Annotated in this window: 95 protein-coding genes and 1 tRNA gene (2 of these 96 cut by a window edge); 63 read left to right on the top strand and 33 right to left on the bottom strand. The window is 44.3% G+C overall.

Annotation, left to right across the window (positions count from 1 at the left end; translation table 11 throughout):
* The 4 genes from HNP76_RS08640 to HNP76_RS08625 form a co-directional block, all read left to right on the top strand.
* Positions 1–1,187 carry the 3' portion of an early set domain-containing protein gene (locus HNP76_RS08640; protein WP_184659527.1) on the top strand. Its footprint begins 190 nt before the window's first position, so 1,187 of the gene's 1,377 nt are visible here — the last part of the coding sequence; its start codon lies beyond the left edge, outside the window; its stop codon occupies positions 1,185–1,187.
* 82 nt (positions 1,188–1,269) lie between these two features.
* Positions 1,270–4,533, top strand: a complete 3,264-nt coding sequence (locus HNP76_RS08635) for an alpha-amylase family glycosyl hydrolase (RefSeq protein WP_184659525.1) — start codon at positions 1,270–1,272, stop codon at positions 4,531–4,533.
* 35 nt (positions 4,534–4,568) lie between these two features.
* Positions 4,569–7,205, top strand: a complete 2,637-nt coding sequence (locus HNP76_RS08630; protein WP_184659523.1) for a pullulanase-associated domain-containing protein — start codon at positions 4,569–4,571, stop codon at positions 7,203–7,205.
* A 251-nt stretch (positions 7,206–7,456) separates the two neighbouring features.
* Complete coding sequence (locus tag HNP76_RS08625) at positions 7,457–8,608, top strand: glycoside hydrolase family 88/105 protein (RefSeq protein ID WP_206173041.1); 1,152 nt, start codon at positions 7,457–7,459, stop codon at positions 8,606–8,608.
* 8 nt (positions 8,609–8,616) lie between these two features.
* On the opposite strand, the gene HNP76_RS08620 is transcribed toward HNP76_RS08625, so the two are convergent.
* From HNP76_RS08620 to leuB, 3 genes are all read right to left on the bottom strand, one after another.
* Positions 8,617–9,456 (bottom strand): purine nucleoside phosphorylase YfiH/LACC1 family protein, encoded by an 840-nt coding sequence (locus tag HNP76_RS08620; protein ID WP_184659519.1) that lies wholly within the window; start codon positions 9,454–9,456, stop codon positions 8,617–8,619.
* A gap of 30 nt (positions 9,457–9,486) precedes the next feature.
* A complete protein-coding gene (locus HNP76_RS08615; RefSeq protein ID WP_184659517.1) occupies positions 9,487–11,190 on the bottom strand; it encodes a DUF5312 family protein in 1,704 nt (567 codons plus the stop codon).
* Between the two features lie 129 nt (positions 11,191–11,319).
* Positions 11,320–12,414: a 3-isopropylmalate dehydrogenase gene (gene leuB / locus HNP76_RS08610; protein WP_184659515.1), complete on the bottom strand. Its 1,095-nt coding sequence runs from the start codon at positions 12,412–12,414 to the stop codon at positions 11,320–11,322.
* A gap of 193 nt (positions 12,415–12,607) precedes the next feature.
* On the opposite strand from leuB, the gene HNP76_RS08605 reads away from it, so the two are divergent.
* The 10 genes from HNP76_RS08605 (at position 12,608) to pyrE (ending at position 23,727) form a co-directional block, all read left to right on the top strand.
* A complete protein-coding gene (locus HNP76_RS08605; protein ID WP_184659513.1) occupies positions 12,608–13,162 on the top strand; it encodes a flavin reductase family protein in 555 nt (184 codons plus the stop codon).
* A gap of 169 nt (positions 13,163–13,331) precedes the next feature.
* Entirely contained in the window at positions 13,332–14,624 is a 1,293-nt protein-coding gene (locus tag HNP76_RS08600; RefSeq protein ID WP_184659511.1) for an ABC transporter substrate-binding protein, read from the top strand.
* Positions 14,625–14,741: 117 nt separating this feature from the next.
* Positions 14,742–15,674, top strand: coding sequence for a carbohydrate ABC transporter permease (locus HNP76_RS08595; RefSeq protein WP_184659509.1), 933 nt, complete (start codon positions 14,742–14,744; stop codon positions 15,672–15,674).
* Positions 15,671–16,513, top strand: a complete 843-nt coding sequence (locus HNP76_RS08590) for a carbohydrate ABC transporter permease (protein ID WP_184659507.1) — start codon at positions 15,671–15,673, stop codon at positions 16,511–16,513. Before HNP76_RS08595 ends, HNP76_RS08590 begins: the two co-directional genes overlap by 4 nt.
* Before the next feature lie 5 nt (positions 16,514–16,518).
* Positions 16,519–18,159, top strand: a complete 1,641-nt coding sequence (locus tag HNP76_RS08585) for a glycoside hydrolase family 43 protein (protein WP_184659505.1) — start codon at positions 16,519–16,521, stop codon at positions 18,157–18,159.
* Complete coding sequence (locus tag HNP76_RS08580) at positions 18,156–19,166, top strand: LacI family DNA-binding transcriptional regulator (RefSeq protein WP_184659503.1); 1,011 nt, start codon at positions 18,156–18,158, stop codon at positions 19,164–19,166. The genes HNP76_RS08585 and HNP76_RS08580 overlap by 4 nt, the downstream gene beginning before the upstream one ends.
* Before the next feature lie 26 nt (positions 19,167–19,192).
* The gene (gene xylB, locus HNP76_RS08575; RefSeq protein WP_184659501.1) at positions 19,193–20,716 is read left to right on the top strand and encodes a xylulokinase; all 1,524 of its coding nucleotides are present in this window, start codon (positions 19,193–19,195) and stop codon (positions 20,714–20,716) included.
* 27 nt (positions 20,717–20,743) lie between these two features.
* Positions 20,744–21,394 carry a DUF4867 family protein gene (locus HNP76_RS08570; RefSeq protein ID WP_184659499.1) on the top strand — a complete coding sequence of 217 codons (651 nt, stop codon included), beginning with the start codon at positions 20,744–20,746 and terminating at the stop codon, positions 21,392–21,394.
* A 21-nt stretch (positions 21,395–21,415) separates the two neighbouring features.
* On the top strand, positions 21,416–22,912 hold the full coding sequence (locus tag HNP76_RS08565; RefSeq protein WP_206173042.1) for an L-fucose/L-arabinose isomerase family protein: 1,497 nt from the start codon (positions 21,416–21,418) through the stop codon (positions 22,910–22,912).
* Positions 22,913–23,040: 128 nt separating this feature from the next.
* Complete coding sequence (pyrE, locus tag HNP76_RS08560; RefSeq protein WP_184659497.1) at positions 23,041–23,727, top strand: orotate phosphoribosyltransferase; 687 nt, start codon at positions 23,041–23,043, stop codon at positions 23,725–23,727.
* Between the two features lie 51 nt (positions 23,728–23,778).
* Here the strand turns inward: pyrE and HNP76_RS08555 are convergent, their stop codons facing one another.
* Together HNP76_RS08555 and HNP76_RS08550 are read right to left on the bottom strand one after the other, a co-directional pair.
* On the bottom strand, positions 23,779–25,500 hold the full coding sequence (locus tag HNP76_RS08555; protein ID WP_184659495.1) for a SulP family inorganic anion transporter: 1,722 nt from the start codon (positions 25,498–25,500) through the stop codon (positions 23,779–23,781).
* 61 nt (positions 25,501–25,561) lie between these two features.
* Positions 25,562–26,476, bottom strand: coding sequence for an MBL fold metallo-hydrolase (locus HNP76_RS08550; RefSeq protein ID WP_184659494.1), 915 nt, complete (start codon positions 26,474–26,476; stop codon positions 25,562–25,564).
* A gap of 167 nt (positions 26,477–26,643) precedes the next feature.
* Here HNP76_RS08550 and prs point away from each other — a divergent pair, with 167 nt between their 5' ends.
* The 4 genes from prs (at position 26,644) to HNP76_RS08530 (ending at position 30,058) form a co-directional block, all read left to right on the top strand.
* Entirely contained in the window at positions 26,644–27,909 is a 1,266-nt protein-coding gene (prs, locus tag HNP76_RS08545; RefSeq protein WP_184659492.1) for a ribose-phosphate diphosphokinase, read from the top strand.
* A gap of 111 nt (positions 27,910–28,020) precedes the next feature.
* A complete protein-coding gene (locus tag HNP76_RS08540) occupies positions 28,021–29,079 on the top strand; it encodes a hypothetical protein (RefSeq protein WP_184659490.1) in 1,059 nt (352 codons plus the stop codon).
* Positions 29,080–29,084: 5 nt separating this feature from the next.
* Entirely contained in the window at positions 29,085–29,744 is a 660-nt protein-coding gene (locus tag HNP76_RS08535) for an HAD family hydrolase (RefSeq protein WP_184659488.1), read from the top strand.
* A 240-nt stretch (positions 29,745–29,984) separates the two neighbouring features.
* Positions 29,985–30,058 (top strand) — tRNA-Arg (locus HNP76_RS08530).
* Here the strand turns inward: HNP76_RS08530 and HNP76_RS08525 are convergent.
* Positions 30,056–30,934 carry a DNA recombination protein RmuC gene (locus HNP76_RS08525; RefSeq protein WP_184659485.1) on the bottom strand — a complete coding sequence of 293 codons (879 nt, stop codon included), beginning with the start codon at positions 30,932–30,934 and terminating at the stop codon, positions 30,056–30,058. The genes HNP76_RS08530 and HNP76_RS08525 overlap by 3 nt on opposite strands.
* 71 nt (positions 30,935–31,005) lie before the next feature.
* Here HNP76_RS08525 and HNP76_RS08520 point away from each other — a divergent pair, with 71 nt between their 5' ends.
* From HNP76_RS08520 to HNP76_RS08505, 4 genes are all read left to right on the top strand, one after another.
* On the top strand, positions 31,006–33,171 hold the full coding sequence (locus tag HNP76_RS08520) for a DUF4954 family protein (protein ID WP_184659483.1): 2,166 nt from the start codon (positions 31,006–31,008) through the stop codon (positions 33,169–33,171).
* 170 nt (positions 33,172–33,341) lie between these two features.
* Positions 33,342–35,012 carry a 2-isopropylmalate synthase gene (gene leuA / locus HNP76_RS08515; protein ID WP_184659481.1) on the top strand — a complete coding sequence of 557 codons (1,671 nt, stop codon included), beginning with the start codon at positions 33,342–33,344 and terminating at the stop codon, positions 35,010–35,012.
* Between the two features lie 122 nt (positions 35,013–35,134).
* Positions 35,135–36,658: a M16 family metallopeptidase gene (locus tag HNP76_RS08510; protein ID WP_184659479.1), complete on the top strand. Its 1,524-nt coding sequence runs from the start codon at positions 35,135–35,137 to the stop codon at positions 36,656–36,658.
* A gap of 11 nt (positions 36,659–36,669) precedes the next feature.
* On the top strand, positions 36,670–38,067 hold the full coding sequence (locus HNP76_RS08505) for a M16 family metallopeptidase (RefSeq protein ID WP_184659477.1): 1,398 nt from the start codon (positions 36,670–36,672) through the stop codon (positions 38,065–38,067).
* An 88-nt stretch (positions 38,068–38,155) separates the two neighbouring features.
* Here the strand turns inward: HNP76_RS08505 and HNP76_RS08500 are convergent, their stop codons facing one another.
* The 4 genes from HNP76_RS08500 to asnS form a co-directional block, all read right to left on the bottom strand.
* Positions 38,156–38,974, bottom strand: coding sequence for a hypothetical protein (locus HNP76_RS08500; RefSeq protein ID WP_184659475.1), 819 nt, complete (start codon positions 38,972–38,974; stop codon positions 38,156–38,158).
* 175 nt (positions 38,975–39,149) lie between these two features.
* A complete protein-coding gene (guaA, locus tag HNP76_RS08495; RefSeq protein WP_184659473.1) occupies positions 39,150–41,042 on the bottom strand; it encodes a glutamine-hydrolyzing GMP synthase in 1,893 nt (630 codons plus the stop codon).
* 68 nt (positions 41,043–41,110) lie between these two features.
* On the bottom strand, positions 41,111–42,391 hold the full coding sequence (locus HNP76_RS08490; RefSeq protein WP_184659471.1) for a YhjD/YihY/BrkB family envelope integrity protein: 1,281 nt from the start codon (positions 42,389–42,391) through the stop codon (positions 41,111–41,113).
* Between the two features lie 6 nt (positions 42,392–42,397).
* The gene (asnS, locus tag HNP76_RS08485) at positions 42,398–43,846 is read right to left on the bottom strand and encodes an asparagine--tRNA ligase (protein WP_184659469.1); all 1,449 of its coding nucleotides are present in this window, start codon (positions 43,844–43,846) and stop codon (positions 42,398–42,400) included.
* A gap of 127 nt (positions 43,847–43,973) precedes the next feature.
* On the opposite strand from asnS, the gene HNP76_RS08480 reads away from it, so the two are divergent.
* From HNP76_RS08480 to HNP76_RS08455, 6 genes are all read left to right on the top strand, one after another.
* Complete coding sequence (locus tag HNP76_RS08480) at positions 43,974–44,921, top strand: TAXI family TRAP transporter solute-binding subunit (protein ID WP_184659467.1); 948 nt, start codon at positions 43,974–43,976, stop codon at positions 44,919–44,921.
* A 113-nt stretch (positions 44,922–45,034) separates the two neighbouring features.
* Positions 45,035–45,571 (top strand): DUF1850 domain-containing protein, encoded by a 537-nt coding sequence (locus HNP76_RS08475; protein WP_184659465.1) that lies wholly within the window; start codon positions 45,035–45,037, stop codon positions 45,569–45,571.
* A complete protein-coding gene (locus tag HNP76_RS08470) occupies positions 45,568–47,631 on the top strand; it encodes a TRAP transporter permease (protein ID WP_206173043.1) in 2,064 nt (687 codons plus the stop codon). Before HNP76_RS08475 ends, HNP76_RS08470 begins: the two co-directional genes overlap by 4 nt.
* A gap of 38 nt (positions 47,632–47,669) precedes the next feature.
* Complete coding sequence (locus HNP76_RS08465) at positions 47,670–48,746, top strand: polyprenyl synthetase family protein (RefSeq protein WP_184659463.1); 1,077 nt, start codon at positions 47,670–47,672, stop codon at positions 48,744–48,746.
* A 13-nt stretch (positions 48,747–48,759) separates the two neighbouring features.
* Complete coding sequence (locus tag HNP76_RS08460) at positions 48,760–49,314, top strand: tetratricopeptide repeat protein (RefSeq protein WP_184659460.1); 555 nt, start codon at positions 48,760–48,762, stop codon at positions 49,312–49,314.
* A complete protein-coding gene (locus tag HNP76_RS08455) occupies positions 49,307–49,720 on the top strand; it encodes a hypothetical protein (protein WP_184659458.1) in 414 nt (137 codons plus the stop codon). Before HNP76_RS08460 ends, HNP76_RS08455 begins: the two co-directional genes overlap by 8 nt.
* 57 nt (positions 49,721–49,777) lie before the next feature.
* Here HNP76_RS08455 and HNP76_RS08450 read toward each other — a convergent pair whose 3' ends face one another.
* Positions 49,778–50,185, bottom strand: coding sequence for a hypothetical protein (locus HNP76_RS08450; RefSeq protein ID WP_184659456.1), 408 nt, complete (start codon positions 50,183–50,185; stop codon positions 49,778–49,780).
* Positions 50,186–50,256: 71 nt separating this feature from the next.
* Between HNP76_RS08450 and HNP76_RS08445 the strand changes: the two genes are divergently transcribed.
* Positions 50,257–51,951: a hypothetical protein gene (locus tag HNP76_RS08445; protein ID WP_184659454.1), complete on the top strand. Its 1,695-nt coding sequence runs from the start codon at positions 50,257–50,259 to the stop codon at positions 51,949–51,951.
* An 8-nt stretch (positions 51,952–51,959) separates the two neighbouring features.
* Here HNP76_RS08445 and HNP76_RS08440 read toward each other — a convergent pair whose 3' ends face one another.
* Both HNP76_RS08440 and HNP76_RS08435 read right to left on the bottom strand, forming a co-directional pair.
* A complete protein-coding gene (locus tag HNP76_RS08440; protein ID WP_184659452.1) occupies positions 51,960–52,532 on the bottom strand; it encodes an MBL fold metallo-hydrolase in 573 nt (190 codons plus the stop codon).
* Positions 52,529–53,215: a pentapeptide repeat-containing protein gene (locus HNP76_RS08435; protein WP_184659450.1), complete on the bottom strand. Its 687-nt coding sequence runs from the start codon at positions 53,213–53,215 to the stop codon at positions 52,529–52,531. Before HNP76_RS08435 ends, HNP76_RS08440 begins: the two co-directional genes overlap by 4 nt.
* A 78-nt stretch (positions 53,216–53,293) precedes the next feature.
* Here HNP76_RS08435 and murI point away from each other — a divergent pair, with 78 nt between their 5' ends.
* The 6 genes from murI to deoD are packed head-to-tail and all read left to right on the top strand — an operon-like array spanning position 53,294 to position 58,772.
* Entirely contained in the window at positions 53,294–54,124 is an 831-nt protein-coding gene (murI, locus tag HNP76_RS08430; RefSeq protein ID WP_184659448.1) for a glutamate racemase, read from the top strand.
* Between the two features lie 8 nt (positions 54,125–54,132).
* Positions 54,133–55,197 (top strand): mannose-1-phosphate guanylyltransferase, encoded by a 1,065-nt coding sequence (locus tag HNP76_RS08425; RefSeq protein ID WP_184659446.1) that lies wholly within the window; start codon positions 54,133–54,135, stop codon positions 55,195–55,197.
* Between the two features lie 27 nt (positions 55,198–55,224).
* Positions 55,225–56,853, top strand: a complete 1,629-nt coding sequence (malQ, locus tag HNP76_RS08420; RefSeq protein WP_184659445.1) for a 4-alpha-glucanotransferase — start codon at positions 55,225–55,227, stop codon at positions 56,851–56,853.
* Complete coding sequence (locus HNP76_RS08415; RefSeq protein ID WP_184659443.1) at positions 56,843–57,403, top strand: chromate transporter; 561 nt, start codon at positions 56,843–56,845, stop codon at positions 57,401–57,403. Before malQ ends, HNP76_RS08415 begins: the two co-directional genes overlap by 11 nt.
* Entirely contained in the window at positions 57,400–58,020 is a 621-nt protein-coding gene (locus HNP76_RS08410; protein WP_184659441.1) for a chromate transporter, read from the top strand. Before HNP76_RS08415 ends, HNP76_RS08410 begins: the two co-directional genes overlap by 4 nt.
* 41 nt (positions 58,021–58,061) lie before the next feature.
* Positions 58,062–58,772 (top strand): purine-nucleoside phosphorylase, encoded by a 711-nt coding sequence (gene deoD / locus HNP76_RS08405; RefSeq protein ID WP_184659439.1) that lies wholly within the window; start codon positions 58,062–58,064, stop codon positions 58,770–58,772.
* Positions 58,773–58,804: 32 nt separating this feature from the next.
* Here the strand turns inward: deoD and asd are convergent, their stop codons facing one another.
* Entirely contained in the window at positions 58,805–59,902 is a 1,098-nt protein-coding gene (gene asd, locus HNP76_RS08400; protein ID WP_184659437.1) for an aspartate-semialdehyde dehydrogenase, read from the bottom strand.
* Positions 59,903–59,930: 28 nt separating this feature from the next.
* Positions 59,931–60,845 carry a 4-hydroxy-tetrahydrodipicolinate synthase gene (gene dapA, locus HNP76_RS08395; RefSeq protein ID WP_184659435.1) on the bottom strand — a complete coding sequence of 305 codons (915 nt, stop codon included), beginning with the start codon at positions 60,843–60,845 and terminating at the stop codon, positions 59,931–59,933.
* Between the two features lie 235 nt (positions 60,846–61,080).
* Here dapA and HNP76_RS08390 point away from each other — a divergent pair, with 235 nt between their 5' ends.
* Genes HNP76_RS08390 through bioA form a run of 4 tightly spaced genes read left to right on the top strand, consistent with a single transcriptional unit; the run spans position 61,081 to position 64,878 of the window.
* A complete protein-coding gene (locus HNP76_RS08390; RefSeq protein WP_246462616.1) occupies positions 61,081–61,830 on the top strand; it encodes a 6-carboxyhexanoate--CoA ligase in 750 nt (249 codons plus the stop codon).
* Positions 61,827–62,519, top strand: coding sequence for a dethiobiotin synthase (bioD, locus tag HNP76_RS08385; protein ID WP_184659433.1), 693 nt, complete (start codon positions 61,827–61,829; stop codon positions 62,517–62,519). The genes HNP76_RS08390 and bioD overlap by 4 nt, the downstream gene beginning before the upstream one ends.
* A complete protein-coding gene (locus tag HNP76_RS08380; RefSeq protein WP_184659431.1) occupies positions 62,516–63,697 on the top strand; it encodes an aminotransferase class I/II-fold pyridoxal phosphate-dependent enzyme in 1,182 nt (393 codons plus the stop codon). The genes bioD and HNP76_RS08380 overlap by 4 nt, the downstream gene beginning before the upstream one ends.
* Positions 63,694–64,878, top strand: coding sequence for an adenosylmethionine--8-amino-7-oxononanoate transaminase (gene bioA, locus HNP76_RS08375; RefSeq protein ID WP_184659430.1), 1,185 nt, complete (start codon positions 63,694–63,696; stop codon positions 64,876–64,878). Before HNP76_RS08380 ends, bioA begins: the two co-directional genes overlap by 4 nt.
* A 34-nt stretch (positions 64,879–64,912) precedes the next feature.
* Here bioA and HNP76_RS08370 read toward each other — a convergent pair whose 3' ends face one another.
* From HNP76_RS08370 to HNP76_RS08350, 5 genes are all read right to left on the bottom strand, one after another.
* Entirely contained in the window at positions 64,913–69,019 is a 4,107-nt protein-coding gene (locus tag HNP76_RS08370) for an InlB B-repeat-containing protein (protein WP_184659428.1), read from the bottom strand.
* 60 nt (positions 69,020–69,079) lie between these two features.
* A complete protein-coding gene (locus tag HNP76_RS08365; protein ID WP_184659426.1) occupies positions 69,080–70,960 on the bottom strand; it encodes a hypothetical protein in 1,881 nt (626 codons plus the stop codon).
* A 318-nt stretch (positions 70,961–71,278) separates the two neighbouring features.
* Positions 71,279–72,085, bottom strand: coding sequence for a type I phosphomannose isomerase catalytic subunit (locus HNP76_RS08360; protein ID WP_184659424.1), 807 nt, complete (start codon positions 72,083–72,085; stop codon positions 71,279–71,281).
* Positions 72,085–73,014 carry a nucleotidyltransferase family protein gene (locus HNP76_RS08355; RefSeq protein WP_184659422.1) on the bottom strand — a complete coding sequence of 310 codons (930 nt, stop codon included), beginning with the start codon at positions 73,012–73,014 and terminating at the stop codon, positions 72,085–72,087. The genes HNP76_RS08360 and HNP76_RS08355 overlap by 1 nt, the downstream gene beginning before the upstream one ends.
* 18 nt (positions 73,015–73,032) lie before the next feature.
* Positions 73,033–75,282 (bottom strand): GGDEF domain-containing protein, encoded by a 2,250-nt coding sequence (locus HNP76_RS08350; protein ID WP_184659420.1) that lies wholly within the window; start codon positions 75,280–75,282, stop codon positions 73,033–73,035.
* Between the two features lie 286 nt (positions 75,283–75,568).
* On the opposite strand from HNP76_RS08350, the gene lysA reads away from it, so the two are divergent.
* The gene (gene lysA, locus HNP76_RS08345; protein ID WP_184659417.1) at positions 75,569–76,837 is read left to right on the top strand and encodes a diaminopimelate decarboxylase; all 1,269 of its coding nucleotides are present in this window, start codon (positions 75,569–75,571) and stop codon (positions 76,835–76,837) included.
* Between the two features lie 98 nt (positions 76,838–76,935).
* On the opposite strand, the gene HNP76_RS08340 is transcribed toward lysA, so the two are convergent.
* Positions 76,936–78,048 carry a 30S ribosomal protein S1 gene (locus HNP76_RS08340; RefSeq protein ID WP_184659415.1) on the bottom strand — a complete coding sequence of 371 codons (1,113 nt, stop codon included), beginning with the start codon at positions 78,046–78,048 and terminating at the stop codon, positions 76,936–76,938.
* Between the two features lie 144 nt (positions 78,049–78,192).
* A complete protein-coding gene (locus HNP76_RS08335; RefSeq protein ID WP_184659413.1) occupies positions 78,193–78,759 on the bottom strand; it encodes a histidine phosphatase family protein in 567 nt (188 codons plus the stop codon).
* 140 nt (positions 78,760–78,899) lie between these two features.
* On the opposite strand from HNP76_RS08335, the gene HNP76_RS08330 reads away from it, so the two are divergent.
* The 3 genes from HNP76_RS08330 to HNP76_RS08320 all read left to right on the top strand — a co-directional run bounded on the left by HNP76_RS08330 (position 78,900) and on the right by HNP76_RS08320 (position 82,238).
* A complete protein-coding gene (locus HNP76_RS08330; protein WP_184659411.1) occupies positions 78,900–80,024 on the top strand; it encodes a hypothetical protein in 1,125 nt (374 codons plus the stop codon).
* A gap of 218 nt (positions 80,025–80,242) precedes the next feature.
* On the top strand, positions 80,243–81,355 hold the full coding sequence (locus HNP76_RS08325) for a hypothetical protein (RefSeq protein ID WP_184659409.1): 1,113 nt from the start codon (positions 80,243–80,245) through the stop codon (positions 81,353–81,355).
* Positions 81,356–81,440: 85 nt separating this feature from the next.
* Complete coding sequence (locus tag HNP76_RS08320) at positions 81,441–82,238, top strand: hypothetical protein (RefSeq protein ID WP_184659407.1); 798 nt, start codon at positions 81,441–81,443, stop codon at positions 82,236–82,238.
* A gap of 361 nt (positions 82,239–82,599) precedes the next feature.
* Here HNP76_RS08320 and HNP76_RS08315 read toward each other — a convergent pair whose 3' ends face one another.
* The 4 genes from HNP76_RS08315 to HNP76_RS08300 form a co-directional block, all read right to left on the bottom strand.
* A complete protein-coding gene (locus HNP76_RS08315) occupies positions 82,600–83,832 on the bottom strand; it encodes a porin family protein (protein WP_184659405.1) in 1,233 nt (410 codons plus the stop codon).
* 183 nt (positions 83,833–84,015) lie between these two features.
* On the bottom strand, positions 84,016–84,840 hold the full coding sequence (locus HNP76_RS08310; RefSeq protein WP_246462618.1) for a PD-(D/E)XK nuclease family transposase: 825 nt from the start codon (positions 84,838–84,840) through the stop codon (positions 84,016–84,018).
* 186 nt (positions 84,841–85,026) lie between these two features.
* Complete coding sequence (locus tag HNP76_RS08305; protein ID WP_184659403.1) at positions 85,027–85,248, bottom strand: hypothetical protein; 222 nt, start codon at positions 85,246–85,248, stop codon at positions 85,027–85,029.
* Between the two features lie 46 nt (positions 85,249–85,294).
* Entirely contained in the window at positions 85,295–85,603 is a 309-nt protein-coding gene (locus tag HNP76_RS08300) for a hypothetical protein (protein WP_184659401.1), read from the bottom strand.
* Positions 85,604–86,490: 887 nt separating this feature from the next.
* Between HNP76_RS08300 and HNP76_RS08295 the strand changes: the two genes are divergently transcribed.
* Positions 86,491–87,483: an outer membrane beta-barrel protein gene (locus HNP76_RS08295; protein WP_184659399.1), complete on the top strand. Its 993-nt coding sequence runs from the start codon at positions 86,491–86,493 to the stop codon at positions 87,481–87,483.
* Between the two features lie 530 nt (positions 87,484–88,013).
* On the opposite strand, the gene nudC is transcribed toward HNP76_RS08295, so the two are convergent.
* Both nudC and HNP76_RS08285 read right to left on the bottom strand, forming a co-directional pair.
* Complete coding sequence (gene nudC, locus HNP76_RS08290) at positions 88,014–88,367, bottom strand: NAD(+) diphosphatase (protein ID WP_184659397.1); 354 nt, start codon at positions 88,365–88,367, stop codon at positions 88,014–88,016.
* Positions 88,364–88,579 carry a hypothetical protein gene (locus HNP76_RS08285; RefSeq protein ID WP_184659395.1) on the bottom strand — a complete coding sequence of 72 codons (216 nt, stop codon included), beginning with the start codon at positions 88,577–88,579 and terminating at the stop codon, positions 88,364–88,366. The genes nudC and HNP76_RS08285 overlap by 4 nt, the downstream gene beginning before the upstream one ends.
* 349 nt (positions 88,580–88,928) lie before the next feature.
* Between HNP76_RS08285 and HNP76_RS08280 the strand changes: the two genes are divergently transcribed.
* Complete coding sequence (locus HNP76_RS08280; protein WP_184659394.1) at positions 88,929–89,939, top strand: RpnC/YadD family protein; 1,011 nt, start codon at positions 88,929–88,931, stop codon at positions 89,937–89,939.
* Positions 89,940–90,014: 75 nt separating this feature from the next.
* Positions 90,015–90,320, top strand: a complete 306-nt coding sequence (locus HNP76_RS08275; protein ID WP_206173045.1) for an RpnC/YadD family protein — start codon at positions 90,015–90,017, stop codon at positions 90,318–90,320.
* Positions 90,321–90,515: 195 nt separating this feature from the next.
* Here the strand turns inward: HNP76_RS08275 and HNP76_RS08270 are convergent, their stop codons facing one another.
* From HNP76_RS08270 to HNP76_RS14235, 4 genes are all read right to left on the bottom strand, one after another.
* Positions 90,516–91,730 (bottom strand): outer membrane beta-barrel protein, encoded by a 1,215-nt coding sequence (locus tag HNP76_RS08270; RefSeq protein ID WP_184659392.1) that lies wholly within the window; start codon positions 91,728–91,730, stop codon positions 90,516–90,518.
* Between the two features lie 143 nt (positions 91,731–91,873).
* On the bottom strand, positions 91,874–92,110 hold the full coding sequence (locus HNP76_RS14245) for a PD-(D/E)XK nuclease domain-containing protein (protein WP_206173046.1): 237 nt from the start codon (positions 92,108–92,110) through the stop codon (positions 91,874–91,876).
* Between the two features lie 28 nt (positions 92,111–92,138).
* A complete protein-coding gene (locus HNP76_RS14240; RefSeq protein ID WP_206173047.1) occupies positions 92,139–92,567 on the bottom strand; it encodes a P-loop NTPase family protein in 429 nt (142 codons plus the stop codon).
* On the bottom strand, positions 92,551–92,817 hold the full coding sequence (locus HNP76_RS14235; RefSeq protein ID WP_206173048.1) for an AAA family ATPase: 267 nt from the start codon (positions 92,815–92,817) through the stop codon (positions 92,551–92,553). Before HNP76_RS14235 ends, HNP76_RS14240 begins: the two co-directional genes overlap by 17 nt.
* Positions 92,818–92,982: 165 nt before the next feature.
* On the opposite strand from HNP76_RS14235, the gene HNP76_RS08260 reads away from it, so the two are divergent.
* From HNP76_RS08260 to HNP76_RS08240, 5 genes are all read left to right on the top strand, one after another.
* Positions 92,983–94,779, top strand: coding sequence for an ABC transporter substrate-binding protein (locus HNP76_RS08260; protein ID WP_246462621.1), 1,797 nt, complete (start codon positions 92,983–92,985; stop codon positions 94,777–94,779).
* 21 nt (positions 94,780–94,800) lie between these two features.
* On the top strand, positions 94,801–95,523 hold the full coding sequence (locus HNP76_RS08255) for a lysophospholipid acyltransferase family protein (protein WP_184659388.1): 723 nt from the start codon (positions 94,801–94,803) through the stop codon (positions 95,521–95,523).
* A gap of 9 nt (positions 95,524–95,532) precedes the next feature.
* Entirely contained in the window at positions 95,533–96,690 is a 1,158-nt protein-coding gene (locus tag HNP76_RS08250; protein ID WP_246462622.1) for an ABC transporter permease, read from the top strand.
* A gap of 1 nt (position 96,691) precedes the next feature.
* Positions 96,692–98,878, top strand: coding sequence for a dipeptide/oligopeptide/nickel ABC transporter permease/ATP-binding protein (locus HNP76_RS08245; RefSeq protein ID WP_184659386.1), 2,187 nt, complete (start codon positions 96,692–96,694; stop codon positions 98,876–98,878).
* 111 nt (positions 98,879–98,989) lie between these two features.
* Entirely contained in the window at positions 98,990–100,081 is a 1,092-nt protein-coding gene (locus HNP76_RS08240; RefSeq protein ID WP_184659384.1) for a ribose-phosphate pyrophosphokinase, read from the top strand.
* A 23-nt stretch (positions 100,082–100,104) separates the two neighbouring features.
* Here the strand turns inward: HNP76_RS08240 and HNP76_RS08235 are convergent, their stop codons facing one another.
* The gene (locus tag HNP76_RS08235; protein WP_184659382.1) at positions 100,105–101,244 is read right to left on the bottom strand and encodes an FIST signal transduction protein; all 1,140 of its coding nucleotides are present in this window, start codon (positions 101,242–101,244) and stop codon (positions 100,105–100,107) included.
* Between the two features lie 104 nt (positions 101,245–101,348).
* On the opposite strand from HNP76_RS08235, the gene HNP76_RS08230 reads away from it, so the two are divergent.
* The 12 genes from HNP76_RS08230 to HNP76_RS08175 all read left to right on the top strand — a co-directional run.
* Positions 101,349–102,872, top strand: a complete 1,524-nt coding sequence (locus HNP76_RS08230) for a methyl-accepting chemotaxis protein (protein ID WP_184659380.1) — start codon at positions 101,349–101,351, stop codon at positions 102,870–102,872.
* Positions 102,873–102,887: 15 nt separating this feature from the next.
* Positions 102,888–104,660 carry a methyl-accepting chemotaxis protein gene (locus HNP76_RS08225; protein ID WP_184659378.1) on the top strand — a complete coding sequence of 591 codons (1,773 nt, stop codon included), beginning with the start codon at positions 102,888–102,890 and terminating at the stop codon, positions 104,658–104,660.
* Between the two features lie 12 nt (positions 104,661–104,672).
* The gene (locus tag HNP76_RS08220; protein WP_184659376.1) at positions 104,673–106,493 is read left to right on the top strand and encodes a methyl-accepting chemotaxis protein; all 1,821 of its coding nucleotides are present in this window, start codon (positions 104,673–104,675) and stop codon (positions 106,491–106,493) included.
* Between the two features lie 2 nt (positions 106,494–106,495).
* Positions 106,496–106,999: a chemotaxis protein CheW gene (locus HNP76_RS08215; RefSeq protein ID WP_184659374.1), complete on the top strand. Its 504-nt coding sequence runs from the start codon at positions 106,496–106,498 to the stop codon at positions 106,997–106,999.
* Entirely contained in the window at positions 106,986–107,489 is a 504-nt protein-coding gene (locus tag HNP76_RS08210; protein ID WP_184659372.1) for a hypothetical protein, read from the top strand. The genes HNP76_RS08215 and HNP76_RS08210 overlap by 14 nt, the downstream gene beginning before the upstream one ends.
* A gap of 2 nt (positions 107,490–107,491) precedes the next feature.
* Entirely contained in the window at positions 107,492–108,493 is a 1,002-nt protein-coding gene (locus tag HNP76_RS08205; RefSeq protein ID WP_184659370.1) for a chemotaxis protein CheB, read from the top strand.
* The gene (locus HNP76_RS08200; RefSeq protein WP_184659368.1) at positions 108,490–109,362 is read left to right on the top strand and encodes a CheR family methyltransferase; all 873 of its coding nucleotides are present in this window, start codon (positions 108,490–108,492) and stop codon (positions 109,360–109,362) included. Before HNP76_RS08205 ends, HNP76_RS08200 begins: the two co-directional genes overlap by 4 nt.
* Complete coding sequence (locus HNP76_RS08195; protein ID WP_184659366.1) at positions 109,355–111,454, top strand: hybrid sensor histidine kinase/response regulator; 2,100 nt, start codon at positions 109,355–109,357, stop codon at positions 111,452–111,454. Before HNP76_RS08200 ends, HNP76_RS08195 begins: the two co-directional genes overlap by 8 nt.
* 15 nt (positions 111,455–111,469) lie before the next feature.
* Positions 111,470–113,317, top strand: coding sequence for an adenylate/guanylate cyclase domain-containing protein (locus HNP76_RS08190; protein ID WP_184659364.1), 1,848 nt, complete (start codon positions 111,470–111,472; stop codon positions 113,315–113,317).
* Positions 113,318–113,333: 16 nt separating this feature from the next.
* The gene (locus tag HNP76_RS08185) at positions 113,334–114,299 is read left to right on the top strand and encodes an oligopeptide/dipeptide ABC transporter ATP-binding protein (protein WP_184659362.1); all 966 of its coding nucleotides are present in this window, start codon (positions 113,334–113,336) and stop codon (positions 114,297–114,299) included.
* 64 nt (positions 114,300–114,363) lie between these two features.
* Positions 114,364–114,534: a hypothetical protein gene (locus HNP76_RS08180; protein ID WP_184659360.1), complete on the top strand. Its 171-nt coding sequence runs from the start codon at positions 114,364–114,366 to the stop codon at positions 114,532–114,534.
* Between the two features lie 3 nt (positions 114,535–114,537).
* Positions 114,538–115,343: the 5' portion of a Na+/H+ antiporter NhaC family protein gene (locus tag HNP76_RS08175; protein WP_184659358.1), read on the top strand. Its footprint extends 703 nt past the window's final position; only the first 806 of its 1,509 coding nucleotides appear in the window; the start codon lies at positions 114,538–114,540; its stop codon lies beyond the right edge, outside the window.

Below are 115,343 nucleotides of genomic sequence, written 5' to 3'. Positions count from 1 at the left end.
TCAGTGCTGCTGCTACTGAAACTCAGTTCGCTATTGCAACAAGCGATGGAAACTGGTCTACTGCTTATCGAATGACTGAAGCTGGTGGAAGTAACTGTGCGGCTTATACTTCTGCAGAACTTGATGGAAAAACTGCAAAAAAACTCTATCATGGTGGCGGAATGTCAAATGCTACAATTGAAACAGAAGTTGGTACAGATTATACAGTTATAGTTGCACCTGATTCAGGTTTCTTGAATGTTTCAATTCTAAAAGGTGAAGCTCCTAAAACAGCTTTTGTTTCTGTAAATGGCGAAATGGCACAGATGGATCTTCTTGAAAAAGGAAGCTACAAATATGTTATTAAAGCTGTATCAGGAACAAAACTTGATTTCCAGGTTTTGTATGACGGTGAAGTTTATGGTGCATCAACATCAAGTGTAAGTGTTGATACAGCTGTTACTTTGACAAAAGCTGCTCCAAAAGTAATTTCTGCTGCTGTTGAAGCCGGCGAACCATACAATCTTTTGCTTGATACTAAAGGAAGTGCTCCAAAACTTACTGTTGAATATGCTTCTTACAAGGCATTTGTTGCAGGTGGAATGAATGACTGGAGCTTTGCCCGAATGCCTGTTTACATCAAGGGAAAGAACATCGCTACTTATCAATTTACAGCTCCTGATGCTGAAGTCGAGTTCAAGATTAAGAAAGTAGATAACTGGACTTCTGATAATGACAATATTTATACAGGTACTGCACTTACAGTAAACGGTGGATTTGAATCTAATGAAGACAACAATAGCAATTGTAAGATTTCTGGTCTGGAAAAAGATTCAACATATACACTCATCTTGGATGCAAGCGATCCTGATGACATTCAGTGTGCAGTAGTTGGCGGAAGTTACGCTCTCTATATTGCAGGTGGAATGAACAGCTGGAATTTTGCAACTACAGGTCTTCTTCCTGGAGATGCCACAGGGGCTTACTATGAATTCAAAGAAGCTGCAACTGACTGTGAATTCAAAGTAAAAACTGCTCCAACATGGGATTATGGAACAGAAGTATTCTTTGGTGCAACTGTCACATCTTCAGAAACTGAATGTGGTTCTGATGGAAACGCAAAAGTTACAGCCGCAGCTGGAGATAAACTTTATATCTACAGAAATGCTGCTGGAAAATGGTGTGCTAAACTTGTTGCAAAACAATAAGTTTTGAAATTCTGATTAAAAAGCAGGGGCTAGGATTCATCAAGATTCTGCCCCTGTTTTTTTAGCATACATGAGAGAATATATGAAAAAGTTAATAAAAGGTATTTTATCGGTCTCGGCACTTGTTCTTTTCTTTGCTTCATGTGGCAATAGTGATGAGGATTCTCCTTCCGAAGCTCCTTCTGTAGCAAAAGTAATACCAAGTTTTAGTCCTATTGGAGGTTTTTATAAAGAAAAACAAAGTGTCAGTATTTCTTGTGATGATACGGAAAAAATTTATTATACAATCACAAAAAAGACTTACGATGACAATGGAAAATGGAATGAAAGGGCCTGGCAGACAGCCGTAAAAAATTCTAAGCCTACAGAAAATTCGATTTTATATGAAAAAAGTTTTGAAATAGAAGATGATTGTATTATCCGCGCAATGGCGGTAAAAAAAGACGGAACAAAGCGCTATGCAATGACATGCTTTGATTTTGATTTGGAATCTAACACGGATTTTTCCGGCACAAATCTTGAATCCCCGGATTGGCAGAATCAGGTTATTTACTTTCTTGTAACCGACAGATTTGCGAATGGAAACCGTGAAAACGATAAATTAACTGGTCTTACGGATCAAAATGGAAATGCCTATGATGAGTCTAAAGTCCTTCCCGGACAGCCTGTTTCTGGCTATAACGGTGGAGACCTTGCCGGCATCACTCAAAAACTTGATTATATTAAAGAACTTGGTTGCACCGCAATCTGGATTACACCACCTGTAAAAAATCAGGTCGCAGAGGGAAACTATCACGGTTATCATGGATATTGGGCAAGTGATTTTACAAAGGTAGACGAACATTTTGGAACACTCGAAGACTATCAGACATTGGTTGACGAGGCTCATAAGCGAGGAATCGCCGTTATCCAGGATATTGTAGTAAATCATACCGGTGACTATCAGAAAATCTCGGATAATGTTCAGTTTACAAAAGAAAAAATCGCTTCAGGCAATACAAGTGATTTTAAATTAAATGCAGATTCTGTTCCTTTAAATCATCCGGAGCAGCTTCCATGGGCTTTCAATGATATTGCAAATTTGACGGAAGATGAATTTGAGAACTGCTCATTCTATCATTTTAACTCTACGATTACAGATTTTACCAATCCAGCCCAGCGATATACATGGCAGTCAAGCAATCTTGATGATATTGCAACTGATAACCCTGTCGTGCGAAATCTTTTGCGTGGATCATTCCGTTATTGGATTGACAAAGCAGGAATCGATGGCTACCGAATTGATACAGTTATGTATGTTGAGGAAGATTTTTTTGAAGATTTCATAAATTCAACAGAAACAGGAAATCTTGGAATCCGCCCCTATGCTGCAACAAAAGGTAAAAAGGACTTTATTAATTTTGGCGAAGCCTGGTCAAGCGATGAAAAACTTGTAAGTGGATACACAAGAAGCGAAATAGGGCAAAAACGAATAGATGGCATGATTTACTTCCCGCTGAGGTTTGCTATTACTGACACAATCAGCGGTGGCAGTAGAACAGATGCAATTTCAAAAGTCCTCATGAATCGCTATAAAAAGGATTCAAATGTTTATTACCAGAATCCAGACCGTCTTGTAACCTGGATTGATAATCACGACACAGAGCGTTTTGGAAAAATTATGTATGGAACACCTGAGCTCGTAAAGGCTGCCTACGGAATTATATTCACTATTCCAGGAATTCCTCAGCTTTATTACGGAGTTGAACAGGGCTTTGACGGTGATGACAGGGCCGGAATGTTCGCTGGAAGTTATAAATCTGCCGGTCAGGTTCAGAGTCAGGATTATTTTGGTACAGATGGTGAATGGTTCAAATATTTCCAGAATCTCATTGCAATGCGCAAGGAAAATGCTGTATTCCGTTCAAATCGTCTTGAAATTCTGGCGGATACAAGTTCTGGCGCAGGTCTTTTTGCCTATGTTATTCAGCAGACTGATTCTGAAGGAAAAGCTGTCGATGGAAGTGCAAAAAACAAGGCAATCTATATAATGAACACATCTGGTGTAGCCCAGGTACTTTCAAATACATGCTCTCTGCTTGCTGCCGGCGAAGAATACAAAATTATTTCTGAAGTTTCTGCCTGTCCGTCTGCCTCAGAACTTGCTTCTGTTATCAATATTGGTAAAAACAAAGAGGCCGAGGCAATAATTCCTGGTCATAGCTGTGCGATTTATCTTTTGGAGAAAACTAATTCTTCTGTAGCTGATTCATCTGGAGTTGTAAAAATTACTTCTCTTCCTGAAAATACAGTCTCAGGAAATTCTCTTGAAATAAAAGGAAAAGCAACAAAGGCTGGTCTGGTAAAAGCTGTAATTGACGGAGATTATTCTGCTGCTGTAGAAACAAACGTTAACGCAAATGAGGAATTCTCAATAAATCTAAAAACAGATTCTTTTAACACTGGCAAAATTGAAGTTCAGCTTCTGCTTATTTCTGAAGGTGGATATTACTATTCAGAAAAGGAAAGTTTTGATTTCAGCAGGCCTTATGTTTTTGTAAAGAGAATAAAAGACGGTGTTTTGGATGACAATGGAGTTGGAATTGCACGCGGAAAGGTCGCTTTGCCAACAGATACATCATTTATTCATCAAATGGACATAATGGGAGTGGATGTATATCGTGCCGGAAATAATATCAGGCTCGGTGTAATGATGAATACGCTTTCAAATACCTGGAATCCTACGTCAAACTATTTTGATCATGTAATCTTCCATTTATTTATTTCTGATGGTGATGATAATACCGGTTGCGAATATCATCCAAATTATGATTATAAACTGCCTGAGAATTTTGGTAAGTGGGATTATATGTATCAGTGTAACGGATGGGGACAGGCATTCTATTCCTGTGATGGAGCTGGTAAAGATTCTCTGGGAAAAGCTGTTACTCCAACACCTTCAAATAATCCTGTTGTCGATTGGAAAAATATCACAAACACAGAAGGTCTTGCAAAACTAAAATCTACATGGAACAAGTATTTGAAAAACGAAATTGCTGCCGGAACTGAATGGCAGGATGTCCCTGGCATGATATGGTTTACGATTCCAGCAAATGCGATTGGAAATCCGGCAAATCTTTCAGGATATAAATTCTACATCAATACTTATGATTTCGATATGGGAAATCCAAGGGGAATGATTGTAGGAAAACCTGAACAGTACAAATACGCCACAAGCTTAAGTTTTGAAGAAACAGGAAGTTCATTGAATAAAGAATCTCTCTCAGAAGATGAGATTAACAAGATAATCTTAGATAAAACTCCTAAGGTTATTGATGAACTTGATGCTTCAATCATTTTGGAATAGCAGTTAATTAAAACTGAAAATAAATAGGAGGAAATATGAAAAAACTACTGAAAAATTGTGCCATGTTCCTGGCTCTTAGTGCCCTCATTTTCAATTTCGTTGCCTGTAAAAGCAATGATGACGACGATGATTCAGGCAGCTCTCCGTCATTGCCAAGTGCATCGGCTGAAATTCCTGCGGGCTATCTTCGGGTAAACATGGAAGGCTCTGGAAGCTATTATCTTTGGGCATGGAAGGACATTGATTCTTCTGAATCGGCAAAATGTACCAGCTGGAGTGATGGAGGAATTCCTTTCGACCACAGTAACGGCGGATTTTCTTGTGTTGACATAAAACTGGCAGATCCTGCATCTATAGTAGGATTGATTGTAAAGAGCAGGGATGGAAATACAAAATATTCTGGTGAGTCAGACGTATTTTTCTATTTCCCTAAGAAATACAATCAGATATACTTCAAAAAAGGAAGTGGAACCGTGTATTTGGATTCTTCATTTACAAAAGAACCTGTAGGAACAAGCAATGCGACTATTACAGGAAATAATGTAATTACCCTCTCTTGCAATGGCATAGTTTTGAGCGAAAAAACTGTAAAACTTACGGATAAAAATGGAAGCCCTGTTTCTGTTAAGTCGTATGATTCAGAAAACAAAACAATTACCCTTTCAGCCAGCTTAAAATCAAGCTATGCAACTTCTGCACCATATACAATTGAAGTTACTGATTCAGAAGGAAATACTGACAAGCTTTCAGTCGGTGTTTCAAGTTCTCTGGTAGAAAAGTGGTTTGGAAAAAATGCCGTTTCTTCATTGGCTGCTTCTGATCTTGCTCTCGGTCTTACTCTGACCGGAACAAGTGCTTCATTTAAAACATGGGCACCTATTGCTTCTAAAGTTGAACTTCTTTTGTTCGCAAACGCAAGCGAACTTTCAAAGCCTTCAACAGATCCTGTAAAAATGGATCTTGACGGAAACGGATTCTGGACCGTAAAAAATGTAAATGTTGCATCTTACAAATATTATAAATTCCGAATTACAAACAATGATGTTGAAAAAGATGTCGCTGATATCTGGAGTTATATTGCAAGCGGAGACAGCGTTGCAAGCCAGATTTGCAGCATTGATGATGCTTCTGCAAAACCTGCTGACTGGGAAGAGACTTATGTCAACCCGTTTGGAAAGTCCGGTACAGAAACAAAATCTTATACAGACGCTGTAATTTATGAGATGCATATCCGCGACTGGTCTAGGGCATTTGCAAAAAGCAGCCTTGGAAAATTTGACGACATTACAGAAGCCTTAAAAGATACTGGTGCATTCGCAAAGCATTTGAAAGATTTGGGCATTACTCACGTTCAGATTCTTCCAATGTTTGATTATGCAGAGACAAATGCTGACTCTAACTATAACTGGGGTTACAATCCTTACCATTATAATGTTCCTGAAGGACGCTACACAAACTACGGCACAGAAAAAGATGGAACTGATTCTGTAATCCAGATGCGAAAAATGATTAAGGCTTTCCATGATGCAGGTATCGCAGTAAATATGGATGTTGTCTACAATCACACAAGCGGAGTCGGTAACGGTTCTTTGTATGACATGACTGTTCCTGAGTATTTCTATCGCTTTGATTCTCAGGGAAATTATGCTAATGGTTCTGGCTGTGGAAATGAGATTGCAACAGATCACAAAATGGTAAACTATTACGTTGTTGAATCATTGAAGCACTGGATGAAAGATTACCACATCAACGGTTTCCGTTTTGACCTTATGGGCTGTCTCGAACAGTCAACTATGAAGGATATTTACAATGCCCTTTACTCAATTGATAAAAATGTAATGGTTTACGGTGAGCCTTGGACTGGTGGTTCTTCGGAAGTTGAAGATGGTGCTGTTGCTGCTGTTAATACAAGCAAAGATGGTTACGGCATAGCTGCATTTGATGATGATTTCCGTGATGCAATCAAGGGAAAGGAATTCGGCGGCTTCGGAACTGGTCAGGTTCAGGGTAAATATGCTGATTCTGGAATTATTGCAGGTCTTTGTGGTGAGCCAGGAACTAACAAGCGAAACGGAACAGGCAAGAAAGGACTTTCTTTGCATTATGTAGAATGTCACGATAATTATACTCTGTTTGATAAACTTGCTATTTCTTATCTTGGCAAAAGTTCATATTCCGGTGATTTGTTTGCTGCAATCGGTGGTGCAGGCCTTAATGCCGTAAAAGCACAGAATAAACTTGCTGCCGCTTACATCTTCCTTTCTCAGGGAACTCCGTTCATCAACGGCGGACAGGAATTCCTGCGTACAAAACAGGGAAATGAAAACAGCTATGCTTCAAGTGATAAAATCAATCAGATTGATTTGGGCATGGCAGAAACTTATTCTGATGTCTACAAGACTTACAAGGGATTGATTGCTCTCCGCAAGGCAAATCCACAGGCATTTGGTGCTAATGACAGTCCTGTTGCAGAAACATACAAGGGCACAAAAGGTGTAACAAAATACAATACCGGCGACTTCCTCGTCTACTTCAACGCAACAGACGCTGATGTTTCAATCGAGACAAACGGCTACAGCAAGGCAGTTGATGTCACAAGCGGTACCCCAACCGAAAGCACTACATTGCCAGGTTCTGTTCCTGCAAAATCATTCCTTATCTTGAAAAAATAGGGCTTTGCTCAGATTTTTCTTCCGGCTCACTGTGCTTCCGGCATGGTGGGCCGTTTTTTTTTCCGGAAAAATAAAAATTGATTCGTTAAATTCCTATGTTTGCTTGGAATTTTCCCTTAATTTCTCAAAGTCTTTTTGGTATCATTATAATCGAAATGATTAGACGCATTTTATCATTATTTTTGCTTTCTGGTTGCATTTTGGGATGCCACAGAATTGAGACCAGCAATAAAAGCAGCAGGAGCCATAAAGTGAATACAAAAGTTATTGACCAATATATCGAAGATTTGATGACTAAATCAACCGCCGAAATTCCTGTATGGAACATCGAAAAGGCCAGGGCTGGCAAAAAGTCCGGCTGGGATTACATCGACGGCTGCATGATTATGGCCCTGCTTGAACTTTACGACACCAGCAAAGATGAAAAATACCTCAAATTTGCTGATTATTACGAGGACTTCCGCATCAGCGACGACGGAAGCATCGACGGCTTTAAAAAAGAAGAATGGAATATCGACTCAATCAATGGCGGAAAAAATCTTTTCCCCCTTTATTCGCTCACTAAAAAAGAAAAATACAGGCTTGCCCTCGATAAACTTTTTGAGCAGGTAAAAGACCAGCCCCGCACAAAGGAAGGCAATTTCTGGCACAAGGCGATTTATCCAAATCAGGTCTGGCTCGACGGGCTTTACATGGGCCTGCCTTTTTACATGGAATACGATGCAAGCTTTAACGGCGGCAAAAACAAGGACGACATTTACAGTCAGTTCTTTAATGTTGAAAAGCTGATGAAAAATCCTGCCGACGGACTTTATTATCACTGTTTCGACAGCTCAAAGTCTGCTTTCTGGTGTGATAAAAATACCGGTCTCTGCCAGAACTACTGGCTTCGCGCTCTCGGATGGTTCAGCATGGCAATGCTCGACACTTTGAACCACGCCCCGGACAAGGGCAGCGACAACTGGAATCACTTGAAGGCAATGTTTATCGATTTGCAGGATGCAATGCTCCGGGTTCAGGATCAGAGCGGAATGTGGTATCAGCTGCCGGCCCTGCCAGATGCAGAAGGCAATTATCTTGAGACTTCGGGAACTTCAATCTTCGCTTACTCGCTTTTGAAAGGCCTGCGTACTGGAATCTTGTCGGACGCCCCGAATGCAGAAAAGTATAAAGAGGCTGGAATCAAAGCCTTTGAGGGAATCTGTCAGAAATACCTTAAAACAGAGGACGGCGTTTTGAGTCTGGACGGAATCTGTCTGGTTGCAGGACTTGGCCCTGAAAACAACAGGCGACGTGACGGAAGCGTTGCCTACTATTTGAGCGAGCCAGTCGTAAAAGATGACGCCAAAGGTGTCGGTCCCTTCATTCTGGCATACAACGAATATAAGTTAATTAAAAAATAGGTCAATGACTAATTGAGCGTTACAAAGGCTGCCTGTACCGTCATGCTTCTGCTTCTTGTGTCAGCGTCAACTTCTGGCGGGAGAAAGGCGGCCTGTCTTCGGAATGAGCCGAAGATGTTCTCTCCGTTTTCAAATTTCGTGCAGCAGGTGCAGTCCCGGGCAACCACGATATTTTCTTCCTTTATACCGGCATTTTTGAGGACGGAAAGATTTGCCTCAGTCAGCGAGAGCATGAATTTGTCTCCTGCCTTCGTCACGCATTTTTTGCCGAAATTCTTTACAAAATATTCCGCCCGCTCCTGATCAACAAAATAGCAGCAGTCTCCGATGTGGGGGCCTATTGCGGCGGAAATATTCTCCCTCTTTGAGCCGTACAATTCAATCATTTTTTCGACACCGGCTCCGACGATTCCTGTTCCCTTCCAGCCTGAGTGAAAGGCGCCGATTGCTTTTTTTTCGTGGTCGTATAAAAAAATCGGAAGGCAGTCAGCGACAGTGACTGTTGGAATTAAAAGGGGATTTTTTGTTACGATTCCATCTCCCTGCAGCTTCTCTGTGTCGCCTTCATCTTTTGCCTCGAAGACGGTCTTTGAGTGAATCAGTTCAAGCGGCGTGATTTTTTTATCCGGGAAAATTTTCTTGAGGCTTTCCGTCCTATTTTCATTTGTCTCATTCCAGCGAAACCTCATCGAACCTGCCTTTAAAAGAGTCATTCCCCAAAGGGCGTGACTTTCCTTTTCAGTAGATTCCAGAGGAATGCCATTATAATAGAAGAAAAATGAAAAATATTTGCTTTCCTGAGAATTTGAGCTTTCAAGTTCTTTTTTGATGGAGATGGTATTTATCATAAACTTAATTCCGGCCGGCTGCCACAGGATTTAATTTTTGGCCTTCTTTTTATCGAGGTTTTCCAGGTCAATAACGAAATTAAGGGCGCTTTCAATCATCTTCTGAGAAGCTTCGATTTTCTTTATGAAAGGTTCGTTGTTCTTGTCCTTCATCTTGTTCAGGTTTGAAACCGTATCAAAGCGGCTGTCTTTTGAAAGCCCGAGAATTCCTGAGAGAATCTGATTGATTGCCCTCGCGTTGTCACAGAAGCGATGGATAAGGCTTCGGACATCGCTCTCGATTTCACGCATCATCTGGTCGACTTTTGTCTGGGCCTGAAGGGTGCGAGATCCTTCCTCGTGAATTTTATTGAAAATCGCGCCGAGTTCTCCGTGGAAAGAAAGCTTTCGCTCAAGTTCCTGGAACGAAATCGAAAGCTGGATCATGGCACCGAAACTTTCCGAGAAGAGATTGTAGTTTTCTTTTTTGTTGAATGAGCCCTGGACGAGAAGGGTCTTTAAATCAAGCTCGCAGACAGAAAAACCCTCTCGCATGAACCAGTTGAGGAAGCCCAGGGTTGTTTCGTAAGTAAAATCTATGCCGCCCCAAAGACTGTCCCAAGGTCGCTGAGGGAAAAGGGGGAAGGTATCCAGTTCGAAATTGACTTTGAGGCTTGATAGAAGGGCTTCCTTTTTACAGTCGCTTTCCCATGCAGCCCACTTCTGGTCAAAAATTTTCTTCCATGTGTTTTTGTATTTGACGAACCAGTCTTCGCCGCCGGAAAATGTATTTATCCGCCACTGGGAATCAGCATGAATGAGGCGGGAGATTGAGCGGAGGGGAATGCTGGTTACGAACATCTGCAAAAGACCCAGACTCGAGTGTGCCTTGCTCAAAAAGTCTCCGGCGTCACGGCCAGTATTCTCGTCGTTCAGATGTTTGGAATTGCGGATTGCAAAAAGATAAAGTGCCTCAAGAAATTCATCGGGAATTACAATCGAACTGCACATGATTTGGGCAAAGGAATCGAGGTCCGCCTCAATCTGACCGAAAGGACAGATGAATTCTGTTGAGGAAATCTGCGAGAACTGCAAAAGAAGCCGGGCAAAAGGAATTTTAACAAACTGCCGCATCCATTCAGTGGCCTTGGCGGCGTCGTACATCTGTTTTTTTTCGTTTGCAGGAATATTCTCAAAAATGTCGTCGAGCCGGCGCAAAAGGTTGCTTCGTGTGTCCGGCCTGATTTCCGGCGTTACCGGGTTTGAGTAAGGGTCAACGTTTGTCGTGATTTCTGCCGTTACCGCGCTCATTACAAAGGAACTGAGGAAAACATAAAATGAGCCGTCGCTGTCTTCGAGGGAATTCAAATATGGCCGGAAAAAATCCGCGCAGGCCTTTAATTCGGTGAGCTGCTGGTAAAAATTTGTGAGCAGGAGGCTCTGCTTGTAATTTACGACTTCCGGGAAATTCCGCTGGATGTTGTGGGCGATTTCAGAAAGCTTATATTCGTTGTAGATTGTATTCTGGGTGGTGTTTGAAAGAATTGATTTGAGCCAGATGAAAAAACGGAGCAGGACAGATTCATTTTTGATTTTGATTTCCAGAGGTTCTGTATTGTCGTCAAATTTTTCATCAGCCGGCTGAATCGAAGCCGCTATGAAATTTGTGTCGGGTTTCATCTGATCAAGAATGCTCTGTCTTTCTTCGTCAGAAATTCCCGTGACCATGCGCTCAAAAGAATCTCGCTTTTCCATAAATTAATATTTTATAAGAAAATCTGAGATATAACAAGTAAAGTAATCTTAAAAAAATATAAAAAACGCCGGACTTTTGCATTCACTTGTACAAGAAAAGTCCGGCGTTTTTTAATATAAATAAGCGAATTATTTATTCAAATATTCTACAACGAGTTCGCCCATCTTCTTTGTGCCGACGAGCTTACCTGCTGCCTTTACCTCATCGAGGTGGCTTCCTGCGATGTCACCTGTGCGGTATCCGTCATCGAGAACTGCGTTGACTGCATTTTCGATTGCCTTAGCTTCTGTCTCAAGCTTGAAGCTGTAGCGGAGGAGCATTGCTGCAGAAAGGATTGTTGCCAGTGGGTTAGCAAGGTCTTTTCCTGCGATGTCCGGAGCTGAACCGTGGATTGGCTCGTAGAGGCCTGGGCCTGTTCCGTCACCCAAAGATGCAGAAGCCAGCATACCGATTGAACCTGTAATCTGGCTTGCTTCGTCAGAAAGGATGTCACCGAACATGTTGCTTGTTGCGATTACGTCGAACTGGCGTGGGTTTCGAACCATCTGCATTGAAGCGTTGTCGATGTAGAGGTAAGAAAGCTGAACTTCCGGATAATCTTTTTTAACGTCTTCTGCAACACGGCGCCAGAGCTGTGAAGAGTTGAGGATGTTTGCCTTGTCTACAACGCAGAGTCTTTTCTGGCGGTTCATTGCGTATTCAAAGCCCATGCGGACGATTCGCTCGATTTCTGGGCGTGTGTATTTTTCTGTGTCCCAGGCTGTGTTTCCGTCTGCGCTTGTTCCGCGTTCACCGAAGTAGATGCCTCCTGTAAGCTCGCGGACGATGAGGATATCAAGGCCTTCGCCGACGATTTCGTCTTTGAGAGGGCAGGCATCCTTAAGCTGCTTCCACATTACAGCCGGCCGGAGGTTTGCGAAAACCTTCATGCCGCCACGCATTCCGAGCAAGGCCTTTTCCGGGCGGATTTCAGAAGGAAGGTTGTCCCATTTTGGACCGCCGACTGCACCGAGCAGGGCTGCGTCTGATTTAAGACAGATATCGAGCTGATCCTGTGGGAGCGGATGACCGAATTTGTCGATTGCGGCTCCTCCTGCAAGAACGTTTGTATAATTCCACTTGTGACCATATTTTTTTGCTACTGCATCAAGAACTTTAACTGCCTCAGCAACAACATCAGGGCCGATTCCATCGCCAGGAATCAAAGCGATTGTCTTTTCCATATTTTACTCCATTAAAATGAATTAAATTACGGATTTATTATAGTGATACATCTATATTGCGTAAAGTGAAATAATATAAAGATAATAGTGTAAGAAATGCAACGTAACACACCCGAACCGCGTAAATGTCAAAGAAACTTTTCGTTTGAATTCCAGAAGAAACTGTGCTTTAATTAGCGCATGGAGGAAAATTATGGAATTTGATTCAGAAAAAGCAGTGATTGTGCCGGAAGGCGTTTTTATCATCGGAACTTATGATGAAAATGGAGTGCCCAACGCAATGAACGCAGCCTGGGGAATCCAGTCAGACTACGGTGAGATTACCCTCTATCTTGCAAAGCACAAAACGACAGAAAACCTCAAGAAGACCGGAGCTTTCACGGTTGCCTTTGCCACAAAAAATACAATGCAGATTTCTGATTATTTCGGAGTCGAGAGCGGCAATAATGTCAACAAAATCGAAAAGGCCGGAGTTCATGTCCACAAGAGTGCCCATGTCAATGCTCCTATTATAGAAGAATATCCTGTAACCCTTGAATGTGAGGTTACTGAGTGGAACGAGGAGAGGGAATACCTGCGCGGAAAGATTGTCGCCCAGCAGGCTGATGAATCTGTCCTCACCGACGGAAAAATCGATTTGGGCAAGCTGCAGCCGATTATGTATGACGCTTCCTTCCATGTTTACCGCGTGATCGGCGACATCGTTGGAAATGCATTTAAAGACGGCCTGGCAATCAAAAATTCGTAAAAAACTGTTCTACTTTTTAAACTAACAGATTTTTAAAATTTTTTCTTGACAAAAGAATTAAAGGGGAGTAATCTAAAAAACATAGGTAAGCGGTTGCCTATATTTCCTAAGATTCTGGCCGCCGTATACCATACACACACACTTTTTTTTCAAACATTTAGGAGGAAATATGAAAAAAAGTAATTTGATTTTGGGTGCAGTGCTCTGTGCTGCAGCATTGGTTTCTACAGGCTGCGAAAAGAAGGGCGGTGACACTTCTGCTGCAAAGAAAGACGCTAGCAAAAACCTGGTAGTCTGGTCTTTCACAGATGAGTTGGAAGGAATGATTAACAATTATTACAAACCTGCTCATCCAGATATGACAGTTGAGTATTCAATGACACCAACTGATCAGTTCCCTAACAAACTTGACCCTGTTCTTCAGAGTGGTTCTGGTACACCAGACGTATTCGCATTGGAGAACGCTTTCGTTCGCAAATATATCGAGTCTGACCTTCTTCTCCCACTTGATGATGTTTACGAAGAGGTTAAAGGCAAAATGGCTGACTATCCTATGAAAATAGGTACTTACAATGGTCACGTTTACGGTATGGCATGGCAGGTATGTCCTGGTGCATTGTTCTACCGCCGAAGCCTTGCAAAAGCTTACCTCGGAACAGACGATCCAGTAGAAGTTCAGAAATATGTTTCTGACCTCAAAAAATTCGTAGAGACAGCAAAACTCCTCAAAGAGAAATCAAACGGAAAATGTGACATCGTTTCTTCTTCAGGCGATATGTTCATGCCATACAAAGGCGCTCGCAAACAGCCATGGGTAGTAAACGACAAACTCGTTGTAGATCCAGCTATGGAGCAGTTCATGGATATGTGTAAGACACTCCATGACGAGAACCTCGACGGCCGCGTTGGTCAGTGGTCAGAAGGTTGGTTCGCTGGTATGAAGGGAACTCTCAAAGATGAAAAAGGAAATCCAGTAGAAGTATTCTGCTACCTCCTCCCAACATGGGGTCTCCACTACGTTCTCAAACAGAACTCACCAGATACAGCAGGCGACTGGGCTATGTGTGCTGGACCAGCTAACTACTACTGGGGCGGTACTTGGATCGCTGCTTACAAGAACACAAAGAATCCAAACGCTGCTAAAGAGATGATCAAATATCTCGCAACAGACGACACATTCCTTACAGCATATGCTAAATCTTCTGGCGATACAGTTGGTAACTTGAACGTTCAGAACGCCCTCAAAGACAGCTTCTCTGATCCATACCTTGCTGGACAGAACCACTACAAAGAGTTCTGTGAAATGGCTAAAGGTATCGATGGTAGCTTGATTCAGGGTACAGACCAGCAGATTGAGGCTTTGTTCAACGAAGCAACAGCTGCTTATGCAAACGGCGAAAAAACAAAGGAACAGGCTTTGAAAGACTTCAAAGACCAGGTTTCTTCAACAATGGGATATTAGTCTGACTGTACACTAATACCGTAAAAGGGGAGTGTATTTCTGTAATCGTGTGAATTCAGGGCGTTTTCAGAAACACTCCCCTTTTTATTGCCTATTTGCATGTACTTGGGGGAAAAAATGGTTAAATCTGATGTACAAAAAAGACTGAATAAATATGGATATATTTTCACGCTTCCTTTTGTCATTATTTTCTTGATTTTTAATTTATGGCCGACAATTTATACCTTCCTTTTGTCTTTTGGTGATCTTCGCGGTCTTAAGACGAGTTATAATATTATCGGTGTTGCAAACTTTGCAAAGTTGGTTTCGGATCCTTACTTTTGGGGTGCGGTTGTAAACACATTTATTATCTGGGGATTGAACTTCGCTCCTCAGCTTGGACTTGCCTTACTTTTTGCTGTTTGGCTTACAAATACGAAATTTAATCTACGCGGAAAGAATTTGTTCAGGGCTTTGTTCTATATGCCTAACCTTTTGACAGCTACTTCTGTCGCAATTTTGTTCCGCAGTTTGTTTGCATATCCAGTCGGCCCTGTTAATCAGTTGCTCTTGAATATTGGTATCGTTTCGGAGGCCTTCCAGTTCTTCCGAAGTGTTCCTTCGTCTCGAATCATTGTTGCTTTCATTCAGTGGTGGATGTGGTGTGGTCAGACCTTGATTTTGCTCATGGCTGCTATTACTGCAATTTCTCCTTCATTGTATGAATCTGCTGTTATCGACGGTGCTAATGAATGGCAGTGTACATGGAAAATCACTGTTCCTCTGCTCCGTCCGATGATGTTCTATCTGCTTATTACATCAATGGTTGGTGGTATGCAGATGTTCGATATTCCATTCCTTCTTACTGATATGCATGGTGGCCCGGACTACAAGATCAGAACCACGGCTATCTATATGTATAACATTGCTTTCCAGGGGCGTAACGATTATTCTTATGCGGCCGCAATTTCTATCGGCATGTTCGTTATTACGATTATTCTTGCGCTTGGAATTAATTACATGATTAAAGAGCGTGCTCCGAAAAGCTACAAAAAAGGAGTAGGAAAATGAAAAATTATCAGCAGGAAAAATTTACACAACAGCTTGTAATTTATGCTTTCATGATTGTTTTCGCACTTATTGCTGTAGTTCCTATTTGGCTCATGCTCATTAATGCTACACGTTCAACTGCGGAAATTAACGAAGGAATTTCTTTGTTCCCAAGCGTTTACGCTATGGCAAACTGGAAAGTCCTTACTGGCCGAGGTTTTAAACTTGCGGTCGGATTTAAGAACAGTCTTACAATTTCAATATTGGTAACAATGTTGAGCGTTTATTTTTCATCATTGGTTGCTTATGGTATCCATGTTTATCGTTTCAAGGCTCGAAAGATTCTCTGGAACCTTATCATGATGCTCATCATGCTTCCGGCTTCGCTTTCATTCATCGGTTTCGTACAGTTCATGTCAAAAGCACATCTCATGAACAGCTACATTCCTTTGATTATTCCTAGCATTGCTTCTGCAGGAACTGTATTGTTCATGAAGCAATACATGGATTCAGTTCTTTCATTCGAACTTATCGAGGCTGCCCGTATTGACGGTGCAAGTGAATTTGGTATCTTCAACGGTATCATTCTTCCGGTTCTTAAACCGGCTCTTGCTACTCAGGCAATCTTCGCTTTCGTTGGTTCATGGAACAACTTCATGACTCCGTTCGTATTGCTCTCTAGTACCGAAAAATATACACTCCCGATGCTCGTTCAGATGCTTCGTGGTGATATTTACCGAACAGAATACGGCGGAATTTACTTGGGTATCGCAGTTTCGTTGATCCCAATCATTATTTTCTATGCATTTATGTCACGCTATATCATCAGCGGTTTGACAATGGGTTCTGTTAAGGAATAAAAATTATGGAAAATCAGAAAACGGTTCGTGTTACAAATCCGATTCTTACAGGCTTTCATGCAGATCCTTCAATCTGCATGGCCAACGGAGAGTATTTCATCGCGAATTCAACTTTTGAATGGTATCCTGGAGTTGAGATCAGCCGCTCAAAAGATTTGGTTCACTGGACAAGTGTTCCTTCCCCGTTGAGCGAAAAACGCCTCCTTGATATGAACGGCGAAAAATTTTCTTGCGGAATTTGGGCACCATGCCTTTCTTATTCAGACGGTCTTTTCTGGCTGATTTACACAAATGTCCGTAACTGGAATGCCGGACCACACAAAGATTGTCCGAATTTCCTGACTACAGCTCCTTCAATCGAAGGTCCTTGGTCAGATCCTGTTTTCCTTAATGCAAGCGGATTTGACGCTTCCATGTTCCATGATGATGACGGAAAACACTGGTACATCAACATGGAATGGGATTTCCGCGAGACTGGTTACCGTCAGTTCTCTGGAATCGTAATGCGTGAATATGACCCGAAAACAAAAACTTTGGGCAAAGAGCGTTACAAGATTTTCAAGGGAACTGATATCGGTGGCGTTGAAGGTCCGCATTTGTACAAACGCAACGGATGGTATTACATTGCTGCTGCAGAAGGTGGCACTGATTACAAACATGCTCTTACTGTAGGCCGTTCTAAGTCTGTTACTGGCCCTTATGAAGTTCATCCTCAGAATCCTCTGATTTCAGGATGGGGACACGACGATGAGATTACGATTCATAAGGCAGGTCACGGAAGCTGGTGTTCTTCTATCGATGGAAAACGCACTTATCTTGTTTACCTTTGCGGTCGACCGCTTCCTGGCAAAGAAGATTGTGTCCTCGGCCGAGAGACTGCTTTGGCTGAAATCGAATGGAAAGATGACTGGCCATATGTAAAAGAGCCAGACGGCACTCTTGATAATGTTCCGCCGGACTATGTTGACGTTCCTGTTAGCGCAGACAACGATGGAATTCAGTCTGCACCTGGCTGGGGCAAAAATCATTATACCTTTGAAAAGGGTATTCCTGTTGATTTCAAAACCTTGCGCACTCCTGCAGATGGACGCTATTCTGTAACAGAGAGACCGGGCTGGCTTAGAATGTACGGCGGTCAGTCACCATGGTCATTCTATGAGCAGAGCATTTTCTGTCGCCGCCAGACTGACTTCAAATTTGTCGCAGAGACAAAAATCGACTTTGAGCCTGACTATTTCCAGCAGTATGCAGGTATGGTTTACCGCTATGACGAGGAAACGCAATATCTTTTGACTGTTGGTTATAGCGAAACAAGAGGAAAAATCCTTCAGGTCAATACAATCATGCCTCCTCAGCTTGGCTTTGAGTCATGGCAGCAGGGCATGGAAATTGAACTTGAGAAAGGTCCTGTTTGGATGCGTCTTGAAGTTGATCACAATAAAGGATGGTTCTCTTGGTCTCAGGATGGAAAGAATTTCCGAAAAATCCGGCCAATCTGTGAGCCTGCAAAACTTTCTGACGAATTCTGTGGAATGGGATTCACGGGAGCCTTTGTTGGAATGTTCTGTGTAGATACAGAATTCTATAAAAAGCCTGCTGATTTTGAGTATTTTGATTATACGGGATTCGACAGGGAATCAAAATGATAACGATTTATGATATCGCGAATGCAACTGGAGTCTCTGCACCAACAGTATCAAAAGCTTTGAATGGAACTGGGCATCTTTCTGAGAAGACCCGGGAATTCATTCTCAAAAAAGCTCATGAAATGGGGTATGAGCCTAACAGTGCCGCAAGAAGTCTTGCCACAAAACGAACATACCTCATTGGGGTTATCTATGATGATCCAGGTATGCAGAGAGGTTTCAGTCATCCGGTATTTTCCGTTGTATTGAATAAATTCAAGGAAAATGTTGAGGCTGCAGGTTACGATATCATATTCTTGTCATGTCACACAAAAATGTCCTACCGGGCGCACGCTGCGTTTCGCTCGGTAGAAGGCATTGCTATTATAAATGCTGAGTCCCGATTTAGCGAGGAACTTGAGGATTTAGGAAAGGTCGGCATTCCTTGTATTTCTACAAATGCGGTTATACCTGGAATCTGCACGATAATTTCAGACAATAAAAAGGCTGGTTACAAAGCCGCTGAATATCTTGTTTCCATGGGGCATAAAAAGATTGGTTTTTTGGGAGCACCAAATGACAGCTTTTTTTATGCTTCAAAGGAACGGCAGGAAGGGTTCTTCCAGTATTTGAGCGAGCACAATATTCCAATCGACAAGGATTTTTGCGAGGACTGCGAGGATTGGAATGTAAAAGCCGGTCAGAAAGGTTTTGAAAAACTTTACAATCGCCATCCTGACATGACGGCTGTTTTTGCGGTTTCAGATCTTCTTGCTTTGGGGATCTTAGACTATGTTCATGAGCATAAAATAAAAATCCCGGATGATTTATCTATCGTGGGGTTTGATGATGATTATATATCGGAATACACGAATCCAAGGCTGACTACTTTCCGTCAGGATTCAGAGTCTATTGCAAATCTTGCTGCGGATCTTTTGCTTCAGCATGTGGTTGGAGTGCCTGTTCCGAACAAAATGATTCACATACCATGTGAGTTTATGGAACGTGATTCAGTGCAACGTCGCTAACGCGGAGTTTTATAGGAGAATAAATAATGGAATACGTAATTGGCGTAGATTTGGGGACAAGCGGAACTAAGACCGTTTTGTTTTCGACTGATGGGCAACCGATTGCCTCAAAAACAATCGAATATCCTCTCTATCAGCCTCAGAACGGCTGGGCAGAGCAGGCTCCGGAAGACTGGTGGCATGCCGCTTGTGGCAGCATGAAGGAAGTGATTTCCAAAAGTGGAATCAATCCAAAGGACATCAAGGGTATTGGTATTTCAGGACAGATGCACGGTCTTGTAATGCTCGACAAAGCCGGCAATGTTCTTCGCCGCTCAATCATCTGGTGTGACCAGAGAACAGCCGCAGAATGTGATGAAATTACAAGCAAGGTCGGAGCAAGCCGCCTCATTGAATTGACTGCAAACCCGGCCCTCACAGGCTTTACTGCTAGTAAAATCCTCTGGGTTCGAAACAATGAGCCTGAAGTTTACGAAAAATGTGCTCATATTCTCTTGCCAAAAGACTATGTTAGATATATGCTCACGGGCGAATTTGCCACTGAGGTGAGCGATGCAAGCGGTATGCAGCTTTTGGATGTCCCTAACCGATGCTGGTCTGATGAAGTCCTTTCAAAACTCGGAATTGACAAATCTCTCCTTGCAAAAGTTTACGAGTCACCTGAAGTTACAGGAAAGGTTTCTGCTCAGGCTGCTGAGCTTTGTGGTGTTCCGGCTGGCACTCCGGTCGTTGGTGGAGCTGGCGATAATGCTGCGGCTGCTGTCGGTACAGGCACAGTTCAGGACGGAATCGCATTTACAACTTTGGGTACAAGCGGCGTAGTTTTTGCCCACACAGATAAGCTTTCAATCGACCCGAAAGGCCGAGTACATACATTCTGCTGTGCTGTTCCTGGCGCATGGCATGTAATGGGCGTAACTCAGGCCGCAGGTCTTTCACTCAAGTGGTTCCGCGACAATTTCTGCTCAGACGAAATTATTGTTGCAAAAGGACTGGATAAGGATCCTTACTATATTATGGACAAGCAGGCAGAACGAATCCCAATCGGAGCTGACCGCCTTCTTTATCTTCCATATTTGATGGGCGAGCGCACACCTCACCTGGACCCGAACTGCCGTGGCGCTTTCATCGGTCTTTCTGCAATGCACACTCGTCAGCACATGCTCCGTGCAGTAATGGAAGGTGTTGTTTACAGTCAGCGTGACTCAGTTGAAGTCTTGCGCGGAATGGGCGTAAAAATCAACGACATGCTTGCCTGCGGTGGCGGTGGAACAAGCCCTCTCTGGCGGCAGATGCTTGCTGATGTTTACGGATGTCCTGTAAAGACTGTAGTAAGCAAGGAAGGTCCTGCTCTCGGTGTTGCAATTCTTGCTTCTGTCGGTACCGGCGTTTACTCTTCTGTTCAGGAAGCATGCAAGCAGGTCATCAAGACAAATCCTGCTCAGAATCCGATTGCGGCTAATTCTGCAGAATACGAAAAGTTCTACAAGATGTACACAGAACTTTATCCTGCACTCAAAGAGAGTTACGCAAAACTGGCTAAAATCTAGTCAGGCTTAAAATTGGAGGTACAAAAAATGAAAATAAAAAGCGTTTTTTCAAAAGCGTTCGCCAAGTACGGAAAGGTTCTTACAGGTTATGATGTAAGTGACCTTCTCAAAAAACTTGACGACACTACAAAAAAGCCTGACAATGCTGTCATTTATGAGCCGGGCGATGCTGGATTGGAAAGCCTTCCAATTGCAAAAGAGCTGAGCGACAATGCTTACGGCGGAATGCCAATTCAGATTGGCTACTGCAACGGCTACAACACAAAGCTCAACTGTCTTGAATGGCACCGAGGTTCAGAACTTAACATTCCTTCAAACGACATGGTTCTTCTGCTTGCACCTCTTCAGTCTGTTAAAAAGGGAAAACTCGACACAAACCTCGTCGAAGCTTTCTATGTTCCGAAGGGAACAGTCGTACAGGTTTATGAAACAACTTTGCACTACGCACCATGTAATGCAGTTAAAAATGGCGAAGTTTCTAAGGAAGGTTTCCGTGTAATCATTGTTCTTCCAAAGGACACAAACACAGAAAAACCTGCCATTAAGGAAGTTGATTTCGAGGACAAGCTTTTGTGGGCACGCAACAAGTGGCTCATTGCTCACCCGGATTCAAACGAGGCAAAACAGGGCGCATTTGTCGGATTGTTCGGAAAGAACATCGACATTTATAAAAAATAAATTTTTTATAAGAGGTATAAAATGATTAACAACAAACCAAAAATCAAAATCGGTATCGTAGCTGTCAGCCGCGACTGTTTCCCAGAGTCTCTCGCTGTAAACCGCAGAAAGGCTCTTGTTGCTGCATATACAAAAAAGTATGGTGCAGATGAAATTTACGAATGCCCTGTATGTATCGTAGAAAGCGAAATCCACATGTGCCAGGCATTGGAAGACATCAAGAAAGCCGGCTGTAACGCACTTTGTGTTTACCTCGGAAACTTCGGCCCAGAGATTTCTGAGACTTTGCTTGCTAAGCACTTTGATGGCCCGAAGATGTTCTGTGCTGCTGCAGAAGAGACCTCTAAAGACGGTGGACTTATCCAGGGACGAGGCGACGCTTACTGTGGTATGCTCAACGCTTCTTACAACCTCAAGCTCCGCAACATCAAGGCTTATATCCCAGAGTATCCTGTTGGAACTGCTGAGCAGTGTGCAGACATGATTCATGAATTTGCACCAATCGCAAAGGCTGTTTATGCTTTGAATCACCTCAAGATTATTTCTTTCGGACCACGTCCTCTCAACTTCCTTGCTTGTAACGCACCAATCAAACAGCTTTACAACATCGGTGTTGAAATCGAAGAGAACTCTGAGCTTGACTTGTTCGAGTCATTCAACAAGCATGCTGGCGACGCTCGTATTAAAGACGTTGTTGCAGATATGGAAAAAGAGCTTGGCGCTGGAAACAAAAAGCCTGAGATTCTTGAAAAACTCGCTCAGTACGAACTTACTCTCCTTGACTGGGTTGAAGCTCACAAAGGATACCGCGAGTTCGTTGCAATTGCTGGCAAATGCTGGCCTGCATTCCAGACACAGTTCGGATTCGTTCCTTGCTATGTAAACAGCCGTCTCACAAAGATGGGTATTCCTGTATCTTGCGAAGTTGATATCTATGGATGTCTCTCTGAGTTCATCGGTACTGTTGTTTCTGACGACACAGTTACATTGCTCGACATCAACAACACTGTTCCACAGGACATCTATGATGAAGACATCAAGGGTAAGCACGGAACTTACACAATCAAAGATACATTCATGGGCTTCCACTGCGGAAACACAGCTTCTACAAAGCTTTCATTCTGCGAAATGAAGTATCAGCTGATTATGGCTCGTGCTCTTCCAGTTGAAGTTACAAACGGAACTTTGGAAGGAGACATCGCACCGGGACCAATCACTTTCTACCGCCTGCAGTCAACTTCTGACAACATCCTCCGCGCTTACATTGCACAGGGTGAAGTCCTCCCGGTTGCTACACGTTCATTCGGTGGCATTGGTATTTTCGCTATCCCGGAAATGGGCCGCTTCTATCGTCACGTACTCATCGAAAAGAACTTCCCTCACCATGGTGCAGTTGCATTCGGCCACTTTGGCAAGGCACTCTACGAGGTATTCAAGTACATCGGTGTTGAAGCAGATGAAATCGGATACAATCAGCCTAAAGGCGTTTTGTATAAAGGCGAGAATCCGTTCGCATAATCTTTTTGTGAATAGGATTTCATCCTGAACTTTTCCTCCTTGTTTGCAATCTGTGTGAGCACTTTCTTCTAATCTAAGCTCATGCAGGTTGCTTTTTTATTTTTAAATTTTTCGATATAATTTTTTTCATGGAACAGTACAAAAAAGAATTTATCGACTTTATGGTCGAATGCAATGTTTTGAAATTCGGAAGCTTTACGCTCAAAAGCGGCAGGCAGTCACCATTCTTTATGAATGCCGGAGCTTATGTTACAGGAAGCCAGCTCAAAAGGCTTGGTGAATATTACGCAAAGGCAATTCACGACAACTTTGGAGACGACATTGATGTTTTCTTCGGACCTGCCTACAAGGGAATCCCTCTCGCTGTCGTAACGGCTGTTGCTTACTCTGAGCTTTACGGCAAGGAAATCAAATACTGCTGTGACCGCAAGGAAGAAAAAGACCACGGTGCTGACAAGGGCGCTTTGCTGGGCTATAAAATCAAGGACGGGGACCGAGTTGTAATCATCGAAGACGTTACCACAAGCGGCAAATCAATCGAAGAAACTTACCCGAAAATCAAGGCTCAGGAAACAACTGAGGGCGGAATCAAAATCGTCGGTGAAATCGTAAGCCTCAACCGCATGGAAAAGGCTCCTGACTCTGACAAGGCTGCCCTCGACGTGATTTCAGAAAAATACGGCTTCCCGGCTCGTGCAATCGTAAGCATGAGCGAGGTCGTTGATGCGCTTTACACAAATGGTGACAAAAAATTGATTACCGATAAAATCAAGGCTGAAATCGACAAATATTACGAAATCTACGGAGTAAAATAAAAAATAAGGGGTGAGAAAATCTTTCTCACCCCCTTTTGCTTTTATATAATCTTACTTGAGAATCTCTCTTGCGCGCTCCAGAGCACCATTGATATGGTCGTGGATGTTTTCTTTTCCAAGTTTTTCTGCCATGCCGGTCTTTTCAAGAAGAACGTAAGGCTGTGTATGGATTCCTGAAATAACGATTGTAATTCCTTTTTTATCACAAAGGGCTTTTGCCTGCTCGAGGGCTTTGATTCCGCCTGCATCGAGGTAGATTGTGTTCCTCATGCGGAGGATAAGGACTTTGTAGCTTACGCCAGCCATTCCTGCACGCTCCATTGCGATTTCAAATTTTCGGACTGTACCGAAGAAGAGAGGTCCGTCGATTTCGTAGACCATTGCTCCTTCCGGCAGGTCGAGCTTTTCTTCCGGCATGTCTGCTGCGTGGATTCCTGAAATGAGGGCTTCGCGCTTGTTCTGAACTTCTGACAAATCAATCATCTTTTTAATGAAGAAGAATGCTGCAAGTCCGAGTCCGAATTCGATTGCGACCGTCAAATCTACGAAAACAGTAATAAGGAAAGTAACTGCGAAAACTGTGATGTCCGATTTCTGTCCGTGAAGAAGTGCGCGGATTGCAGGGAAGCCTGCCATGTTCCATGCTACGTTGATGAGGACTGCCGCAAGGGCTGCCATCGGAATGTATGAAGCGTATTTTCCGAAGAAAAGAAGAATCAAAAGAAGTGTGAGCGCGTGAATAATTCCTGCGACCGGAGTTTTTCCGCCGTTCTTGATGTTTGTTGCTGTGCGGGCGATGGCTCCTGTTGCCGGGATTCCACCGAATAATGGCGACGCGATGTTTGCGATTCCCTGACCGATAAGCTCTGTGTTCGAGTCGTGCTTACCGCCAGTCATACCGTCAGCGACTACTGCGCTCAAAAGTGACTCGATTGCGGCGAGGACTGCGATTGAAACTGCTGTCGGGAAGAGGGTTCTGATTGTCGTGATTGAGAAATCCGGCAGCTGTGGAGCCGGAAGTGTGTTCGGGATAACGAAATGCTCCCTTCCGTCTGCGAAGAAGCCGATTGTGTCTGTTTTGAGGCCGCAGAATTTGTCGAGAAGGATTGAAGCCACTGTAGCAAGAATCAAAACGATGAAGCTGCCAGGAATCTTTTTGACAAATTTAGACCAGATGAAAATGAAAGCCAGACAGATTGCCGCCATCACGAATGAATACACGTTGACTGTTGAAGCCGACTTGATGTAAACGATGATTTTTGGAAGGAAATCGCCCGGCATTTTTGAGTATTCTTCGCCGAGAATCAGCATTGGTTTTGAGAAATCCGGTACGAGACCGAAGAAGTCACCGATCTGACCTGTTGCGATTGTAACTGCGATTCCGGCCGTGAAGCCTGTGACGATTGTATATGGAATAAACTTGACCAGACCGCCCATTTTAAATGCGCCGAGCAGAATCAAGAGGATGCCGGCCATGACGGTTGCCGTTGCAAGACCGCTCAATCCGAACTGGGCGACGACTCCGTAAACGATGACTGCGAAAGCGCCTGTCGGTCCGCCGATCTGGACAGCCGAACCGCCGAAAGCAGAGATACAGAAGCCTGCGATGATAGCGGTGAATAAGCCTGCCGCCGGGTTTACGCCTGAAGCGATTGCGAATGCGATTGCCAGCGGAAGTGCGACAATGCCTACGATAAGACCTGCGATGAGGTCAGAAACAAAAGTTTTGCCGTTGTAGCCTTTGAGAGAGCTAATAAGCTGTGGTTTGAACATAATGTAAAATTATGCTGTTTTTAGCGGTTTTGTGCAAGAATAGGGGCAGGATGCTTTTTCTTTATGCCTGAAGAATTAGACCGTCGTATGAAGGAGAAACGCTGCCGCCATTTTTGACAATCTGCGAAAGATTTGGAAATTCCGCCAGGTGGTCATTTATGTAGCTTTGAATCTGCCCGTGCTTTTTGTCATGAGTGAGGTGGGTGAACCATGTGTGTCTTGCCCCGATCTGCTCTGCATAGCCCATTGCCTGCAAGAAATTACAGTGGCTTGAATGTTCCCGCTCGCGCAGTGCGTCAATCACAAGATGCTCAATCTGGCCTCCTGCCTTTTTGACTTCGGCAAGAGATTCCTCACTGATGAAGTTGCAGTCGGTGAGGTAGGCGATTGAATGAGGCGAGCCGTCTGATCCTGTGCTGGTGAAAACGAAGCCGATTGTGTGGTGGTTTCCGTGGAGCATGGGGATTGGAACTACTTTGAGTCCGCAGAGATTGAGGGGATTTTCAGAGCTGTTTGAGTCCATGCCGATTAAGTTGAGCTTGGGAATGCCGCCGCCCTTTTCATGGTCAACGAAAATATATGGAAAGCGCTCGTGGATGTAGCCCTTTGTGCGCTCGCTCGTATAGACCGGAAGGCCTTCGCCGGAAGTTTCCGGGTATTTGCTTTTGATTACGCTGTCCTTACACATTGCGGCGGAATTCTTGTGGCTGAAAATGCGCAGGTCGTCAATTCCGTGAAGGTGGTCAGCGTGTGAGTGAGTGATGAAAACGGCATCAAGACTGCATAAATTGAATTTGAGTGCCTGGGTGCGGAAATCCGGCCCGACATCAATGAGGAACTTTTTGCCTTCATGCTCGAGGAGGGCACAGCACCTTAGCCGCTTGTCGTGTTCGTCCGTAGATTTGCAGACTTCACAGGAGCAGGCGATTACAGGAACGCCGTGGCTTGTTCCCGTGCCCATCAAAGTCATTTTCATGGAAGAAATTGTAGCAGAAAGACGCTTTTAGATAAAGGTCACCCCATCAGGGGTGTGTCCGTAACATCTGCGAAATATGCTAATATTTTCATGTCTTTACACGCCTTTCTTGACCATGCTGGGCTAAAAGGCTAAAATAAAAGAATCCAATTTATAGGGAGCCTTAAATGCCATATTCAGAACCGACTAATCTTGGTGTTGTTGCTTGTCCGGGTGGTGCTGTATTTGCCGATGAAGTAATCGCTCATCTCCGCCACATGTATAAACATCGTTTCGCTTTGAAAAGCGATGTTATCTCAAAGAGATACAATCTCGAAAAGGACAAACTGGTTCAGGACATCAATTTCCGTAACGACCTTGCTACTTCCGATCTGGTTGTGCGTGGTTCAACGGATAAATATCGTCCGCCGGTATTCAAAATCAACACGCAGTTCACTTGGTTTGCGAACGGCGAAGTCAAAGCAGAGTTGCTTGAATGCGTTCGCGGTAAAGACATCTACATTTTTCAGGATGCCGAAAATCATTCGCCAATTCCAATGAATGGCGGAAAAAACATGGTTACTTTCTCAGTAAACGACCATGTAATGACTTTGCTTGTCACAATCGATGCCGTACAGCAGGCAGGTGCAAAGTCAATCACGCTTGTTTTACCTTCATTCCCGTACAGTCGTCAGCACAAAAAGAAGAGCCGCGAAGGTCTTACCGCAGCCCTCTTGTGCCACATCTACGAAATGAAGAATGTCACACGCGTCATCACACTCGACATCCATTCACGCGAAATCGTAAATGCATTTAATACAGCTTATCTCGACAACCTGCACGCTTCATATCAGATTATCCGTGAGCTTGCAAAAGTCGTTAACCTTACAGGTCCTAACAAAGAGGATTTGGTAGTCGTTTCCCCGGATACTGGTGCTATCGACCGAAACAAATTCTACGCCACAGGTCTCAAAGTGCCTCTTGCAATGATTTACAAGGAGCGCGATTATTCTGTGGTTACTCAGGACGCAAAAAATACAAATATCAAGAGCGTTAAGCTTCTTGGCGACGTTCAGGGCAAAGTTGCCTTCCTCGCAGACGATATGCTTGGTACAGGCGGTACATTGCTCAAGGCTATGGAATTCCTTCACAACAACGGAGCTACCAAAGTCATCGCCGCAATTTCCCTTCCATTCTTCACAGGCAATGCAGTTGAGCTTTTCGACCAGGCATATAAAGACGGCCTCTTCTACCGCGTAATCGGTACAAACGCAGTCTACCATCCTGATTTGAAGGACAAGGAATGGTTCATCAGCACAAACGTTACTGGCCTCTTCGCAAACGTAATCACACGCGTTCACCACGACCAGAGCCTCAGTGACCTTCTCGATAACCGCACGATTATCGACAAGCTGATTAAAAAAGACACTGACAAGGCCGAAAAGTCAGAATAATTCGAACCAAAAATCCTTCCATGGATTTTTGGATTCGTACGAGAATTTTCTTGTAGAAAATTCTCTCCTTGCTTTAACACCGCATCCGTGCGGTGCTTTTTTTGTATATAAATGACTGACACAATCCTTTGTATTGATATCGGAACTTCCTCGCTGAAGGCGGCTTTGCTGCCGGACAATCTCAGGTCAGCGGGGAAGTTTTTTGTTTCAAGGCAGGCTTTCCCGGAATCAGCCTTTGCCGGCTCAAATTCCGCAAGTTTTTATCTTCCTGCCTTAAAGAATGCCCTTTCAGAGCTGCGGGGAAAAAATCCTGACTGTGCAATCGAGGCAATCTGCGTGAGCGGTAACGGTCCCACGGTCATTTCTGACGATGGGAGGACTTTCCTTTACAGCGAGCCTTACGAATCTTCTCTTAATACAAAATCACTTTTCATTCCAAGATTTCAGGGCTTCCGCGAGCGTTTTCCCGAAAGCTGGCAGAAGACGGAGCATCTTTTTGGTTCTCCGGAATATCTTCTTTATAAGCTTACGGGGCAGGCTCTTTCAATCCTTCCTGAAGAGCGTTTTTTGACCGCCTACTGGACTGAGTCAGAACTTTTATCCTGCGGTTTTTCTCAGTCCGAAATCAAGAAAATCCCGCCTTTCGTAAATTCAGGTGCATTTGCGGGCAAGGTGAGCGGGGAAGCAGCCCTTGAGACTGGTCTTTTGGAGGGAACTTTTGTCTTTGCGGGTGCTCCTGATTTTGTGGTTGCCCTGATTGGAACAGGCACCGTCCTTCCAGGAAAACTCTGCGACCGAGCCGGAACAAGCGAAGGCCTGAACCTGTGTACGTCAAAGCCGGTTTCCGCCCCGGATTTAAGGACAATGCCCAGCGTAGTGAGCGGAATGTGGAATCTTTCTTACTTAGGTAATGACCTTGCCCGCGGAATTAATCTTCTTCGTGAGGCGGCCCTTTCTAACGGCGAGTATTTTCCTGACTTCATGACGATTACCGGCGGCCAGGCTTTGAATGATGAGCTTGTCAGACAGAAGGAAGAGGCGAGCGGGCTTAAAATCCTTAAAATGCCGATTGCCGACGCTGAGCTTATCGGTGACCTGATTCTTGCAAGAGTCGCCCTGGGTGATTATGATGATATCCTTGAGGCAGTTTTTGCCATTTTAGGAGCGTGAGTTTTATGCAAGTCTACAATCTTCCGTCAAATCCCAAAGTCCTGATTTTTGACATAGATGCAACTCTTTACACCTGCCCGGAATATGCTCATGAGCAGATTGACTGCCAGATCCGCCACTGGGCTAAGCTCAACGGCTATTCTGTTGAGGGCGCGCGGAACATGATTGCCGACTTCAGGCGGAAGTGGGCGGCTGACCATGACGGCAAGAAAATTTCCCTCGGAAATCTTTTTACAAGTTTCGGAGTTTCAATCGAGACAAGCATCGAGTGGCGCAAGACTCTTTTTAATCCGGCTGATTACCTCCACCGTGACGAAAATCTTATCGCGGCCCTTACTGAGCTTTCAAAAAAATTCTACATGATTTGCGTGACCAACAATCCTGTTGAGCCTGCGCGAAAAACCCTGGAAGTAATCGGAATCTCTGAATTCTTCCCGGAAATTGTCGGCCTCGACACCTGCATGGCAAGCAAGCCTTCAAAAAAGATTCTTGACAAGGCGGTTGAATATGCGGAAGCGGCCCTCGGTTCAAAAATCGAATACACGGACTGCATTTCAATCGGTGACCGTTATGACATCGACCTTTCCCTTGCGATAGAGCTTGGCATGGGCGGCATTCTTGTAAGCGGTGCCGAGGATGTGTGCGGACTGGTTGAGATTCTTTAAGTTTTTTGATAGAATAGATAATCTAAATCGATCCCGTAGCTCAGCTGGATAGAGCATCAAAAACGCTTTCGCGTTTTACCTAATTGAAAGGTCGTTCGTTCGAATCGCATTGGGGCTACGGTATCAGATAAATCGATCCCGTAGCTCAGCTGGATAGAGCATCAAAAACGCTTTCGCGTTTTACCTAATTGAAAGGTCGTTCGTTCGAATCGCATTTGTGGCTACGGTATCAAATAAATCGATCCCGTAGCTCAGCTGGATAGAGCATCCGCCTCCTAAGCGGAAGGTCGTGCGTTCGAATCGCATTGGGGTCAATCGTTTGTTAAGGAGCCTAGCTGATTTTCAATCTGCTGGGCTTTTTCATTTACTTCACTGAATTTGGCGCTGGCGTTGGAGAGGTGCTTTCCTAGGGTGGTCAGTTCTTCTGTAAAGCCTGTGAAATTCTTTTGAATCCCGCTGATTTTTTTGATTATTGACTCTGCCTGCTCTTCGATTTTCATTCCCTTTAAGCCGTAGACGATTGACATCAGGTAGGCGTAGAAGGTGTTCGGGGAGACTGGAATTACCCGGCTTTTCATGGCGTAGTCAAAAAGTTCGTAGCCTTTTTTGCTGTCGTTTGTGAGGATTTCGTAGTAGACGCTCTCGCTTGGAATGTACATGAGGGCAAAGTCGAAAGTGTTTTCCTGGGGGCGGATGTATTTTTTTGAAATCTCGTCAATCCTTGCCTTTACCGAGCGGGTGAACTCTGCCTTTGCCTTCTTTTTTGATTCTGAGTCTTGTGAGGAAATGTATCGCTCAAAACTTTCAAGCGGGAATTTTGAATCTACCGGAATTATGTTCTTTCCCAGCTTTATGACCGCATCAACTGCCGCTCCGTCCGAGAACTGGAACTGCTGTGCGTAGTTTTTTGGCGGAAGCGTGTCTTTGAGCAGATTATATAGAAGATATTCACCGAAGTTGCCCCGGAGTTTTGGCGCATGCAGAAGCGAATTAAGCGAAGTGACTTCCTGCGCGATTTTCTGCATCTGCAAAGCCGAATTTTCCAGCGCCCCCAGCTTCTGCTGAATCTCAGAAAGCCCCGAATTCGAGTGCGATGCTGCCAGGCGCACCAGCATCCCGATAAGGAAGAGAATTATAATAGAAAGAAAAACAATTAAAATCAAAGCCGGTGAAATATTTATAGAAGACATGAGAATATTATAACATCTTTTTTTGATTTATCCATCTATCCTCTTTTAAAGCAATTGTTTATAATATTATCATGGTACAAGTCAGCAATGTGCAGAATTCTTCACTTCTGCCTCAGTTTTATACGGAATATTTGACAGGAAAAAGACAGCTTACTCCGGAAGAAATCAAAATTTTGCGTTCTTGTAATAAAAATTCAGACTCTTCATGGAAAAACATCTGGGTTGATGAAAATGAATTTGATCCCAGCCTCATTTCATGCTGTGAGATTCAGGGATTTCTTGTAATTGGAAAGCTTTCTGACCGCACTCTAAAATACCACGACCTTGCCCTTAAAGAAGGTCTTTATGATTCTTATTTTGAAAATGTCGTAATTGGCGATGACTGTGTCGTCCGCAACGTTCATTATCTTTCAAACTACAAAATCGGTGACCGCAACATTCTCTTCAATATCGATGAGATGAGCTGCACCTGCCACTCAAAATTCGGAAACGGCATTCTAAAAGAGGGTGAAAAGGAATCAAACCGGGTATGGATTGGTGTCGGCAATGAAAATGACGGTCGTGCTGTCCTTGCTTTTGAGAATATGATTCCCGCCGACGCCTACATCTGGGCAAAATACCGTGATGACATTCGGCTTCAGAGGCGGCTTCTGGAAATTACGGACAATCAGTTTCCCCATGAGCTTAACACTTACGGTATTACAGGCAACGATGTAATCATTAAAAATACCACCCTGCTCAAGGATGCCAAAATCTGTGATGCCGCCTATATCAAGGGTGCCTTCAAACTCAAAAACATCACGATTCTTTCAACAGAGGAAGAACCAAGTCAGATTGGCGAGGGCGTAGAACTTGTAAACGGAATCATGAATCCGGGTTCAAAGGCTTTCTATCAGGCTGTAGCAGTCCGTTTCGTAATCGGCCGCAACTGCCAGCTTAAATACGGTGCCCGCCTGCTCAATTCAATTTTGGGTGACAATTCAACGGTTTCCTGCTGTGAAATCTTGAATAACCTGATTTTCCCATTCCATGAGCAGCACCATAATTCTTCATTCCTCATCGCATCGATTGTCGGCGGACAGAGCAACATCGCTTCCGGGGCAACAATCGGTTCCAACCACAATTCCCGTGCCGCAGACGGTGAGATGTATGCAGGCCGTGGATTCTGGCCGGGACTTTGTTCTGATTTTAAGCACAACTCCCGCTTTGCAAGCTTTACCCTCATTTCAAAGGGAAGCTATCAGAACGAGCTGAACATTATGTATCCCTTCTCTCTGGTTGCAAGTAACGGCCCCTGCCAGCCAATCACGATTATTCCGGCTTACTGGTTCATGTACAACATGTATGCCGTCGCCCGCAACAAGGCAAAATTTGAAAAGCGTGACAAGAGGCTTGTTAAAGTTCAGACCATCGAAACTGACCCTCTCGCTCCGGACACGATTCAGGAAGTTGAATACGGACTCAGACGGATCATTGAGCTTACGGCTGATTATCTTCTTGAGTTGAAAAACGAAGAGGCTCTGGCTGCAGAGAACAAGGAAGAACTTTATCAGGTTGCAAAGAATTACCTTCATCAAAATCCGGATGCAAGTTTTACCCTGCACGAAAAAAAGGCTCAGAAAAAATACGGTGCCATTATCATCAAGCCGGTCAAGGCTTACCGCTCTTATCGCCAGATAGTCAAATTTTTTGCCGTCCGCACTCTCTGTGAATACTGTCAGCGCAATGGCAAGGCTGGTCTTTCTCCAAGCGATATTAAAGAGATTTCTGAAATGCCTCTTTTCTCAGAGTGGGTTAATGTCGGCGGTCAGATTATTCCGCGAAAGCGTCTGGACCAGCTCTTTGACTATATAAAAGAAGAAAGCATCAATAGCTGGGAAGAAATTCATGCCTATTACAGGGAATGTCAGGAGCAGTATGATGACTACAAGGTCGCCTATGCCCTGAATTTGCTCGAAAAACTCTATACAAGGCCGATTTCTGAATTCAACAAGGAAATTTATGAGGATATCGCCGCAGATTCAAAAATCGCCAACGTAAAGACTTTTGATGAAACTTTGATTTCCAGAATGAAGGACTTTGACGATGAATTCCGAATGCAGACCTTCAATAACGCCCGCGAAATGAATGCAGTTCTTGGAAGCATTACGGACAATGAATTCATTATGGATATGCGCGAAAACATGCAGAATTTTGAGAAATGTGTCAGCACGATTTTTGACAATCTTAAGACTTGACTAAAATCGAGCAAATAAGCATACTAGAGTTATGAAAACACTATCACTACTACTTTTGTTTGATTTTCTCTCAAAATAGCTCAAAAGCGTGGTGGTATTGTTATAATTTCACAAATTACAGCCCTGTTGCTTTTGGCAATAGGGCTTTTTTTATTTAAGGAGTTTTAAAAATGAACGCAAAAAAGTACAAAGCATTTCCTGCGATTCCAATTGAGAACCGCACCTGGCCGTCAAAACGAATCACAAAGGCACCGATCTGGTGTTCTGTAGACCTTCGTGACGGAAATCAGGCCTTGATTGACCCAATGGGTATTGAAACCAAACTTGCTTTTTTTGAACTCCTTGTAAAACTTGGTTTTAAAGAGGTCGAGATCGGCTTCCCGTCAGCCAGCGACACAGAATACGACTTTATCCGCCGACTCATCGACGAAAACCGCATCCCAAGTGACGTTACGATTCAGGTTCTCTGTCAGGCCCGCGAAAAGCTCGTAAAGCGTACAATGGAATGCATCAAGGGCGCTCCGAGCGTTATCTTCCATATATATAACTCAACTTCTCCTGCCCAGCGAAAATACACTTTCAACAAGAGCAAGGAAGAAATTATCAAGATTGCCGTTGACGGCGTAAAGTGCATCAAGGAATGCATGAAGGATTTAAGCGAGGAAGACCGCAAAAAAATCCGTCTCGAATATTCTCCTGAAAGCTATTCAATGACTGAAATCGACTACGCAATCGAAATCTGTGAGGCTGTCGGAAACGAGTGGGGCTGGTCAAAAGAAAATAAAATCATCTTCAACCTGCCTACAACAGTTGAGTGCTACACTCCGAACGTCTATGCAGACTCAATCGAATATTTCGCATCAAAAATCTCTCACCGTGACTGCGTGATTATTTCAACCCACTGCCACAATGACCGCGGAACCGGCGTTGCTTCTTGTGAGCTCGGTCTTCTGGCCGGTGCTGACCGTGTCGAAGGCTGTCTCTTTGGAAACGGTGAGCGCACAGGAAACCTGGACATCGTTACTGTTGCCCTCAACATGTTCTCAGAGGGCGTAGACCCTGAGCTTGATTTCTCAAACCTGCCGGACATAGCCGATGCTTACCAGGAATACACCAAAATGGAAATCAATCCCCGTTCACCATACGCAGGCGGTCTTGCTTATACTGCTCTTTCTGGCGGTCACCAGGACGCAATCGCAAAGGGCTTTGCTGCCCGTGCAAAAATGCCTGAAGATGCAATCTGGGATGTTCCTTATCTTCTTATCGATCCGCATGACATCGGCCGAAAGTACGAGGGCATCATCCGAATCAACTCTCAGAGCGGAAAGGGCGGTGCAAGCTTTATCCTCGAGCACAACTACGGTTACGCAATTCCAAAGGCAATGCAGCCTGCAATCGGTGACCTCATCAAGGCAAAAAGCGATGCCGCCCAGCGTGAGCTTCAGCCGGAAGAAATCCTCAAATTCTTCGAGGAACAGTGGCTGGGCAAAAAAAGGCCTCTCGAAGTGCTTGACCTTGCCTCAACTCAGCTTGAGGGACACGATGAAAGCGAGCATGTTTCAACCCGCGGTGTCGTCAACTACAACGGCGTAAAATTCTCAATCGGCGGCAAGGGAAACGGTCCTCTCGACTCATTCGTTTCAGCCCTCGCCGGAACTCCGGTTCCTGCCTTCAACATCACGGCCTTCCATGAGCACTCTGTCGGTCAGGGAAGTGATACTTACGCAGTTGCTTACGTCCAGATTACAATGGAAGACGGCAAGTCAAAATGGGGTGTCGGTAAGTCATCAAACGTAGGAAAAGCCGGTGTTGCAGCCGTAATTTCCGCCCTCAACCAATAAAATTATCAGGCTAGCGTCTTGAGTAAAGTCCTTATCGGTTTTTCCGGTAAGGACTTTTTTTAATAATTCCTGTCATTCTAAATCTGTGGCTTTTTTTTGAATCTATGTTATAATGGCTTCATATGTTCACGAATTTAAAAAAAACAATTTCATTAATTTTTCTGACTTCTGTCTTAACATTTGTTTTTGCAGAATCAACGGATATTCCGGGGCTTTATCGATATAAACTTGATAACGGTCTGGAATTATTTGTCGCGGAGAATGATTCCGCACCACTGGCTTACATCGAAATTGCAGTCCGTGCGGGAGCCGTCACACAAACTCCCCAGAATGCAGGTCTTTTTCACCTTTATGAGCACATGATGTTCAAGGGAAACGAAAGATATGCAGACCAGGATGCCTTTACAGATGCTGCCAATGAAATGGGGCGGATTGACGAGAACGGCACGACTGGCGTTGACCGGGTAAATTACTATTTTACAATTCCTTCTTCTTTGGTCCGCCGCGGTCTGGAATTCTGGTCTTATGCTATCCGTACTCCCAAACTGGATGAATCTGAGCTTGAGAACGAAAAGGCTGTCGTACTTTCAGAAATCAATGCTGACTTTACTGACCCTGCTCATATCCGTTCCGCTGCCTTGTTCAAGACCATGTTTCCAAAAAGCCCGTGGAGGCTCAGTCCTTCAGGTGATCCTGCTGTAATAAAGAGCGCCACTCCGGAAACCCTCCGTGAGATTCAAAAGAACTATTACATTCCGTCAAATTCAGCAATTTTCGTCGGTGGCAATGTCGAGCATGACGAAGTCTTTCAGTATGTAAAGGAAATCTATTCTGACTGGAAGAATCCTGATGAACCTGTAGAATTTGAAGAGCCAGAGACAAAAACTCCGCTCCTGCGTGATAAAAAACTGGTTTTCGTAAATGCAGGGGCAGACGATGCCATGATTCAGGTCGGTTATTATCTTCGCGGTCCGGACGGTCAAATCGACGCGGCTGACACCTATGCCGCAGACGTATGGACTAAGCTTGCCGGAGACCCAAATGGAGTTTTCGCAGCTACTTTTGTTTCAGAAGAGGCCTTGTGTATTCCGGAAAGTAATTATATCGGTGCTTCTTATCCTACAAGGCGTGCCAGTGGATTAATCGGATTCTATGCCGCCATGCTCAATGTTTCAAATGAGCCTCCTGTCGAGGATTCAAATTTTGGCTTTGGAAGCATCGAGACCGTTCGAACCAGTAATCTGTCACCTGTCGAAAAGTCAGATTTATTCCTTTCAGTCCTCAAAAGAAAGGCAATTCCGGCCATGGCAAACAAGGACAAGTTTTTCAAGGATAAAAGCATTTCTTTCGTAATTCAGCAGCTTGAGGATTCAAGGATATACGAGCTTGAAAGCGCCAAGACAATACTTTCTTCCCTTTCATTTTTCTGGTCCAGCTGCGGTTCTGATTACTTCTTCTCTTATGACAAGAATATTGCCAAAGTCAGCGAAGATGACGTCGTCAATTTTATTCAAAAGTACATTCAAAACAAAAACGGAGCCCTTGTGGTCTCTGTAAGTCCTGGTGTCTGGAAGAATTATAAAAAAGCCTTCCTGAATCACGGATATGAAGAAATTACAGCAGAAAATGCATTCTGGCAGAAATAAGTGGGGAAAAAATGCGGTTGATTAATAAAAAAATGACTTTCAAAAAAAATATTTTTGTTTCAGTTTTATTTCTGATTTCACTTTTTGCTGCGGGGCTTTTTGTTTCCTGCGGTTCTACTAAAAACCTTGCTGATTCAAATCTCGGAAGTGTCGAAGATTTTACCCGAAAACAGCTTTCAAACGGCGTTCCTGTGATTTTCAAGCAGAATCGCGGCAGTAAAATCATTGTTTGCCGCGTGATTTTCGAGGGCGGCACAAGCACAATCGATAAAAGCCTGAGCGGCATCGAAGAGATTGCATTGGATCTGGCCCTGCGTGGTTCAGAAAAATATCCATATTCAGAGATTCAAAAGCTCGAATATGAAAAAAGTTTTTCCCTCACCTCATCATCGGGCAAGGATTTTTCAACAGCGGGCTTTATCTGCATTCAGCGTGACCTGGCTCAGGTTCTTTCGATTCTCCAGGACTGCATTACAAAGCCGGCTTTCCTTGAGTCTGATTTTGACCAGAAAATGAAGGAGATTTCTTCTGAAATTGCGGCCAAAAAAGCTGATCCGGCCGGAGCTCTGGGGCTTGCAATCACAAAGGCAGCCTTTGCTGACCATCCATACGGAACCGCAACTTCTGTAACTGAGGAATCTTATCCCAACATCAATCTTACAATGGTAAAGGGCATTCATCAGAGCCTTTTGAACGCTTTCCGCATTAAGATTGTAATCGTCGGAAATTTCAGCCAGGATTTAATCGAAAGCCTCACTTCAGAGCTTGATTCTGGAATCGGCCAGATTCCACGAAAGGCTTATTCAGCTCCAAAAATACCGAAAATTCCTGTAATGCTGAATACAGTCCGGGTCGGAAACGAGCAGGCTGGAAATACAGGATATATCGCAGGCTTGTTTGAGTGCCCGAACAGGGGGGCGGCTGACTACATTCCTTTTGCCCTTGCTTCAATGTATATTGATGACCTCTTTTTCTCTCAGGTTCGCGAAAAGGCTGGAGCCGTTTACTCGATTAATTCCGGCGTTATCGGCGGAAAGGAACTGCTCGGCGTGATTTCAATTTATAAGGCAAGCGAAAAGAAGAATCTGAAGAATCTTGTTTATGAGGCAATCAACTCATTCAATGAAAAAGACATGGCCAAAAAACTTGACCAGTACAAGAACAAATACATTACGACAATCTTCAGCTCAGCTCAGACTGCTTCCGGTCTTACTTCAAGCGTTGTTTCAAGCCTGGAGTATTACGACTCTGAAAGCGCATATCTTGGCCGGGCCGATCAGGTAAATGCCGTTGAGCTTAATCAGGTCATCGCAGCCTACAAAAAATACTTTGAGCCGATTTCAAGACAGGACGCGGCTCAGTGGATTATCGTAGACGGCGAAGAGAATCTTGAAGATTACGCTTTCTAAATAAAAAAGAGTGGCTGAAGGATTTGAAGTGAACCCCAAAAGTTGGAGACAATTTTTGGAGGTACTCTTTTTTTATGCCCGTCTAAAATTAAACATCTAATTTTTCGTAATCGGTTCTGTCCAGATCGCTGTTTCTGACTGATGCCCGCAGGGTTTCATTCAGATTTTCACCGATATAGCCGCGAATCTTGTTGATTGCTTCCGGCAGGGTGGTGGTGGTGAACATGATTACGACCAAAAGGAACTCTCCCGCGTCCTTGATTGCTGAGATTTTGATGTCAACTCCAACCTGAACGTTTTTGAGGTTGAGGGTGACACCTTCGATAACCTGATTGATAAAGACCGCATTTGCCTGACCCGGTGAAAGCTTGGCTGCAATACCAACAGCGCTTATATCGATAATCTTGAGCTTGAACATGCGGTTGTCTTTGAGCCAGAGCAAATCAGCCTGAGGCTCTGTAAGACAGTTTGCACGGATGTATTTTCGCATACCCTTGGCGTTTTTGGCATCCATTGCCTTTACAATTTCGTGGAAAAGCGTTTCCAAATCAGCAGTATGGGTAAAAACGCCTGCATCAAGCTGCAAGTCTGATATGAAATTTGTCTTTTTCTCGTCAGGGAGAGGCTGGAGAATGACGCCCATATCCAGGGGCTGGAAAACATTTTCATTTTCAAAAGATTTGATGAAATTGTGCCAGCCTTTGAGGGTAAGCTGTGCTTCGGCTATACAAAAACAGATTGAATCTGCATTTTTGCGGAGGTATGGTTTTGCCTTTCGATAGTCATTGATTGCGTAAACTTCATATTCCATGAGCCGGAGACGTTCAACAACCTGAGATTCGAAAGTTGCGTTTGCGCCAACAAAAAAAACTTTGCGGCCATAAATTGATTTATCTGCGTCTGCCATATGTGGACTCCCTTAAATCTATATTAAACATTTTACAATAGAACTGTAAAAAAATCCACAAAAAAAATAAACAAAAAAAATCCCCGCATGGATGCGGGGAATAGAGACAAGAGAGAATTTTCGTTAGAAAATTCTCGTACGAACAGAAATTACAGGGATGTAATTTCTGTTCGAATTATTCCCAGCCGAATGTTGCCGGCGGTTTGTTTGTTGCGTCGAAGTAGAGGGCGTCAACGAATGGAAGTTCTGCAATTTTTCTGACGATTTCCTTGAAAACATCCATCGGGAACCATGCAAAGCGGGCTGTCATTACGTCTTCCGAGCAGACAGGGCGCAGAACGAAGCTGGCGTTTTCCTTTGTTGATGCGTAAGGCAGGTCAATCGTGAGGTGCTGGAAGATTGAGTTGTAGAGATTCCTGCTGTGAAGCTCTGTCAGGACGATGTTGTCGACTTCGCGCAGCTGATCCAGACGACGGCGGTCACAATAACCTTCCTGAAGTTTTAAATCCTCGTCCTTGAGGCCCGGCTTTTGATACAATTTGATTACAGTGCGGTTAAGGTATGCTGCTCCGTTTGTGATTGATGAAGAAGCTCCCTCGACCTTTTCACGGATGTGAGGAATGTGATAGAAGCCCTCGCCCTCGCTTTTGAAAGTGAGGCAGGCCGGGAAGCGGTAAGTGCGGAAGTCACCCTGAACGCCGACTGAGCGTACTGGCAGGACTGAACGGCTCATTGAAGCAGTACAGTCAGCACAGAACTGGTCGATTTTGACTTTGTTGAGTTCTTCCTGGGCCTTTGCCAGCTCTTCCTTGTCCTTATCGGTGAAAGAGCCGTCCGAGCAGAGCACGTTGATTGAAAGTCCAGGACCTGGGAATGGATGTCGCATTACCAGCTGGTCGTCAAGACCGAGTTTTTTGCCCATGGCGCGAACTTCGTCCTTGTACAAGTCCTTGAGAGGCTCGATGATGAGACCCTTTGCGATGAGCTTTTGAATTCCGTCAACGCGGTTGTGATGTGTCTTGATTGTGTGGCTGTTTTTTGTTCCGCCCGACTCGATGATATCAGGATAAAGGGTTCCCTGAGCCAGCATCCAGTCATCCTCGTTGAGTTTCTGGGCTGCTACAACCCGGTCCCTTACGGTGATGAAGTTTTCGCCGACAGCCATGCGCTTTTTCTGCGGGTCAGTGAGGCCTGAAATTGCGCCGAGGAAGCTTTCGCTTGCATCCTCAACGATGAAGTTGTTGAAGCCGAATTTTTTGTAAGCCTCGGCAACGCTCTTTGATTCGTTCTTTCTCATGAAGCCGTTGTCGATATGAAGACCGAGAACGCGCTCCTGACCGAGTGCCTTGTTCAAAAGGGCAAAGGCTACTGTTGAGTCAACTCCGCCTGAAAGGAAGAGAAGAACGTTCTTGTCTCTTGCGTCTTTTTTGATTGTATCGAGGATGTGGGCGAGGACTGTATCTTCGTCCCAGTTTGTCGTCATGCCGCAATATTCTGCAAAGTTTTTGAAAATCTCATTGCCGCATGGAGTGTCTTTTACCTCACAGTGGAACTGGAGGCTGAATCGCTTTTTGGAAAGATTCTGAGTTGCTGCGAAAGGACAGTCTTTTGTGCTTCCAACGGCCTCAAATCCTTCTCCCATTTGTAAAACACCGTCCTGGTGGCTCATCCAAACCTGCTGGCTTCCTTCGATTCCCTTAAAAAGCGGACATTTTGCAGAAGAACCGTTCATTCCGCTGCTGAAATTGAGTTCTGCAAAGCCAAATTCGCCGACATCAGCCTTACCGACCTTTCCATTGTAGCCCAGCTGGACGATGTAGTGTCCGTAGCAAAGCCCCAAAATCGGAATGTCGAGGTTCAAAATCTCTGAATTGAAGTCAGGTGTCTTTTCATCATAAACTGAAGCAGGTCCTCCTGAAAAAACAACGCCCTTGGCACCTTCAAAAACGCTTAAATCAGCAGAAGGAAGGGCGATTTCAGAATAAAAACCTAAAGCACGGAAACGCTTCGCAATCAAGTGAGCATATTGCGAACCAAAGTCAAGAACGACAATTTTAGAACGATTCATATTTTCTCCAAATGATGCAGACAGTATAGCAAAAATTCCGCACAGAGTACACAGAGGGCAGTTAGATTTTAAAAGAAAGGACTGATCTGCTTTAAGAGTTTTTTGGCTGCTTCCGGATTCTGGTGGACTAAAAACCTGAACCTTTCGCTGTCAATTTTGATGATTTTAGTTGAAAGGACCGCCATGGCAGTGAAAGTCCGGCTCTGATCGAGAAGACATGAGGTTTCGCCGAAGAATTCTCCGCGGTGAATGAGCACGTTGACTTCTGGAACTTCGATTTCGGGAATGAGCTTTACGCTGCCGTTGATGATGTAGTAGGCAAAACTGTCGTTGTCGTCCTTGTTGAAGATAATTTCTCCCGGCTTGTATGAGAAGACGTTGGACTGGTTGGTCGCAATCAAAAAATCAGGCCGGATGAAAAAAGCCCTCTTGATTTCAGCTCCAAGACCTGTCTGCTCGATATCAGGAAGAAGATAAAGCTCGCCCAAGAGAAGCTCGTCGAAAAACTGAACGACGTAGATGAACTGGGCAAAGACAAGGAAGAAAACGAAGAAGAAGAAAATGTCCATGAAAAGAATGATTACGTTGCCCAAAACGCCGTAAATCAAATCATAACGGCTTACGTTGAGGAAAAAGTGCATTATGATTCGGAAAATCCAGAAGGAAGTGGTGCAGAGCAGACTGATTGACGTACATAGAATGAGGGAAGGCTTTGTGCCCGAAGCTGACCTGAAAAGGACTGTGACGACCAGAAAAATCAAAAAGTTTGGCAGGAATTTAATCAGTTTGCCGGAAAGAATGTCGTAATATAAAAAATCAAGCTGGGGAATTTCCCTGATAAATTCGAATGATGCGATTGTCTGAAGTGAAATATAGACGAAAAAAACTGCTGACGAAATGAGAACGATGATGATTTCAGTACCAAAAGTAAGAATTTGATTGAAAAGCGCCTTGCGTTTGACCTGAGTGTGGAAAATATTCTGCATGGAGTCAAAAATTGATGCAAAAAAACGCCTTGCCATCCAGATGATGAAGATGCCCGCGATGATTTCAAAAGAACTGACCGTTCTGATTGACTGCACTGACTGAATTACGAAGTCTGAATTTAAATAATTTTCGAGGGCCGGAATGGCGGAAATAATCGTTGAAATCGTTTTTGGTGAGGCGTGCAAAAACCTCACCAGAACCATAATCACCATGATAAAAAGGGGGATTACGGAAAAGAGGAAGCTGAAGGCGCAAGACCCCGCAAAGGACAAGAGGCGATTCTGCAAAAAGTATTTCGTCGTAAGAAAAATACTCTGTGAGAACGTAATGAATGTGACTTTGCGAGGATTCTGCCTGCTCATGCCATCCTAGAAATCTGCAAGTTTTGGTGCTCGTGGATATGGAATTACGTCGCGGATGTTCTGCATTCCTGTTACATAAAGAAGCAGGCGCTCGAATCCCAAACCGAATCCTGAGTGAGGAACTGTACCGAACTTGCGGAGGTCGAGATACCAGCTGTAGTCCTCAGGCTTGAGTCCCAGTTCATTGATGCGGGCGAGAAGCTTGTCGTAGCTTTCCTCACGCTCGCTTCCTCCGATGATTTCGCCAAGGCCTGGAACCAGAACGTCGACAGCCTTTACTGTTTTTCCGTCGTCGTTGAGCTTCATGTAGAAGGCTTTGATTTCTTTCGGGTAGTTGTAGACCATTACAGGGCATTTGTAGATTTTTTCTGTCAGATAGCGCTCGTGCTCTGTTGCAAGGTCACAGCCCCAGTATGGCTTGAATTCAAATTCGTCTGCGTGTTTTTCGAGCTCGGCAACTGCCTCTGTGTATGAAACGCGCTTGAAAGGTGTTTCTACAACGTGCTTGAGTGTGTCGATTACGCCCGGCTGGATTCGCTTGTTGAAGAATTCCATGTCCTCTGAGCATTTTGTGAGGGCCCAGTTGAGAAGGTATTTGATGAATTCTTCCTGAATGTCCATGTCGTCGTTGAGGTCGAAGAAGGCCATTTCAGGCTCACACATCCAGAACTCTGCGAGGTGGCGTGTTGTGTTTGAATTTTCTGCACGGAAAGTAGGTCCGAATGTGTAGACTCGTCCGAGTGAAGTTGCCAGGGTTTCTGCTTCAAGCTGACCTGAAACTGTGAGTGAAACAGGCTTTCCGAAGAAGTCCTTGCCGTAGTTTACGAGTTTTGCGGCATCTTCCTTTTTCATGCCGGCAGCGCCCTTTTCGATTGCAACTTCTGCGAGTTTTTCCAGGCTCAAGGTTGTTACCTGGAACATTTCGCCAGCACCCTCACAGTCGCTTCCTGTGATTTCCGGTGTATTAATATAGAAGAAACCGCGCTCCTGGAAGAAAGTGTGGACTGCATAAGCCATCTGGCTTCGCATTCGGAATACAGCGCCGAATGTGTTTGTGCGGCCGCGGAGATGTGCGTTTTCACGCAAAAATTCCATTGTTGCGGCTTTTTTCTGAATCGGGTAGTCAGAAGGACATTTTCCCAAAACTTCGAGAGTCTCAAGATTGACTTCGACTGCCTGACCTGCGCCCTGTGATTCAATCAGCTTTCCTGTTGCCTTGAGTGAAGCGCCAGTTGAGATATTTGAGAGAGCGTTTTCGATTTCGTTTGCATTATTTGGATTAGAAGGATTTGTGCGGTCAAAAGTGAGCTGAATGTTTGCGAAACAGCTTCCGTCGTTTACCTGAATGAAGACCAGGTTCTTAGAGTCGCGCATAGTGCGAACCCATCCACAGACGGTAACGATTCGTCCGTCCGGCTTAGAAGTAAGGATGTCTTTGATTAGTTCTGTTTTCATAATGAATTAGTTTACCACTTTGAGAAAAGAAAATCCACTAAATCTATAGAAGGTCTGGCCGCAATTTATTGAAAATAAGTCTGTTTTTTATTAGAATATAATATCTTATTAAAATAAGGGGAAAACTATGAAAAAAATCGTTATTCTTGCATCTGTGCTCGGAGCCCTGCTTGCTCTCACATCTTGTAATGACAAAAAAAATTACATCCTTGCTACCGGCGGTACATCTGGTACTTATTATCCATTTGGCGGTGCCATTGCCAACATCTGGAACACAAAAATCGCAAATATGAACGTTACAGCTCAGGCTACCGGTGCTTCTGCTGAAAACCTCCGCCTCATTTCAAAAGGTGACGCAGAGTTCGCAACAGTTCAGAACGACGTAATGGACTACGCTTACCGCGGATCAGACATGTTCCAGGGCCAGAAGCTTCCAAACCTTGCTTCAATCGGCACTTTGTATCCAGAAGTTGTTCAGATTGCAGCTTCAAAATCAAGCGGAATCAAATCAATCGGCGACTTGCACGGAAAACGCGTTTCTGTCGGTGATGCAGGTTCAGGCGTAGAATTCAACGCAAAACAGATTCTCGAAGGCTACGGAATCACATTCGACGACATCAAAAAGAACAACCTTTCTTTCAAAGAGTCTGCTGAAGGTCTTCAGAACGGCACTCTCGACGCATGTTTCATCACAGCTGGTGTTCCAAACGCAGCCTTGCAGGAGCTTGCTTTCACAGCCGGTCTCGTCCTCATTCCTGTAAACGGAGCAGAGGCTGATTCAATCTGCAACAAATATTCATTCTACACAAAGACTGTAATTCCAGCCGGCACATACAAAGGCACAGACGTTGACACAGAAGCCCTTGCAATCAAGGCAACTCTTGCAGTAAGCGCAACTTTGGACGAGAACACAGTTTACGAAATGACAAAAGCTTTGTTCGAAAACCTCGGCGAGCTTGGTGCTGCTCACGCAAAAGGAAAGGAAGTTTCTGCAAAAGCAGCCGTAACAGGTATTTCTGTTCCCTTCCATCCAGGTGCTGCAAAATACTTCAAGGAAATCGGTGTATTAGATTAATATTGCGCCGAATCAGCTGGCTGCCGCCCTTCCGCCCTTCGCTAGCGCTCATTGCATAGTTCGCTACGCTCACTAAGCAACTACGGGGCTACACGGCGGGGCGGCGTTAAATTATGAAAAAAATAATTTTTTTGGCTGTATTCGCACTTCTGGTTTTAAATCTTCCATTAGTGCGGGTACTGTCAATTTCAAATCGAAAGAACTTTTCAGAAAGAATTTTTTCGCGCAGCGGGGCCGATTCAGGCTTCGTAATCAGCTATACGCATTCTGTAAATAAAGGGCGTGTGCATGATTTTTATCTTCCGGCAAGTGACGGCGGTCTGGAACTTTTTATGACGGAATTCGTTTCTTACGGAGCCGGAATTCCTGAGCCTTACGATACTTGCGGAGCAGAATTCCACTGCACTGACAAAGGATATGTAATCAGCGGCTTAAACAGGCGCCTGCCCAATCTTGTAATGGCTGTTGGCGTAATTGCCGAACATTCCATTGCCTTTGGAAAAGATGCGATGGAAGGCATGTCTTTTAATGAGCAAAACGAATTTTTCCTGAAAGATTTTTTCAAAGCCCAGACGAGCCTTGTTTTTGAGATCAAAGGGGTTTCGATTTTAAATTATTTAATTACAAAAAAGATTGGAGGACAAAAATGAGTGACGAGATTGAAAATACCAAGGAAAGCCCTCTTGTAGAAAGTTTGCTTCCTACTACAAACGAAGACGAGATGAAGAATCTCATGCAGAATCTGGACAGGGAACAGGCTTACCGTGAGCATAAGTGCTGGCGCCAGTACATCACGGTTCTTGTTTCAATCGCTTTTTGTATTTTTCAGCTTTATGCCACATTGAGCGGCCGTATTCCAGCCCAGATTGTCAGGGCCAGCCACCTTGCTTTCGTGCAGTTCCTTGCATTCCTGCTTTTTCCTGCCGCAAAGTCCATGCCCAAAGATACCCTTCCTCTTTATGATGTAGTCCTTGCCTTTATCGGAGCGGGCTGCTGGTCTTATTACATCGTCAATTTTGAGCAGATTGTCCGCCGTGCCGGTGCCTACACACCTCTTGATATTGCAGTCGGTATCGTCGGAATCATCATTTTGTTTGAAAGTTGCCGCCGAATCGTCGGTCTGCCGATTATGATTATCGCCGGTTCCTTCATTCTTTATGCTTTTATCGGAAAATATCTTCCTGGCTTCCTCAATCACCGCGGTTACAAGCTTACCCGAGTCGTAAGCCACTTGTATTACACCACCGAGGGAATCATGGGCACTCCAATCGGAGCATGTTCAACCTTTATCTTCTTATTTATTCTTTTCGGTGCCTTTCTTGAAAAAACTGGAATCGGCCAGTTCTTCATTGACTCTTGTAATGCCATCGCTGGCGGTGCAAGCGGCGGTCCTGCAAAAGTAGCCGTCCTTTCTTCTGCACTTCTGGGTACAGTTTCCGGCTCTTCTGTTTCAAACACTGTCGGTTCAGGCTCATTCACAATCCCGATGATGAAGCGTCTGGGCTACCGGGGAGAATTTGCCGGTGCTGTTGAGGCTGCGGCTTCTACCGGCGGTCAGCTCATGCCTCCTATTATGGGTGCGGCTGCCTTTTTGATGGCAGAAAGCGTAGGTCTTCCTTACATCACTGTAGTTAAGGCTGCGATTATCCCAGCTTTGCTTTATTTTGCAGGAATCTTCATCACGGTTCACCTTGAGGCCCACAAACTCGGTCTCAAAGGTCTTCCAAAAGAAGATATCCCTCGCTTCCTTCCTCTTTTCCTTTCTCGCGGTTACATGATTCTTCCTCTGGCTGTAATCATTTTCTTCCTCTGCTCTGGAAAAACTGCGACATATTCAGCCCTCATGGGAATTATTTCAATTATCGTGATTGCAATCGCCGTTTCTTTTGTTGACGTTGCCAAGGGAAATAAACCCCGCTTTACGCTTCATGATTTGGTTCAGGTTCTTTGTGCGGCAGCCCGCGGAATTATCAGCGTTGCGATTGCCTGTGGAATGGCAGGAATCATCATTGGTGTAGTAACTTTGACTGGCCTGGGCTTAAAGCTCGGTGCAGGTCTTGTCGTTCTTGCCCACGGTAAGCTTTTCATCACCCTTCTTCTCACAATGATTTCTTCTATTATATTGGGAATGGGTGCGCCAACAACAGCAAACTATTTGATTACTTCGACAATCACTGCTGGTGCAATCGTAAACTGTGTTTATGGTCAGGTATCTCCTACTCCGGAGCAGCTTTTGCCAGCCCACATGTTCGCGTTCTATTTCGGAATCATCGCCGACGTTACGCCTCCTGTAGCTCTTGCCGCAATTGCCGGAGCCGCAATCGCAAAAGCCCGCCCTATGCGTACGGCTGTCAACGCGACCAAGCTGGCAATCGGAGCTTTTATCGTTCCATACATGTTCATTTACAATCCGGCAATGCTCATGATTGGTGCAAATGCCCTTTCAATCCTTGGAATCACGGTAACTGCCTTGCTCGGCATGTTCGGAATTTCAGTCGGTCTTGAAGGTTACGCTTTTGCCCGCACGGGATTCTTGAATAACTTCAATGTCTCTGAAAAAGTGAAAAAATCCATGTCTGCCCTTGAGCGACTCTGCTTCCTTGCAGCGGGCTTGTGTTGTATTGACCCTCATCCGGCAACAGACATTTTCGGCGTGATTCTGCTCGGCATTTTGATTGCAATGCAGATTTTCCGCCGCAGGAAAAACTAGCTTTTGCTTTTAGCACAATTTTGTGCTATACTTATAGTATGAACAAAGAATTTTCTGAACGCCTTCAAAAAATTGAGGGCGTTTTAAATACATATCTTCCCCACCAGGTTAATGATGACTGGCGCTCACTTTCTTTTGGAGCAATTGATTCCTGTGTCAGCCAGTCTCATCTTTCAAACCTGCTTGACCCCTGCAAAAGTCTCATTGACTTGGGCGGAAAAAGATGGCGGCCTTTACTCCTTGTCCTCTGTGCGGAACTTGCTTCTTCAAAAAAATCAGAGGCTGAGAAAAAAACTTCCCTTGAAAATGCCTACAATATCACGCCTCTCGTAGAATTTGCCCACACAGCAAGTTTGATTCACGACGATATCGAAGATTGTGCCGACACCCGCCGGGGAAAGCCAGCTGCCCACATCAGTTACGGCCTTGATGTCGCCCTGAATGCGGGTTCATGGCTTTATTTTGAGGCAAGCACCTGCATTAAAAATCTTAAAATTTCTGATTCAGAAAAGCTTCGTCTTTATGAGCTTTTCCTGCTGGAACTCCGCCGCCTGCATTTAGGTCAGGCCATGGACATCCTCTGGCACCGAAATCCTGATTTAATTCCTTCCGTCGCAGAGTACACGGCAATGGTCCGAAACAAAACCGGCACACTTTCCCGCCTTGCCGTCAAGCTTGGTGTTCTTGCCGGTGGAGCAGAGCCGGAGCTGATTGAAAAGGCCGGAAGCTATGCCCAGGACGTCGGCACCGGTTTTCAGATTATCGATGACGTAATCAATCTCACGACCGGAAATCCCGGCAAAAAGCGCGGTGATGACATCGTTGAGGGCAAAAAAAGTCTTCCTGTCCTCATTCATCTGGAAAAATCTCCTGACGATGCGGCTAAACTGGCTTCTCTCTTTTCACAGGCCAGGGCTGAGGGGATTGATTCACCTGCCGTTGAAGATGCAATTTCAATCCTCAGTCAGAGCGGGGCTGTCGAAGAAGCTAAAAATCAGGGCAAAAAAATCATCAGCGAGAATGCAAATGCACTTGCAGGACTTTTCGGCGATTCCCAGTCAAAGGCTGCTCTTCTCATAAAAGAGCTTTTCGATTTGCTTCAGAGCAAGGCCTGATCCGGGGGCTGTTATGGTAGAGAATGTAGCAACACTGAACACTCAGGCTATTGAGTTTGCAGAACACGGTCAGTATTTCGAGGCTATTGCCTGTCTCAAGCGTGCGATTTCGATTGAGCGCTTCAATCATCTTCTCTGGTACAATCTGGGAATCACTTACCGTGACGCCGGCAACTTGACTGATGCCAAGCAGGCTCTTTTGCGGGCCCACGAAATCGCTGACGATGACGATGAAATCCTTGAAACTCTGGCACTTGTTTGCTTCAATCAGGGCTGTAACGAGGAAGCAATGGCTTACTGCCTTGAAGGACTGGCAAAAAACAGTCAGAATGCCCATATCTGGAACACAGTCGGTGTAATTTACTTCAATCAGAATGATTTTCCCATGGCCTGCGAGGCTTTTGAAAACGCCGTTACAATCAATTCCTACTACTACGACGCGCTTTTCAATCTTCGCGACACTTACGATGAGCTGGGGAACAAAGCCGGCTATCAGATGTGCGTCGAGCAGATGAAGAACATTCAGCTGGGTGAGAACGATTTTAAGAACGAGGGAAGTGATGCGTGATTTTGCTATCGTCAAGGCAATTGACGGTCAAAAAATCGAAGTTGTCTCTCTGATTTCAGATGCCTGCCTGGCCTGCAATAACATTCACTGCGCAAAGGACGGCAAGAGCTTTCAGGTGCTCAACAAAAAAAATCTTCCCCTGCAGGAAAACAACATAATCCGTATTGGCTTTCCCCGCATTTTGACCGGAATTCTGGGTTTGATTTCCCTTTTCTTCCCGATTGCAAGCAGCGTGGCTGGTTTTTTACTGACTCCATATTTTTCAAGGCGCTTTGAATTTGACGTCACTCCTTCAAGCCAGGCCTGCATGGTGGGCATTTTCTTTGTGCTGGCAGCCTTTATCGTCTTTGCCATAAGCCGCACCGACATTCATGTCAAGCAGCCCGAAGTCCTTCAGGTGATGTAAATTTATTGATTCAAGTTTTTCAGAAAACTCTGACCGGAAGCTCAAACTTCTTCTTGTTTATAAAATCTTTACCCACTTTTCGCGGCTTACTTTCCATTCAAGCCCCTTTTCACTTTCCTGGCTTTTCATTTCAACAATCCTGAAGGGGCTGATTTTTGTGAATGGAATATCGAAGCGGATTTGATGCTTGTTTTCTTCGCTGCTTTCGCACAGTTCCAGGTAGCCTTTTGCTTCTTTTCCGTTGATTTCAAGAGCGACCGAAAGACAGATTTTCTTTTCTTCTATATAAAAGCCTTGAACATCACTTTTTGTGATTTTGTCGTTAAGGCCCTTTAATTCCTTGCATTTAAGGCAGATAGGGTAGAGGGGCAGAACCGAGTCACCTTCCTGGCAAAGTTCCTTTTGAATTTTTCTGAGTAAAATGAGCTGATTGGGATTAGGAAAAATTACGATTTGACTTTTCAATTTTAAATTTTCCACTTTCAATTGTCTTTAATATGATAGTTTAAATTTATTTTTTGTGATAGATTTAAGATATGATTTTTCGTGATTTTTCAAAAAAAGCGATTTCTCTTCTATGTGCCTGCATAATCCCCCTTCTTTTTTCATGCAGCCATAAATCTTCCTTTGTTCTCGATATTCCTGATTTTTATCCTTCTGAGGTCCTTGAATCTTCTTCCCGGGGTGTAAGATATTTTGCCTTCACTTCTGATCAGAGGGGAGCGATTGAGAATTTTTTTGATGCCAACGGCGACGCCTCTCTTTTGATTCAGCTCACCCCTTTAAAAGTCCGCACTTCAAGCCTTGATATTCAGGGTACCCTTTCTTTCGGATTTTTCTACGATTATCATGAGAAGAGCGAAGAAGTCAATTCTCTTCCGGTAGTTACGGATCATCTTCAAAAATACAACGGCTCTTCTTTTGCCCTCGCTTTCTGTTTTGAAAAGAACAAGCAGGTTCCCCAGGGATTTTTCATAAAGTCGGCTTCAAAGATTTCTGTTGATTCTGCCCAGATTACCCGGGCCTTTGTCGGCCATGATTTTTCCGGTGACCTTCCTCTCTTTGCTTTTGCACCAAACGGCGGAGTCAATAACGGAACTGACGATTTCCGGGGTGCTTCCCTTGCTTTCAATTCAATCAACACCCGCGAGGGCCTCATGCCAAAAATCACCGTAAAATTCCGGGACACAAGCGGCAGTCAGAAACTGGCTTTTGGCGGTGAAGTCCTTTACATCAGGCGTAACGAGGAGCCGGTGGAAATCCCAACCGCAGCCCTCAAAACTCCTTTCTCGGTTGTGACATATCCTGACGAGGAACAGTATCCCTGGTCAGTCCTGCTTACGGCTTCGGACAACAATCTGCTCACTTTTGCTCACGGCCGCAAGAACGTCCTGGTTCCGATTAAAGTTGATCCCGGCCTGATTATGAAATGGTCCCGCAACACCTGGCGGGGCAATGACTACGAGCTTTTTGAGTGGGACAGGTTTCCGGGAGTCCTCTTTTTTGACATTTCGACTTATGCAGTTCAGGATGATTTTTTCCGCCGCCTTGCTTTCTTTGTAGAAAAGGCAGGTTTCAGGGGTCGCCTTCTTTCTGATTCGGAACTGAACGGCAAGCACGGCTACAATGCACATGACTACAAGGCTGATGATCTGGCAAGATTTTTTGAAAAGGCCAGAATCGAGGACTTCCCCCTTAACGAAAAGGAACTTTTGCTCAAGGAAATCCTTGCTTACAACGGCGTGATTCAGATTGCTGAGTCTGGTCAGGTAATGGCAGGTAGCGGGGCTGTAATTTCGATTTCCCAGGAATCGCCTGATTATCTCCGCACCACTTTCATCGCCCACGAAGGCTGGCACGGCATCTTCTTCATTGACGAAGAATTCCGCAATACCGTGGCTTCGATTTACTACACGATTGACCCTCAGACTCTGGCTTACCTAAGGCGCTATTTCCAGGTCACTCCAAGCCTCAATTATGATGTCAATGACGATTATCTTATGAAAAACGAATTCATGGCCTACATGCTTCAAAGGCCTGTTACAGTCACGGCCTCATATTTCGTGGACATGGCAAAGAGGGAACATTCCCAGCAGCTTGCAAAACGCGAGGCTGATTATATAATCGAGACCGGAGCCAGCGGATTTGACGGAGCCGCCCGCCTGCTCGATGAATACGTTAGCGACCGCTGGAATTTAAATGCCGGCCGGGTCTGGCTTATTTCCCGCTAGAAGCAGCTTTACATTAAAGCCTGTGCGCTCAAATCGAGATTGAATTCTTTTTCGGCACCAACTGAAGTCATTGGGCCATGGCCCGGCATGATTACTGTGTCGTCATTCAGCGACAGGATTTTTGATGTTATTCCCTTGCACAGGTGTTTTTTGGTGTAAGAGCATGAGCTTGAGCCGATTGTGCCCGCAAAAATTACGTCGCCTGTAAAGAGAACGCTGCCGATTTTGTAGACCATTGAATCCGCACTGTGGCCAGGCAGCGAAAAATATTCTACATTGAGGCCTGCAATCTTTTTGACACCCTCGTCTTTTAAAATATTCATTCCGCTTGCAAGTTCGTTATCAGCCGCATAAACCGTAAAATCATAAATCTTACGCAGGGTTTTTAGTCCCCGGTAATGATTTGTGTGCTTGTGGGTGATTAAAACCGCAACGAGATTGTATTTATCCTGCTCGATCTGGGCAATTAAGGCATTTGAAATTTTGCAGGGGTCGATAATCAAAGCCTCTTTTGTGACTTCATTTACAACGAGATAGCAGTTTGTGAGCTTTGCAAAGTCGAGGTGATGATAGATTTTCATAAGCTAGGCCCCTTCTGAACGCCCTGAGGTACGTCGAGTTCCCGAAGACCTGTAAACAAGGCGCTTCCACGTTTGTCGAAAATTGCCGCATTGGTGTTTGACTGGCGGAAAGAAACGTTTTGCTGGGTGATTTCGTAAAAAACAGTTTCCTTGATGTTGCAGTTGCGGAAAGAAGTGTCAATCAGTTTGGCGTTGATGAAATATGAGCTGTATAAGTCTGAGTCGTCAAAGGAAGACTGGAAGGATGAGATGCCGCAGAAATTATTCTGAACCATGTCACTTCCCGTGAAAATTACATGACTGAATTTGGCGCCTGCGTATGAAGAAAAGAGGACGTTGCTTTTCAAAAAGTTGCAGTCTGCGAAAACGGAATATGAAAAATTGGTAAGCCTTATCCTCATGCCTGAAGTTTTAATTCCGGAAAAAAGGCAGTTTGAAAAATCACAGCCATAAAAACGCTTGTTTGTGAGGTCGATGTTGGCGAAAGTGAGGCCGCTGGCATTGAGTCCTACGATTTTGTCATGACTTTCTATGTATGAATAAATTTTTTTTTGCAGGGCATCTTTGTCAGCTGTGTGGGCATAACAAAAATCAGCACTTTCGATAAGATTGCCGTTATTGTCGATGTCAGAAACAGCAAAGTGAGCGCACCCGGGCTCCCTGCATCTTGAAAATGAATACATATAAATATTGTAGCGTAAAATCTGCTATAAAAAAAGGGTGTCATTGCAAGATTTAGCATAAAAGATTAAAATATATCTATGAATGATTCCGTGGACTTTGCCTTCCTTGACAGTGGAACAGGCGGAATTCCATATATGCTTTCTCTTCACGAAAAATTGCCGTCCGCAAGGTGCGTATATCTCGGCGACACGGAGCATTTTCCTTATGGCGAAAAGTCCGGCCAGCAAGTAACGGATTGTGCTTCAGAGGCAATCCAGAAGATAATTGATTTATGGAAGCCCCGGGCAATTGTTGTGGCATGCAATACGATTTCCGTCACGGCCCTGGATTCCCTGCGCCATCGCTTTACAAATCTTCCTATAATAGGCACTGTTCCTGCAATCAAAGTGGCAGCCTCTGTCACCAAAAATAAAAAAATCGGTCTTCTGGCAACTACGGCAACCGTGAATCATCCCTATTGCAAAAAGCTCGTCCAGGAATTTGCAGAAGACTGTCAGGTCTTTAACCGGGCCGATCCCAAACTGATTGATTTCATCGAAAAAAATTATTTCAAGGCGAGCGAAGAAGAAAGACTCGAAGCCGTAAAGGAAGCGGCTAATTTTTTCAAGAAAAACGGATGTGACGCGGTGATTTTGGGCTGCACCCATTTTACCCACATCGCCCAGGAAATGAGAAAGGCCTGCGGCAGTGGAATTACCGTGGTCGACAGTCGTGACGGAGTTGCAAATCAGGCAATCCGGAAAATTCACGAAGAAAAGGAAGCCTCTTGCCCATCAGACAGGGTCGGAGAGGGCAAATCTTCTATTAAAAATCTCACTTTCTTTGTCACAAAGGCTGATGAAAGGGAGATAGCTGAATACAAGACTCTCTGCGAGAATGTAAAAATTCCGTGGGGAGGCGTAATATAGGAGCAATTATGAAAACTTATGGCGTTATTATGGCAGGTGGCGGTGGAACAAGATTCTGGCCGCTTTCAAGACAGGCTAGGCCTAAGCAGCTTCTCAATTTGAGCGGCAAGGATTTAATGGTAAACGAAGCCATTGACCGCCTTTCAAAAACCGCTGACAAGGACGATATTTTCATCGTTACAAATAAAACTCAGGTTGCAAAAATGCTTGAGGCTACAAATGGCCGCATTCATAAAAATCATATCCTCTCGGAGCCAAGTGCCCGAAACACAGCCGCCTGTATCGGTTATGCCGCAATGGAAATCATCAAAAAGTACGGCGACGGAATCATGGTAATCACTCCGAGTGACGCTTACATCAAAAATGAGGCAGAATTCACCCGAATTTTGGGAATTGCAGTAAAGGCTGCCGAAGAAAAGGACGCCCTGGTCACTGTTGGAATCACGCCGACTTTTGCCGCAACCGGCTACGGCTACATCAAATTCCAGAAATCAGGCGAAAATGTCCTTAAAGTTCTCGAATTCAAGGAAAAGCCTGACCAGGCAACCGCCCAGAAATATGTAGACAGCGGTGAATACGCATGGAACAGCGGAATGTTCATCTGGAAGGCAAGTACAATCCTTAAAAATTTCGAGCGCTTCCTGCCTGACATCTATGCTGACCTTCAGAAAATCGGCAATGCCATGAATACGGCCGACGAACTCAAAGTGATTGAAGCGCTTTATCCTAAGATTACCAGCATTTCAATTGACTACGGTATCATGGAAAAGGCTGATGATGTCTATGTCGTTCCCGGAGAATTCGGCTGGAACGATGTCGGAAGTTTTGACATGATGGGAGTCCTGCACGAAGCTGATTCAAATGGCAACATCAGCATCGGAGATCAAATCAATGTTGACTCAAAAAACTGCATCACATATTCAAGTGGCCGCCTCGTAGCGACAATTGGTCTTGATAATGTGGTTGTAATTGAAACTCCTGACGCCATTCTTGTCTGTGACAAAAATAAAGTTCAGGATGTAAAGAAAGTGGTCGAGCAGCTCAAGGCAGCCGGCCGGACAGAGTTATTGTAAAATGTGTTATGGATTAAGGAGAGTTATATGAGAAAAGCTGGAATTTTAATGCATCCGACTAGTTTACCGGGAAGTGCCGGGATTGGCACCTTCGGAAAGTCGGCTTTTGCTTTTGTTGATTTTTTGGAAAAGGCCGGAATGAAAATCTGGCAGCTTTTACCGCTTGGCCCTACAGGCTACGGTGACAGCCCTTATCAGTCATTTTCTACTTTTGCCCTCAATCCTCTTCTTATTGATTTTGAAGATTTAGTCGCTCGTGGCTGGGCAAGTCCAAAACTGACAAAAAAGCCTTCCTATATAAAGACTAAGGGCGACGTTGATTTTGGCTCTGTCGTCTGGTGGAAAAGCCATGCCCTCAAAGAAATTGCAAAATATTTCCTTGAGCTGATTACAAATCCTGATGTCTCTGCTTCTGATAATTTTGATCCAAACACAAAGATGGAATTCTTCACCTTCTGCCGTGAAAATCAGTACTGGCTGCGCGATTATGCGGCTTTCATGAGCATCAAGTCTTTCTACGATGCAAAGGCTGCAAAACAGGCCGAAGAAGAAAAATGCGCCGTAAACGGAACCTGGAACGTCTACTGGGAGAAAAATCTTTCAAAGCACGATGAAAAGGCCGTCGAAAAATGGATTAACGAGCATACCGAGGACTTTTTACAGACCGAAGTAATTCAGTTCTTTGCGGCAAAACAGTGGGCTTGCGTTCACGAATATGCCCGCTCAAAGGGGATTGAGATTGTCGGCGATGTTCCGATTTTTGTTGCCGCAGATTCAAGCGACGTCTGGGCTAACCAAAAATTATTCCAGATTGGAAAAGACGGCAAATTTACCGGCGTGGCTGGTGTTCCGCCTGATTATTTCTCTGCCACAGGTCAGCTTTGGGGAAATCCTCTTTATGACTGGAAGGCCATGAAAAAAGACGGTTACGCATGGTGGATTGCCCGCGTTAAAAAAATGCTTTCTTTGGTCGACTATGTCAGAATCGATCATTTCCGTGGATTTGAGTCATACTGGTCTGTTCCGTTCGGAAGCCTTACAGCTGAGACAGGAAAATGGGAGAAGGGCCCTGGAATCGAGCTTTTCGATGCTATTAAAAAAGAGCTGGGCGAGCTTCCGCTGATTGCCGAGGATTTGGGAATCATCACTGAAGAAGTCCGTGCCCTTCGTGACGAGGCAAAACTTCCAGGCATGAAAGTTCTTCAGTTTGCCTTCGACAAGAATGAATGGAAGGCCGGCGGCCTCAAAAACGTCTTCCTGCCCCACAATTATGAGGCGACAAATTGCGTGGCTTATACAGGCACTCACGACAATGACACTTCACAGGGCCTCTTTGAGTCTCTTGATGACGAAAGCCTTGTTTTGATTGCAGATTATCTTACTGGCGAGAAAAATACTGTTGAAGGTGCAAAAAAACTAGTAAGGAGCAAAAAACTTACAAAAATGTTCGTAAAATCTGCTCTTTCAAGCATTGCTGACATAGCCGTAATTCCTCTTCAGGACGTCTACTGCATCGGAACAAATGCCAGAATGAATACTCCAAGCACAAGCGGCAAAAACTGGGCCTGGCGGGCAGACAAAAGTCTTATTGAGGGAGCTAAGGCTGAAAAAGCGGCCCAATGGCTTAAAAACTTGAGCGTACTCTATGCAAGATAAAAAACTGAAAATCTTATGGGAACTTTTTTCGGTCTTTTTTAAGGTCGGAATCTGTACTTTTGGCGGTGGAATTGCCATGCTTCCGATTCTAGAGCGGGAGCTTAGCGAAAAACGCGGCTGGGTGACTGGCGATGAACTTCTGGATTATTTTGCCATAGGGCAGAGCACTCCGGGAATCATCGCGGTCAATGTCGCCACTTTCGTCGGCTATAAAAAGGCCGGTCTTCTTGGCGGCTGCATCGCAACTTTCGGTATGGTCTTTCCTTCGATCATCATCATCACGCTGATTGCAAAATTCATTTCGAATTTCAGTGAAATTACCTGGGTAAAAAAGGCCCTCACTGGAATCAACGTCGCAGTTGCGGCAATCCTTACAAACGCCGTCTACACTTTCTCAAAAAAATCCGTTAAAAACCTCTTCGGATTTATTCTTCTCGTCCTTTCCTTCGTGCTGATTTTTATTTTCAAGGTCAGTACTGTTTATATAATTTTCGGAAGCGCAATCCTTGGCGTGATTATAGCTGCCTGCCGCGGGGAGTTTAGAAAATGATAGATTTTATGATTTCTCAGATTCAGGACCAGAGTGGAATCGGACTTTTCTGCCTCATTGCAGTTTTCTTTTACGTCGGCCTGATTACAATCGGCGGCGGTCAGGTTGCAATCACCGTCATGCAGCAGGTTCTTGTAGACCAGTTCCACCTGATTGACGACGCCTTTTTCTTCAACATGGTCGCGATTTCTGAAAGTACGCCGGGCCCGATTGGAATCAATATTGCCACTTACATCGGAACTGAGCTCTACGGTGTCTGGGGCGGATTTTTCTCAACTCTGGGCGAAGTCCTTCCTTCCCTGATTTGTATCGTTCTGATTGCAAAATTCTTCGGAAGCTTTGCAGAAAAGAAGGGCGTAAAGGCTGCCTTTTCAACCCTCCGTCCTGCCGTTTCCGGGGTAATCGCCGTTGCAGCCGCAAGAATCATTATAATTGCGCTTTTTGTCGTCCGCGAGGGATTTTTGCTTTCTTCTCCTTCGACCTGGAACGAAAACCTTCAGATTTACGGAGTCAGCGCGATTTTCTATTGCCTCTGTCTTTCGGTTTTATTCAGGACCAAGATTCATCCGGTCTTTCTGGTTGCGGCTGGGGCTCTTTTCGGCGCCATTTTCTGTTGATTTTTACTCGCTTTTTAAGGAAAGCATGCTATAATTAAAGCATGAGTACACATATCAACGCGCCAGAGGGCGCAATCGCTCCAAATGTCTTGCTTCCGGGCGACCCTTTGCGGGCAAAATTCATCGCAGAAAATTTTCTTGAGAATGCCAAGTGCTACAATGAAGTACGCGGCATGTTCGGCTTTACCGGCACTTACAAGGGTGTTCCTGTAAGCGTTCAGGGAACAGGCATGGGACAGCCTTCGCTTTCAATCTATGCAACCGAGCTTTTTAAGTTCTACAATGTACAGACTGCAATCCGCGTTGGCACTTGTGGCGCTGTCAGCGAAAAAACTCAGCTCCGCGACACAATCCTCGTCAATTCAGCATGTTCTGATTCCTGCCTGCTCAACCAGCGCTTTGGCAACATGCACTTTGCTCCAACGGCTTCATTCGAGCTTGTAAAGGCTGCTGACAAGGTTGCCGGAGAAATGGGAATCCGCTACTGCGTCGGTTCTGTGGCTTCAAGTGACTTTTTCTACGATAAAAATGAAAACTGGAAGAAGTGGGCTGAATACGGCGTTCTTGGAATCGAAATGGAAAGTGCAGAGCTTTTCACTCTCGCCGCTGAATACAAAAGGCGGGCCATGGCAATCATGACTGTAAGCGACCACATCCTGCTCGGAGGCGCCACAACAGCCGAAGAAAGACAAACGACCTTCACCAACATGATGAAAGTCGCTCTTGAAACGATTGTTGCTGTCAACAAGTAAAAAAATGTCGGGCTCTAGCCCGACATTTTTTTTTAGTCAAAGAAGCCCTTAGCTTTCAAGAGCTCTGCGTTCAAGATGCCGCCCAATGCTGCACCACGTTTTGTGTTGTGGCTCAGGGCTACGAACTTGATGTCGAATACGTTGCACTTGCGGAGTCGGCCGAGAACACATGCCATGCCTTTTTCTGTGTCACGGTCACGGTTTGGCTGCGGACGGTTCTCTTCTTCGCGGTAAACGATAGGATGCTCCGGTGCACTTGGCAATTTGAGCTCCTGTGGAAGAGACTTGAAGTTTTCCCATACTTTGAGGACTTCCTCAAGGCTTGGCTTTTTGTCTTCCGGCAAGTCGAACTCAAGGTTTACGCTTGCTGTGTGTCCGTCGATTACAGGAACGCGTGTACATGTTGAAGAAACAATCGGACCTGCCGCATTCTCAATCTTTCCGTCTTTAACGCTTCCCAAAATCTTGAGACATTCTTTTTCAGTCTTTTCTTCCTCACCGCCGATATATGGAACGATGTTGTCAATCATGTCGAATGATGGAACGCCCGGGTAACCAGCGCCAGAAACTGCCTGCAAAGTTGTAACGATCATGCGCTTAACAGGATAGCCTGCCTGCTGCAAAGCGTAGAGAGGCATCATGTATGTCTGCAAAGAGCAGTTTGGTTTTACTGCAACGAAGCCCTTGTCCCAGCCATGATGTTTTTTCTGCTCAGCGATTACATCGAGATGTGAGTAGTTGATTTCAGGGATGAGCATTGGAACGTCTTCTGTCCAGCGGTTTGCGCTTGCGTTAGAAACGACCGGGATTCCTTCTGCTGCATAAGCTGCTTCCAAAGCTTTGATTTCGTCCTTTCCCATTTCGAGAGCTGAGAAAACGAAACGGCACTTGCCGAGAGCGGCTTTCGGATCGTTTGCGTCCTGAACGATCAAATCTTTTACGTCGCAAGGAATGTTTGCGCCGATGAGCCAGCGGTTAGCGACAGCCTCTTTGTAAGCCTTTCCTGCTGAGCGAGGGCTAGCTGCAACATAAGTTACCTTGAACCACGGATGATCTTCCAAAAGCTTAATATAGCGCTGGCCAACCATACCAGTTGCGCCCAAAACACCAACATTAATCTTGTCTGCCATAATAATTTCTCCTGCTTTTTTACATGGATTACAAATCACACTCTTTGAGTGCTTTTTCGATTACTTTCTTTGCATCGTCTGTTACGTCAACCAAAGGCAGACGGCAAGGACCTGCTGCCATTCCCTTGACGTTCATTGCGTATTTGATTGAAGTCGGGTTACCGTCAACGAAAGCTGCCTTGAAGAACGGTGCCAGGCGGTAGTGAATCTTGCGAGCTGCCGCGATGTCTCCGTCCAAAGCTTTGTTTGCAAGCTCTGCCACAATTGCAGGAGCGAGATTTGAAACAACGGAAATGATTCCGTCTCCGCCCATTGCAATCAACGGCAAAGTGAGGCCGTCGTCACCGCTCAAAACGGCGAAATCAGGCTTCTTTGACTTAATCTGTGCGATAACGTCCATCATCTGATTGATGTTGCCGCTTGCTTCCTTGACACCAACGATGTTCGGCAATTCGGCAATTCGAGCCAAAGTGTCGGTCGTGATGTTAGTGCCTGTTCGGCCCTGAATATTATAAACAACGATAGGAATTCCTACCTTTGAAACTGCCTCAAAGTGGCGGAAAATGCCTTCTTTTGATGGTTTGTTGTAGTATGGAGTGACGACCAGTGCTGCGTCTGCCCCAGCTTTTTTTGCGCGCTCGCAGTATTTGACTGCATCTTTAGTGTTGTTGCTTCCCGCTCCGAGAACGACTGGAATTTTTTTGCCAGATTTTTTCTCGAATGATTTGACTTCTTCCATGACAATCTCAATGAGTTTGTCTTCTTCTGAGCCTGGAGTCTCGTCCAATGTGGGAGTTTCAGCTGTAGTTCCGAGCGGAACAAGACCGTCAATGCCCTGCTCAAGCTGGAAGATAACATTCTTTCTGAAACCTTCGTAATCCACCGAACCATCTTGGTTCATCGGTGTGATCATAGCTGTAAATGCACCGCGCAATTTAACCATTTTTGAACCTCGTTTTCTTAGGTAAAAGTGAGAATATTTTAATAAAAAACTGTGATTTAGACAATTGTTAATTCAAATATTGTTAGTTCAAATATGGAATATGAAAAATCGCATGAAGCATAGTTAGTCAACAAATTAGAATCGTATGAATTATAAATGTAAACCAAAAATATAGTTTATAAGTTGACAATTCCCTTTCATCTTCCTATAATTTAAAAAAATCTTAGGGGCAACTGTGTTCAGCATAAAAATGCGCTCAAGTCTGGGCGGAAAAAACGGTGTCGGCGGAAAGCATATTTCAGGAGCCGAGCGGATTGTAAAATCTTGTGATGTAGAAAAAACAGTTTCATCTCTTTTGGAGAGGGCAAGGAATCACGAGCGGGGAAAGGCAGATTTCATCAACATAAAAGTTCAGGAAGTAAACGAAAACGAGGCTGTCAGAGTTCCGCTTTTAAAAATCACTTCAAAAAAAACTTCATCAAAATCAGAAGGAAGGTCTTTTGCAAAGTCCGAGCTTTTAAGAATCGGTGTCTCAGAAACCGCCGTAAAAAATGCCTTTGAGGCCCTTGAAAGCCTTTCCGACTCCATGCGGGGAGCAATTGTCCTTGATGCAGATTCTGGCGAACGGCTCGACAGCTTTGGAATGAGGGGTGTGCGCTGCTCAAACATGGATGTTGCCGACAAAGACGAATACGAAAAAAAACTTTCCGAGCTGAATATGGCAGGCGAACATGCGCGTGAAGCTCTTGTTTTGGCTTCAAAAGTGGTGAACGCAAAAGGTGCTGTTGCAGAGCTTTGCTGGTCAGACGATCCGAATTATGTTACAGGCTATGTCGCTTCTCCAAAATTCGGCTACACAAGAATTTCTGTCATGAAGGATTTGGGAGATTATGTCGGCGGCCGTGTCTTTTTTGTGCGCCTTCCGATTGATTTGGATTCTTACATTGACTATTTACAAAATCAAGTTGTGCTGGTGGAAGTATGAGCAAGAATTTATTCATCACAGGAACAGGAACTGATATTGGAAAAACCTTTGTCTCAGCCCTGATTGTAAAAAAACTTTCCGAAAAAGCAAAATCCGGCTACTTCAAGGCAGCCATGAGCGGAAACGAACGTGAAAGCGACGGATCTTTGATTCCGGGCGACGCAAAATTCGTAAAAGAAAAGGCAAAAATCGGCCAGGGGCTTGAATCAATGTGCCCCTTTGTCTACGAAAATGCTTATTCTCCTCACCTGGCATCCAGAATCGAAGGAAATCCCGTGAATCTTGATGTCGTAAAAAAGAATTTTCTTTCTTTGCAGAATCAGTTTGATTTTCTTACGGTTGAAGGAAGCGGCGGAATCTTGTGCCCGATTGATTTTGATAAAAGTGGCAGCCGAAAAACAATTTTTCTTGAAGACATAATTTCTTCCCTCAATCTGAACTCCATAATCGTTGCGGATGCGGGGCTTGGAACGATAAATTCCCTTGTCCTCACAGTCCGCTACATGGAATCAAAAAATCTCGGAATCAAAGGAATGATTTTCAATCACTTCCATCCCGGAAACATAATGGAAGAAGACAACATCTTCATGTGCGAAAGGCTCACCGGGCTAAAAACTTTGGCTTGCGTGAAGGCTGGGGAGCAAAATCTCGACATCGACTTTGAAACTTTAAGTGGGCTTTACAAATGAAAATCTCTGAAATCAAAAATGCGCTCGATTTAATAGAAGAAAACAAAAATCTCCGCAAGGTGAAAGACTTTCGCATGCTTTCGGCGACAAAGGCTGTGGACGAAAACAATAAAGAATACACCGTTTTTTCTTCAAACAACTATCTTGGCCTTACCCACGAAAAAAGCGTGATTGAAGCGGGAAAGTCTGCCCTTGCCTTTGGAAGTAGCTCCACCGGCTCGCGTCTTACAAGCGGCTCTTCATTTGAGCTTTCACTTCTTGAGAAAAATCTTGCGGATTTTAAAGGATGCGAAGATGCCCTTGTTTTTAACACCGGTTACATGACAAATCTGGGCGTTTTATATGCCCTTGCCGACAAAAAAAGCGTGATTTTTTCTGACCAGCTGAACCATGCTTCGATTATCGACGGATGCAGAATCAGCGGGGCAAAAGTTCTGGTCTACAGGCACAACGACATGAATGACCTTGAAAGACTTCTGGCGGGGCTAGGAATCCCGGATAGCTTTCAGATTTTTGTCGTCTCTGACGGGGTTTTCAGCATGGACGGTGATATTGTGAACCTTCCGGCCCTTCTTGAATTAAAAGCAAAATACAATTTCTGCCTGATTATTGACGATGCCCATGCGCTTGGAGTAATCGGCGAAAAAGGTCACGGAACTGCCGAATATTACGGACTTGACGGAAAATCGTGCGGAATTGACATTCAGATTGGAACTTTGAGCAAGGCTCTGGCGGCAGAGGGAGGCTATGCGGCTTCTTCAAAACTAATCTGCGACTATCTTAGAAATAAATCCCGTCCCTTTATCTTTTCAACGGCACTTCCTCCATCGGTGGCAGCATCCGCAAACGAAGCCTTAAATCTTTTGAAAACGAACGGAAAATCTCTGGTCGAAAAACTGAACTTCAACACAAGGCTCATGCGAAATCTTCTTGAAGATGCGGGCCTTCCGCTTGTCAAAGGCACAACGCCGATAATTCCGATTGTTCTTGGAGAAACAGAAAAAGCCCTGCTTTTTTCCAGCGAGTGCCTCAAAAACGGAATCCTTCTTTCTGCAATCAGACCGCCTTCGGTGCCGGAGGGAACTTCAAGAATCCGCCTTACAGTCACGGCTGCACATTCAGAAAAAGAAATCAGAGACTGCGCAAAAATAATTTCAGAACTTTGGAGAAAACTATGATTTGGTATCCTTACGCCCAGATGAAAACCCTCAAAACGCCTTACAAAGTCATTGATGCCCAGGGCGTTTATTTACAGACTCAGGACAAAAAACTGATTGACTCGATTTCCTCATGGTGGTGCATGATTCACGGCTACAAAAATCCTGAGCTGAACGAGGCTATGAAAGAGCAGATTGACAGGTTTTCCCACTGTATGCTTGCCGGGCTCGCTCACGAAAGCGTGGAAAAACTCTCTGAAAAACTTGAATCTTATCTTCCCGGCGACCTTAACTACTACTTTTTTTCTGATTCAGGAAGCGTGGGCGTGGAAGTTGCCCTCAAAATGGCATTTCAGTTCAACAAAAACCGCGGCTCTAAGCGAAAGAAAATCTTCTCTCTCAAAAATGCCTATCACGGAGACACATTCATGACCATGGCCGTGGGCGATGACGAAGACTATCACGCGGCCTTTCCAAAAAATCCCGATGTGATTCACATTCCGACCAACATCGAAGACCTTGAAAAGACTTTTTTTGCTTTCGGCGAAGACGCAATCTGCTTTATCGTGGAGCCGCTTTTACAGGGAGCGGGCGGATTCCGCATGTACGACATTTCATTTTTGAAAAAAGCCCGCGAACTGTGCGACAAATACGATGTTGTGCTGATTTTTGACGAAGTTGCCACAGGTTTTGGACGCACAGGAAACCGCTTCGTCTCGGATTTGGTTTTGCCGGACATCCTTGTTCTTGGAAAAGCCCTCACAGGCGGCTACATCGGCCACGCCCTCACTGCGACAAACAAAAAGATTTTTGACGGATTTTACGGAGACGAGCAGAGTCTTGCTTTCATGCACGGCCCGACCTTCATGGGGAACCCGATAGCCTGTTCCCTTGCATTAAAATCAATCGAAATCTTTGAGCGGGAAAATTACATCCAGAAAATCAAAAAAATAGAAGAAATTGCAAAAAGGGAACTCCTGGGCTTTGAAGATGAGCGCATAAAAGAAATCCGCGTGATGGGTGGCTGTTTCTGCATTGAAGTAAAGGAAAGCCAGACAATCAAAGGCTTTACGGAATTCGCCTATGGGCGCGGAGTTTTTGCCCGGCCCTTCGTCCGCTACATTTACGGAATGGTTCCTTACATCATAACGGAAGAAGAGCTGGTCAAAATCACGGACACGATGAAAGCCTGGTTCAGGTGAGTTTCATGCCTAAAGCTTTAATTGTGCCTTAGATTTATTCATCCCACCAGCGGAGAGCGAAGTACATTCTTACATGACCGTCATCCGTATCATTTCTCTCAATGGTAGATTCAAAAGGCGTTTCATTCCATGAAATATAATGGTCGTGATTTCCAACATTGTGATTTGCCCAATATACTCTCCATTTGTCGGAGTTCTTGTCGTACTCATATGATACAGTAACAGTACCAAGGTCATCATCTGACGAAGAGTGGTCGTACTCGTAGAAATGAAAATTCATTTTGAAGCTATAATTTTTGGTGCGGTCGTAAGTTCCTGTAAATTTCTTCATGCAAGCTCCGTATAATTCTGGCCGTGTGTCTCGGTGCATTTCAGTTTTGCCGAAACAATAAAAGTCATCCTTTCCAATTCTGAATGTAGGTGTGTCAGAATTTCCAGACATAGAAATATCACCGACTTTTAGCTGGTCATCTCCAGAATCGGCTTTCACATAATACTGAGGACTATAACCACCGTCACGGCTCTTAACATTTTCCATATATTGCGCGTAGAAAGTGAGAGTACCTGTTTTTGATTTTGCCGTCGTCAACTCTTTTGTGGCAAGAACGGTGGACGTGAATGATTCAGATTTGCCACTGTGTGCATATGCGAACAAGAAGAATGTGTATTTTGTGCTTTGTTTTAAGCCTGAAAGTTTATAACGTCCGCTCGAAAGAGTGTCAGCATCAAGAGCCAGGAAAAATTCTTCCTTATCTTTTATGTCTTTTATGGATTTTTCTGACTGCGCTATGTTTGCCAGCGTGAGATTTTTCGATTTGACAGAGTCTTTTATGCCACACAGAATGTAACCACCGTCCGCTGACTTCGCTCGTTCATCTGCGTAGGAATTCCATGTGAATGTCAGGTCGTCCTCTGCAAACTGAGGAATTGTTACGGCAAAATTTTTCATCGTACGGAAAACTGATTTTAACGTAATCGTGTATTCTTTTGTCGTAACTTCATCAGGGGCTGTGCAAAGTATATAGATACGGTTCGTTCCCACATCCAGTGGAACTGACTTCTCTTCTGTCTTCATGGGAATTGTGGTCGTTTTGTCGAAATCCTGGTAAGGACCGCCAGAATTAAGGCTGTATTTGATTGTGGAGAATGCGAGTTTTGGCTGAATGTCGAGCCAGACATATTCATTGCAACCTTCGATAGTATAATTCCCGTTTGAATCGAATGAGAAAGTTGTGAAGCCTTCGTTCGCATTGATTTTTGAGAACTTGCATGTTCCCAGACTTGTGTCGTTTTTTTGTTTTGGAACGAGCGGGTCTTCATCGCGTTCGCCGGTGGTCGTTGAGAAGTCCAAAAGTCCATCGCCGTCCGTGTCGGGCAAAATAGGGCTCGTGTGCACTTTGAAGTTCTCAGAATACTTAGAATTAAGCCCGATTCCGCTCTTGTACCAGCCGTAGATTTCCTCATAGTCGCTCAGTCCGTCACCGTCATCGTCAGTTTTGTCGTCGCTGGTTCCGTAGATTTGTTCTTCGCGCAAAGGAACCCCGTCGCCGTCTTTGTCCACGCTGTAGAAGATAGAAATTTCATCCCCGGCGCTCACTTTTATGTCTTCGAAAGACCAGCCTTCATCAATGCTTTGCGTGTACGGGGCGTACATAGCTTGATATCGCTGACCGTTCTCCGTGTATTTGTGCAGAATAAACCATGAGCCGTCTGTGTAAGAGCCGTTTGCTATTTGGTTCTGTATGCCAAAGAATTTGTCAAGACAACCGTTTTCGTTCAGAGTGTAGTCCTTTCCTTTTTCATAGTGAAGTATGGTATGGAAAATGTAATCCAGGCTCGGCTTTGTGTAGAGTTCGTCTATGCTCATCGCCCCGGTGTTGTACTGATTTTTTACTGATGCGTTGAAAGTTCTTGCCGCTCGTCCGCTTGTGGCACCCCAGTCAATGTAAATGGCAGCCGTTTTCGCTTTGACTTCGGTAAGCGCCTCCGTGAAATCATTTGCATTCTTGCCATCTTTCTGCAAGGTGATTTTGTAGCCTGAAACTTCAATTTCAAATCCTGTTGACCATTTTAAAAGTTCCTCTGTCTGTGCAATCCCCAAATCGGCAATAAGCTCAAATTCTCCGCTTTCACTTCGAGGCTCAATTGTAAACGCTTTTTCGCTCGAAAGGGTGAGGTTCTTTACGAAAATGCGTGAAGCGGCATTGTTGTTCGGTATGCGGTACAATGCTACGATGACATTGTTCACCGTGTATGCAATATTGCTTGGGTTCTTGAATTTTACGGGAATGGTGACTACTCCGCCGCTTACGCTCTTGTTTTTGGAACTTGATGTAGATTTTCCGTTGCTCCAGCTTTTTGACCAGCCCTCGCTTGCTGATTTTGAATAGGTGTAGCTGTCACCGTTTGCGACATTTCCGCTGTATGCTGTCTTAAAGCTTCCGGTTGTCACATTTTTGTAGTGTATGCCTGCGCCCCCTTTTCCCCATTCGTGTGAGATGCTGATGCCGAGTTCCGTGCTCCACGCGTGCGTTTCATTGTGAGTCTTTGTATTTGAGTTTGTTGATGATTCGCTTCCGGTTACTCCGTCGTTTATGGTCTGGCTTTCGGTTACGCTGTCAGTGTTCGAAATCGTATATTTGTAGGCGATGCCAGGCTTTCTGGTCATCTTGATTTCCAGCTGTGGAGTGTCTGCTATGAGCGGATTGAATGAATTGTAGTCAGCGTTGTAAAGGCCGTTCACTTCAAGACTGTCACTCCAACCGTCGCCGTCTGTGTCTGAATTTGCAGGGTCTGTGAAGTATTTGTTAATTTCATCCCAGTCGCTGAGTCCGTCGCCATCAGTATCGGTGGTATCTGATTCGCTATGTGGATTGATTTTTGCGACGCTCCAGATGGCATAGAGAGTGATGTTGTTTTCTGTTACGCAGATTGCTCCGCCATCAGAATATTCGGCTTTGGTTGCTTTTGAGTCTCTTGCCCAGCCCAAAAATCGCCCTTTGTTGTTGCTTAGTCCAAGTGAAGATGCCGAAAGAAGATTGGTTTCCACTCCTTTCATAACGGATTGTTCTGTTTTACTGATTTTTGCATCCGTTGCGTTTGTGTCAAAAATAATTTTTGTGTTTTCGAACCAGCGGGCATAGAATATTTTGTTTCCTGTGCTTCCGTCTGGAAGTTCTGTCACAGCATTTCCACTAAATTCGGCGTTGTCATACCAGCCTCCGAATGTACAGTTTGCCTTTGAGATGATTGTCGCCGTCTCGCTGTTTTGCGGAAGAATGATTGTTGCAGATTGCCGCGTGTAGTTGCCAGCTGTCGTAAGACCGTTTGCAAATGCACCTCCGTTCAAGTTGTAATGAATCGTGAAAAGACTACCCATCGTATCAACGACACATTCGCTTGTGCTCGTCTTTCTGTTTACGATTGAGCAGTATTCGCGGTAAGTGCCACGGAGCAGTTTTTTTTCGGTGTCCGCATAAAATTTGAAGATTAAGAGATAGTTCCCGCTGGACACGTTATTTTTAGTGTAGACGGATTTTCCTCCTTCTTCTATAGTAAGTTTTTGATCTGCATAGCCAGGAATTGAGACTCCTTCAAGAGAATACAAGCCGCCTGTAACGAGACCAATTCCTTCGTCATTAAAGAGAACTGATACGCTTAAATTTCCCCTTCCGTAAGGTTCTGAGTTGTCAAAAACTTCGAGCTTCGGTGTAAATTTCAGATTATTTGGCCCGACTTTGATAGTGTATGTTTTTTCTTCCCTGAAAATCATGTTGTCGCTTACAGCAACAAGGGTAAAAGTGTATTTCCCTGCCATAAATGGAAGCTCTGCCTTTTCCATTTCAGAGACACTTTCCCAGGAGCCGACAAGCGTGACTTCACTAGAATCTTTGCCCGTGCTTCCAGCTGCATTATAAGAAAGATTGATATATGAGATTTCTTCAAGCTCTACTTGTGGTAGGGCAGTGCGAACAGCTTCCTTGTCAATGCCAACTTTGAGCGTAACACGTTCTCCCGTTTGGTTTGAAGCTGGTTTTTCGGGAACGTTTTCTTCTTCTCGCTCAATTATGTTTGAACATCCGGCAAAAACTGAAAGTGCCACAAAAAATGTTGTTATTTCAAAAAATCGTTTAATTTTCATGTTGTCCTCCTTAAAAACTCCGCGTTAGCGGCGTTGTCGCTCACGCGTATGTGCAGTTCCTTATTGCACCACAAGACTTGTCTGGGCAGAAGCGCTTATAATATCGATGTGGTCCTGGGTTCCTTGAATATAGATCCGAACTTTGCAGAAAATCTGGTATGCATCTTTTCCGAACTTTGAAGTGTCGATTATGAGCTCATTATTATCGTTCGTTGTGACTCCGTTCCAAGAAAGGGCTGCGTTGTTATCGATGAGCCATGTGTATTCATATTCATAAATATCTTCCGTAAAGCTAAGAACCGGTGTGATAGTTGTAATTCCGTCTTTGTTAGTTTTTTTGAGTGTGAGACCGATCGCTTCAAGTTCCTGGATTACGCTGTTTCCTTTTGCTTTCTTGCCGATGTTTTCTTCTGCAACGGTAATTACAAGCGGCTTGCTTTCCCTCACGTAGCCCGCACATCCTGGTGTTCCGTTTGCTCTTTTTCTTATGTAAAGTTTTTCGCCTGTTTTTGCAGCAAACTCATTTTCTGGGAAATCTCTGTAAGTAGCCCCTCCGTTGAATGAGATTTCAAGATTTTTGTTGATTGTCGTGAATTCAACTTTTCCGATTTCGATTGAGCTTGTCTCTGTCGAAAGTTGTGGGAGCTCTGCTTCTGTGAGTGTGAATTGTACATTTGCAAAAACTGACTGCACTGAATCATAAAAATTATTTTTAGAGGAGGTTAACAGAAAATCTTTTGCTTCCCCGGCCGTGTACTCATTTTTTTCGCTCAATTCAGAGATTTCTGCCCAGTCAAAATCGCTTGCGCTGTATGTGTTCCCAAGCTCATCGGTCAGAGTTCCTTTGATTTTGGTCGTGTCGAATTTTTGACCTTTGGAAAGGATGTCGTCATAGTAAAGTTCTGCTGTTTTTACGCAGTGAAAAACAGGGTATGTCTCAGAAATGATTTCATGCGTATTTCCTTCAAAAGTCTGGCTTATTTTTACGCGCAATGTTTTTCCGAGAACTGTAGCCTCATTTTCTTTTGTGAGCGAGAATGATTTTCCGTATGCTCCAGGAATATCAGTGAAATTAGGTTCATCAGTATACTCAGTGTTGTCAGAAATTTGCCACTGGTAGTCGACAATTCCGCCCGCAGTTTCAATATCAGTTGTCAGGGTACTTGGCTCTTCTGCGAAAAGTCTCACCTCAAATTTTCCATAATTGTTTACGATGTTTGCGCAGTTTGCAAGTACATCTTTTTTGCAGTTTAGTACCACATATCCAGAACTTGCCAGATTTTCCGCGTCCTTTGGAGCGTTCGGTGTTATCTGAAAATGAACTTCGATTGTTTTTCCGATGTTATTGCTGTCAGAAAGAAAGTCCATCATGTCAGAGAAATTCCATGTTGAGGTGTCTGTACTTGTTATTTCTGTTCTTGTCTCTTTTGTTTCATATCCTTTGGTCAGTAAGATTTTGAACCATATTTTTGTCGTGACCTTGCTTTCATCGTAATTTTTGAGCATAAATTCCGGCTGTATAAAATTTTTTGCTCCGCCAATAAAAACGTTCTGTTCGTCTGTGCAAGAAAGTCTAAGCTCTTCTTTGGGCCAATATGCAATTTCAGTTTGCGTTCCATTGTAGCCTTCCGAAGAAATGTTCACGTCATATGTGGAACCGCCCTTTATTCCGTCGTGAAAAGGCTCAACAAGCACGACTTCAATTTTTTTATCTGCCACTATAGCTTTTTCTGTTTTTCCGTTGCATTCCAGAGTGACTTCTGCTCCATCTTCTGCCGTGATGTCCGCCGTGAGCGAGCGTGAAACAGAATTGAACAGGACATTCGACACGGAAAGTTCTTTTTCATCCCCTTTTGAATCGGAAATCTGGCTGCTGCAAGAAATAGTCGCAATCGCAATGAAAATAAGCGTTGCAACTGCGGTAATTGCCTGTTTTTTCATGGAAAATACCTCCTGAATGTGATGTACGACATAAAACTGCTGTTTAGTATAAAAAATCCCATGCTGTCTTCGGTGAGAATAAAGACCACTGAAGCCAACATGGGCAATTTTTGCGAGATATTGTGATATAGAACTTTTTATTAAATTTTTCGGGGCAAACTTCATCCATATAGCCCGAAGAATTGTATGGGCGAACAAGAGTTTGCTAAATGATTCTGTGAAAAAAAAGTGTTTTTCAAAATTTTTCCAATACATGAAACTATTATAAAACAGTTTTTTGATTATTTAAAGAAAAATTTAAGAAAAACACCTTAGCTATTATTTTGACTGTATTCGAATTACTTCGCCTTTTCCTTCAAGCGTGATTTTTTCGCCCGGAAGCACGGCAAAGATTTCTTCGGCTTTGAAAGAATGTTCTGTTTTTGAGCCGTCTTTTGCTGTTGCACGTATTGTGCCTTCTCCGCCAGAGATAAACACAAGTTCCACCAGTTTTGAAGAAGGGGAGACCAAAAACGAATATCCACCTTTTAACGGCTCTTTTTTGAGCGCAAAATACTTGCATTCAAATTCTTCGCCGAGCGGGGAAATTTTTTGCTTTTTTTCATTTTTGATGACTTCAACGCCTTTTTCGATGTGGACTTCGCGCGGCCTGCCCCAGTCATAAAGCCTGTAAGTGATATTGCAGCTCTGCTGGACTTCGAGCAATCTCAATCCACCGCCGATTGCGTGCACCGTTCCCGACGGAATGAAAATAAAGTCGCCTTTTTTGACTTCAACACGGTCAAGATGGCTTTCAAGAGAATTTGCCTTGATTGATTCGCGAAGTTCTTCCTTGCCGGGATTTCCTTTGAGCCCGTAGACTAAGCTTGCTCCAGGCTCTGCGCTGAGCACGTACCAGCATTCGGTTTTGCCCCGCTCATTCTCGCCTTCAAGCCGCTTGGCATCTTCATCATCAGGATGTACCTGCACCGAAAGCGTGTCATTTGCTTGTATAACTTTGACGAGAAGAGGATAGTCTCCTGCAAGTTGTTTGAATTCGCTCTGGCATCCGTCTGCATGAGTAGAAGCAATCCAGTCCTCATAGCCCCATACTTTATCCGAACGGATAGGATTTAATTTAATCATTATTTATCCCACAATTTTTCCGGGTAGTAGCCGCTTGCGATTTTCTTTGCGATTTCGTCTTTTACTACCTGTTTGTCCTCTGGATAGGTCATGCCAAACCAGCTTTCATCGCTTGTGAAGACTTTGATTCTTCCTTCGCCGTTTTTGATGATGTCGCTTGCCGCAACAGGGAGAAGGGCTTCTGCCTTTGGATCAGACAGCTTTGTTGCCTTAAAGTTGTCCCAGTATTTTTCAAAACGCTCGAATGCCTTTGGCGAGAATCCGAAGAGGTTCATGCTTACTGTTTCTTTGCCAGTCATTGAGATGTTTTTGCCGTCAAGCTCGGAAATGATTTCGTTACCTTCGAAGTGCTCGCCGGTGTAATAGATTTTTGTGTTCTCAACGATTGACTTGAGGTAGCCGCCCTCTGTAGAAGCGACACCGCGGCTTACAGAACCGTTTCGGCTCATTGTGTTGCCCAGGATGTAGCCTACCATGGCATGCTCAGTGCAGTCATTGTCGATTGAAGAAAGGTAATTTCCAAGAGTCTCAAAGGCAGCGCGACCGTAATAGTCATCTGCGTTGATTACGGCAAAAGGCTCGTGAATTGCTTCTTTTGCACAGAGGACTGCATGGATTGTACCCCAAGGCTTTTTGCGCTCAGCCTTAGCTGCTGTCTGCTGCTCTTCTTCGTTGAGAAGTGCTGTCGGAGTCTGGAAAACATATTCTGCGTTAAAGTTGCGTGCAACGCGGTCAAAAAGCCGCTCGCGGAAGTCCTTTTCGATGTCCTTTCGGATGATGTAAACGATTTTACCGAATCCGCATTTTTTTGCATCATAAGCGGCGAAGTCCAAAAGACACTCACCGTTCTTTCCTACGGAGTCAATCTGTTTAACTCCGCCATAGCGGCTACCCATTCCAGCCGCAAGTACAAGTAATGTTGGTTTCATAGCATTAATTTTAGTCTTTTAACGATGCTTTTTCAAGAACTCCATGAAGTCATCTTCTCTGAGTGGCTTTGAGTAGAAATAGCCCTGAACCTGATCGCACTTGATTTTCTTAAGGAAGTCACGCTGTTCCTCTGTTTCGACGCCTTCGAAAATCGTCTCTTTTTTGAGGTTTTTGCCCAGACCGACCAGAGTTTCGATAAAACTCTCTGATGTCGCGTCCAGACGGCCGTTTTCTGAGTCGTTTGCAAAGAGGAAGGAACGGTCGAATTTGAGGATGTTGACCGGAATTGTCGAGAGCATGTTGAGCGAAGATTCTCCGGAACCAAAATCGTCCATGGCGACCCTAAGTCCTTCTTTTTGAAGCATAATCGTGATGTCGCGGAGAAGGTTTTTGTCCAGTGTGGCCCGCTCCAAAAGCTCGACTTCGATGAGGGTAGGAGAAATGTCGTATTTTTTGAGCAGGGCGATAAATGAATGTACGAATTTATCCGGCTTGTCGTGGTTGCGGCTGACATTTACTGAAATTGGGACAGTCGGTTCCTTGTTATCCATGCACTTGCGGATGAATTTGAAAACCTGCTCATAAACATAAAAGTCAAGCTTTACGATGAAGTTGTTGCGCTCAAACAGCGGCACGAAGGAATTCGGCGGCATGTAACCCAAAACAGGACTCTGCCAGCGGACAAGGGCTTCTGCTCCGACGACTTTTTCGCTCTGAAGGTCAACCTTTGGCTGGTACATGACGAAAAATTCGTTGTTCGCGAGGGCCGCTTCCATGTGGGTTTCGATGAAATTTTCATTCTTTGACTTTTGTAGCAGCCTGTCATCGTAAATTGCAAATTGCTGGAGGGCGTTTTCCTTGATTGTGCTTTTTGCAAAGCTTGCCCGTGTAATCAAAAGCTGAATGCCCTGAATTTCATCTTTTATGTTTGGAAGATAGAACGAAAGACCGAATTTTGGAATGAAAGGAATGCTGGCCTGTTTAGACTTTTCTGTAATTATCTTCAAATCCTTTTTGAAATAATGCATGGCTTTGTGCACGGAAGTAATCTTGATGAGGATGAAAAAATGATCCGCGTAGCCACGGCATAAAATTCCGTCATAGTGATTTGTATTTTCGTAAAGCAATTTTGAGAACTGAAGAAGCATCTTGTTTGCCTGGTTCTCGCCGTAGTTCTGATTTATGAATTTAAAACCGCGGATGTCGCTTTCTATAAGAAGAAATTTTGCGTTTGAGTAGCGTTTTAAGAGTTTGTTTGCTTCTTTTTCGAAATAGCTTCGTACCCAAAGGTGCGTGATTGCATCAATGTGTGTCGAAATAATCTGGTGCCGTTCTAAAATTCTGTGGATCCAGATTTCTAGCATGAGAATAAGTGAAAGCGTGACGACGATGATTTCGATGATAAAATTGTGATAAGCTTTCTGCCGCTTTATGACATTTGTGAATTCAGTTTTGGGAACAGTGTAGCCGATTGTCCATGGTGCGCTGTCGATTTCTTTGTAAAAGATATAAGCCGGCTCACCATCTGTTGTGATTGAGTCTTTTACATGAAATTCCCCGTTTGAGGTGCGCAGAACTGTATCGGAGTATTTATAAGGAGAATAAACCCAGCCTATCCATTTTTTATTGTAGTGAGAAATAATCCGCTTGTTTTCATCCCTGATTATGAATCTCGTGCTTTCGCTTCGCTTGATTTCATCAAAATAACTTGACAGTTCGTTTAATGGACATGTCGCAAAAAGGACTCCGACAATCTCGGTTTTATTGTTGTAAACTGACCTTGCGAATATTGTGCATGATTTGCCGTTGCTTCTTGATTCAAGGATATTGCTTACATAAAACTTTGTTTCACCTGAAATTATCTTTTGATAATATTTGCGGTCAGAAACGTCGTATTCTTCGTCGAAGACGTTCCAGCTGTTGCCATTTTTGTCTGCATAGGCGATATTGTCAAACGGCGGATTGATTTTATCGCGTTCATTCTGAAGAAATTTGCGGATTTCATTTGTGGAATAATCCCTGTAAGCGATTTTGGCATAAAAAATATCAAGTCGGGATTCGAGCTGCTTTAATTTTGAATTGACGGCCAGAGCATAATCTTCGATTTGATCATCGCAATTGTCAATAATCGTAGCCCGTACATTTTCCTGAATTTTTTTGAGAAGCGTGTTTGCAAGGATTATGTTAAGGACAAGAATGATAAGCAGCGATATTGCAAAAGAGAAAATTCGCTCGATGTTAGTGTTTATATAAAATTTCTTTGTCATGACGAAAAGATTGTTAAAACAATCTAAATATAATTATAATCCTATATTTAAAAAAAACAAGAAGAATTAAAATAAATTGAAGTGCAAAGAGGTTTTTGACTCGTCATTATCCGGTATATTTCCAAAAACTCAAGAAAAATGTATAATAGCCCAGCGTTAGGGGGTGGAGCACCAGAGTTGCGTAACGAAGTGAAGCAATGAAGCGAAAGCGGAAGTGCGGAACACCCGACCCTAGCCTCGAGCACTTGTGCTGCGAAGGCTAGGGGAACGCCCAAGAGGATTTTTTATGAAGACTTTTCCATTAAACCACGATGATTTGGTAAAACTGACGGAACAATTTCCGACTCCGTTCTATTTGTACGACGAAAAGGCAATCCGCGAGAACATGCGCCGCTTCACCAAGGCTTTTTCTATTTTCCCGGTATTCCGCGAGTATTATGCCGTAAAAGCCTGCCCAAACCCATATATATTGAAGGTTTTGGCAAGTGAGGGCTGTGGTGCGGACTGTTCAAGCCTGCCGGAGCTCATGCTTTCTTCAATGAGCGGAATCAAAGGCAAGCACGTCATGTTCACATCGAACGAAACTCCTGCCAACGAATACAAATACGCTTTCGCAAACGGAAACATCATCAACCTCGACGACATCACTCATATTTCTTTCTTAAAAAACGCATTGGGCGGAAAGCTTCCTGACACAATCTGCTTCCGATACAATCCGGGCCCGGCCAAACACGGCTGCAACTCAATCATCGGAAAGCCGGAAGAAGCAAAATACGGTCTCACACGCGATCAGATGTTCGAAGCATACAAAATCTGCAAGGAAGAGGGTGTTCAGCACTTCGGTCTTCACACAATGGTTGCTTCAAACGAACTGAACCCGAATTTCTTCGTTGACACAGCAAAGCTCGTGTTTGAGCTTGCGGCAGAGGTCAAAGAAAAGCTCGGTGTCCGGATTGAATTCGTTGACTTGGGCGGTGGTTTGGGAATCCCGTACAAGCCGGAGCAGAAGGCCGTTGATTATGATGAGGTTGCCAAAGGAATCCGCGCGGAATACGACCGCGTTATAGTTCCAGCAGGTCTCGACCCGCTCGAAATTTACTGGGAATGTGGTCGCCCGATTACAGGCCCATACGGCTGGCTTGTAGCCAAAGCAATCCACGAAAAGCACATTTACCGCGAGTATATCGGTCTTGACAGCTGCATGGCAGACTTGATGCGACCTGGAATGTACGGCTCATATCACGAGGTCACGGTCTCAGGCAAAGAAAACGCTCCGCGCGACCACGTTTACGATGTAGTCGGCTCTCTCTGCGAAAACTGCGATAAATTCGCCGTTCAGCGCGAACTTCCAAAAATCGACATGGGAGATTTAGTGATTATCCACGACGCGGGCGCACACGGCCGGGCAATGGGCTTCAACTACAACGGAAAATTGCGTTGTGGCGAGCTTCTTTTGCGCGAAGACGGCTCTGTAAAAGAAATCCGCCGCCGTGAGACGATTGATGACTTGTTCAGCACATTGGACTTGGCCGGAGTGGATGATTTCAAGGCGTAAGAGTTTTATATTGCCACACAGATTCGAAATTGCTACGCAATTTCAGTAATGTTTTTTGACTTTCCGTAGGAAAGTTGAATCCGTGTGGCAATCTAAATTTATTTTTTTAGCAAAGCTGCGAATGGATTGTATGTATCTCCATCGTCATCGTTTGCGTGGGCGCTCATGTATGCGCTTGCGTCGTCTTCTTCCTCGTCGCTTTCACCAGCCGGGGCAAGGCTGATTCTCTTTTCGCCTGCATCGATTTTCTGTACGACGACTTCCATTGTGTCACCGACCTTGAACTTCTTTGCGAGGTTTGTTTTGTCGTTTACGTCGCGCAAAAGGCTTACGTGAACGAGGCCGTCAATTCCTGGCTTGAGGTTTACGAACAAGCCGAATGCCGCGATTCTTGCGATTTTGCCTGTGAATTTGTCGCCAATATTAATAGAAGAAACTTCATCCCACGGATCTTTTTCAAGTTCTTTCATGCTCAAGGAAACTTTTGAACGCTCAGGTTTAGATGTATTCCATTCAGCCTTGATGATTTTTGCTTCGATTTTCTGGCCAACGCTCAGAACTTCTGAAACATCGTTTACGCGTGCGTGAGAAATCTCTGAGATTGGAAGAAGTGCCTGGAATCCGTTCAAGTCGATGAATGCGCCGTAGCTCTGCAAAGACTTTACTTCGCCTGTTACGACTGAGCCTACAGTCAGTTTTTCTGCAAGAGAATTGACTTTGTTGACTTCTGCCTCTTCCTCGACCTTGCGGTTAGAGACGATTATGTTCTTGCCTTCGTTCTTGAACTCAGTGATGATGAATGTGAGGTTGCGGCCAACGTATTCAGCTGGCTCCAGGCGATTTTTGTAGCCCATCTGAGAGTATGGACAGAATGCGCGGCTTGTTCCGATTTTTACTTCGAATCCGCCTTTGATTTCGGCTGTGACATTGCCCTCAACCGGCAGTCCTGAATTGAAAGCCGATTCAAGCACGTTTGTGTCAGCATTTTCGCCCTTCAAGCGGGTAGTGAAGTGAAGCTCGTCCCGGTTTGATGAAACAAAATAGACTTTGATTTTATCGCCTTCGTTTACTGTGCATTTTCCGTCTGAATCGATAAATTCTGCTTTGTCAACAAATCCTTCGCTCTTAAGCCCCAAATCAATAAAAACCGTGTCATTAGAAATTTGAACGACCGTAGTCTCAACTTCCTGCCCGATTTCAAATCCTTTCATATTTTTAACTCCTTTTATAGTTATCCACAGATGAACACAGATTACCACAGATTTTTTGTTTTGTTAATCATGAATTTTTCGTGTTTATACGAATGTTTTTCTTATGCCTTATACATAATCTGTGACATCTGTGTAATCTGTGGTTTAAAATTCATACTCCAGCAACTGACAGTTCGTGATTCCGAAAGCCCCGAATTCTTCGTTCGTCATGTCGTAGAAATATGAATTTACCACGCGGGCAAGACCGTTATGGGCTACCAGCAGATAAGTTTCGCCTGTCTTCTTTGATTTTTCCGTGAGCTTATCCAGAAGATTGTAGATTCTCTGGGCGCACCTCATGTTTGACTCGCCGCCGGATTCCCTTCCGTAAGACATGGCAAAAGTTTTGAGGGCGGCGCGGAATTCCGGGGCTTCCCTGCTTTTATCTTCAAATGAACCGAAATTTCTTTCTATTAATAGGGCTTCTTCCTCTGCCGGGATTCCCGTGATTTCAGAAATGTGAAGGGCTGTAAGTTTTGCCCGGGAAAGGGGAGAGTAAAAAATCCTGTCGATTTTAATTTCTCCGCTTTCGATTTTTGATTTTAGTTCCTTTCCAAGTGCGACGGCCTGCTCGTGGCCATTTTCAGTAAGTTCGACTTCCCTTGCGCCGCATACAAGTTTTTTGGTGTTTGTAAAAGTCTCTCCGTGACGCGTGAAATAAATTGTAGCCATGCGGGAAAGTATAGCAAAAAAACGCATAAAATGCAAAAAATGCCTGTGAAAGCGGTTGACAAAATAGATAAAACTAACTAAAGTTGCTCGCATATAATAAGTTAGCAAAAGCTAATGAAAATACAAAAAAGGTGGTTTATATGAAAAAAACTATTGTAACTTTAGCCGCAATTGCCATGGCTTCAAGTCTTGCCTTTGCAGATGACCTCAAACTTTCTTTCTACAACAAATTGTACGAAGAGGATGCAATCCTTCAGCACGACGGTGAGGCAGATGAGACTAAAAAAGATTTCCCTGGCATCAAGGAAAGAATGCAGGCAGAAGTCACTTCTGAAAAAGTTGATGCAATGGTAAAGGCAACTGTCACCCTCGATGATTATGATGACAAGCATTTCGGTCTCCAGGGTAAAGTTAATGACTGGTATGTAGAATTCCGCCCTGTCGATAAGCTTGCCCTCGGCTTGCACACAGGTATTTATGCTGACGGTTCAGCACTTCCTATTTATGATGACAATGTAAACGCAGCAAACATCGGTTCTGACGGTTTTACAGTATCTGTCTTCCCGATTGAAAATCTCCGCCTTGCTCTTACAGCTCCTTTCACATTTGACGGCAGCGAGGATAAAGGTGACATCAACTGGCTCAACGGCAAGAAAGAAGACGACGAGCAGGAAAATTTCAACATCGGTTTCGGTGCAATCTATGATCACGAGCTTTTCCAGCTTGGTGCTTCTGTTCAGGACGCAGCAGACAGCGATGAGCGACAGATTGGCGCTTATGTAAACCTTCCAAAACTCTTCGGCAAAGTTGAGCCGCTCACAATCGGTGCCGGTTTTGCTCACTCAGAGGCAGTATTGCCTGTTATCGGCGACGAAGATCTTATTTCCGTTGGCGGACTTGAATCTTGTGTTTACTACAAGGATCTTTTGAGCGCTTATGCTTCATTTGAGATGGAGAAATTCTCAGTCACAGCAGAAATGGCTTACAATCTTGGCTACAAAAAAGACGGATATCACGCTTATGACTTCTACTCAGCAGCCGCAATCTCATTCGGAATCGTAGAGAATCTCAGCGCAACTGCAACAGGAAAAATCCTCGTTGACCTTGCTGACGAAAATGAAACAGAAAAAAGCCTTACAATGGGCGCATTCGCACTTGATTACGATGTAAATGAACACAACACAGTCGGTGCAGAATTCGATGTCGCAATGCATGACAAGGACTGGGCAATTGCTGTGCCTCTTTATTGGAAATATCACTTCTAATGAATGTTGACTAAGTCCATCGGAGCCCCTTTTACTGCACTAAGTGAGCAAAAGGGGCTTTGTTTGCGTTAATGTATTGAAAACCGAAAGAAAGTGCAAATAATTACATAAAACGTGAAAAAAGACCAAAAGTTGATTGACACCATTCTGGCTATACACTAAATTTAAATGAGTAAATGCTTAGCGTTTGCTAATTAACTTTAAAAAAGGTGGTCTTTATGAAAAAGATTATTGCAAGCTTGGTTGCTGCTGCATTGCTTTCATTTGCAGCTTTTGCAGAAGGCTCAGAAGGTTTGTCAGTAACGGGATATCTTCGTGCTGGCATGACAGACACATTTGACAGTTCTGTATATTCAACAAACAAATGGATGCAGGGCGGCTATTTTGGCGGCGGTACTCGTCTTCGTGTAAACATTGATTATACAAAGGCATTCGGTGGACTTACATTCCGCTATCAGGTTGATCCTACATATGAAACTGCTGAAGAAGCAGTCCCTCCGCGAAAAACTAAAACTGTTCGCAAAAGCAGCTTGGATTTCTTCGCTGAGAAGAACGTAAAATGGGCTATGGCTTACGCAAACCTTCTTGACGGACAGGTTATCGCAGAAGCTGGTGTTATTTCTGACCGATTCACAAAAACTGGCGGTTGGGAAGATACAGGTATTGACGGTGGAAAAGGTTTCCGCGTTGTAGTTGTTCCAAAAGTTCTTGCAGGTCTTACTCTTGCAGCTCAGGCTACAGACAAGTTCGCAGACAAATATTCAGATAACGACAGCAAAGTAAAAGACGGAAAGGCTCTTGAAGGCGACATTAAATTTGACGAAAAAGTTCTTGGATTCAGCGCAAAATATGATCATGCTTTGGGCTTTGTAACTGGTGGTGCAGCCCTCGCAGGTTACTACTACGGATCTGTTGGTTTGAAAGCAATTGAGAATCTTACTCTGGTCGGTGAGCTTTTCTATGACTCTACAGACGCTACTAAAAAAGCAAACGGTGACAATGCTACAACAATGATCGTTGCATGGGCTGAATACACAGGAATCGAAAAGGTTCTCCTTGGTGCATATTCATACATCAATCTTTGTGACGGCGAGCATGAAATCGAAATCACACCAGCTGCTTCTTATGACGTAAACTCTTTGCTCAAAGTTTCTGCTGAGGCTTCTCTCTATCTCAGCTCAAACGACAAAAAAGACACTTACGTAACAATTTCTCCAGCTGTTACATTCAAGGCTAGTGACAAGGCAACTGCAACTGCTTCAGCTTTGATCAGCACAGATACTGACCAGGCTAAACACTCAGCTTCAGCAGGTGTCCGCTACAACTTCTAGTCAGACTTTTTCTGATTAGCCGTAACCACTGTGCTTTTTCTTTATTTTACTATAATATAGAACATATCTAAATTAGGAGTTAAAAATGAAAAAGACAGTGGTTTCTATTGCAGGCACAATGATGCTTGCACTTCTTTTATCTTGCGGAAGCACAAAGGTTGACTCAGACGACATAGATTCTTATGGCGACGAAACCGAAGCTACCGCAATTCCCCTTACAGCCAAAAAATCATCATCACAAAAAATTGACTCTGATCCGTACAGCAAGTCAAAAATCAAAGGAAGTGGCGACAGGTCCTTCATGGAGAAGCTTTTTGAATTCAAAAAATTCGAAAAGTATGATTCTACAAATGTTTATTTGAAGAAGGGCAAAAAACGCCTCTGTACATTCATTCATAAACCGCAGACTGATTTGGCAGGTTTTTTGGTTCGCTACGACACATCAAGCTATGCATGTTTCCTTGCAACAAACGAACGAAACGCGCTTATCAAAGCCGCTAATCAGTATTTTGAAGACTTCGATAACAAAAAGCTCGACAAAAAAATGAAAAAATCCGAGCGCGCATACGGACAGGTCGGTGCTTATGAGGAATTTGGAATTGCCGAGTCAATGATGACAAGTTATTCCAAGCCAAAGGCCTATTTCGGCTACAAATTCCTTGGCAAATCTCCATATTTCTGCATTTACGTGGTGCGCTCGCCAAACCTCAACGAAGACCTTGGCTCAAATCGTCCGCCACAGTCTGTTGACCAGAAATACTACTTCACAAGGGCGCAGATTGAAAAATTAACAGACTTCCTTTCCGACGAGAGCATAGACGCCCTCAACGCTCCAATCCCCACAGAATCTGCCGAACCTGATTCTTACGAAGAAGCTGAGTAATAAACAACAAGATAAAAGTAAAAGCGAAAGGTCTGTGTTATTGAAGGGCACAGACCTTTTTTGTTTTGGTTGCATCGTTAGTTCTTGATATCATCAAGGCTCTCGCAAAAAAAAGAGATAAAAGCAAGTAGATAAAAAAGAAAGACTACGTATCTGAGCCATTATTACGTAGGCTTTTCAAAATTTAGCTTACGGAGGTTCAGCCACATTGCCGTGCTGCACTTCCTTTTAAATACTATACTTCACTTAACTGTCAGAGCCAAGAAAAATAAACTCTAGTTTAAAATAAAAATCCCCCACTCTTTAGGAGCAGGGGAAGTTAGTTAGCAACTTCTTATGTTATGCACAAGAAGCAGGTTGCTTAGAACCAGTACTCGAAGCGAACTGGGATTTCCCACATGAATGCTGGGTCTTTTGTTGGGTTGCAGAGGTAGCGGCCACGGCCGTTTGTTGAACCTTCGAATGCTACACCAACGAGACCGTTAGAGAAGCCCTTTGTTACACCAGCGCCGAGAACGAGGTTGTCGCTCTTGTCAGCAGATGTGCCAGAAGCGAAGATGTTGTTTGCATAGCGAACATCAGCGAAGAGTGCGAGACCACCTTCGAGGTTGTAGTCAATACCTACACCAGCGAGGAATCCAAGACCTGTTTTGAATTCGCCTTCTTCAGCAGATTTTTTAGCATCCTTCTGACCAATTTTTGTACCAACGATCAAATGAGCTGTGAGTGCTTCGTTTACACCATAGCGAGCATAAGCGTTAACACCAGTAGCCTGTGAGTTAAGAGTTGGGATTGTAGCACCGACAGAAACAAAGAGATTCTCAACAGAAGTCAAGTCGAATGCAGCAGCGATTGTCTGCCATTTTTCTTTAGCTTTTCCGTCTTTGTCTGTTCCGTCAGCTTGCATTTTCAAAGCAGCTTTGATTGTACCTACACCTTCGATTTTGTAAGCACCAACGTAAGCTGCTTTTTTTCCTAAAACTTCTTCGAGTGGGCGTCCAGAACCTTTTCCGTATTCTGTACCAGCACCATTGTCCCATTTTCCGTCAGAGTTGTTGAGTTTTGTTGGGAGACCAGCACCAAGTGTGAGGCCTTCAACTGGGTAAACAGAAATGCTTACACCTGCACCGTCTGCATCAAGGTAGTCAGCGAATGTCCAACCTTCGCTGTCATTGCCTCTTGCATTGCCCATACCAGCTGCACCGATTCGGTCCCAGTTCCACAAACCGAAGCAAGCGTCACCACGGAGCTCGTTCTGGTCGATTTTACCAACAGTCAATTTAACCTGCTCGATTGGTTTAACCCAGATGAGACAGTTGTCGCCAGGGAAGTTTCCACCAGCACCATTTGCATGGTAGTCAACGCTAAAGCCAACGTTGTCGCTATTGCCAGAAGCATTAACACCTACACGTGGAGCATCCTCACCCCATGACTGGTGAACGTCTGTTACAACAACATCTTTGTCCTCTGCTGTTGAGTAAGCGTTTGCAGCTGTAACCCAAAGGGCACGTCCCCAAGCGCCAAATGTAACTTCTGCCGAGAGGGCAGTTGCTGCCAATGCTGCTACCGCTGATACAGCGATTAACTTTTTCATAAAAATATACCTCCTTTTTTTATGAACAAATTTAGTGATAGGTTCACTATAATATCCATATCGGGATTTGTCAAATAAAATCTTAGAAATTTTGTAAAAATCCGTAACTCTTAATGGAGTTTTCTGTTTTCCAAAATATAAAAGATGCGGCTTCTACAACGATTTCTTTTAGACCATTTTTTACTAAAAGGCTGTTTCTTCCTGCTGTTCAAGTTCTTTTTTAAGAGCCAGCACCTGCTCAAGTGGGAGTGAAGTCCATTTTGCTATGTGTTCTACAGGGACAGCATCGTTTAACATATTCTTCGCATTGGCGATGGCTGTCTTTTGCCTGCCCTCAGCCTCCCGTTCGTCTCCGTATTCTTCGATAATTCTACACATATTTTTCTTTCCTCCATCCTGTTGTTTGTGATAGCGAACTCTTTCTGCAATCTCACTATAATTCATCTCATCCGCATCCGGCGTGCAAAAATCGTGCATAAGTTTTCCGAGCGGGTCATCACCACGATAGCTGCCGTTAACATAAATTATATTACAGCCGTCATCAAAAGGCAAATCGGCTTTTTTTATCCTTTTTTCGACTGCGTAATATGGAAATCCTAAACCGTAATAATCATTCTCCGTGATGAAAATGATGTATAATTCCGGTAAATCCGTGAATTTCTGCATCTTTTTAAGTGTGTGACTGTCGAGCATCGCCTGATTATAGCGTACACGTCTTGGCGAAGCACCTTCATCAGCCCTCTGAACTTCAACGTCGTAATTTTTGCCGTTGGAATCAACAGCAAGTATGTCCAGCTTTACCGAACGTCCATAAAGGTTACGTTTTTCCTTCTGTGTCATCACGCTTTTTACAAAAAGATCGTCTCGCTCGAGCAGGATTCTGAGCAGAAATTGGGTGAGTTTCTTGTCTCCGTCAAACACTACGGTCATGAAATCATCATCAATTAGACGCAGTGCCTGAATCCGTTCAAGCATCTTGGGGTCAATAGTTTTCAAAGAAGTTCCCACTTTTTTCCTCCTGCATATTAATTGCAAAAAAAATTCGATTTTCGGCAATGCAGAATGGAAAAACGTGAATTTATAAGAATTTTATTATTTTATTTTGAGCCAGACACTCGGTCTCTTTCTGTTTTTCTGCCCGATATGACTGAAAAAAACAGCGTGCAGAGAAATCTGCACGCCGGGCGTAATATTTTATTTTCTTCTTGGAAAAATCAAAGGTTTTGAAATCCTTTGGCACGAGTACTTTTTTACTTCTTCCTTTAGTTCAATCACCTGGTCGAGTGGAAGAGAACAGTATTTTGCAATAATCTCTACAGGTAAATTAGTTTCTAAGAGATAGTTCCTCGCATTCTCGATGGCATTAAATTCTTTGACTGTGTTAAAATCATAAGGTCTTTGTGGTTCCATTGTCATATATTGAATCCTCCATAAAAGTATAATGTGTTAAATTCAAATTATTTTACTGAACAGCCGTTTCTTTCTGCTTTTCAAGTTCTTCTTTTAGAGTAAGAACTTGCTCCAGTGGCAGGGAAGTGATCTGTGCAGTCTGCTCCGGGGAAAGCCCCATGGAAAGGGCATTCTTCGCGTTTTTAATTGCGTTTCGTCGTTCACCGGCTGCCATGCCCGCACTTACACCTTTATTGTATCCGCGCCTTTCTGCATTGTGCATGCCGGTATTGTAGTCGCGCTGGGCCTTGAAGATTGAATTCTGCCTTGCCCAGTTGATTTCGTCCTCGCTGATTGTGCATAGAGATGATTTTGCGTTCATAAGCCCTTCCTCGCATATTGTACCACGAAAGCGGCGAACTGTCATCTTTGTCAAACTCGAAATTTAGGACTGAAATCTGGTAGGCTGGCGGAGTTGTCCACTCATCGCCCTTCATATTGGATGTGCTGAGAAGCCTTGCAATCTGAACGAGCGGTTCATTCGGCATAAGCTGGACTTCCTGCACTTCGCGGTTAAGAATGGTTGAGATAAAATCCTTCAGAGCCGCGTTTGATTCCTTCGTGTCAGCCGTGAACATAGCCTTGAAGGAAAAGTCACAAAGGGGGCTCAAAAGCGCCGTTGGTGAAGGTCGTAATGTAGTTTTTGCCATAAAAACTCCTTTTGATTAATATGTGTAAGCTCTTTTTTCTTACACATATTAATTGTCTTTAAAAGTGCGTTTTCGGCAGTCCAGAACGAAAAAAGTCAGAAAAATCCAAAAAAAAGATATATTTGATGTTAATTATTAAACTTTAGTACACCAAATTTCTTCGGATTCTCTTTTTCTCAATTTGGATTTTTCTGATTTTAGAGGGTGTTTTTTGGTTAAAACTGTCAAAAATTGAGCAACTGCCCTCTCGGCAGAAATCACTTTCGGTTCTTGGGGACGCGCTCTCTGGGTAACAGCAGCAAACGCAGCATATGAGAATGGCAAAGATGACAAAGGTAACACCAAGTACTATGAAACAATCGTAACTGATGTTCATCAGTCATGGGGTGGAGCAGCTCCACGAACAGGACTTGCTGTTGCTGGCAATTCCGACAACGTTGGATTCAAACTTGACATTCATGGAAATGCTGAAGGTATTAATCAGGGTGATAACGCTTACATTTGGGTAAAACCAATTGAATCACTCCGCCTTTCTGTTGGTAAGCATGATGACAACTTCTTGAGAAGTGATGCGGCTTACGGTTTGTGGAACTGGGACCGATTCGCTTGTGTTGACGGTGTTGGTGAAGGATTCATCTTTGATGACTATCTTGACAAAACAACAGGTGTTAACGCTTACTTCACACCAAACGAGGCTCTTTCTGTAGGTTTCCACCTTCCACTTGATCTTACTGGAGCTCATTCTGCAGATGTTGTAACAAAAGATGACGGAACGGCAGAATCTGATCCATATGTATCAGGTTCTTTGACTGATGCATGGCTCAGCTCTGCTGTCGTATTTGCTTACAAAATCGACAGTGTTGGTACTGCTAAAGCTGGTTTGAAACTCAACAATGGAACTACTACAGAAAAAGCTATTATGGAAGACCTTTTGGGAAAAGATCGCGTTGCCGCTCTTGAAAAGGCTGGTACTTCATTCAGTGAATCAAAAATCTATAACCGCGATAAGGACGGTAAAGACGTTAAGACTTGGGTTGAAATCGCAGCAGCATTCGAGCTCACATCAGTTGAAAATCTTTATGCCGCTTTGGGTGTCGTAATTCCAACACTCAACACTAAACCAATCAAAGCTAATGCTTATGGTAAATACAGCGTAAATGAGCAGCTTGCTGTTCATGCAGTCGTTGGAACAAAAATCAATGAATTTGATGCAAAAGACTTTGGAAAGAAAGCTACAAAAGACCTCTTCAACGGTTTCGGTTTCCTCGCTGGTGTAGGTGTTGATTATGCTCTCGATGGTGGAATTGCCCTCTTTGCAGATGCACGCTATGCAAACGGTGTTTACTGTGGAAAGAATTCTGATGCAGATGCAAAAGCTGATCATTTCACACTCGGTCTTGGTGCAACAAAAGGATTCTCTAACGGCCTCATCGGTGTAGCATTCGAAGGATCTACAAACAAAGGCGGACGTTACGCTCTCAAGCCAAACGACAAAGGTGCTCAGGACAAATTCTCTTGGGAAATCCCAGTTAAATTCGAGTACTGGTTCTAATCTAGGCTGACAACTAGCTAAATGAACTGCCCCTGCTCAAAATCTGAGCGGGGGTTTTGTTTTTATTACATAATATGAATCTATTATTTGTTTAGAGAAAAAAATTCGTAAGAAAAGCATCCTGAATAAGCTAAAATAGAATCCAAAAATAAGTAAAAAACTTGACTGAAATTAAAAAATAAAGGAGCACCCGCGACAAGCGTCTTGCCCCACAAGATTTTATGCTTTAAGTCCTTATGGACTTCGCTTCACTCTGTGTGCGAGACAGGGTGGAGCTATTTTTTTTACTCTTTATCCTTTTTCCGTCTGTGGAGAAGGTGCAGAATAATGTCGACGATAAGTTGAAAAGCACGAAGCAATATAATATGTACCGCAAAGCGTTTAATAAAAATGGGGCTCTCTCCTCAGCAGGTATCAACAGGCACGAGCCTATCAATGGAAGAAGTTCTGCGGCTTTTTAATGAAAAATAAATAGACAAGACTGCTTTCAAACAGGCTCTGAATCTTCTCGTTCCGTCCGAAAAACAGACCTACTCAAACATCCCGTGAATCAAATTGTATGCCACGCTACCAGGCCCCGGGACTTTTGGTAGTTTTTTCCAATTAAACCATTGTACATCCGTGAGTTCGTCCTCTTGGATTTTGATTTCGCCGCTATCATATTCGGCACGGAATGCTAGCATTAGCTGATCAGGAAATGGCCATGACTGACTGCCTACATATCGGATGTTCTTGATTTTTATGCCAGTTTCTTCAAGAACTTCCCGATGAACAGCGTTTTCGATTGTCTCTCCCATCTCGACGAAACCTGCAATACAAGAATAAACTCCGTCATTCCGTTTTTTGTGCCGCGCAAGAAGAATTTCATCGTCTTTATTTATCAAAGTGATGATTGCTGGTTCCAGTTGCGGAAAATATTGTTTGTTTCATCAGTTATGCTTATGAAATCATTGATTCTCTCAATTCCCTTCATTTTATGGAAGAAATCACGCAAAGGCATATCAATACAGCCCGCCGGATTGGGCGTGTCCTTTTCGAGAAGAAGCGCAGAAGATCCATATTCAAGTTCAGCGAACCAGTCTTCGGCAACGTTCATTTCAAAACACTTGCGAACGACTGCATCATCCGGCAGAGACTCTCCCTATTTTCTAATTCATCGCGCATCGTTCAGATTGAGCAGATTTTTTTTACGCAAACTTTACCTGCTTGCGCCCTTCCACCCTTCGCTAACGCTCATTCTTCCGCTCACATTCGTTCGCTCCAGAACTACGGGGTTACACGGCTGGGCGGAGATTTTTTTTGGATTTTTCTGACAAATTTGAATTTGCATTGCCGAAAACGCACTTTTAAAGGAAATAAATAGGTATGGGAACTTGAAGAAGACTTTGTGACGGCCGCGCTAAGTTTTCTGATTCTTCTCAAATCTTATTTGTCTGGAGGAATTCATGAAAAAGCGAATTCGAAACAAAAAGAAAAATCACTTTAGGTCGGTGCGGAAGCGAGAGCCTAAACGTACTTACCGAGACACCTTGTTCCGCACGATTTTCGGAGGCAAGGATGACCGAAGCAAAAGATGGCTTTTGTCCTTGTATAACGCGCTCAGCGGGAAGAATCACACTAACATTGAAGACTTGGAAATCACCACTCTCGATGATGTTATTTACGTCTCGATGAAAAATGATTTGTCCTTCCTGATTCATTCACAGATGTGCTTGTACGAGCATCAGAGCACGGTAAATCCAAATATGCCGCTCAGAGGACTGTTGTATTTCTCTCAGCTGTATCAGCAGTACATCGACAAGCACAAGAAAAATCTCTACGGCAGCGTGCTCGTTAAAATTCCGGCTCCGCAGTTCATAGTGTTCTACAACGGCGATAAAGAACAATCGGATATTGTGGAATATAAACTTTCTGATGCGTTTATTGAATCTGGCAAATTTGCAAATATAACAGAAAGCCCACAAGAAAATTCTTGTCGCGACAAGGATATCGCAAAATTTGAATGGACGGCGACAGTGATAAATATAAACAAAAATCACAACGAAAGTCTTTCAAAAAACTGTGAGCCGTTGTATTATTATTGTGAGTTTGTAAATCAAGTGAAGGAAAACCTTTCACAAGGGATGACATTTGACAGCGCGGTTAACGAAGCAGTTGACTTCGCAATCAAAAGCGACTTCCTGGAAGGATTTTTCCGGGAGAAGCGCATGAAGATTTTGGATGACATTTATACAGAGTTCGATCAAGAATCTTATGACGAGACACTCCGAAACGATGGCCGCATAGAGGGAATCAAAATCGGTGCACGAGAAACTGCCATCGCAAATGCGAAGAATTTACTTCGGATGAATCTTGGTTCACTAGACCAAATTTCTCAAGCTGTCTCTCTCCCGCTGGAGCAAGTAATTGCACTCAAAGAGGAACTTTCGCACGAGACGGTTGTTGTCACAAATTAACACAAAATCTATCCGTCAATTTGAAAGGAAATTGGCGGATAGATAAATCAAGTGAAGGAAAACCTTTCACAAGGGATGACATTTGACAGCACGGTTAACGAAGCAGTTGACTTCGCAATCAAAAGCGACTTCCTGGAAGGATTTTTCCGGGAGAAGCGCATGAAGATTTTGGATGACATTTATACAGAGTTCGATCAGGAATCTTATGACGAAACACTCCGAAACGATGGCCGCATAGAAAATGCCATCGCAAATGCGAAAAACTTTCTCAAAGAAGGTGATTCACCTGAAAAAATCGCTCGATGTTGCAATCTCCCGCTGGAACAAGTAATTGCTCTTAAAGAAGAACTTGCGAGCGAACAGATTGGAGTTAGCAGGTAGTATTTTTTTTAAATATATTGTATCTATATAAATATAAGCAGCCCGCAAACATGGAAGTTTTCTGTTTGCGGGCTGTTTATTTGCGATTATGGCTTTTGATTTGTTTTTCAAGGTTCCCGGGGTGCAAAAAAATCCCCGCCTTGTGAGCGGGGAAACTGCCGTGATTTACACGGCGTTCAGCTGAATCAGCTTAGATTAGAACCAAACTGAGAGAGCAATTGGGATAGCCCATACGAAGTTCTTGTATTTGCCGTCATCGTTTGTTGCTCCAGTGATAACGTTGTTAGCGAATGTACCGCTGTTTGTCTGTCCCTGGAAAGCAACTCCGATGTAGCCGTTAGAGAAGCCCTTCTGGATACCAGCAGAGAAAGCGATGCTGTCTGTGTTGTCAGCTTTTTCTCCATCGATACCAAATTTTGAGAGGTAGCGGAAGTCAGCGTTTGCTGAGAGACCATCACCAAGGTTGTAGTCTACGCCTGCACCAGCCTGGAAGCGAGAATCTGTCTTAACATCCTTAGTTTTGTAATATGTAAAGAATGCACCGCTTGCAGAAAGTTTGAGGTCATCATTAACCTGGTATGTAGCACCGAGAGCAATTTTCATCTGGTTGTCGATTTTGGCGGATTTGTCTGCATCTTTGATGTTGTTGTACTGGATGCCAAGGCCGAGGAAGAGGTTCTCTACAGCGAGAACGTCAACTTCTGCTTCAAAAGTGCAATCGCTGTTTCCGTCAGCCTTTTTAACGGCATCTTTCGCTGCATGATAGGTCCAACCCTCATATTCTCCGTCTGCTTTTGTTTTGTTTTTAGCAGTATCAGCATCGTCTGTTGTCACAATACGCTGTCTCATAAACTCATAGTACGCAGAAGTTGCATCTTCAGCATCTACAGAACCTTTGCCCTTACCAATGTACTGAGCCTTGATTTTAGCTGTACCTGGAATTGTGTAAGCAAAACCACCACGGAGATTCTTGTATGTTTCATCAGCTTTTGTCTGAGTTGTTGTGATTGGGACCAAAGCCTGGATGTAGAGGTTCTCCATAGGAGTAATTTCTGCCATGAGACCTGTAGCACCGTTACCGCTCATCAAGAGGCCTTCGTCTTCTGCAATCCATGATGATGTTGGACGGAGCCAGTTCCATGAACCATAGCAAAGGTCGCCACGAAGTGTGTTGTTGTCATATTTACCGTATGAAACTTTTACGATGTCGAGTGGCTTAATCCAGAGATTTGCCTCGTCACCTGCTGAAAGGCTCATAGATACATCGTTGTAGATACCCATGCTGAAACCTGCAGTACCGTCCTCAGATTTTCCATTAACGTTAAGACGAGCTGTACGAGCACCATAACCCCAAGAGTTACCTGCTGCTGTAACTGTGTCTTTTCCGTCGCTAGCTACTGGTGCTGCCAAAGCGCGCAACCATGCTCCGAAAGTGATTTCTGCCGAGAGGGCAGTTGCTCGGAATTTTTTACAAAAAGTTCCGTTTTGACTCATGTGTAAAGCAAATGAGAGTGTTTAATAAGAAAGAAAAATCAATTAGTGGGACAAATCTTTTATTTTACAAACTGTTCAATTCTGCATTCGTGTGTTTTTGTATATTCGTCATAATTGATTCCGACAAAAAGCAAATCACCGGTATATGCAGAAAGACTGTCAAAATATTTTTTTTCTTTGATTTGATTTAAGGCGCTTTCTGCGGTACCATTGCGTTTCAGTTCTATTATCATCGCAGGTAAATTGGGTACAAAGGGAATAAATACTACGTCCGCGAAACCTTTTCCTGTCGTCATTCCTTTGATGCCTGTACGATTTTGTTGGTCACTGCATAGCACTTTCGCCAGAAAGCATTCGGACAACATAATCCTTTGTCCCTTCAAAATTTGCACTAATTCTGTCAGTAATAACTTCGTAACTTGAAGTTTTGCTCCAATAACTTGCAAAATCATTTCTCATTATGGATTTAACGACTGATTCAGGATTATAGATTTCAAAATTACGCTGGCTGTAGCCGTCGTACCATCTCTGGCATTCTTCAAAATTATTCAGCTTTGACTGAATTTTATCGCGTATCACCGGCAAAATTCCTGTCAGATAGGCAAGAGCAATGGCCGGGCGAACTGTATCGCTTTTAAATAGACCGTTAAGTAAATCTAAATACTGATTAAAAAGCTTTTTATCGACATTTTCGCGAACAAGAACGTCGTACTCATCCATGATAATTACGAATTTTTCACCAGTTGCTTTCAAAACTCTGATCTTTGGCGATTTTGTAGGGTGCAAATAATTCCCGGAAATCGCAGCCTTTTGAAAAATAAGCAGATATCATGTTTGCTGCAATAGTTTTTCCAAATCTGCGTGGGCGCGAAATACAAAGATACTTGTTGTCGGTCTTCATGAATTCGTTTAGAACGGAAATCATCATTGTTTTATCTACATAGATTTTTCGTGAAAGAGTTTCCTTGAAATTTGCATTATCAGGATTCAGATAGATTCCCATTTTATACCGCCTAAAAATTATACATCATTAAGTGAAAAAAATCGACTGATATGCTATACTGAATTCATGAAAAATCCGTCGTTATCCGCTTTCATCCGAATCTTAAAAATCTTTGCCTGTCTGGGCAGTCTTTGCTTATTTTTTTCCTGTACGCGATATCCTGAAATGTCACTTTCTGAAATCGAGGCTGCCCGTGCTTCTGTTTCAAATGATTTGATTGAAAAAACCGTGCACAGACCGAACCTTACAAATCACTTTGAGGCTGGAAAAAAAGGCGGAACTTACAACACCATGATTACTGGCGACCCAAAAAGCTTCAATATGCTTGTTGCCGAAAAAGACGGCGAGACGAGCGGTGTTCTTTCGCCCATGGTGCAGTATCTTGTGGACTATGATTTGGTCGAGCGCAAGTGGAAGGGGCTTATTGCGGATTTTGAGGTTAAGATTTACGAAGAAGAAAATAAACTTGATTTGATTTATACGATTAAAGATGATGTTTACTGGTCTTTTTACGGCAATTCAAAGCCTCGGGTAAAAGTCACTAGCGATGACATTGTCTTCTGGTACGATGAAATTCAGGGCGACGAGGAATGCGGTTCTTCTGCCTACAATTCTCAGTTCATGCCAATGGAAGACGGAAAAAGCGAGCGCATCACAATCGAAAAAATCGACGAAAAGAGCTTTGTCTTCCATTTTCCTCAGATTGTAGCAGAGCCTGTCCTTCATACGAACATGGATTTCGGCCCGATGTTCCTTTACAAGGCGGCAAAGGACTCTGGCGGAGCCGACGCCGTCAAAAAACTTTTTACCGTGGCGACAGATCCTAAGGAAATTCCAAGCTGCGGCCCTTACTTCCTTGTTGAATATGTTCCGGGGCAGAGGCTTTTGTACAAGCGGAATCCTGATTTCTGGGATAAAGACGCAAATGGAGAAAGCCATTACTATCCTGAAGAGCGGGTAGTGCAGATTGTTGGAGATCATAACACCGGTTATCTTCTATTTAAACAGGGGAAACTTGAGGATTATTCCTTTACGCCTGAGCAGGTCGAGGAAGCAGTCTCTGCCGCAAAAAACGCACTTTCTTCCGACGGCACTCTTAATGAAAATCAGGAAAAAGCGGGCTACACGGTTTTCAATGCGGACGGCTCAATGAACGCTTCCTTCTGGTCTTTCAATCAGAATCCAAAAAACAAGGACGAGCCTTATTACGACTGGTTCTGCAAAAAGGAATTCCGCCAGGCGATGAGCTGTCTTTTGAACCGTGAGAGAATCATTTCTCAGACTTACCGTGGGCTTGGCGAGCCCAAATATTCTTTTTTCCCGGAAGCAAACAAATATTACGACGAGAACATAATCCTTCAGTACAGATATTCCCACGCACATGCAAAAAAACTGCTTGAAGAGGCGGGCTTTTCAAAGCATGAGGACGGATTTTTATACGACGAAAAGGGGCGTAAGGTTGAATTTGACCTTACAATCAACGGCGGATCCCCGATTTTCTCGGACATAGCCCAGATTATCACCGACGAATGTAAAAAGGAAGGAATTATCGTCACTACTCGCCCGACGGACTTCCAGAAACTGGTCGAGCAGCTCATGTCAAGCTACGACTGGCAGACAATCCTGATTGGCTTTGGCGGCGGCTCTCTCTTCCCGACCCAGGGAAGCAATGTCTGGGTGAGTGACGGAAACCTGCATCTTTGGAATCCCCTTCAAAAATCTCCTGCTACAGAATGGGAAGCCAGGGTGGACGAGCTTTACCACAGTGCAAAGTGCATAGTCGACTACGAAAAGGCAAAGCCCTACTGGGACGAATACCAGCAGATTTTCCTTGAGCAGTGCCCGGTCATCTATCTGATTCGCTCGCGCTCTTTCTTCGGTCTTCAGAACCGCTGGGACATGACCAACGTTTATTACGACAACATGAACGGTGCCGAAACAGGATATCTTTATTTAAAATAAATTTGGGAGTAAAATAGAAGAATGTTTACAACAATTATTTCATTTATCAGAATCGCATTTTACATGCTGTCAAAAAATAAACTCCGCCGCCTCGCACTCAAATATGACAAGGCCGGCGACATCGAAAACCGCGACAAAGTTGTTTTTGGCGTTGTTCCTCAGTGGGCTCAATATGTTTTTACGACTGTTACCCGCTCAAAAGTCGAAGTTACGGGTTCCGAAAAAATTCCTCAGGACCGGGCTGTCGTTTTCATCGGCAATCATCAGGGAAACATGGACATTCCGCTCCTTTTTGGCTTCATCAACAAGCCGATGACCTTCGTCGCAAAGGCTGAGCTGGGTAAAATCCCCCTCCTTGCCGACTGGATGAAGCTTCTTCAGTGTACCTTTATCGAGCGCAAAAGTCCCCGCAAGTCAATTCAGGCAATTCACGATGCGGCAGAAGGAGTCAAAAAGGGCTACTCTCAGGTAATTTTCCCGGAAGGCACCCGCAGCAAGGGCGGACCTCACCACGAATTCAAGGCAGGAAGCTTCAAGCTCGCATTCATGTCGGGGGCACCAATTGTTCCTGTTACGATTGACGGCACCTGGCGCATTTACGAAGGTCAGAAAAAGGTCAAAAAAGGCCAGCAGGTCAAACTCATAATCCACGATCCGATTGAAACGGCAGGACTTTCCAAGGAAGAACTGTCAAAAATCCCTGCAATGGTCGAAAAAATCGTCTGCGCACCGCTGGAAAGTTAGGAGTTAGGAATGAGGAGTGAGGAGTTGGGAGTTACAGAAGATGCCCACATGGAGGTGGGCAAAAGCAAGTTGACCGCAAGAATTTTTAGACCGTTTTACGGACTAAAAATTCTTGTCAGGACATGGAGGTCCAAGTTCCCTCTGCTTTCCTTTATCACTTCCAGAATCATAACGATGCTTGTGATTCTCTTTATTTTGGGCTGGGCTTTGTTCGCACTCATGGCACTTGCTCCGGGCGACATCGTTGACCAGATGATGCAGCAGCAGCTTATGAGCCAGACCGAAAGCCGTGGAGCCGGTGGCGCCAATAAGGACAATGTCTTTTCTGAAGAGCAGGTCGCCAAAATGCGCGCTGAAATGGGCCTTGATAAGCCCTTTACCGTTCAGTATTTCATGTGGCTTGAGCGGGTTATCGTTCACCACGATTTGGGCGTTTCCTTGATTTCAAAAGCACCTGTTTCCTTCCTTATAAAAAGCCGGATTGTCAATTCCCTTGTCCTTAATCTGATTTCACTTGTTTTCATAACGATATTTTCTTTTCTGCTCGGAGTTTATTTTTCGAGCAAGGCAGGAACCCGCATAGACCTCGCGGCAACTTTCTTTGCCCTCTTTTTCCACGCTTTTCCGGGAATTCTTCTTCTGATTCTCCTTCAGCTTTTCGCTTCGGTTTCGGGCCTTTTCCCTGTCACCGCTTATCCTGATTTTCCGATTGGCGAAGCTCCCGCAAAATTCGTCTTCAGTTATACATATCATATTTTTCTTCCATTGTTCGCCTCTTTCCTCGGCGGAATCGGAGGCACAATGCGCATGATCCGAAGCACCATGCTTGACCAGATGGGAATGCCTTACATCATGGCACTGCGTGCCCGCGGAATCTCAGAAAGGCGGGTCTACCTCAATCACGCTTTCCGCAACACTCTTAATCCATACATCACAGGAAGCGCAAACCTGCTTGCAGGCCTTTTTTCAGGCTCCCTCGTCCTTGAAATCATCTTCTCATATCCGGGAATCGGCCGCCTCATGTACGACGCCGTAATGCAGCAGGACGTTAATCTCGTTCTTGCTAACAACATGTTCATCAGCGCGCTAGTCCTAGCCGGCATGACAATCAGCGACATTCTGCTTGCCGTCGTTGACCCGAGAATCCGATACGGAAAGGAAGGATAAAATGAACCGTCTCTTCCAATATCTAAAAACCCGACCTCTCGCAATAATCTCTGTCGCTGTTCTTGTGCTTCTTTATCTTTTCATGATTTTTGCACCCTTCATTTCTCCATACACGCCGACGCGCACTTTTGAGGAAGACACTTTCCATCCTTCAAACATTGAAATCACCCGGCAGGGAATCGTTGCCCGCGAATACCGCGTCCTAAACCCGATTACCTGGCGCTACGCAAAGGTCAAGGGAAAGGAATTTCACCACAAAATCTCTTTCTTTGTGAAAGGCGAGCCATATAAGCTCTTCGGGCTGATTCCATCCGAGAGGCATCTTTTCGGCACCAAGCCGGACCCGCGCACAGGCGAACTTTATCCGGTCTTCCTCTTTGGAGCCGACAACCTGGGACGAGACCTTTTTTCCCGCATGGTTTACGGAAGCCGGATTTCCCTGACAATCGGTTTTGTGGCCAGCGCAATTTCGCTGGTGCTGGCAATCCTTCTCGGCGGACTTGCAGGCTATTACGGCGGCAAAACTGACTGGGCGGTCATGCGCTTTTCCGAGTTTTTCATGCTGATTCCGGGGCTTTACCTGATTCTCTTTTTGCGTTCCCTGCTCAACAGCAAGATGGACTCCGGCACGAGCTACATGATAATCACGGTGATTCTCTCACTCGTCGGCTGGCCGGGCACCGCGCGCACTTTACGAGGCATGGTCCACGCAATCAAGAGGGAAGAATTCGTCCTCGACGCAGGCCTTGAGGGCATTCCTTCAACGGTCATCATCTTCGCGCACATAATTCCGCAAATCACAAGCCTTCTGATAGTCTCGACCACGCTCGCAATTCCGCTCTTCATCATGAGCGAGACCACGCTTTCATATTTGGGCCTTGGAATCGCCGACCCTGCCGTAAGCTGGGGAAGCCTCATCAACCGCGACATTTCAACCCTGTCTAACCTCAAGAATTTCCCCTGGCTCCTTACGCCGGTCTATCTTCTCCTTGCCGTCACGCTGGCATTCAATTTCCTGGGCGACGCACTCCGCGACTACTTCGACCCATACCACGTCGTATTTAAGACATGGAAGAAAAAGGGGGCGCTCCCTGCTTTCAGCAGGTCGGGTCTTTCGCACTTCCGCTCCCGCTCCATTCCTGCGCAGCAAGCTGCTCCGGAACGCACTTCGTGCGGTGCTACAGCCCCTAGCGCATCGAAACACAAATCCATGCGGTGCTCTACCGTCAGTGCCGGAACACCGTTCCTTTCTGTTGAAAATCTCCGCGTGTCATTCACCGTTCTCCGTGGTGCAAGTCAGACCGTGATAAAATCCGTGCGCGGCGTTTCATTCAGCATGAACCGCGGTGAAATTTTGGGAATCGTCGGCGAATCAGGCTCAGGAAAATCCGTCACTACAACTGCAATTCCGGCTCTTCATCCGTCAAACGCCACTGTCGAAGGAAAAATCTTCTTTGACGGTGTGGAGCTTACTTCGCTCAGTCAAAAAGAAATGCGGACTTACCGCGGAAAGAAAATCGGGCTTATCTTTCAGGAGCCTGGCCGCTCATTTGACCCGCTTCAGAACATCGGCTCAGTTTTCCTTGAAACTTTCCGTAACTCTGACCCGAAAATCACCAAAGAAGAGGCTTACAAAAAGGCCATTGAGCTTCTTGATGAAGTGGGGCTTCCTGATCCTGCAAGCCGCCTCAAGAATTTTCCCCACCAGTTTTCAGGCGGACAGCTTCAGCGAATCGGAATCGCGCTTTCCCTTGCACAGGGCTGCGAGCTTTTGATTGCGGACGAACCGACCACCGCCCTTGACGTTACGATTCAGGCTCAGATTGTAGGCCTGCTCGCAAACTTGCGAAAAACGCGAAATCTTTCTATTATCTTCATCAGCCACAACATTGATCTGGTTGCAAGCCTTTGCGATAAAATCATCGTAATGTACGGCGGCTTAATCATGGAAAGCGGCACTAGCGAGCAAATCATGAATCATGCCCGCCATCCTTACACACAGGCACTTCTTGCATCAAGTCCGAAATTCGGCACTCATTATACAAGCCAAAAACTGCTTTCAATTCCAGGCCGCGTAACAGACCCTGCCCACCCGGAGCCGGGCTGTCCTTTTGAGCCGCGGTGTTCTTTTGCAAAAGAAGAATGTCGTAATGCTGGAAGCGAATGCCATAAAATGCGTAAGGGATAGTAGCGGCGGCGAAGCCGTTCCGAAGCAAAGCGTAGGAATGAAGGCGAAAGCCGGAACCGCGGAAAGCCCGACGGCGTAGCCGTTACGCCCAAAAAAACAGGAGAATCAATAATGAATAAACTTGGTATCATCGCACTTGAATCTGCTCAAAATGCAGGCCAGAAAATTGACGAAATTCTTTCGCTCTGGCGGCATGGCGGACATTTTTTGATTCCATCTTCTTGCCCCCGTTTTGGAAGCGGCGAGGCAAAAGGTCTTGTCAAGGAATCGGTGCGTGACCGGGATATTTATATTCTTGTTGATGTCTGTAATCCTTCCGTCACCTACAAAATGGACGGCTACATCAACCGCATGTCTCCCGATGACCACTTTCAGGACTTAAAGCGGGTTATTGCCGCCTGCAACGGAAAGGCCGGCCGAATCACCGTAATCATGCCTTTTTTGTATGAAAGCCGCCAGCACCGCCGCACTGGCCGCGAGTCTTTGGACTGTGCCATGATGCTCCGTGAGCTTGAAAACATGGGCGTTCACGACATAATCACATTTGATGCCCATGATCCCCGCGTTCAGAATTCGATTCCCTTCAGCGGTTTTGAGGACGTTTCTCCGGCCCTGCAGTTTACCCAGGCTCTTTTGACAGAGTACGAGGATTTGAAAATTGACAGCGACCATATGATGTTCATTTCGCCGGACGAGGGCGCGACCCAGCGTGTTGTCTTCATGGCTTCGATTTTCGGCGTAAACATCGGAATGTTCTACAAGCGCCGTGACTACAGCACTATTGTAAACGGCATGAACCCTATTATCGCCCATGATTTCTGCGGCGAGTCGGTCGAGGGCAAGGATGTTATTGTCGTTGACGACATGATTTCCTCAGGCGGCAGCATGATTGACGTCGCTAAGCAGCTCAAGGACCGAGGTGCTGCCCGGGTCTTTATGTTCGCAACTTTCGGTCTTTTCACGAACGGACTGGACCAGTTTGACAAGGCCTATTCAGAGGGCATTTTTGACCGCGTTTTCACGACCAATCTCGTTTACCAAAAGCCTGAGCTTCTTGAGCGGCCATGGTATTATTCTGTCGGTATGAACCGTTACGTCGCCGCAATCATCGACACCCTCAACAAGGGTGAGTCAATGAGCGAGCTTATAAAACCTGCCGAGCGCATGAAGGAAATGGTCGAACTCTATAAAGGTAAAATGTAAGAGGAGCCGGCTGGCCTTTGAGGCTACTCTCCAATCACGATGCTTACAAGGGTCTGGTTGCAGTTGAAACGTCCGAATTGCTCGCCGTAACTTGAAAATCCGCAGTATTTTGGGAAGTAGCGGTCGAACCTTTCCAGGACTTCCTTGACCAGAGACTTTTGATTGAAGTAAATCGTGCGCAGGATGCAGTTTACAAGAATTACGGCACCCGGCTTGGGAATAACTTCGCTGATTGATTTGCAGGTTTCTTCTGCTATTTTTGATATTTCCCCTTCTTTGAGAAGCTCAACAAAGGCACCGGCAGCGACCTTACAGTACATGTTCATCGTGCCGTCGTCGTTAAAGCCCGCGATTGAAGAAATGTACATGTCACCGTAGAGTCTGCGGCCAAATGGATAAACCAACTGGGCATTATTTACTTCGTTTTCGCCGATTCCAAGCAGTTCTGCATAGCGTTTTAGAGGAACTTCACCATCAATGCTTATGATTTTCCGGGTGTGGATGTCAGCTTCGGTGATTTTCATGAGTTTTCCGATTGGCGTGAAGAGATTTTCCTTTCGGATGTCGAATTTACACTGGGTACGAACAAAAAGAATTACGGCTCCTTCTGTTGCAACATTGCCGTTGTATGAGACATAGGTTTTTTTGAACTGCAAATCGTCTCCGGCACTTCCGCCTGCAAGAATAAAGTCTTCGTTTTTGATGATTGCGTAAAAGAGTGCCGTTAAAGTTTCTTCTGCATTGCAAAGACCGTTTACAAAAGTTAGGGCAAAGGCGTCCTTGTGACAGTCAGGAGAGCCTGGATTTATGCCGATTTTTCTGGCTGCATCTTCAACTGTTTTTACGCCGAAGATGTTGAATTTTTCTACGTTATTTATGAGTACGCCTGAAACCCATGTGCGGCTGCAGGAAAGGGCCGTTACGACAATCGAGTGCTGAACAAAGCCGTCGCCCTTTAGTATTTCTCCGGAAGTAGAGCAGCCGATGACCTCAGAATTGGGATAGCGCTCCTTGAGCTTTGAAGACAAGTCTTGAAAATCATAATTCACAGATGCAAAGAAAATGATTGCGATATATGAATCAGCCAGAGGAAGTTTAGAACAAATTTCGTCTACCGCATTGGGCAAAATGGGATTATAAGTTACTGCAATATCTTGTTTCATAGCCTTAATTTTAACTGTAAAAGTCAGATAACGCAAACTTTTTTATTAAATTTCTCTTAAAATTTAACTTGATTTTTCCTTAAAATGAGGGATAATTATAAAATATGAATGTTTTTAAAATTTTTTTAACATTGATTTTTTCAACAACGTATCTGGGAATCTTTACTCTCCGCGTTTTTCATTATGGATTCATATATGAGAGGCCTTCTGCAATAGTTTTTGAATGCATTCCAACGGTTTCAATTTCATTTTTCCTGATTCTGGGCTGTGCTATTGTAGAGTACCCTATTCTTACCCGCTTTGAATCAATAATCAAAAAGGGAAGAAGGGACAAATCTTCCATAACAGAATCTGATGTAGCCGAGTGCATGAGCTGCTACAAAAAATTTGACATCGCCATTGCTGCCGGAGACGCAATCGGCTTTCTTCTTGGTGCCGGTTCTACTGCGATAATTGAATCAATAAAGGGAATTGCGCCTTTTGAGCCTCTTGTCTTCCTTATTATTGAACTCCAGAGCGTCGGCATCGGTTTTTTGTGCTACACTTTAATTGTTTTCCTGGTCAAGCGTATCCTCATGACGAGTCAAATGCGCGAAATCGGTATTCAGGTAAACGAAAATCTTTCACGAAACCTCAATATTGCCATCGGAAGCTGCGTTTACATTTCCATTATGAACATGATTACCGTTCCGATTAATCTTATTAAAAATCCGGGCGAAGGCAATTTCAACAAATATCTTCTATATTGTCTTATTGGCGCTGTGCTGGACGGTCTCATATGTTTCGGCACATATTATTTAATCATCAGAAAAATTCAGAAAACTGAAAAGCACATAAGTTCAAACTTGCTCAAGGAAACCCAGAATCTTGTTTCTGCTACAAAAGAATCGGCGGAAACCAGCCACAACCAGTCTACTGCCGTAAAGGAAATCGTCGCCACCATGCAGGATTCTACGGAACTTGCCGGAAATATCAGCGAAAAGGTCAAGCACGTTACCAGTCTTGCAGAAAAATCACGGGATGCGGTTCTTTCGGGCAGGGAAGTCCTTCAGAAAAACGTCAATGAGCTTCTTGAGATTAAAAATACCAACCGGCTCACCATTGAAGGAATCCGCGAGCTCAACAAAAAAATCAACAGCATCTGGGACATCGTTTCCATTATCAATGTCGTTGCAGACCAGACAAAAATCATCGCCTTCAATGCGGAACTTGAGGCGGCCAGTTCTGGTGAAGCCGGTAAAAACTTCCATATTGTAGCGACTGAAATCCGCCGTCTTTCAGACAACATCATCGACAGCATCAAGGAAATCAAGGAGAGAATCAGTGAGATTCAGAAAGCTTCAGATTCTTTGATTTTGGATGGTGAAAGGGGAACTGAACAGATTAATTCCGGCTATACAGGTGCAAAAAGTCTTGAAAAGGATTTTGAAAGCATCATGCAGTCATCTGATAATACGGCTGCCAGCACTCATGAAATCCTCGAGCATGTCAGTCAGCTTTCAAGTTCGAGCGAGCAGATTTTTATTACCCTCAAACAGATTGCGGAAGGAATTGAAAACTTTTCGGAATTCACATCAAGCATTTCTTCTTCATCGGAAAATGTCCGGAAGATTGCAGATTTATTATAAGGTCAGGTAAAAGATATGATAAAAAATTTTAACAATGAAGGCGAAAAAAAAGGTTTTGAGATGACTTTCGTAAAGAGGTCTATGCTCCTTATTGGTACTCCAGTCGCAGTTTTTTTTGTTATTACCGCGATAATTCTTGCAGGACTTGTTTCAAACTTTACTGAGCAGCAGGCATACAGGCTCATGTTCTCAAACATGAGGGAATGTGTCCTGAGTTTTGAAAAGACTCTTACGCCGCCTTCAAAAGTAACTGAGGCTCTTGCATTTCTCTTTAGCAACGGTTTCTATGAAAGTGACTCAAAAAATTCAGTGATTTTCGAAGATGTCTCTCAGATTTACCCTGAGTTTCCTGGCTTTTACGGCTGCAGGACAGACGGATCTCTTTTCACCAGTCAAAATATTGAAGTTCCAGAGGGCTACGATGCGACGGAAGAAAACTGGTATACCGGTGCCCTTGAGTATGGCGGAGAAATTTTCTATTCACCTGTTTACAACAATAAACTGACTGATTCTCTTGTCGTAACTATTTCCCGGGCAGTCTATAAGGATGATGAAATTGACGGTGTCGTAGCTTTCGATTTCCCTATTGTCGATTTGCAGAATTTCGTCGGTGAAATTAAAAATGATGACCTCGATATGTCATTCATTCTTTCTCCGGACGGTGATTTTTTCATGCACGGAACATACTCGCCTGATGAAAACATTAAGACTGTAGAGGGCGGAAAATACCATGACCTTGGTGAAAACCTTCTTATGGCCGGTGATGATTTTGTTTATGGAAAATTCAATAACGTTAATTATGTATTCAGGGTTTCGCCCATTCCTCTGACGGGCTGGTATTATGTCCTCGGAAAAAGCGTAAAGGACGTAAATTCCTTCTCTCATGCAACAAAAATCCTGCTTATCTCTGCATTTACGGTTCTCTTTATTGTCATCATGGCAATCACGGCCTTTATTATCAGCCGCATGAGGTCAAAGGAACAGGAAGCCAGCCGCCGTCTTATCGAAGAGACCCAGAGCCTTGCCGTTTCATCAAAGGAAAACGCCGCAACCGCTCAGGATCAGAACGCGGCCATCAAGGAAATTGTCGCCACAATGGAAGACAATACGGCCCTTTCCGAAGACATTTCCCAGAAAATCAAGGACGTTTCGGGGGTTGCAACAAAGACCAGCAGCGACGTTACGGAGGGCGTTTCATATCTTGAAGAAAATGTCCGCCAGCTTCATGAAATTGCTCAGGCCAATCAGTCTACAATTAACGGAATCAAAAATCTCGGCGACAAAATTGAAAACATCTGGGATATCGTTACCCTCATCAACTCGGTTGCAGACCAGGCAAAAATCATCGCTTTCAATGCTGAGCTTGAGGCTTCTACGGCCGGTGCCGCAGGACGAAACTTCCATATCGTAGCTACTGAAATCCGCCGCCTTGCAGACGGAATCATCGACGGCACAAAGGAAATCAAGTCAAAAATCACGGAAATCCAGCAGTCTTCTGACAGCCTTATTCTTGCCAGCGAAAGCGGAACCGAAAAGATTCAGGAAGGCGTTGCTAATGCCAAAAATCTTGAGGAACGCTTCTCAAGCATCAAAAATGCTTCTGAAATCACGGCTGACAGCGCCGGCTCAATCACTACGATTATCCAGCAGCAGACGATTGCGAGCGAACAGATTCTTCTGACCCTCAAGCAGATTGCTTCTGGCGTTGAAAATTTCAGTTCTGCGACTACACATATCTCTGTTGCATCAGAAACCCTCAAGTCGATTGCAGAGGACTTGAACAAATAATGGAGACTTAGTATGGAAATAAATAAAAATTCATACCTTAGTAAGACTTTCTCGATTTCTGTTGCAGTCATTCTGCTTGTTGCAATTCTTCTTGGTATTGTTTACAAAATGATTTCCAATCAGACGGCAATCAGAAATTTGAACCAGAAACTTCGTGAAGAAGTCAGTCAGAAGGCAATCCTCATGGAAGGATACCTTAAGCCGGAGATTGCCCTTGTAGAAAAACTCTCTACGTCACCTGCAATCGTCCAATTCTTTAAGGATCCTTCTGATAAAGACAATCGCAGGCGGGCAATGGCTGAATTCCAGAGTTTCAGCGATTCATTTTCTTCCCACATGATTTTCTGGGCAAACGACATTGACAAGGAATTCTGGAACGGAATGAAATTCTCATACAATCTTGATCCTGAAAATCCCAGCGATTACTGGTACAAAATGACTCTTTACGAGACGGATGTCTATAATTTCAATATCAACTACAACGCTGAGATTGGCATGACCTGTCTTTGGCTCAACGTCGTCGTCCGTGATGAAAAGGGCAAGCCGATTGGCATGGCCGGAACCGGAATCGAGCTGGACAACTTTATAAAAAACTGTTTTGACATGCTGGGCGAAGGCTTTACAATGTATTTCTTTAACGGCAATAAAGAAGTTACCGGTGCAATGGATAAAAAAACTCTGGTTGATAAAGTTCATATTGACGAGCTTTACAATCAGATTCCAGATTTTAATTCCCTCATAGAGACTGCAAAAAGAACTGCCGGCGAAAGTGGAAGCATTGGCCTTTATAATATCAAGGTAAGTTCGCAGGAACTTGGTGTTATCCGCTATCTTCCGAGTTACGGCTGGTATCTTTTTATTACGGCTCCCGTAAAATCCGGAAAACAGGGCGGCATTTCAGCCTTCCTTGTGGTTATAATTGCAATCCAGCTTGTTTTTTCTATTTTTGTAATCTTCATCGCCAAACTTCACGGCATGATGCAGAAAACCCGGCTGGCAAGTCAAAGCCTTGTAGCTGAAACTCAGAACCTTTCAGTCTCTTCAAAAGAAAACGCGGCTACGGCTCAGGATCAGAGTACGGCGGTAAAGGAAATTGTCGCCACCATGGAAGACAATACGGCACTCAGCGAGGATATTTCCCAAAAAATCAAAAATGTCTCGGATGTAGCCTCAAAGACCAACAGCGATGTAGCCGAAGGCGTCAATTATATAGAAGAAAACGTCCGTCAGCTGCAGGAAATTGCCGCTACAAACCTTAACACAATCAACGGAATCAAGGCCCTGGGGGATAAAATCGAAAACATCTGGGATATCGTTACCCTCATCAATGCCGTAGCAGACCAGGCAAAAATCATCGCCTTTAACGCGGAACTTGAGGCTTCCAGTGCGGGTGAGGCAGGCCGCAACTTCCATATTGTAGCGACTGAAATCCGCCGCCTTGCAGACGGAATCATTGACGGCACAAAAGAAATCAAGGAAAGGATTACTGAAATCCAGCAGTCTTCCGACAGCCTGATTATTGCCAGTGAAACCGGAACCGAAAAGATTCAGGAAGGTGTAGACAGCGCGAAGAGCCTTGAGGAGCGCTTTACCAGCATTAAAAATGCGTCAGAAGTTACGGCTAACAGCGCCAGTGACATTACGACGATTATCCAGCAGCAGGCGATTGCAAGCGAGCAGATGCTTACAACATTAAAGCAGATTGCGGCCGGTGTTGAGAACTTTACTGTTGCGACCGAGCACATTTCCAAGGCATCGCAGAACGTAAAGACAATCGCAACTGAGCTTAGTAACAGTAAAAATTCCGTAGCTAGGGCGGAACTGGAGGAATAATCATGAACGAAGACATAATTGAACAGATTGCAAGGGAAAATGAGGCCAAGACTGAAGTCGTCGAAGAAAAAAAGATGACTACATGGCTGATTTTCTCGATTGCAAAGAAAAAATATGCAGTACGTTCCAGCGACGTTCTTGAAATCATCCGTGATGTTGCCGTCTATAAGCTTCCCTTCATGCCAGCTTACATTGAGGGAGTTTTGAACCGGCGTGGCGATCCTTTCACGGTCATAAATCCCTGCGCCCTCATCGGAGAAGAGGACAGCAAGGCTCCGGACGAACCTTTGTTCCTGATTTTCAAGCGCAACGACGACCAGCTTTCGCTGCATATTTCAGATATTTTGTTCTTTACGGATATAGAGGAAGGTGACCTGAACATTATCCCCGGCAACAATGAGGAAGGCTTTTTCTTGGGCACCCTTGTTTACGGCGGAGATGAAATTCCGGCACTGAATACCAACGCATTTGAGTTACTCATAAGGAAAGATCTTGGAAGCGCATAATCATTTTACATGCATTGCATATGACACGATAGATTTTCTCATTCAAAGTAAGTATGTAATTTTCGGCATCTATCTTGACGTCGAAAAAAACGTACAGAACATCGTATTTAACCGCGAGACTTTACCTCATATTCACATCGGTCATCTTCTTGAAAAGGAATTTGACTGCAAGTCACTTGAAGACTGCAATGTAGTTCTTGTCATGAAAAAGCAGAACTTTGCGGCTGACGTTCAGAAAATGATTGAGGATTTTACCGAAACAGCTTTTCCTGCCAGCGGAAATCTTGCCGTCTCAGTGAACAGCTCAGTATCAAGTAAAATCATCGACATAAAGAATTTGCATTTGATTCCATCGAGCATCCGGGAAAGGCAGAATGAATGTGGTGTGTGCGCAATAGGTTTGACTGGAAAAAAGCAAATTTTAATATCTCCCGACAACTTGCTGAAGAAATTCTTTGCTGTCGGTTTAATTAAAAAGGTAGGATTATAAAAATGAAAATCATAATTGCGGACACTTCTGCTGTAGTTCGTGCCATTTTCGAGCAGAATTTGCAGAAATATTCCGGTCTACAGATAATTGCCTCTGTTCCAAATTCAAGACAGCTTGCATTAAGCATTCAGCAGAATGAGCCTGACGTCATAATCTGCGGCTTTGACTTAACTGAATCCATAATTTTCGAGGATTTTAAAAAATTTGCGATGTCAAATCAGCTTCCTATTCTTTTTCTGGCCGGAAGTGATGAAGAACTCATTAAATCCAAGTCCCTCAACGTTTCTGAGTCAATGCTGAAGCCAAAGCTCAACAGCTACGATCCATCATTTTTTGACTCTGTTTCAGAGCGCCTCTCAAAGATAATTTCCCAGGCCCCGCGAAAATGTGCATCCGGCAGCGATACTTCTTCAAGTGACGCTTCCTTTAAGATTCTTTGCATCGGAGCTTCAACCGGCGGTCCTTCTGCGGTTTCCCAGGTTCTCAAAGGTCTTGGAAAGAATTTTCCTCTCCCAGTTCTTTACGCCCAGCATGTTGAAGTCGGTGCTGATGAAAATCTTGCCATGTGGCTGTCCGGAGAGTGCCATAACATCCATGTTACAATCGCAAAGGACGGTGAAGAAGCCAAGCCGGCTCACGTTTACATGGCTCCTGCTGACAGGCATCTTGTGATTGATTACGCAAAGTCTAACGGAACGCCTGTCCTGCATTTGTCCGACGAGGAACCCGAACGATTTTTGAGGCCGGCCGTCAACAAGCTATTTAGAAGTGCGGCGCAATTTTATAAACAATCCTGCCTGGCGGTTCTTTTGACCGGAATGGGCATGGACGGTGCGGACGGTTGCAAGGTTATCTGCGATAAGGGCGGATGGACCATCGTTGAGGATAAGTCCACATGTACTGTCTTTGGAATGCCTGCCGCTGCGATTGAAGCGGGCGGAGCTAAGGAAATTTTACCGCGCGGTGATATTTCAAATCGAATTTTGGAATTGGTGAAAAAATGATTCAAGAGAAAAAGATTGCACTAACACAGGAAGAAACAGACTATTTCATTTCTCTTTTGACAGTCGGAACAGGAATCATTCCGCGTTCAAGTCACCGTGCAGGAATTCAGACTTATATCGAAAAGAAACTGGCTGAAAAAAATATTACTGTTGCGGAATACAAGTTGAAGCTTCTTTCTGACAAAAATCTCTTTACAGAATTCATAAATGAAAGCACTGTAAATGAAACATATTTCTTCCGGGAAGAAAAGCAGTTTGCCCTTTTAAAGGAGCGCTACTTTCCTATGTGGAAGGCCATGTTCGGTACGGCTCCCATAAAAATCTGGAGCGCCGCCTGTTCTTATGGTGAGGAAGCCTATTCCCTTGCCGTGCTGGCAAAATGCTGCGGCATAAAGGCTTTGGTTACTGCCAGTGACATCAATTCAGAGGTTCTGGACCACTGCAACAAGGGTGTTTTCTGGGAATCTTCAATCCGCTCTGTCGATGGCTTTACCTATAAAAATCTTCTCCTGCCTTACAGAACTGATGAGGGAAAAATCGCTTTCTCGGATGAAATCAAGTCCTGCATTCAGACCAGGGAGATAAATCTGTCAAAAATCGACACGCCTATGGGAGACGTAAACCTGCCTAAAAATCAGAATATCATCTTCATCAGAAATGTCTTCATATATTTCAGTCAGGATCTCCGCAGAAGGATTTTAAATTCAATTGCAGAAAAGTGTCTTGCTGACGGAGGAATCCTTTTTGTTTCAATGAGCGAAATCGCGCAGTTTGATTCAAATGTTCTTCCGCCATCACTGGAAAAAATCATGGACGGAAGTGTTTTCTATTTTCGGAAAAAAACAAGGGAGGTAAAGTCAAATGGCTAAAGTCTCGTCTGATATAATCGAAAGCTATGTTTCGGAAGTCAAGGAACTTCTGGAATCGGCTCGAAAAGATATAATGACCCTCAAAAACTCTCAGAGTGATTCGGATGCACTTTCAAGTCTTTTAAGAAGCCTCCACACAATCAAGGGAAATTCGAGAATGCTCGGCTTTCCTACGGTTGAAAAACTTTCTCATTCGGTAGAAGACATCTATAAAAGCGTAAAGGACGGTAAAATCAAGAATACAGACCGTCTTGTAAAGCTTGTATATGCGGTTGCAGACAAAATCGAAGAGTGCGTTGCATCAATAGTGAAAAAGGGCACGGATGAAAAGGACATCGAGTCTTACCTGCAGTACTGTGATAAAATCGCAGCCGGCGAGCTTATCGATATAGATTCCTTCATAAATGAAATCAAGCGTGAGAAGGGTGAGAATCTTGAGGAAGATGATGAGGACGAATTCAACGAGCCTGTAAGTGAAATCCAGTCAATCCGAATCAAGCTTTCTCGCGTAAACGACATCATCACGGCCTTCGATACGATGATTACGCGGGAATTCCATCTTAAGCATCAGCTGGACGAACTTCAGAAATTTGAGGAAGCCACTGGCAACCACGACCTGGCAAAAATCCGCAAGCAGTTTGAAAGCGACATTTACGCCCTGGAAACTTCCATTTTCAGCGTTCAGGAGCAGGTTTTCGACCTGCGCATGCTTCCAATCAGCATAGTCTTAAAGCCGCTCGAAAATACAATTGCCCTCGAAAGCATGAATCTTGGAAAGGACGTAAAATGTGACATCCCTTCGACAGACATTGCAATCGATAAGGTAATCCTCGAAGAACTTGGCGACATCCTCATGCACCTTGTGAGAAACGCCCTTGATCACGGAATTGAAAGCCCGGAAGACCGAAAAAAGGCTGGCAAGGACAAGCAGGGAACAATCACAATCAGCTGTGTACGCGAGACAAAGCACATTGAGCTTAAAATCAGCGATGACGGCCGGGGTCTTGATTACGAAAAAATCCGGGAAAAGGCGACAAAAGTCTATCCTGAGCGCACGGAAGAAATCAAAAACATGAGCGACCGTGAACTTTCCCAGTTCCTCTTTCAGTCAGGCTTTTCTACAAAGGACAAGGTTACTGAACTTTCAGGCCGGGGCGTTGGTCTTGACGTGGTCTGGGCGACAGTCGAAAAAATCAAGGGAAGAATCAAAATTGAAAGTACGGCAGGCAAGGGAACTTCATTTATCCTGCATTTCCCTCTTTCTCTTTCTACCTTGCAGGGACTTTTCGTTTATTCCAACGAAGAAAAATATCTCATTCCGTCCCAGCATATCGTTGACATCATTTACCGAAAAAAGAACGAGTACATCACCCTTCAGAACCAGAGCTACATCCGCCTTGAAGGCCAGCTTATCCCATGCTTCTCGCTTTCATCGCTTTTTGACGAGCAGAAGGGCAATAAAAATCAGGATGCCGATTCAATCCTCATCGCCGAATACATGGAGCAGCGAATCGGTATTGTCGTTGAGCAGGTCCAGCAGTTCGTTTCCCTGGTCGTAAAACCCCTGCCTGATGCCTTTAAGAATTTTTCGATTCTTCAGGGAATTGTCTTTGACGAGCACTATGACATCGTTCCGATTCTTCATGTTCCTGACATCCTCAAGAAATTCAAGTCTCTCCGCGGCTACGACATAAAGAAATACGAGGCGGCATCTAAAAAGCGAGTCCAGCATATTCTTATTGTTGATGATTCTGATACCACACGCCAGATTGAGCGCTCCATTCTTGAAGGTGCGGGCTTTGCTGTTGATGCGGCTGTTGACGGAATTGACGGTCTTGAAAAGGCCAAGGCCAAGCAGTATGACCTTGTAATGTCGGACAAAGACATGCCTCGAATGACCGGTCTGGTCCTTCTTGATAACCTGCGTCGTCTTGAGCAGTACAAGGAAGTGCCTGTCGTAATCGTCTCTGCTGACCAGAGTCCTGATGTTCTTGCGGAATTTGAACGGCTGGGTGCAAATGCCATTATCGCCAAGAGTGACTTTGAGCGAAGCAAGCTTATAAGCACAATCAAGAGTCTTATAAAGGATTAAAGAGGGGAAAGAAAGATGAGCAAAAAACTTCTTATACTTGAAACTTCGGTTACATTGCAGAAACTCTTTACGACAACTCTGGACAGCGATGACTATACGATTCAGTTTGTTAATGACGGTAAGGCTGCAATTTACGCCTTGTTTGAAAATCCCTGCGACCTTTTTCTGGTCAACTGTGACATCCAGAATCCGAACGGATTTGAAATCGTCCGTATCGTGCGTTCGATGAAGTGCTTTAAGGATTTGACAATCGGAATGTACGCGAGTTTTCCGAGTCCGCTGGACGAAGATTTTGCAAAAGACAGCGGGGCGACTTCATTTGTCCGCCTGGACCAGAAAACCCTCGTCCTCAATGTCGATGAGCTTGCCCAGCTTTCGGGGCAGAGACTGGATAAGGGGTCACTTTCCCAGCTCAAGAAAAATATCGATGATTCATATTTATTCCTGCAGAGTGCGAAACTTCTGGCAAAAACTTCCTATAAAAACGCCCTTTACGCAAATCTCGTGCACCTGATTATAAATCTTGAGAACATTGAGGAAATGGTTAAGTCCATGCTCCTTTTGATTGCGGAAGTCTGCGAGGTGCCGATTGCCTGCATGTATATCGTAGAAAATGACGGACCCCATGGCTATTATGTCTGCTCTGAAAATCTGGGTGAAAAGGATATTGCGGACTTCATCAATGTCTGTTCCTCTGATTTTGAGAAAATTCAGCCTGACTGCAATGCGGCAAAAATCACGCCCAAATGCCTTGAAAAGAGGAATGCTCTGGACAGGTTCTTCAGCGGAAAGGTCCAGCTTTCAAGCTATGAAAATGACAGCCTCAAGACAGTCGACGGAAACGGATATTTTGGAAGCATCCATATCGTCTCAGAAGGCAATATTACCAGCGAAAAGCAGGAATTCTTCGGTTTCTGCGTAAAAAGTGTAGGCGACATTTTCAGCAAGGCCCTTATCGTCAAGGAAAAAATCTTTTTCGAAAAGCGAATCCGACGGGCTTTCAGCCGCTTTGTTCCTGAGCAGATTATCGACAGCCTCGTTTTGCAGGCAGATACCAGCGATGAAAAAATCGGCGTAGGCGAAACCCGTGCCGTTGCAATCCTTTTCAGCGACATCCGCTCATTTACCAACATCAGTGAAAAGAACAAGCCGGATGTTCTGGTTGCCTTCCTTAACCGCTATTTCTCTACCATGGTAGACATAATCAAAAAGCACGGCGGCACAATCGACAAATTTATCGGTGACGCGATTATGGCTGAGTTCGGAACTCCTGTAAGCTACGAGGACAACTGTCACCGGGCAGTCAGCGCGGCTTATGAAATGCGGGAAGCCCTTTCAACTATTGAAATCGGCGACCTGGTTCTCCCGGACGGAATGCAGTTCAACATCGGAATTGGAATCCACTACGGAGACGTAATCGTAGGCTCAATCGGTTCCAAGGACAAAACCGATTATTCAGTCATCGGTGACAACGTAAACCTTGCCAGCCGACTTGAGGGACTTACAAAAACTTACGGAACCCAGATTCTGGTCAGCCAGAGCGTTCTTGAGGATGCGGGCGAAGATTCATTCTGCTTCCGCCATCTGGACGACGTTCGCGTAAAGGGCAAAAAAAATGCCGTTCCGATTTATGCGGTTGACCGTAGCGCGGAAGAATTTCCCTTCGATTACAAGGATGCATATTTGAAGGGCATGGACTTGTACAAGCAGGGAATCTGGAATCTGGCCAAAAATTACTTCGAAAAGGCCCTTGCCATTGTGAACGGTGACAAGGCCGCAAAGCTCATGCTTTCTAGATGTGAGGAATTTATTGCAAATCCGCCTGAAAACTGGGATGGTGCAATTGCGTTTATGACGAAGTAGCCATTATAATAATCGTATGTCTGATTATATAATCCAAGCTGACCATTTAACAAAAAAGTTCACACTAGACGCAGGATTTTTTGCCAAAAACGACCGCTTCGTTTACGCGGTAAATGACGTGTCTTTCGGAATCGAGCGGGGCAAAACTTACGGTCTTGTCGGTGAATCCGGCTGTGGCAAAACGACCTCGGCCCGAATGTTGGTGAGGATGTACAAGGCAGACGGCGGTGCGATTTATTATCGGGCAGAAGGGCAGGAAAAAAGCAATGTTCTTCTATTTAACCGTAAGCAGTTGCGCGACTACCGTGAAAAAATCAAGTATGTCTTCCAGGATCCATCCCGCTCACTCAATCCCCGCATGACGGTTTTCAATATCCTTACCGCCAGCTACAAATATTCATCAATCTGGCCGGGCAAGAAAATCGCTTACGAAGAGGCTTCTCAAATCATGGAAGAAGTCGGCCTTGACCCGCTGGACCTGGAAAAACGGCCCAGTGAATTTTCAGGCGGTCAGAGACAGCGAATCTCAATCGCCCGTGCCCTTATTATGAAGCCACAAGTCATGTTCTGCGATGAGGTTGTCAGTGCCCTCGATGTTTCGGTTCAGAGCCAGATTTTAAACCTCTTGCAGGACATCCGCGAAAAGCGGGGCATTTCCTTTCTATTTATTGCACATGATTTACGTGTTTCCTGCTACTTCTGCGACACAATCGGCGTAATGTACCGGGGACTTCTGGTTGAGGAGGCTCCTGCCTCAGACCTCTACAAAAGTGCCGCCCATCCATACACAAAGCTTCTTTTCTCTGGAAGCGACAATTCTGCCTCAAACTCAAACGGCGAAGTAAAAACTACCCTCGAAAGCCTGCACGGCTGTCCTTTTGCCCACCGCTGTCCACAAGCCTGCGAAAAATGCAAGAACCAAATCCCTGAATGGCGTGAGATAGCCTCTGGGCATAAAGTTCGATGCTGGGTGAATTTTTAGAGGTTCCCATATTTCAAAAACTGTGTTACTCTTTAAAAGTTATAAAAAGTAAGGAGGTGTCATTATGACAAATAAAACTGTAATTGATGCTCTCAAACAGATGAAAACATACTGTGCGGCAGATGCATTGGACAAATTGAATTACGCTATCGCTGTAATCGAAAAACTTGAGAACGACGGTGTTGAAAATCCGCTCAAAACAGACTTCACATCTCTCTCAAAGGAAGGAAAGTAAAAAATGACTGGAACATTCTTTTCTCTTGTGCCTCCAATCGTGGCTATTGCGCTGGCACTCATCACAAAAGAAGTTTATTCTTCACTCTTTATCGGTATTTTAATTGGCGGAGCCTTCTTTGCTATTGACGCGGGCTCTGGTTTCACTGGCTTTTTCACTCATGTCTTTTCTGACGGCATGATTAAGCAGCTTTCAAGCGCATGGAATGTCGGCATTCTCGTCTTCCTTGTTGTCCTTGGAACAATGGTAGCCCTCATGAATAATGCGGGCGGTTCAGCAGCTTTCGGCGAATGGGCAAAAAAGCACATCAAGTCAAAGCTTGGCGCCCAGCTAGCAACAGTCTGTCTCGGTGTACTCATCTTCATCGACGACTACTTCAACTGTCTCACAGTCGGTTCGGTCATGCGCCCGATTACCAAAAAATACAAGGTTTCACGCGAAAAGCTCGCTTACCTTATCGATGCAACAGCCGCTCCTGTCTGTATCATTGCACCGATTTCTTCATGGGCAGCCGCAGTCGCTGGCTTCGTAAGTGAAGGAGAGAACGGTCTTGCTCTTTTCTGCAAGGCAATTCCTTTCAACTTCTACGCTTTCTTCACAATCGGCATGATGTTCCTTTTAATCTGCATGAATTTTGAATTCGGAGCCATGGCAAAATTTGAAAACAGCCGCAATGACATGATTGACGACACCGATGAAGAAGTTACGACCCGCGGAAAGGTTTTTGACCTTGTATTCCCGATTGTAAGCCTTATCGTTCTTTGTACTGTCGGCATGATTTACACAGGCGGATTCTTTGCAAGCGGCGA

This window comes from Treponema ruminis (genome assembly GCF_014201975.1).
Taxonomy (GTDB): domain Bacteria; phylum Spirochaetota; class Spirochaetia; order Treponematales; family Treponemataceae; genus Treponema_D; species Treponema_D ruminis.
Note: the sequence above shows the minus strand (reverse complement) of the source record. Positions and strands in the feature narration are given on the sequence as shown.

What these genes read in the sequence shown, in the direction of transcription:
- HNP76_RS08635 (WP_184659525.1), top strand. Translation starts at nt 1,270, where the DNA reads ATGAAAAAGTTAATAAAAGGTATTTTATCGGTCTCGGCACTTGTTCTT.
- HNP76_RS08630 (WP_184659523.1), top strand. Translation starts at nt 4,569, where the DNA reads ATGAAAAAACTACTGAAAAATTGTGCCATGTTCCTGGCTCTTAGTGCC.
- HNP76_RS08620 (WP_184659519.1), bottom strand. Translation starts at nt 9,456, where the DNA reads ATGATAAATACCATCTCCATCAAAAAAGAACTTGAAAGCTCAAATTCT.
- HNP76_RS08615 (WP_184659517.1), bottom strand. Translation starts at nt 11,190, where the DNA reads ATGGAAAAGCGAGATTCTTTTGAGCGCATGGTCACGGGAATTTCTGAC.
- leuB (WP_184659515.1), bottom strand. Translation starts at nt 12,414, where the DNA reads ATGGAAAAGACAATCGCTTTGATTCCTGGCGATGGAATCGGCCCTGAT.
- HNP76_RS08605 (WP_184659513.1), top strand. Translation starts at nt 12,608, where the DNA reads ATGGAATTTGATTCAGAAAAAGCAGTGATTGTGCCGGAAGGCGTTTTT.
- HNP76_RS08600 (WP_184659511.1), top strand. Translation starts at nt 13,332, where the DNA reads ATGAAAAAAAGTAATTTGATTTTGGGTGCAGTGCTCTGTGCTGCAGCA.
- HNP76_RS08595 (WP_184659509.1), top strand. Translation starts at nt 14,742, where the DNA reads ATGGTTAAATCTGATGTACAAAAAAGACTGAATAAATATGGATATATT.
- HNP76_RS08590 (WP_184659507.1), top strand. Translation starts at nt 15,671, where the DNA reads ATGAAAAATTATCAGCAGGAAAAATTTACACAACAGCTTGTAATTTAT.
- HNP76_RS08585 (WP_184659505.1), top strand. Translation starts at nt 16,519, where the DNA reads ATGGAAAATCAGAAAACGGTTCGTGTTACAAATCCGATTCTTACAGGC.
- HNP76_RS08580 (WP_184659503.1), top strand. Translation starts at nt 18,156, where the DNA reads ATGATAACGATTTATGATATCGCGAATGCAACTGGAGTCTCTGCACCA.
- xylB (WP_184659501.1), top strand. Translation starts at nt 19,193, where the DNA reads ATGGAATACGTAATTGGCGTAGATTTGGGGACAAGCGGAACTAAGACC.
- HNP76_RS08570 (WP_184659499.1), top strand. Translation starts at nt 20,744, where the DNA reads ATGAAAATAAAAAGCGTTTTTTCAAAAGCGTTCGCCAAGTACGGAAAG.
- HNP76_RS08565 (WP_206173042.1), top strand. Translation starts at nt 21,416, where the DNA reads ATGATTAACAACAAACCAAAAATCAAAATCGGTATCGTAGCTGTCAGC.
- pyrE (WP_184659497.1), top strand. Translation starts at nt 23,041, where the DNA reads ATGGAACAGTACAAAAAAGAATTTATCGACTTTATGGTCGAATGCAAT.
- HNP76_RS08555 (WP_184659495.1), bottom strand. Translation starts at nt 25,500, where the DNA reads ATGTTCAAACCACAGCTTATTAGCTCTCTCAAAGGCTACAACGGCAAA.
- HNP76_RS08550 (WP_184659494.1), bottom strand. Translation starts at nt 26,476, where the DNA reads ATGAAAATGACTTTGATGGGCACGGGAACAAGCCACGGCGTTCCTGTA.
- prs (WP_184659492.1), top strand. Translation starts at nt 26,644, where the DNA reads ATGCCATATTCAGAACCGACTAATCTTGGTGTTGTTGCTTGTCCGGGT.
- HNP76_RS08540 (WP_184659490.1), top strand. Translation starts at nt 28,021, where the DNA reads ATGACTGACACAATCCTTTGTATTGATATCGGAACTTCCTCGCTGAAG.
- HNP76_RS08535 (WP_184659488.1), top strand. Translation starts at nt 29,085, where the DNA reads ATGCAAGTCTACAATCTTCCGTCAAATCCCAAAGTCCTGATTTTTGAC.
- HNP76_RS08525 (WP_184659485.1), bottom strand. Translation starts at nt 30,934, where the DNA reads ATGTCTTCTATAAATATTTCACCGGCTTTGATTTTAATTGTTTTTCTT.
- HNP76_RS08520 (WP_184659483.1), top strand. Translation starts at nt 31,006, where the DNA reads ATGGTACAAGTCAGCAATGTGCAGAATTCTTCACTTCTGCCTCAGTTT.
- leuA (WP_184659481.1), top strand. Translation starts at nt 33,342, where the DNA reads ATGAACGCAAAAAAGTACAAAGCATTTCCTGCGATTCCAATTGAGAAC.
- HNP76_RS08510 (WP_184659479.1), top strand. Translation starts at nt 35,135, where the DNA reads ATGTTCACGAATTTAAAAAAAACAATTTCATTAATTTTTCTGACTTCT.
- HNP76_RS08505 (WP_184659477.1), top strand. Translation starts at nt 36,670, where the DNA reads ATGCGGTTGATTAATAAAAAAATGACTTTCAAAAAAAATATTTTTGTT.
- HNP76_RS08500 (WP_184659475.1), bottom strand. Translation starts at nt 38,974, where the DNA reads ATGGCAGACGCAGATAAATCAATTTATGGCCGCAAAGTTTTTTTTGTT.
- guaA (WP_184659473.1), bottom strand. Translation starts at nt 41,042, where the DNA reads ATGAATCGTTCTAAAATTGTCGTTCTTGACTTTGGTTCGCAATATGCT.
- HNP76_RS08490 (WP_184659471.1), bottom strand. Translation starts at nt 42,391, where the DNA reads ATGAGCAGGCAGAATCCTCGCAAAGTCACATTCATTACGTTCTCACAG.
- asnS (WP_184659469.1), bottom strand. Translation starts at nt 43,846, where the DNA reads ATGAAAACAGAACTAATCAAAGACATCCTTACTTCTAAGCCGGACGGA.
- HNP76_RS08480 (WP_184659467.1), top strand. Translation starts at nt 43,974, where the DNA reads ATGAAAAAAATCGTTATTCTTGCATCTGTGCTCGGAGCCCTGCTTGCT.
- HNP76_RS08475 (WP_184659465.1), top strand. Translation starts at nt 45,035, where the DNA reads ATGAAAAAAATAATTTTTTTGGCTGTATTCGCACTTCTGGTTTTAAAT.
- HNP76_RS08470 (WP_206173043.1), top strand. Translation starts at nt 45,568, where the DNA reads ATGAGTGACGAGATTGAAAATACCAAGGAAAGCCCTCTTGTAGAAAGT.
- HNP76_RS08465 (WP_184659463.1), top strand. Translation starts at nt 47,670, where the DNA reads ATGAACAAAGAATTTTCTGAACGCCTTCAAAAAATTGAGGGCGTTTTA.
- HNP76_RS08460 (WP_184659460.1), top strand. Translation starts at nt 48,760, where the DNA reads ATGGTAGAGAATGTAGCAACACTGAACACTCAGGCTATTGAGTTTGCA.
- HNP76_RS08455 (WP_184659458.1), top strand. Translation starts at nt 49,307, where the DNA reads ATGCGTGATTTTGCTATCGTCAAGGCAATTGACGGTCAAAAAATCGAA.
- HNP76_RS08445 (WP_184659454.1), top strand. Translation starts at nt 50,257, where the DNA reads ATGATTTTTCGTGATTTTTCAAAAAAAGCGATTTCTCTTCTATGTGCC.
- HNP76_RS08440 (WP_184659452.1), bottom strand. Translation starts at nt 52,532, where the DNA reads ATGAAAATCTATCATCACCTCGACTTTGCAAAGCTCACAAACTGCTAT.
- HNP76_RS08435 (WP_184659450.1), bottom strand. Translation starts at nt 53,215, where the DNA reads ATGTATTCATTTTCAAGATGCAGGGAGCCCGGGTGCGCTCACTTTGCT.
- murI (WP_184659448.1), top strand. Translation starts at nt 53,294, where the DNA reads ATGAATGATTCCGTGGACTTTGCCTTCCTTGACAGTGGAACAGGCGGA.
- HNP76_RS08425 (WP_184659446.1), top strand. Translation starts at nt 54,133, where the DNA reads ATGAAAACTTATGGCGTTATTATGGCAGGTGGCGGTGGAACAAGATTC.
- malQ (WP_184659445.1), top strand. Translation starts at nt 55,225, where the DNA reads ATGAGAAAAGCTGGAATTTTAATGCATCCGACTAGTTTACCGGGAAGT.
- HNP76_RS08415 (WP_184659443.1), top strand. Translation starts at nt 56,843, where the DNA reads ATGCAAGATAAAAAACTGAAAATCTTATGGGAACTTTTTTCGGTCTTT.
- HNP76_RS08410 (WP_184659441.1), top strand. Translation starts at nt 57,400, where the DNA reads ATGATAGATTTTATGATTTCTCAGATTCAGGACCAGAGTGGAATCGGA.
- deoD (WP_184659439.1), top strand. Translation starts at nt 58,062, where the DNA reads ATGAGTACACATATCAACGCGCCAGAGGGCGCAATCGCTCCAAATGTC.
- asd (WP_184659437.1), bottom strand. Translation starts at nt 59,902, where the DNA reads ATGGCAGACAAGATTAATGTTGGTGTTTTGGGCGCAACTGGTATGGTT.
- dapA (WP_184659435.1), bottom strand. Translation starts at nt 60,845, where the DNA reads ATGGTTAAATTGCGCGGTGCATTTACAGCTATGATCACACCGATGAAC.
- bioD (WP_184659433.1), top strand. Translation starts at nt 61,827, where the DNA reads ATGAGCAAGAATTTATTCATCACAGGAACAGGAACTGATATTGGAAAA.
- HNP76_RS08380 (WP_184659431.1), top strand. Translation starts at nt 62,516, where the DNA reads ATGAAAATCTCTGAAATCAAAAATGCGCTCGATTTAATAGAAGAAAAC.
- bioA (WP_184659430.1), top strand. Translation starts at nt 63,694, where the DNA reads ATGATTTGGTATCCTTACGCCCAGATGAAAACCCTCAAAACGCCTTAC.
- HNP76_RS08370 (WP_184659428.1), bottom strand. Translation starts at nt 69,019, where the DNA reads ATGAAAATTAAACGATTTTTTGAAATAACAACATTTTTTGTGGCACTT.
- HNP76_RS08365 (WP_184659426.1), bottom strand. Translation starts at nt 70,960, where the DNA reads ATGAAAAAACAGGCAATTACCGCAGTTGCAACGCTTATTTTCATTGCG.
- HNP76_RS08360 (WP_184659424.1), bottom strand. Translation starts at nt 72,085, where the DNA reads ATGATTAAATTAAATCCTATCCGTTCGGATAAAGTATGGGGCTATGAG.
- HNP76_RS08355 (WP_184659422.1), bottom strand. Translation starts at nt 73,014, where the DNA reads ATGAAACCAACATTACTTGTACTTGCGGCTGGAATGGGTAGCCGCTAT.
- HNP76_RS08350 (WP_184659420.1), bottom strand. Translation starts at nt 75,282, where the DNA reads ATGACAAAGAAATTTTATATAAACACTAACATCGAGCGAATTTTCTCT.
- lysA (WP_184659417.1), top strand. Translation starts at nt 75,569, where the DNA reads ATGAAGACTTTTCCATTAAACCACGATGATTTGGTAAAACTGACGGAA.
- HNP76_RS08340 (WP_184659415.1), bottom strand. Translation starts at nt 78,048, where the DNA reads ATGAAAGGATTTGAAATCGGGCAGGAAGTTGAGACTACGGTCGTTCAA.
- HNP76_RS08335 (WP_184659413.1), bottom strand. Translation starts at nt 78,759, where the DNA reads ATGGCTACAATTTATTTCACGCGTCACGGAGAGACTTTTACAAACACC.
- HNP76_RS08330 (WP_184659411.1), top strand. Translation starts at nt 78,900, where the DNA reads ATGAAAAAAACTATTGTAACTTTAGCCGCAATTGCCATGGCTTCAAGT.
- HNP76_RS08325 (WP_184659409.1), top strand. Translation starts at nt 80,243, where the DNA reads ATGAAAAAGATTATTGCAAGCTTGGTTGCTGCTGCATTGCTTTCATTT.
- HNP76_RS08320 (WP_184659407.1), top strand. Translation starts at nt 81,441, where the DNA reads ATGAAAAAGACAGTGGTTTCTATTGCAGGCACAATGATGCTTGCACTT.
- HNP76_RS08315 (WP_184659405.1), bottom strand. Translation starts at nt 83,832, where the DNA reads ATGAAAAAGTTAATCGCTGTATCAGCGGTAGCAGCATTGGCAGCAACT.
- HNP76_RS08305 (WP_184659403.1), bottom strand. Translation starts at nt 85,248, where the DNA reads ATGACAATGGAACCACAAAGACCTTATGATTTTAACACAGTCAAAGAA.
- HNP76_RS08300 (WP_184659401.1), bottom strand. Translation starts at nt 85,603, where the DNA reads ATGAACGCAAAATCATCTCTATGCACAATCAGCGAGGACGAAATCAAC.
- HNP76_RS08285 (WP_184659395.1), bottom strand. Translation starts at nt 88,579, where the DNA reads ATGAACGTTGCCGAAGACTGGTTCGCTGAACTTGAATATGGATCTTCT.
- HNP76_RS08280 (WP_184659394.1), top strand. Translation starts at nt 88,929, where the DNA reads ATGAAAAAGCGAATTCGAAACAAAAAGAAAAATCACTTTAGGTCGGTG.
- HNP76_RS08275 (WP_206173045.1), top strand. Translation starts at nt 90,015, where the DNA reads ATGACATTTGACAGCACGGTTAACGAAGCAGTTGACTTCGCAATCAAA.
- HNP76_RS14245 (WP_206173046.1), bottom strand. Translation starts at nt 92,110, where the DNA reads ATGACGACAGGAAAAGGTTTCGCGGACGTAGTATTTATTCCCTTTGTA.
- HNP76_RS14235 (WP_206173048.1), bottom strand. Translation starts at nt 92,817, where the DNA reads ATGGGAATCTATCTGAATCCTGATAATGCAAATTTCAAGGAAACTCTT.
- HNP76_RS08260 (WP_246462621.1), top strand. Translation starts at nt 92,983, where the DNA reads ATGTCACTTTCTGAAATCGAGGCTGCCCGTGCTTCTGTTTCAAATGAT.
- HNP76_RS08255 (WP_184659388.1), top strand. Translation starts at nt 94,801, where the DNA reads ATGTTTACAACAATTATTTCATTTATCAGAATCGCATTTTACATGCTG.
- HNP76_RS08250 (WP_246462622.1), top strand. Translation starts at nt 95,533, where the DNA reads ATGAGGAGTGAGGAGTTGGGAGTTACAGAAGATGCCCACATGGAGGTG.
- HNP76_RS08245 (WP_184659386.1), top strand. Translation starts at nt 96,692, where the DNA reads ATGAACCGTCTCTTCCAATATCTAAAAACCCGACCTCTCGCAATAATC.
- HNP76_RS08240 (WP_184659384.1), top strand. Translation starts at nt 98,990, where the DNA reads ATGAATAAACTTGGTATCATCGCACTTGAATCTGCTCAAAATGCAGGC.
- HNP76_RS08235 (WP_184659382.1), bottom strand. Translation starts at nt 101,244, where the DNA reads ATGAAACAAGATATTGCAGTAACTTATAATCCCATTTTGCCCAATGCG.
- HNP76_RS08230 (WP_184659380.1), top strand. Translation starts at nt 101,349, where the DNA reads ATGAATGTTTTTAAAATTTTTTTAACATTGATTTTTTCAACAACGTAT.
- HNP76_RS08225 (WP_184659378.1), top strand. Translation starts at nt 102,888, where the DNA reads ATGATAAAAAATTTTAACAATGAAGGCGAAAAAAAAGGTTTTGAGATG.
- HNP76_RS08220 (WP_184659376.1), top strand. Translation starts at nt 104,673, where the DNA reads ATGGAAATAAATAAAAATTCATACCTTAGTAAGACTTTCTCGATTTCT.
- HNP76_RS08215 (WP_184659374.1), top strand. Translation starts at nt 106,496, where the DNA reads ATGAACGAAGACATAATTGAACAGATTGCAAGGGAAAATGAGGCCAAG.
- HNP76_RS08205 (WP_184659370.1), top strand. Translation starts at nt 107,492, where the DNA reads ATGAAAATCATAATTGCGGACACTTCTGCTGTAGTTCGTGCCATTTTC.
- HNP76_RS08200 (WP_184659368.1), top strand. Translation starts at nt 108,490, where the DNA reads ATGATTCAAGAGAAAAAGATTGCACTAACACAGGAAGAAACAGACTAT.
- HNP76_RS08195 (WP_184659366.1), top strand. Translation starts at nt 109,355, where the DNA reads ATGGCTAAAGTCTCGTCTGATATAATCGAAAGCTATGTTTCGGAAGTC.
- HNP76_RS08190 (WP_184659364.1), top strand. Translation starts at nt 111,470, where the DNA reads ATGAGCAAAAAACTTCTTATACTTGAAACTTCGGTTACATTGCAGAAA.
- HNP76_RS08185 (WP_184659362.1), top strand. Translation starts at nt 113,334, where the DNA reads ATGTCTGATTATATAATCCAAGCTGACCATTTAACAAAAAAGTTCACA.
- HNP76_RS08180 (WP_184659360.1), top strand. Translation starts at nt 114,364, where the DNA reads ATGACAAATAAAACTGTAATTGATGCTCTCAAACAGATGAAAACATAC.